General features: G+C 57.8%; 124 protein-coding genes (1 of these 124 cut by a window edge). 64 read left to right on the forward strand and 60 right to left on the reverse strand.

The genetic code is table 11. From position 1 onward, the window contains the following. Nucleotides 1–1,882: acetate--CoA ligase (acs, locus tag BM069_RS15245; RefSeq protein WP_139216218.1), on the forward strand; the 1,882-nt coding region annotated here is incomplete at its 5' end. 74 nt (nt 1,883–1,956) lie between these two features. Here the strand turns inward: acs and BM069_RS15250 are convergent. After that, on the reverse strand, nt 1,957–3,102 hold the full coding sequence (locus BM069_RS15250) for an MFS transporter (RefSeq protein WP_093324998.1): 1,146 nt from the start codon (nt 3,100–3,102) through the stop codon (nt 1,957–1,959). Between the two features lie 93 nt (nt 3,103–3,195). Here BM069_RS15250 and BM069_RS15255 point away from each other — a divergent pair, with 93 nt between their 5' ends. Both BM069_RS15255 and BM069_RS15260 read left to right on the forward strand, forming a co-directional pair. Next, entirely contained in the window at nt 3,196–3,672 is a 477-nt protein-coding gene (locus tag BM069_RS15255) for an Lrp/AsnC family transcriptional regulator (RefSeq protein WP_093325000.1), read from the forward strand. Nucleotides 3,673–3,722: 50 nt separating this feature from the next. Continuing rightward, the gene (locus BM069_RS15260) at nt 3,723–4,646 is read left to right on the forward strand and encodes a DMT family transporter (protein ID WP_093325001.1); all 924 of its coding nucleotides are present in this window, start codon (nt 3,723–3,725) and stop codon (nt 4,644–4,646) included. Here the strand turns inward: BM069_RS15260 and BM069_RS15265 are convergent. Further along, nucleotides 4,597–5,283, reverse strand: a complete 687-nt coding sequence (locus BM069_RS15265) for a thiamine diphosphokinase (RefSeq protein WP_093325003.1) — start codon at nt 5,281–5,283, stop codon at nt 4,597–4,599. The two genes, BM069_RS15260 and BM069_RS15265, sit on opposite strands and share 50 nt — an antisense overlap. 141 nt (nt 5,284–5,424) lie before the next feature. On the opposite strand from BM069_RS15265, the gene BM069_RS15270 reads away from it, so the two are divergent. From BM069_RS15270 to BM069_RS15280, 3 genes are all read left to right on the forward strand, one after another. Next, nucleotides 5,425–7,794: a midas domain-containing protein gene (locus BM069_RS15270; RefSeq protein WP_139216219.1), complete on the forward strand. Its 2,370-nt coding sequence runs from the start codon at nt 5,425–5,427 to the stop codon at nt 7,792–7,794. A 167-nt stretch (nt 7,795–7,961) separates the two neighbouring features. Continuing rightward, nucleotides 7,962–8,459 carry a toxin-activating lysine-acyltransferase gene (locus tag BM069_RS15275; RefSeq protein ID WP_093325006.1) on the forward strand — a complete coding sequence of 166 codons (498 nt, stop codon included), beginning with the start codon at nt 7,962–7,964 and terminating at the stop codon, nt 8,457–8,459. Continuing rightward, nucleotides 8,460–9,371: a Hint domain-containing protein gene (locus tag BM069_RS15280; RefSeq protein ID WP_093325007.1), complete on the forward strand. Its 912-nt coding sequence runs from the start codon at nt 8,460–8,462 to the stop codon at nt 9,369–9,371. A 42-nt stretch (nt 9,372–9,413) separates the two neighbouring features. Here the strand turns inward: BM069_RS15280 and BM069_RS15285 are convergent, their stop codons facing one another. Beyond that, nucleotides 9,414–9,650: a DUF2842 domain-containing protein gene (locus BM069_RS15285; protein WP_093325009.1), complete on the reverse strand. Its 237-nt coding sequence runs from the start codon at nt 9,648–9,650 to the stop codon at nt 9,414–9,416. A gap of 32 nt (nt 9,651–9,682) precedes the next feature. Continuing rightward, on the reverse strand, nt 9,683–10,996 hold the full coding sequence (locus BM069_RS15290) for an adenylosuccinate synthase (protein ID WP_093325010.1): 1,314 nt from the start codon (nt 10,994–10,996) through the stop codon (nt 9,683–9,685). Nucleotides 10,997–11,139: 143 nt separating this feature from the next. Between BM069_RS15290 and BM069_RS15295 the strand changes: the two genes are divergently transcribed. Next, nucleotides 11,140–11,535, forward strand: coding sequence for a DUF6524 family protein (locus BM069_RS15295; protein WP_093325012.1), 396 nt, complete (start codon nt 11,140–11,142; stop codon nt 11,533–11,535). Nucleotides 11,536–11,674: 139 nt separating this feature from the next. Here the strand turns inward: BM069_RS15295 and BM069_RS15300 are convergent, their stop codons facing one another. From BM069_RS15300 to nthA, 3 genes are read right to left on the reverse strand one after another with little or no spacing between them, the layout of a single operon-like run. After that, nucleotides 11,675–11,995 (reverse strand): nitrile hydratase accessory protein, encoded by a 321-nt coding sequence (locus tag BM069_RS15300; protein ID WP_093325013.1) that lies wholly within the window; start codon nt 11,993–11,995, stop codon nt 11,675–11,677. Next, complete coding sequence (gene nthB / locus BM069_RS15305; RefSeq protein ID WP_093325015.1) at nt 11,992–12,660, reverse strand: nitrile hydratase subunit beta; 669 nt, start codon at nt 12,658–12,660, stop codon at nt 11,992–11,994. The genes BM069_RS15300 and nthB overlap by 4 nt, the downstream gene beginning before the upstream one ends. After that, nucleotides 12,657–13,271 (reverse strand): nitrile hydratase subunit alpha, encoded by a 615-nt coding sequence (gene nthA / locus BM069_RS15310; protein WP_093325016.1) that lies wholly within the window; start codon nt 13,269–13,271, stop codon nt 12,657–12,659. The genes nthB and nthA overlap by 4 nt, the downstream gene beginning before the upstream one ends. A 150-nt stretch (nt 13,272–13,421) precedes the next feature. On the opposite strand from nthA, the gene secG reads away from it, so the two are divergent. From secG to BM069_RS15390, 16 genes are all read left to right on the forward strand, one after another. Further along, nucleotides 13,422–13,778 (forward strand): preprotein translocase subunit SecG, encoded by a 357-nt coding sequence (gene secG, locus BM069_RS15315; RefSeq protein ID WP_093325018.1) that lies wholly within the window; start codon nt 13,422–13,424, stop codon nt 13,776–13,778. Nucleotides 13,779–14,018: 240 nt separating this feature from the next. After that, a complete protein-coding gene (locus BM069_RS15320) occupies nt 14,019–15,662 on the forward strand; it encodes a CTP synthase (RefSeq protein ID WP_093325019.1) in 1,644 nt (547 codons plus the stop codon). Nucleotides 15,663–15,850: 188 nt separating this feature from the next. Continuing rightward, nucleotides 15,851–16,117, forward strand: coding sequence for a hypothetical protein (locus BM069_RS15325; protein ID WP_093325021.1), 267 nt, complete (start codon nt 15,851–15,853; stop codon nt 16,115–16,117). A gap of 45 nt (nt 16,118–16,162) precedes the next feature. Next, a complete protein-coding gene (locus BM069_RS15330; protein WP_093325022.1) occupies nt 16,163–16,456 on the forward strand; it encodes a DUF1330 domain-containing protein in 294 nt (97 codons plus the stop codon). Then, nucleotides 16,453–16,878: a tellurite resistance TerB family protein gene (locus BM069_RS15335; RefSeq protein WP_093325024.1), complete on the forward strand. Its 426-nt coding sequence runs from the start codon at nt 16,453–16,455 to the stop codon at nt 16,876–16,878. Before BM069_RS15330 ends, BM069_RS15335 begins: the two co-directional genes overlap by 4 nt. A 117-nt stretch (nt 16,879–16,995) precedes the next feature. Then, nucleotides 16,996–17,436, forward strand: a complete 441-nt coding sequence (locus BM069_RS15340; protein ID WP_093325264.1) for a tellurite resistance TerB family protein — start codon at nt 16,996–16,998, stop codon at nt 17,434–17,436. Beyond that, the gene (locus BM069_RS15345) at nt 17,433–18,167 is read left to right on the forward strand and encodes a phosphate/phosphite/phosphonate ABC transporter substrate-binding protein (RefSeq protein ID WP_093325025.1); all 735 of its coding nucleotides are present in this window, start codon (nt 17,433–17,435) and stop codon (nt 18,165–18,167) included. Before BM069_RS15340 ends, BM069_RS15345 begins: the two co-directional genes overlap by 4 nt. 138 nt (nt 18,168–18,305) lie before the next feature. Next, nucleotides 18,306–19,082 carry an ABC transporter ATP-binding protein gene (locus BM069_RS15350; RefSeq protein WP_093325027.1) on the forward strand — a complete coding sequence of 259 codons (777 nt, stop codon included), beginning with the start codon at nt 18,306–18,308 and terminating at the stop codon, nt 19,080–19,082. Between the two features lie 97 nt (nt 19,083–19,179). After that, nucleotides 19,180–19,902, forward strand: a complete 723-nt coding sequence (locus tag BM069_RS15355) for a transporter substrate-binding domain-containing protein (protein ID WP_093325028.1) — start codon at nt 19,180–19,182, stop codon at nt 19,900–19,902. A 108-nt stretch (nt 19,903–20,010) separates the two neighbouring features. Beyond that, nucleotides 20,011–20,898 carry an ABC transporter permease gene (locus BM069_RS15360; protein WP_093325030.1) on the forward strand — a complete coding sequence of 296 codons (888 nt, stop codon included), beginning with the start codon at nt 20,011–20,013 and terminating at the stop codon, nt 20,896–20,898. After that, nucleotides 20,895–21,704 carry an ABC transporter permease gene (locus BM069_RS15365; protein WP_093325031.1) on the forward strand — a complete coding sequence of 270 codons (810 nt, stop codon included), beginning with the start codon at nt 20,895–20,897 and terminating at the stop codon, nt 21,702–21,704. The genes BM069_RS15360 and BM069_RS15365 overlap by 4 nt, the downstream gene beginning before the upstream one ends. Nucleotides 21,705–22,045: 341 nt before the next feature. Further along, nucleotides 22,046–23,362 (forward strand): glutamine synthetase family protein, encoded by a 1,317-nt coding sequence (locus tag BM069_RS15370; protein WP_093325033.1) that lies wholly within the window; start codon nt 22,046–22,048, stop codon nt 23,360–23,362. Between the two features lie 49 nt (nt 23,363–23,411). Further along, nucleotides 23,412–24,095: a type 1 glutamine amidotransferase gene (locus tag BM069_RS15375; protein WP_093325034.1), complete on the forward strand. Its 684-nt coding sequence runs from the start codon at nt 23,412–23,414 to the stop codon at nt 24,093–24,095. Further along, nucleotides 24,092–25,450: a glutamine synthetase family protein gene (locus BM069_RS15380; protein ID WP_093325036.1), complete on the forward strand. Its 1,359-nt coding sequence runs from the start codon at nt 24,092–24,094 to the stop codon at nt 25,448–25,450. Before BM069_RS15375 ends, BM069_RS15380 begins: the two co-directional genes overlap by 4 nt. A gap of 42 nt (nt 25,451–25,492) precedes the next feature. Further along, entirely contained in the window at nt 25,493–26,797 is a 1,305-nt protein-coding gene (locus BM069_RS15385) for an NAD(P)/FAD-dependent oxidoreductase (protein WP_093325037.1), read from the forward strand. 114 nt (nt 26,798–26,911) lie between these two features. After that, complete coding sequence (locus tag BM069_RS15390) at nt 26,912–28,120, forward strand: DegT/DnrJ/EryC1/StrS family aminotransferase (protein WP_093325266.1); 1,209 nt, start codon at nt 26,912–26,914, stop codon at nt 28,118–28,120. A gap of 47 nt (nt 28,121–28,167) precedes the next feature. On the opposite strand, the gene phaR is transcribed toward BM069_RS15390, so the two are convergent. The 3 genes from phaR to phaC form a co-directional block, all read right to left on the reverse strand. Beyond that, a complete protein-coding gene (gene phaR, locus BM069_RS15395; protein WP_093325039.1) occupies nt 28,168–28,710 on the reverse strand; it encodes a polyhydroxyalkanoate synthesis repressor PhaR in 543 nt (180 codons plus the stop codon). Between the two features lie 143 nt (nt 28,711–28,853). Continuing rightward, nucleotides 28,854–29,303 (reverse strand): phasin family protein, encoded by a 450-nt coding sequence (locus BM069_RS15400; RefSeq protein WP_093325040.1) that lies wholly within the window; start codon nt 29,301–29,303, stop codon nt 28,854–28,856. Nucleotides 29,304–29,448: 145 nt separating this feature from the next. Further along, entirely contained in the window at nt 29,449–31,242 is a 1,794-nt protein-coding gene (phaC, locus tag BM069_RS15405) for a class I poly(R)-hydroxyalkanoic acid synthase (RefSeq protein ID WP_093325042.1), read from the reverse strand. 111 nt (nt 31,243–31,353) lie between these two features. On the opposite strand from phaC, the gene phaZ reads away from it, so the two are divergent. Then, the gene (gene phaZ / locus BM069_RS15410; RefSeq protein WP_093325043.1) at nt 31,354–32,622 is read left to right on the forward strand and encodes a polyhydroxyalkanoate depolymerase; all 1,269 of its coding nucleotides are present in this window, start codon (nt 31,354–31,356) and stop codon (nt 32,620–32,622) included. Between the two features lie 121 nt (nt 32,623–32,743). Continuing rightward, complete coding sequence (locus BM069_RS15415; RefSeq protein WP_093325045.1) at nt 32,744–33,730, forward strand: LLM class flavin-dependent oxidoreductase; 987 nt, start codon at nt 32,744–32,746, stop codon at nt 33,728–33,730. Here BM069_RS15415 and BM069_RS15420 read toward each other — a convergent pair. The 5 genes from BM069_RS15420 to BM069_RS15440 form a co-directional block, all read right to left on the reverse strand. Beyond that, nucleotides 33,723–33,929 carry a hypothetical protein gene (locus BM069_RS15420; RefSeq protein WP_244503639.1) on the reverse strand — a complete coding sequence of 69 codons (207 nt, stop codon included), beginning with the start codon at nt 33,927–33,929 and terminating at the stop codon, nt 33,723–33,725. The two genes, BM069_RS15415 and BM069_RS15420, sit on opposite strands and share 8 nt — an antisense overlap. Nucleotides 33,930–33,949: 20 nt before the next feature. Beyond that, nucleotides 33,950–34,660 carry an alpha/beta fold hydrolase gene (locus BM069_RS15425; RefSeq protein WP_093325048.1) on the reverse strand — a complete coding sequence of 237 codons (711 nt, stop codon included), beginning with the start codon at nt 34,658–34,660 and terminating at the stop codon, nt 33,950–33,952. Between the two features lie 63 nt (nt 34,661–34,723). Then, nucleotides 34,724–35,167, reverse strand: coding sequence for a VOC family protein (locus BM069_RS15430; RefSeq protein ID WP_093325050.1), 444 nt, complete (start codon nt 35,165–35,167; stop codon nt 34,724–34,726). Between the two features lie 10 nt (nt 35,168–35,177). Then, a complete protein-coding gene (locus BM069_RS15435; protein ID WP_093325052.1) occupies nt 35,178–36,158 on the reverse strand; it encodes an alpha/beta hydrolase in 981 nt (326 codons plus the stop codon). Further along, nucleotides 36,155–36,916, reverse strand: coding sequence for an alpha/beta fold hydrolase (locus tag BM069_RS15440; protein WP_093325053.1), 762 nt, complete (start codon nt 36,914–36,916; stop codon nt 36,155–36,157). Before BM069_RS15440 ends, BM069_RS15435 begins: the two co-directional genes overlap by 4 nt. 158 nt (nt 36,917–37,074) lie before the next feature. Here BM069_RS15440 and thrS point away from each other — a divergent pair, with 158 nt between their 5' ends. From thrS to BM069_RS15465, 5 genes are all read left to right on the forward strand, one after another. Then, nucleotides 37,075–39,024 carry a threonine--tRNA ligase gene (gene thrS, locus BM069_RS15445; protein WP_093325055.1) on the forward strand — a complete coding sequence of 650 codons (1,950 nt, stop codon included), beginning with the start codon at nt 37,075–37,077 and terminating at the stop codon, nt 39,022–39,024. A gap of 231 nt (nt 39,025–39,255) precedes the next feature. Next, complete coding sequence (locus BM069_RS15450) at nt 39,256–39,558, forward strand: BufA1 family periplasmic bufferin-type metallophore (RefSeq protein ID WP_093325267.1); 303 nt, start codon at nt 39,256–39,258, stop codon at nt 39,556–39,558. A 91-nt stretch (nt 39,559–39,649) separates the two neighbouring features. Beyond that, a complete protein-coding gene (gene bufB, locus BM069_RS15455; RefSeq protein ID WP_093325057.1) occupies nt 39,650–40,507 on the forward strand; it encodes an MNIO family bufferin maturase in 858 nt (285 codons plus the stop codon). Further along, nucleotides 40,504–41,256 carry an HvfC/BufC N-terminal domain-containing protein gene (locus BM069_RS15460; RefSeq protein ID WP_093325059.1) on the forward strand — a complete coding sequence of 251 codons (753 nt, stop codon included), beginning with the start codon at nt 40,504–40,506 and terminating at the stop codon, nt 41,254–41,256. The genes bufB and BM069_RS15460 overlap by 4 nt, the downstream gene beginning before the upstream one ends. 27 nt (nt 41,257–41,283) lie before the next feature. Continuing rightward, on the forward strand, nt 41,284–41,802 hold the full coding sequence (locus BM069_RS15465) for a DoxX family protein (protein WP_093325061.1): 519 nt from the start codon (nt 41,284–41,286) through the stop codon (nt 41,800–41,802). On the opposite strand, the gene BM069_RS15470 is transcribed toward BM069_RS15465, so the two are convergent. Both BM069_RS15470 and BM069_RS15475 read right to left on the reverse strand, forming a co-directional pair. Then, entirely contained in the window at nt 41,791–42,159 is a 369-nt protein-coding gene (locus BM069_RS15470; RefSeq protein ID WP_093325063.1) for a hypothetical protein, read from the reverse strand. The genes BM069_RS15465 and BM069_RS15470 overlap by 12 nt on opposite strands. Before the next feature lie 46 nt (nt 42,160–42,205). Continuing rightward, the gene (locus tag BM069_RS15475; RefSeq protein WP_093325269.1) at nt 42,206–42,517 is read right to left on the reverse strand and encodes an ArsC/Spx/MgsR family protein; all 312 of its coding nucleotides are present in this window, start codon (nt 42,515–42,517) and stop codon (nt 42,206–42,208) included. Nucleotides 42,518–42,729: 212 nt separating this feature from the next. Between BM069_RS15475 and BM069_RS15480 the strand changes: the two genes are divergently transcribed. After that, nucleotides 42,730–42,936: a cold-shock protein gene (locus BM069_RS15480; RefSeq protein WP_093325065.1), complete on the forward strand. Its 207-nt coding sequence runs from the start codon at nt 42,730–42,732 to the stop codon at nt 42,934–42,936. A 42-nt stretch (nt 42,937–42,978) separates the two neighbouring features. Here the strand turns inward: BM069_RS15480 and BM069_RS15485 are convergent, their stop codons facing one another. The 3 genes from BM069_RS15485 to BM069_RS15495 form a co-directional block, all read right to left on the reverse strand. Continuing rightward, a complete protein-coding gene (locus tag BM069_RS15485; RefSeq protein WP_093325066.1) occupies nt 42,979–43,278 on the reverse strand; it encodes a hypothetical protein in 300 nt (99 codons plus the stop codon). Between the two features lie 110 nt (nt 43,279–43,388). Then, nucleotides 43,389–43,874 carry a dihydrofolate reductase gene (locus tag BM069_RS15490; protein ID WP_093325068.1) on the reverse strand — a complete coding sequence of 162 codons (486 nt, stop codon included), beginning with the start codon at nt 43,872–43,874 and terminating at the stop codon, nt 43,389–43,391. A gap of 3 nt (nt 43,875–43,877) precedes the next feature. After that, on the reverse strand, nt 43,878–44,711 hold the full coding sequence (locus BM069_RS15495) for a thymidylate synthase (protein ID WP_093325069.1): 834 nt from the start codon (nt 44,709–44,711) through the stop codon (nt 43,878–43,880). A 239-nt stretch (nt 44,712–44,950) separates the two neighbouring features. On the opposite strand from BM069_RS15495, the gene BM069_RS15500 reads away from it, so the two are divergent. Continuing rightward, a complete protein-coding gene (locus BM069_RS15500) occupies nt 44,951–45,379 on the forward strand; it encodes a VOC family protein (protein ID WP_093325071.1) in 429 nt (142 codons plus the stop codon). After that, nucleotides 45,346–46,101: a DUF1194 domain-containing protein gene (locus BM069_RS15505; RefSeq protein ID WP_093325073.1), complete on the forward strand. Its 756-nt coding sequence runs from the start codon at nt 45,346–45,348 to the stop codon at nt 46,099–46,101. The genes BM069_RS15500 and BM069_RS15505 overlap by 34 nt, the downstream gene beginning before the upstream one ends. Before the next feature lie 141 nt (nt 46,102–46,242). On the opposite strand, the gene BM069_RS15510 is transcribed toward BM069_RS15505, so the two are convergent. The 3 genes from BM069_RS15510 to BM069_RS15520 all read right to left on the reverse strand — a co-directional run bounded on the left by BM069_RS15510 (nt 46,243) and on the right by BM069_RS15520 (nt 47,511). Beyond that, on the reverse strand, nt 46,243–46,740 hold the full coding sequence (locus tag BM069_RS15510) for a MarR family winged helix-turn-helix transcriptional regulator (RefSeq protein WP_093325074.1): 498 nt from the start codon (nt 46,738–46,740) through the stop codon (nt 46,243–46,245). An 89-nt stretch (nt 46,741–46,829) separates the two neighbouring features. Beyond that, complete coding sequence (locus BM069_RS15515; RefSeq protein WP_093325270.1) at nt 46,830–47,093, reverse strand: succinate dehydrogenase assembly factor 2; 264 nt, start codon at nt 47,091–47,093, stop codon at nt 46,830–46,832. Between the two features lie 13 nt (nt 47,094–47,106). Next, nucleotides 47,107–47,511: a helix-turn-helix domain-containing protein gene (locus BM069_RS15520; RefSeq protein ID WP_244503640.1), complete on the reverse strand. Its 405-nt coding sequence runs from the start codon at nt 47,509–47,511 to the stop codon at nt 47,107–47,109. Between the two features lie 84 nt (nt 47,512–47,595). Between BM069_RS15520 and BM069_RS15525 the strand changes: the two genes are divergently transcribed. The 3 genes from BM069_RS15525 to BM069_RS15535 all read left to right on the forward strand — a co-directional run bounded on the left by BM069_RS15525 (nt 47,596) and on the right by BM069_RS15535 (nt 50,276). Next, the gene (locus BM069_RS15525) at nt 47,596–48,801 is read left to right on the forward strand and encodes a pyridoxal phosphate-dependent aminotransferase (RefSeq protein WP_093325076.1); all 1,206 of its coding nucleotides are present in this window, start codon (nt 47,596–47,598) and stop codon (nt 48,799–48,801) included. Nucleotides 48,802–48,820: 19 nt separating this feature from the next. After that, complete coding sequence (locus BM069_RS15530) at nt 48,821–49,225, forward strand: hypothetical protein (RefSeq protein ID WP_093325078.1); 405 nt, start codon at nt 48,821–48,823, stop codon at nt 49,223–49,225. A gap of 67 nt (nt 49,226–49,292) precedes the next feature. Next, on the forward strand, nt 49,293–50,276 hold the full coding sequence (locus BM069_RS15535; protein ID WP_093325080.1) for an Ldh family oxidoreductase: 984 nt from the start codon (nt 49,293–49,295) through the stop codon (nt 50,274–50,276). Between the two features lie 19 nt (nt 50,277–50,295). On the opposite strand, the gene BM069_RS15540 is transcribed toward BM069_RS15535, so the two are convergent. Then, the gene (locus BM069_RS15540; RefSeq protein WP_093325081.1) at nt 50,296–51,663 is read right to left on the reverse strand and encodes an MATE family efflux transporter; all 1,368 of its coding nucleotides are present in this window, start codon (nt 51,661–51,663) and stop codon (nt 50,296–50,298) included. A 121-nt stretch (nt 51,664–51,784) separates the two neighbouring features. Between BM069_RS15540 and BM069_RS15545 the strand changes: the two genes are divergently transcribed. Next, the gene (locus BM069_RS15545; RefSeq protein ID WP_212611550.1) at nt 51,785–52,429 is read left to right on the forward strand and encodes a DUF2461 domain-containing protein; all 645 of its coding nucleotides are present in this window, start codon (nt 51,785–51,787) and stop codon (nt 52,427–52,429) included. 86 nt (nt 52,430–52,515) lie between these two features. Here BM069_RS15545 and ppk2 read toward each other — a convergent pair whose 3' ends face one another. Next, entirely contained in the window at nt 52,516–53,463 is a 948-nt protein-coding gene (gene ppk2, locus BM069_RS15550) for a polyphosphate kinase 2 (RefSeq protein ID WP_093325084.1), read from the reverse strand. Nucleotides 53,464–53,672: 209 nt separating this feature from the next. Between ppk2 and BM069_RS15555 the strand changes: the two genes are divergently transcribed. Then, nucleotides 53,673–54,956 carry an alpha/beta hydrolase family protein gene (locus BM069_RS15555; RefSeq protein WP_093325086.1) on the forward strand — a complete coding sequence of 428 codons (1,284 nt, stop codon included), beginning with the start codon at nt 53,673–53,675 and terminating at the stop codon, nt 54,954–54,956. A gap of 78 nt (nt 54,957–55,034) precedes the next feature. Here the strand turns inward: BM069_RS15555 and BM069_RS15560 are convergent, their stop codons facing one another. Both BM069_RS15560 and BM069_RS15565 read right to left on the reverse strand, forming a co-directional pair. Beyond that, nucleotides 55,035–55,964: a glycosyltransferase family 61 protein gene (locus BM069_RS15560; protein ID WP_093325088.1), complete on the reverse strand. Its 930-nt coding sequence runs from the start codon at nt 55,962–55,964 to the stop codon at nt 55,035–55,037. Nucleotides 55,965–55,969: 5 nt separating this feature from the next. Further along, nucleotides 55,970–57,052 (reverse strand): NAD-dependent epimerase/dehydratase family protein, encoded by a 1,083-nt coding sequence (locus BM069_RS15565; protein WP_093325089.1) that lies wholly within the window; start codon nt 57,050–57,052, stop codon nt 55,970–55,972. A 329-nt stretch (nt 57,053–57,381) separates the two neighbouring features. Between BM069_RS15565 and parE the strand changes: the two genes are divergently transcribed. The 6 genes from parE to BM069_RS15595 all read left to right on the forward strand — a co-directional run bounded on the left by parE (nt 57,382) and on the right by BM069_RS15595 (nt 63,262). Next, nucleotides 57,382–59,337 (forward strand): DNA topoisomerase IV subunit B, encoded by a 1,956-nt coding sequence (parE, locus tag BM069_RS15570; protein WP_093325091.1) that lies wholly within the window; start codon nt 57,382–57,384, stop codon nt 59,335–59,337. Between the two features lie 84 nt (nt 59,338–59,421). Then, nucleotides 59,422–60,240 (forward strand): hypothetical protein, encoded by an 819-nt coding sequence (locus BM069_RS15575; RefSeq protein WP_093325092.1) that lies wholly within the window; start codon nt 59,422–59,424, stop codon nt 60,238–60,240. Nucleotides 60,241–60,431: 191 nt separating this feature from the next. Beyond that, nucleotides 60,432–60,851, forward strand: coding sequence for a hypothetical protein (locus tag BM069_RS15580; protein WP_093325094.1), 420 nt, complete (start codon nt 60,432–60,434; stop codon nt 60,849–60,851). Between the two features lie 48 nt (nt 60,852–60,899). Further along, on the forward strand, nt 60,900–61,574 hold the full coding sequence (locus BM069_RS15585; RefSeq protein ID WP_093325095.1) for a hypothetical protein: 675 nt from the start codon (nt 60,900–60,902) through the stop codon (nt 61,572–61,574). A 116-nt stretch (nt 61,575–61,690) separates the two neighbouring features. Then, nucleotides 61,691–62,566 carry an S-methyl-5'-thioadenosine phosphorylase gene (locus BM069_RS15590; RefSeq protein ID WP_093325097.1) on the forward strand — a complete coding sequence of 292 codons (876 nt, stop codon included), beginning with the start codon at nt 61,691–61,693 and terminating at the stop codon, nt 62,564–62,566. A 66-nt stretch (nt 62,567–62,632) separates the two neighbouring features. After that, entirely contained in the window at nt 62,633–63,262 is a 630-nt protein-coding gene (locus BM069_RS15595; protein ID WP_093325098.1) for a LysE family translocator, read from the forward strand. Between the two features lie 9 nt (nt 63,263–63,271). On the opposite strand, the gene BM069_RS15600 is transcribed toward BM069_RS15595, so the two are convergent. Further along, entirely contained in the window at nt 63,272–63,499 is a 228-nt protein-coding gene (locus BM069_RS15600; protein WP_244503641.1) for a hypothetical protein, read from the reverse strand. A 207-nt stretch (nt 63,500–63,706) separates the two neighbouring features. Here BM069_RS15600 and BM069_RS15605 point away from each other — a divergent pair, with 207 nt between their 5' ends. Further along, nucleotides 63,707–64,246 (forward strand): adenine phosphoribosyltransferase, encoded by a 540-nt coding sequence (locus BM069_RS15605; RefSeq protein WP_093325100.1) that lies wholly within the window; start codon nt 63,707–63,709, stop codon nt 64,244–64,246. 78 nt (nt 64,247–64,324) lie between these two features. Here BM069_RS15605 and BM069_RS15610 read toward each other — a convergent pair whose 3' ends face one another. The 10 genes from BM069_RS15610 to coxB form a co-directional block, all read right to left on the reverse strand. Then, entirely contained in the window at nt 64,325–65,728 is a 1,404-nt protein-coding gene (locus tag BM069_RS15610) for an FAD-binding oxidoreductase (protein WP_093325101.1), read from the reverse strand. A gap of 222 nt (nt 65,729–65,950) precedes the next feature. Continuing rightward, nucleotides 65,951–66,541 (reverse strand): GNAT family N-acetyltransferase, encoded by a 591-nt coding sequence (locus BM069_RS15615; protein ID WP_093325103.1) that lies wholly within the window; start codon nt 66,539–66,541, stop codon nt 65,951–65,953. Beyond that, nucleotides 66,541–67,803, reverse strand: coding sequence for a M16 family metallopeptidase (locus BM069_RS15620; RefSeq protein ID WP_093325104.1), 1,263 nt, complete (start codon nt 67,801–67,803; stop codon nt 66,541–66,543). Before BM069_RS15620 ends, BM069_RS15615 begins: the two co-directional genes overlap by 1 nt. Continuing rightward, the gene (gene thrC, locus BM069_RS15625; protein WP_093325106.1) at nt 67,800–69,188 is read right to left on the reverse strand and encodes a threonine synthase; all 1,389 of its coding nucleotides are present in this window, start codon (nt 69,186–69,188) and stop codon (nt 67,800–67,802) included. The genes BM069_RS15620 and thrC overlap by 4 nt, the downstream gene beginning before the upstream one ends. Before the next feature lie 5 nt (nt 69,189–69,193). Continuing rightward, a complete protein-coding gene (locus BM069_RS15630; RefSeq protein WP_093325107.1) occupies nt 69,194–69,868 on the reverse strand; it encodes an SURF1 family protein in 675 nt (224 codons plus the stop codon). Nucleotides 69,869–69,980: 112 nt separating this feature from the next. Then, nucleotides 69,981–70,781: a cytochrome c oxidase subunit 3 gene (locus tag BM069_RS15635; RefSeq protein WP_093325109.1), complete on the reverse strand. Its 801-nt coding sequence runs from the start codon at nt 70,779–70,781 to the stop codon at nt 69,981–69,983. Between the two features lie 29 nt (nt 70,782–70,810). After that, nucleotides 70,811–71,386 carry a cytochrome c oxidase assembly protein gene (locus BM069_RS15640; RefSeq protein WP_093325110.1) on the reverse strand — a complete coding sequence of 192 codons (576 nt, stop codon included), beginning with the start codon at nt 71,384–71,386 and terminating at the stop codon, nt 70,811–70,813. Continuing rightward, complete coding sequence (locus BM069_RS15645; RefSeq protein ID WP_093325112.1) at nt 71,386–71,547, reverse strand: cytochrome C oxidase assembly protein; 162 nt, start codon at nt 71,545–71,547, stop codon at nt 71,386–71,388. The genes BM069_RS15640 and BM069_RS15645 overlap by 1 nt, the downstream gene beginning before the upstream one ends. Nucleotide 71,548: 1 nt before the next feature. Continuing rightward, complete coding sequence (cyoE, locus tag BM069_RS15650) at nt 71,549–72,487, reverse strand: heme o synthase (RefSeq protein WP_093325113.1); 939 nt, start codon at nt 72,485–72,487, stop codon at nt 71,549–71,551. A gap of 91 nt (nt 72,488–72,578) precedes the next feature. Then, the gene (gene coxB / locus BM069_RS15655; protein ID WP_093325115.1) at nt 72,579–73,427 is read right to left on the reverse strand and encodes a cytochrome c oxidase subunit II; all 849 of its coding nucleotides are present in this window, start codon (nt 73,425–73,427) and stop codon (nt 72,579–72,581) included. Nucleotides 73,428–73,609: 182 nt separating this feature from the next. Between coxB and tldD the strand changes: the two genes are divergently transcribed. Together tldD and dprA are read left to right on the forward strand one after the other, a co-directional pair. Beyond that, a complete protein-coding gene (gene tldD / locus BM069_RS15660; RefSeq protein WP_093325116.1) occupies nt 73,610–75,031 on the forward strand; it encodes a metalloprotease TldD in 1,422 nt (473 codons plus the stop codon). 143 nt (nt 75,032–75,174) lie between these two features. Beyond that, nucleotides 75,175–76,317 (forward strand): DNA-processing protein DprA, encoded by a 1,143-nt coding sequence (dprA, locus tag BM069_RS15665; protein ID WP_093325118.1) that lies wholly within the window; start codon nt 75,175–75,177, stop codon nt 76,315–76,317. Between the two features lie 2 nt (nt 76,318–76,319). Here the strand turns inward: dprA and BM069_RS15670 are convergent, their stop codons facing one another. Then, nucleotides 76,320–76,778: a hypothetical protein gene (locus BM069_RS15670; RefSeq protein WP_139216220.1), complete on the reverse strand. Its 459-nt coding sequence runs from the start codon at nt 76,776–76,778 to the stop codon at nt 76,320–76,322. Nucleotides 76,779–76,907: 129 nt separating this feature from the next. Between BM069_RS15670 and topA the strand changes: the two genes are divergently transcribed. The 4 genes from topA to BM069_RS15690 all read left to right on the forward strand — a co-directional run bounded on the left by topA (nt 76,908) and on the right by BM069_RS15690 (nt 81,745). Next, complete coding sequence (gene topA, locus BM069_RS15675; protein WP_093325120.1) at nt 76,908–79,496, forward strand: type I DNA topoisomerase; 2,589 nt, start codon at nt 76,908–76,910, stop codon at nt 79,494–79,496. 222 nt (nt 79,497–79,718) lie between these two features. Next, a complete protein-coding gene (locus BM069_RS15680; protein ID WP_093325122.1) occupies nt 79,719–80,288 on the forward strand; it encodes a L,D-transpeptidase in 570 nt (189 codons plus the stop codon). A 102-nt stretch (nt 80,289–80,390) separates the two neighbouring features. Then, nucleotides 80,391–81,113, forward strand: a complete 723-nt coding sequence (locus tag BM069_RS15685) for a CoA transferase subunit A (protein ID WP_093325123.1) — start codon at nt 80,391–80,393, stop codon at nt 81,111–81,113. Nucleotides 81,114–81,115: 2 nt separating this feature from the next. After that, nucleotides 81,116–81,745 carry a 3-oxoacid CoA-transferase subunit B gene (locus tag BM069_RS15690; protein WP_093325125.1) on the forward strand — a complete coding sequence of 210 codons (630 nt, stop codon included), beginning with the start codon at nt 81,116–81,118 and terminating at the stop codon, nt 81,743–81,745. 87 nt (nt 81,746–81,832) lie between these two features. Here the strand turns inward: BM069_RS15690 and BM069_RS20140 are convergent, their stop codons facing one another. The 3 genes from BM069_RS20140 to BM069_RS15705 form a co-directional block, all read right to left on the reverse strand. Further along, nucleotides 81,833–82,690: a sulfatase-like hydrolase/transferase gene (locus tag BM069_RS20140; protein ID WP_093325127.1), complete on the reverse strand. Its 858-nt coding sequence runs from the start codon at nt 82,688–82,690 to the stop codon at nt 81,833–81,835. After that, nucleotides 82,663–83,271: a sulfatase-like hydrolase/transferase gene (locus BM069_RS20145; protein ID WP_093325129.1), complete on the reverse strand. Its 609-nt coding sequence runs from the start codon at nt 83,269–83,271 to the stop codon at nt 82,663–82,665. Before BM069_RS20145 ends, BM069_RS20140 begins: the two co-directional genes overlap by 28 nt. Before the next feature lie 109 nt (nt 83,272–83,380). Continuing rightward, nucleotides 83,381–84,847 carry a class I adenylate-forming enzyme family protein gene (locus tag BM069_RS15705; protein ID WP_093325130.1) on the reverse strand — a complete coding sequence of 489 codons (1,467 nt, stop codon included), beginning with the start codon at nt 84,845–84,847 and terminating at the stop codon, nt 83,381–83,383. 114 nt (nt 84,848–84,961) lie between these two features. On the opposite strand from BM069_RS15705, the gene BM069_RS15710 reads away from it, so the two are divergent. The 4 genes from BM069_RS15710 to aat all read left to right on the forward strand — a co-directional run bounded on the left by BM069_RS15710 (nt 84,962) and on the right by aat (nt 88,152). Beyond that, nucleotides 84,962–85,513 carry a LuxR C-terminal-related transcriptional regulator gene (locus tag BM069_RS15710; RefSeq protein ID WP_093325132.1) on the forward strand — a complete coding sequence of 184 codons (552 nt, stop codon included), beginning with the start codon at nt 84,962–84,964 and terminating at the stop codon, nt 85,511–85,513. Nucleotides 85,514–85,649: 136 nt separating this feature from the next. Continuing rightward, on the forward strand, nt 85,650–86,150 hold the full coding sequence (gene accB / locus BM069_RS15715) for an acetyl-CoA carboxylase biotin carboxyl carrier protein (protein WP_093325134.1): 501 nt from the start codon (nt 85,650–85,652) through the stop codon (nt 86,148–86,150). 9 nt (nt 86,151–86,159) lie between these two features. After that, the gene (gene accC, locus BM069_RS15720) at nt 86,160–87,512 is read left to right on the forward strand and encodes an acetyl-CoA carboxylase biotin carboxylase subunit (RefSeq protein WP_093325136.1); all 1,353 of its coding nucleotides are present in this window, start codon (nt 86,160–86,162) and stop codon (nt 87,510–87,512) included. Nucleotides 87,513–87,531: 19 nt separating this feature from the next. Further along, nucleotides 87,532–88,152 carry a leucyl/phenylalanyl-tRNA--protein transferase gene (gene aat / locus BM069_RS15725; protein ID WP_093325138.1) on the forward strand — a complete coding sequence of 207 codons (621 nt, stop codon included), beginning with the start codon at nt 87,532–87,534 and terminating at the stop codon, nt 88,150–88,152. Here aat and BM069_RS15730 read toward each other — a convergent pair. The 7 genes from BM069_RS15730 to BM069_RS15760 all read right to left on the reverse strand — a co-directional run bounded on the left by BM069_RS15730 (nt 88,113) and on the right by BM069_RS15760 (nt 93,005). After that, nucleotides 88,113–88,613, reverse strand: coding sequence for a DUF2155 domain-containing protein (locus BM069_RS15730; RefSeq protein ID WP_093325140.1), 501 nt, complete (start codon nt 88,611–88,613; stop codon nt 88,113–88,115). The genes aat and BM069_RS15730 overlap by 40 nt on opposite strands. Continuing rightward, on the reverse strand, nt 88,613–89,059 hold the full coding sequence (gene mlaD, locus BM069_RS15735) for an outer membrane lipid asymmetry maintenance protein MlaD (protein WP_093325142.1): 447 nt from the start codon (nt 89,057–89,059) through the stop codon (nt 88,613–88,615). Before mlaD ends, BM069_RS15730 begins: the two co-directional genes overlap by 1 nt. A 4-nt stretch (nt 89,060–89,063) precedes the next feature. Beyond that, nucleotides 89,064–89,450, reverse strand: a complete 387-nt coding sequence (locus tag BM069_RS15740; RefSeq protein WP_093325144.1) for an NADH:ubiquinone oxidoreductase subunit NDUFA12 — start codon at nt 89,448–89,450, stop codon at nt 89,064–89,066. Between the two features lie 60 nt (nt 89,451–89,510). Continuing rightward, nucleotides 89,511–90,350: a DMT family transporter gene (locus tag BM069_RS15745; RefSeq protein WP_093325274.1), complete on the reverse strand. Its 840-nt coding sequence runs from the start codon at nt 90,348–90,350 to the stop codon at nt 89,511–89,513. A gap of 54 nt (nt 90,351–90,404) precedes the next feature. After that, complete coding sequence (locus BM069_RS15750) at nt 90,405–90,788, reverse strand: RidA family protein (RefSeq protein ID WP_093325145.1); 384 nt, start codon at nt 90,786–90,788, stop codon at nt 90,405–90,407. Between the two features lie 183 nt (nt 90,789–90,971). Next, nucleotides 90,972–92,237, reverse strand: coding sequence for an ATP-dependent Clp protease ATP-binding subunit ClpX (gene clpX, locus BM069_RS15755; protein ID WP_093325147.1), 1,266 nt, complete (start codon nt 92,235–92,237; stop codon nt 90,972–90,974). A 135-nt stretch (nt 92,238–92,372) separates the two neighbouring features. Continuing rightward, nucleotides 92,373–93,005, reverse strand: a complete 633-nt coding sequence (locus tag BM069_RS15760) for an ATP-dependent Clp protease proteolytic subunit (RefSeq protein WP_093325148.1) — start codon at nt 93,003–93,005, stop codon at nt 92,373–92,375. A gap of 306 nt (nt 93,006–93,311) precedes the next feature. On the opposite strand from BM069_RS15760, the gene BM069_RS15765 reads away from it, so the two are divergent. Beyond that, nucleotides 93,312–93,974 (forward strand): DNA-3-methyladenine glycosylase I, encoded by a 663-nt coding sequence (locus BM069_RS15765; RefSeq protein ID WP_093325150.1) that lies wholly within the window; start codon nt 93,312–93,314, stop codon nt 93,972–93,974. Here BM069_RS15765 and BM069_RS15770 read toward each other — a convergent pair. From BM069_RS15770 to BM069_RS15780, 3 genes are read right to left on the reverse strand one after another with little or no spacing between them, the layout of a single operon-like run. Next, complete coding sequence (locus tag BM069_RS15770) at nt 93,971–94,375, reverse strand: c-type cytochrome (protein ID WP_093325151.1); 405 nt, start codon at nt 94,373–94,375, stop codon at nt 93,971–93,973. The genes BM069_RS15765 and BM069_RS15770 overlap by 4 nt on opposite strands. After that, complete coding sequence (locus BM069_RS15775; protein ID WP_093325153.1) at nt 94,372–94,767, reverse strand: c-type cytochrome; 396 nt, start codon at nt 94,765–94,767, stop codon at nt 94,372–94,374. Before BM069_RS15775 ends, BM069_RS15770 begins: the two co-directional genes overlap by 4 nt. A 10-nt stretch (nt 94,768–94,777) precedes the next feature. Continuing rightward, the gene (locus tag BM069_RS15780) at nt 94,778–95,128 is read right to left on the reverse strand and encodes a c-type cytochrome (protein WP_093325154.1); all 351 of its coding nucleotides are present in this window, start codon (nt 95,126–95,128) and stop codon (nt 94,778–94,780) included. A gap of 132 nt (nt 95,129–95,260) precedes the next feature. Between BM069_RS15780 and BM069_RS15785 the strand changes: the two genes are divergently transcribed. Next, nucleotides 95,261–95,671, forward strand: coding sequence for a PaaI family thioesterase (locus tag BM069_RS15785; RefSeq protein ID WP_093325156.1), 411 nt, complete (start codon nt 95,261–95,263; stop codon nt 95,669–95,671). On the opposite strand, the gene BM069_RS15790 is transcribed toward BM069_RS15785, so the two are convergent. The 5 genes from BM069_RS15790 to BM069_RS15810 are packed head-to-tail and all read right to left on the reverse strand — an operon-like array spanning nt 95,659 to nt 99,656. Further along, entirely contained in the window at nt 95,659–96,678 is a 1,020-nt protein-coding gene (locus BM069_RS15790) for a glutathione S-transferase C-terminal domain-containing protein (RefSeq protein WP_093325158.1), read from the reverse strand. The genes BM069_RS15785 and BM069_RS15790 overlap by 13 nt on opposite strands. A gap of 60 nt (nt 96,679–96,738) precedes the next feature. Then, nucleotides 96,739–97,422: an ABC transporter ATP-binding protein gene (locus tag BM069_RS15795; protein WP_093325159.1), complete on the reverse strand. Its 684-nt coding sequence runs from the start codon at nt 97,420–97,422 to the stop codon at nt 96,739–96,741. Then, nucleotides 97,415–98,704 carry a lipoprotein-releasing ABC transporter permease subunit gene (locus BM069_RS15800; protein WP_093325161.1) on the reverse strand — a complete coding sequence of 430 codons (1,290 nt, stop codon included), beginning with the start codon at nt 98,702–98,704 and terminating at the stop codon, nt 97,415–97,417. The genes BM069_RS15795 and BM069_RS15800 overlap by 8 nt, the downstream gene beginning before the upstream one ends. Before the next feature lie 60 nt (nt 98,705–98,764). Beyond that, entirely contained in the window at nt 98,765–99,256 is a 492-nt protein-coding gene (locus tag BM069_RS15805) for a DUF2937 family protein (RefSeq protein ID WP_093325162.1), read from the reverse strand. A gap of 31 nt (nt 99,257–99,287) precedes the next feature. Continuing rightward, complete coding sequence (locus tag BM069_RS15810; RefSeq protein WP_093325164.1) at nt 99,288–99,656, reverse strand: MerR family transcriptional regulator; 369 nt, start codon at nt 99,654–99,656, stop codon at nt 99,288–99,290. Between the two features lie 78 nt (nt 99,657–99,734). On the opposite strand from BM069_RS15810, the gene BM069_RS15815 reads away from it, so the two are divergent. Further along, complete coding sequence (locus BM069_RS15815; protein WP_139216223.1) at nt 99,735–100,136, forward strand: hypothetical protein; 402 nt, start codon at nt 99,735–99,737, stop codon at nt 100,134–100,136. A gap of 50 nt (nt 100,137–100,186) precedes the next feature. Here BM069_RS15815 and BM069_RS15820 read toward each other — a convergent pair whose 3' ends face one another. Beyond that, nucleotides 100,187–100,450 carry a hypothetical protein gene (locus BM069_RS15820; protein ID WP_093325167.1) on the reverse strand — a complete coding sequence of 88 codons (264 nt, stop codon included), beginning with the start codon at nt 100,448–100,450 and terminating at the stop codon, nt 100,187–100,189. Between the two features lie 156 nt (nt 100,451–100,606). Then, nucleotides 100,607–101,959, reverse strand: a complete 1,353-nt coding sequence (gene proS / locus BM069_RS15825; RefSeq protein ID WP_093325168.1) for a proline--tRNA ligase — start codon at nt 101,957–101,959, stop codon at nt 100,607–100,609. Between the two features lie 190 nt (nt 101,960–102,149). Here proS and BM069_RS15830 point away from each other — a divergent pair, with 190 nt between their 5' ends. The 5 genes from BM069_RS15830 to BM069_RS15850 all read left to right on the forward strand — a co-directional run bounded on the left by BM069_RS15830 (nt 102,150) and on the right by BM069_RS15850 (nt 109,979). Continuing rightward, nucleotides 102,150–104,156 carry an acyltransferase family protein gene (locus tag BM069_RS15830; protein ID WP_170846764.1) on the forward strand — a complete coding sequence of 669 codons (2,007 nt, stop codon included), beginning with the start codon at nt 102,150–102,152 and terminating at the stop codon, nt 104,154–104,156. Between the two features lie 141 nt (nt 104,157–104,297). Next, on the forward strand, nt 104,298–105,386 hold the full coding sequence (locus BM069_RS15835) for an AI-2E family transporter (RefSeq protein WP_093325171.1): 1,089 nt from the start codon (nt 104,298–104,300) through the stop codon (nt 105,384–105,386). 3 nt (nt 105,387–105,389) lie between these two features. Continuing rightward, a complete protein-coding gene (locus BM069_RS15840; protein ID WP_093325172.1) occupies nt 105,390–106,058 on the forward strand; it encodes an HdaA/DnaA family protein in 669 nt (222 codons plus the stop codon). Between the two features lie 135 nt (nt 106,059–106,193). Then, entirely contained in the window at nt 106,194–108,368 is a 2,175-nt protein-coding gene (locus BM069_RS15845; RefSeq protein WP_093325174.1) for an RNA degradosome polyphosphate kinase, read from the forward strand. A 57-nt stretch (nt 108,369–108,425) separates the two neighbouring features. Continuing rightward, nucleotides 108,426–109,979, forward strand: coding sequence for a Ppx/GppA family phosphatase (locus BM069_RS15850; protein WP_425288688.1), 1,554 nt, complete (start codon nt 108,426–108,428; stop codon nt 109,977–109,979). Nucleotides 109,980–110,009: 30 nt separating this feature from the next. Here BM069_RS15850 and BM069_RS15855 read toward each other — a convergent pair whose 3' ends face one another. Continuing rightward, nucleotides 110,010–110,387 (reverse strand): hypothetical protein, encoded by a 378-nt coding sequence (locus BM069_RS15855; RefSeq protein ID WP_093325177.1) that lies wholly within the window; start codon nt 110,385–110,387, stop codon nt 110,010–110,012. Nucleotides 110,388–110,513: 126 nt separating this feature from the next. Between BM069_RS15855 and BM069_RS15860 the strand changes: the two genes are divergently transcribed. Then, nucleotides 110,514–111,394, forward strand: partial view of a hypothetical protein gene (locus BM069_RS15860; RefSeq protein WP_093325178.1) — the 5' portion only. The gene runs 22 nt beyond the window's last position; the window shows 881 of its 903 coding nt (coding positions 1–881); its start codon is at nt 110,514–110,516; its stop codon lies beyond the right edge, outside the window.

The raw sequence follows: 111,394 nt of genomic DNA on the forward strand, positions 1-111,394 counted from the left end.
CTACGCGTCGATGTACGCGGCCTCGATCAACGACCCGGAAGGTTTCTGGGCGGAGCATGGCAAGCGTGTAGATTGGATCAAGCCGTTCACCAAGGTGAAGAACGCCTCTTTTGCGCCCGGTCAGGTCGACATCAAGTGGTTTGAGGACGGCACGCTCAACGTCGCCGCCAACTGTATCGACCGCCATCTGGAAACCCGCGGCAATCAGGCCGCGATCATCTTTGAACCCGATGACCCAAACGAGCCGGCGCAGTCCATCACCTATGCCGATCTGCACCGCCGCGTCTGCCGCATGGCCAACGTGCTGGAGCAGCTGGGCGTGCGCAAAGGCGACCGCGTGGTCATCTATCTGCCTATGATCCCCGAAGCGGCCTACGCCATGCTGGCCTGCGCCCGCATCGGTGCGATCCACTCGATTGTGTTTGCCGGCTTCTCTCCCGACGCCCTCGCTGCCCGCGTGAACGGCTGCGACGCCAAAGTTGTGATCACCGCCGACAGCGCGCCCCGTGGCGGACGCAAGACCGCGCTCAAGTCCAACACCGACGCGGCGCTTTTGCACACCAAAGACACCGTCAAATGCCTTGTTGTGAAACGCACCGGCGATCAGACCACATGGATTGACGGGCGCGACTATGACTACAACGAAATGGTCATGGAGGTGGGCGACTACTGCAAACCCGCCGAGATGGACGCCGAAGACCCGCTCTTCATTCTCTACACCTCCGGCTCCACCGGTCAGCCAAAAGGCGTGGTGCACACCACCGGCGGCTATCTGGTCTATGCGTCCATGACGCATGAATACACGTTTGATTACAAAGACGGCGACATCTTCTGGTGCACCGCCGACGTTGGCTGGGTCACCGGCCACAGCTATATCGTCTATGGTCCTCTCGCCAACGGCGCGACCACCCTGATGTTTGAGGGCGTGCCGACCTATCCGGATGCCTCCCGCTTCTGGCAGGTCTGTGAAAAGCACCGTGTGAACCAGTTCTACACCGCGCCGACAGCCCTGCGCGCGCTGATGGGTCAAGGCAACGAATACGTCGAGAAATGCGACCTGAGCTCCCTGCGCATCCTCGGCACGGTGGGTGAACCGATCAACCCCGAGGCCTGGACCTGGTACAACGACGTCATCGGCGGCGGCCGCTGCCCGATCGTCGACACCTGGTGGCAGACCGAGACCGGCGGCCACATGATGACCCCCCTGCCCGGCGCCCATGCGACCAAACCGGGCGCCGCGATGAAGCCGTTCTTTGGCGTGCATCCCGTCGTGCTGGATCCGCAGTCCGGCGAAGAAATCTCCGGCAATGACGTCGAAGGCGTGCTGGCGATCAAGGAAAGCTGGCCAAGCCAGATGCGCACCGTCTGGGGCGATCACGAACGCTTTGAGAAGACCTACTTCTCCGACTACAAAAACTACTACTTCGCCGGCGATGGCTGCAAACGCGACGCCGATGGCGACTACTGGATCACCGGCCGTGTGGATGACGTGATCAACGTGTCCGGCCACCGCATGGGCACGGCTGAGGTTGAAAGCGCGCTCGTGGCTCACGCCGCCGTGGCCGAGGCCGCCGTGGTGGGCTACCCGCACGACATCAAGGGTCAGGGCATCTACTGCTACGTCACCCTGATGAACGACCAGGAGCCCAGCGACGAGCTCAAGAAAGAACTCCGCACCTGGGTGCGCACGGAAATCGGCCCGATTGCCAGCCCCGACCTGATCCAATGGGCCCCCGGCCTGCCGAAAACCCGCTCCGGCAAAATCATGCGCCGCATCCTGCGCAAAATCGCCGAGAACGACTATGGCGCGCTGGGCGACACCTCAACGCTCGCTGATCCATCCGTCGTCGATGATCTCATCGAAAACAGAATGAATCGCTGATTCCCCCGGTTCGGGCTTTCCAATTTGGTCCGAACCCACTCCCTGTCGGGCCGGCGTCTTCGCTGGCCCGTTTTTTATTGGGCGGGCATTAGTGTCGTACCCCGCCGCAACACGGCACCAATCACCGCAGGCAGGATACAGATCGCCGACAAGACCGCGATCACCTGAAAACCATAGGCGCTGTAGACCCGCCCAAAAGCCGCCGTGCCGATAAACATCGCCGCATAGGTCGTTGCACTATAGAGCCCCAAAATAGCGCCACGTTGACTGATCGACAGCGCGCTCAGCTGCCCGACCATGATATTCAGACCCAAGTGGTTCACGGCCCCCCAGATCAGGCACACACCCAACACAGCCGCACCGGACTGCGCCACTCCAGCCATCAGAAGATACACCAGCATCAACGCTACAAACACAACAGGCGCAGCCTTCGCCGCCCCGAACCGGTCAATCAGTCGATCCAACGGAGCCACCGCGCCAAAACCGATGCCATAAATCAACGACGCCAGCCCAGCGATCGCAGTGCTGTACCCAAGCGTTGCGGTCATATGGGTACCAAGGAAGGCATAAACCCCATAAAACGCGCCCATAAACGCAGCCACCGCGACCAAGACAGGCTTCACACCTGCGACTCGAAACGCACCCAGCGGCGAGGTAGAGACCTCTGCCGCCACTTTGCGGGTCACCTCCAGCCGCCGCACCGACACCCAAAGTGACGCACTCGCCACCGCCATCACTGCAAACACCGCGCGCCAATGCAGCAGGTCCGCCAGCACCGCTGACAACGACACCCCTGCCACAAGACTCAGCGTCCAGCCCGTAAGCACCTTGCCCAGAGTCTCGCTTTCCTGCCCCTTGGGCGCAATATCCGCCGCCAGACCATAGATCGCAGGCAAGGCGAGCCCAGCGCCCAGCCCTGTCACGCCTTGCGCCAACACCAGCACTGGCAATGTTGGCGCAAGCGCACTTGCCACCAACGCCGCTGCCAGCACCGTCAACGCCCACAAGAGCGCCCGCTTCAACCCTATTCGATCCGCCTGCGGAGCCAGAAACAACGCGCTCAGCGCCGTTCCCGCGCCGTATACAGCCGAGGCCAGCATCACGTCAGACGCCCCGCGCCCGGCAAAGCTCCTCGCCACATCTGTTGCAATCGGGCTCAGAACCAAAGAGTTCGCCCCAACCACGCCGATAGCGCTCATCAACACCCAAACAGGCTTCATTCATCCCTCCGAATTTGCCGCAAGGAATAGCCAATCTGATAAAAACCTTGTACTGAATTCGACAACTTATCCAAAATTTCGAATGAGATTCAGATGACCACCAAAGACTCCCATGGTTTGGACGCTATCGACCGAAACCTGTTAAGCCAACTCGCAGAAGACGCTGAACAAAGCTACGCGCAACTGGGCGAAAAAGTCGGCCTGTCAGCCCCTGCTGTGCACGAACGGGTCAAACGCTACAAAGCAAGCGGACGAATCTCCGGCGTTTCTGCTCACCTCGATCCGGCCATGACCGGCAAAGAGTTCCTTGCCTTTATTCATGTCGACACCTCTGGCTGGGGCAAAAGCGACGGCATCATGCAACTCGCAGACCTACCTGAGGTCGAAGAAATTCACTCTGTGACGGGCGACACTTGCATGTTGCTCAAGGTCCGTATGGAAACACCCAAAGCAATGGAAGCCTTGCTTGAGCGTATCTATAAACTGCCGGAAGTTGTCTCCACCAAGACATATGTGGCGCTCTCCACCTACCTTGAACGTCCTGTTCAACCTGGCATCACCGCGTTCTGATCATTAAATCAAACGTTGCTATCGAAGGATCACCCACCTAGCGTGAGGAAATGAACGAACATTCACCCACGCAAGACCGTCCGCTTCTTGGCATCCTTCTGATGCTTGGGTTTTGCGTGATGGCTCCGATCGGCGACGCCTTGGCCAAACTGTTGTCCACCCAGATGCCGATGGGCCAACTTGTTTTGACGCGGTTTGTCGTTCAGGCGCTGATCCTTGTCCCGATCGTTGTCGCGACCCGACGCCAATGGCGCATGTCTGCGAGGGTGTTGCGCCTTGTTGTCTGGCGCACATTGCTGCACATCGCCGGTATCGCCTGTATGTTTACGTCACTGCGGTATCTGCCGCTGGCCGATGCGGTGGCCATTGCCTTTGTCATGCCGTTCATCATGCTGATCCTTGGCAAATTCTTCCTCAACGAAGACGTAGGCCTACGCCGTATTCTCGCCTGTGTCGTCGGCTTCTCCGGCACGCTGATGGTCATCCAACCCAGCTTTGCCGATGTCGGGGCACCCGCCCTGCTGCCTGTGGCTGTGGCGTTCATCTTTGCCTTCTTTATGTTGATCACGCGCAAAGTCGCCAAAGACGTCGACCCGATTGCAATGCAGGTGGTGTCTGGCGTGATCGCGACGGCCCTGCTGGCGCCCGCACTGTTGTTAGGCAGCACCAGCGGGATCGCGGATTTGGCTTTTGTTGTGCCTGACACACACGTATTCTGGCTGCTCCTTGCAATCGGCGTCGCAGGCACCGTCGCACACCTGTTGATGACATGGTCCCTGCGCTATGCGCCGTCCACCACGCTGGCCCCGATGCAATACATCGAAATTCCATTGGCCGCTTTGGTCGGATGGATTGTGTTTTCGGATTGGCCCAACGGCCTTGCCGCACTTGGCATTTGTGTGACAATGGGCGCGGGCCTCTATGTCATGCTCCGAGAGCGGGCCACCTTGCGTCGCTCGCTTGCAACGCCCTGACGGCCTCAGACAAACAAGCACGCGGCAAAATCACCAGCATTCCCGGATTGTCAAAACTCAGGTGAACCGGCCCCGTTGCGGTGTTTGAAGTACCCGCGCGCCCGCTTGGCGACAAGCGCAGCCCGTCCAATGGCCACTCAAGACCGGTCGAGCGTCCGGTGATGTCGGCCATTGGAAACAACGACACCCGCGTGTCGGCCTCAAGCTCAAGCTGCAATTCCGGCGGGCACACAAAAATCACGTCTTCTCCCCCCAGCAGAACACACCGCGTGTTCGCGGCCCGTACCAAGCTATTAAGTGCAGCCAAAAAATGATCCACGCGAGCACCGCCAAAGCCGATGCCAATTGTCAGCGGCGCTGTCACGCTGCGCAGCGCTTTGTCAAAATCCGTGGTTTCCTGCTCTGACACTTGGAACAACCGATCGGCCGGAATCTCGGCCAAAACCGCTTTGGGGATGGAGTCGAAATCCCCGATCACCGCCTCTGGGAGCAGACCAAAAGCCAAACAGTGCGCGGCGCCGCCATCGGCGGCCACGACCCGTGACGCAAAGGTCTGCGCCTCAATTACATCCGCTTTCGTCAACGAACCTGCGCCGACCAGCGCAATTGGTTCCAGACTTTCAACAATCACGGTCATAACGGCCCTTTTCCCCTCAACTTGTTGGCCAAGTCACATTTTGGCCCCAAAATGATACCCTGCGTTGCACAGAATCGGTCACGTTTCGACTTTCCTGTCGTGGTAAAGGGATAGTTGAGCAGTGCAAAGGACCCGAATTCAATGGTTACGAATAACAAAGTGCTTACGGTTTCTTACGGGACTTTCTCGTGCACCCTAGAGGGGTTCGAGGACTCTTTTGATACGATGAAGGTGATTGCGGAGTATTTCCGCGATCTGGCAGCTGACGACCGGTATTTCGGAGCAGAACCTCCGACACCGGATGCGGATATGCTGGCCCGTATCGCAGAGCGTGAGATTGAGCGCCGCGTGAGCGCGCGCATGGATCAGGGCGCAATTGTCCTGAGCGCCGCCGACCGCGTCGCGCCGGTACAAGAAGCAGCCGAAGTTTTTGACGACGACACGCAGGCTGAGCCCGTCATCGAAGAACCCGCCGAAAATCTCCCCGTCGAAGAGATGATCGAAGAGGCGGACCACGAGGCTCCCGAAGAAGACACCGTCGACAATGACGTCGCTAAAGCCGGTGCCCTTGCTGCAGCCGCCGCTGCCGCAGCAACCGTCATTTCCGCAGACGATGACGCCGAGGCCCACGAAGAGATCGCAGTCTCCGCCGAGGAGCCGGTTGCCGAAACTTCGGAAGATGTGGTTGAGGCCTCACTGGAATCTCCGGCTCCGGACACGCTGGTTGAGTCGCAGTCCGAGGACACCCCTGCCGAGCCTGAAGAGATCACTCTTGAAGCCGTCGCCGAAGAGGTTGCCGTCGCGCCTGAGACCGCCGACGAAGCAATCGAGGACAGCGCCGTAGCCGTCGACGCCGACGACATTCTGGACTCGCTCGCAGAAGAACTCGCGGATGAGAGCACCACAGAAGAAGCAGAAGCTTCGGCGATGGATGACACCATCGACGCGCTCGCGGCCTCAGATGTACTGATCCTGCAAGACAGCATTCAGGCCGCGCTTGCCGACGACGTTCCTGCCGCTGTCGAGCCCGTTGAAGAGGTGGTCGAAGCCATCGAAGCGGCCGACGTGGAAATCCTTGACGACGTGGAAATTCTCGATCCGGTTGCCGAAGATGCAAACGACGAGGCCGACGACTGGAACGACGACGAGGAATCCTCTGACTACGAAACAGACTCCATCGCTGCCAAACTCGAACGCATCCGTGCCGTGGTCTCCCGCGGCAACAGCGAAGCGGACACCGACGGATTTTCTGAAGACGAGCATGCTCGCGACCTGACCAGCGCAGACGACGCTCAGGAAGAAGCGCTGACGCAGGACATCTTTACTGCCGACGCGGATATCGACGACATTTCCGACGCCGCCGAGCCCAAGCCGGCTTTGCGCGCTCGTGTTGTGCGCATGAAGAAAGCCGACTTCGAAGAAGCTGTGGCTTCCGGCCTGCTGGAAGCAGAAGAGGTAAATGACGACGCCGAAGACGCATACAACAGCGAAGAGGACATTCTCGCCAGCGATGATGTCGCCTCCCCCGCCGAAGACACCTCACTGACGCCAGAAGACGAAGCGGATTTGATGGCCGAACTGGCCAAAGTTGAAGCGGAGCTCAAAGGCGACATCGCTGCCGAAGACGACGCCCCCGCTCCGGAAGAGGCCGACAGCATCCTTGAGGATGACTACGCCACCGCTCCGGAGGAACTTTTCACTGAGGAAGACGCCGTCGCAGTGGCTGATGCCACCTTTGAGGAAGAGACCCCCAAGTCCGGCGACGACGCCCATGGCAAACCCGATCTGTCGCGCCTGATGGCCAAAGCAGACAGTGAAATGGAAGAACCCGAAGGGTCACGCCGCCGCCGCGCCATCGCACATCTGCGTGCCGCCGTCGCCGCAACCCGCGCCGAAAAAGCCGCAGGTATGAGTACTGCGAACCAGGACGACACAGTTGCCTACCGCGACGACCTCGCCAGCGTTGTGCGAGCGGTTCCCGGTGGCAAGGCGGATGAGCCCAAGCCCGCCAAGGCGAAAAACCGCAAGGCTGCTGCCCCGCTGAAACTCGTGGCAGAACAGCGTGTCGATCCCGAGCCCGAAGAAGAAGCGGCCCCTGTCGCCGCTGAAGAAACCAAGACACAACGGCGCGTTCCTGTTCGCCCGCGCCGGGTGTCGACCGACCGGAAGGACCGCGATGAAATCGCGCGCACTGTTGCCCCGGTCGGCTCAGTTGCCTCCGTGCAAGGCGGATTCGCCGACTATGCGCAATCTGTGGGTGCCACCTCCATGGCGCAGATCCTCGAAGCCGCAGCGGCCTATGTCACGTTCGTCAAAGGTCAGGAACGCTTTTCCCGCCCGATGCTGATGCGCATGGCCCGCGACGCAAACGAAGCGGAATTCTCCCGCGAAGAGGGCCTGCGTAGCTTTGGCCAGCTCCTGCGAGACCAGAAAATCCGCAAGATCGCCGGCGGCCGCTTCACCGCAGACGAAAGCATCAACTTCAAACCGGCGGACCGCGCCGCCGGTTGATCTGCCCGCTACGCTAAAAAACATGCAAAGCCCGGCACAATGTGTCGGGCTTTTGCCTTTAAAAACGCCCCGTGAGCCTGTGAAACCGGTTTTTGACACTGATTCGCTCTCGGGTTAAGATTGCAACAACTCCGGAAACACGGAGATCCTTGAGGTAGTCGCAACCGATGTCCAAGCACGATGCGCGTGCAATGGGGCCAAGCGAATCTGAGCTTCTTTCTATTGGCAAGCTTCAGTTTCTCGCCAGTTTCTGTCCCCTGCACCAAAAAATGCCTGCTCATGCGTTGGCCCGGATTTTTTATCCGGCGCTGAACAACGGGTGCGTGCGATTTTTTGAAAACGAAAACGGACACACTGCAGCGGCCTTGATCTGGGCGCGTCTGTCTTCTGACGTCAGCGACCGTCTCCTGAGAACCGGAACTTTGCCTACTCAAAGTGAATGGACCAGCGGTGATAAACTCTGGTTCCTCGATCTGCTCGCGCCCTTCGGACATGGCCGTATCGTGGCCCGCACAATCGCCCGCATGCCCCCTGAAGAACCGTTCTGGTTTGCCCGCATCGACCAATCTGGCGCCCTGCGCAAAGTCGTGCGCGGTGATGTGCTGGGGCGCGATGGCGGGCAGGTTGTCGCTTGGGACAACAGCAATTGGGCGGGGAGATCATAGATGGGTATTCCTGTCCCTGATACCGGCTCCGTCACCGAAGACAGCGGTGTTGTCGGCGGCTTCCTGTCCACTTCAGGGGATGTGGACTACTGGTTTGGCAATGACACGGGGGCATGGACCGCAGAAACCATTGCAGGCGCTTACGGAGGCGCTCTGGTGATCGACGATGACGGTGTTTGGACCTACACAGCGCTCAACGATCACCCCGCAATTGCCGCACTGAACGACGGTGAGACCCTGACAGAGGTGTTTACTGTGACCTCCGCAGGCGGCACCACCACCATCACCATCACCATCAACGGCACCACCGATCCACCCTGCTTTGTGGCCGGTACCCTGATTGACACCCCGTCAGGCCCGCGCGCGGTCGAAACGCTTCAGATCGGCGATCTGGTCCTGACACGTGACGCAGGCCCGCAACGCATCCGCTGGGTCGGCCAAAGTACCGTAGACACCCGGTGTGGTGACACGCCCGACGCCCTGCGCCCGATCCGCATCCGCGCGCACAGCCTTGGACAGGGCGTGCCGGACCGCGATCTTCTGATCTCGCCCCTGCACCGCATCCTGCTTACCGGATCTCAAGCCGCGCTGATGTTTGGCGCCTCCGAAGTCCTGTGTGCCGCACGGCATCTGGTCAACGGCACTCACATCACGCAGGCCCCCGCAGGGCTTGTCCGCTATGTGCACCTTTTCTTTGACTGCCATCAGATCGTCACCGGCAACGGTCTCCAAAGCGAAAGCTTCTTCCCCGGCAAAGTGGGTTTGGACCGCTTCGAGGAGCACACACGCGAGGAGCTGTTCCAGCTCTTTCCCGAATTGCGCACCCTGCCCGAAAGCTATGGCCAACCAGCACGACGTATCCTGCGCGGCTACGAAGGGCGGCTGATGCGTCTGGCAAACACCCCGCGCTAAGCGGCAAAAGAAAACCCGACCAGAGGCCGGGTTTTCAGTGTCTCAATACTGGTCATCTTCAGGCGGAGCATCCGGGTCGGCTTGTCCGATCCCGAGAAACACCGACTTGAACGGCATGATCCACACAATCCCCAAACCGACGTAAAGCGCGAGCGTCACCAGAAAGTTCTGCGGGTTCAGCCATGTCGCCAGCACGCTGGCAACGATGATATAAAGCGGCAACCCAACCACCAGAATAACAAGCGCCCAACGGCGACGGGCTTTGTAACTCAACGCCATTCCAGCCTCCTCAACTCAACCGGTATACGCGATCAATCCGCAAACGGATCGGTCACAAGAATCGTGTCTTCGCGCTCGGGGCTTGTCGACAACAGCGCCACAGGACACTCGATCAACTCCTCGACACGACGCACATATTTCACCGCGTTGGCTGGCAGATCGTTCCAGCTGCGCGCGCCCTCGGTGGTCTCGGACCAACCGTCGATCTCTTCATAGATAGGCTTACAGCGCGCCTGCTGATCCGCCGCTGTCGGCAAATAATCCAGCCGCTCACCGTCCAGATCGTAGCCCACGCAAATCTTCAGCGTTTCAAACCCGTCCAGCACGTCCAGCTTCGTCAGGCAGATGCCTTTGATGCCCGACGTCGCACAGGTCTGGCGCACCAGTGCCGCGTCAAACCATCCGCAGCGACGCTGACGGCCCGTGGTGGTACCAAACTCGTGGCCACGGGTGCCAAGACGCTCCCCGTCGGCGTCCGGTGTGCCGTCCGCATTGAGCAACTCGGTCGGGAACGGTCCCTCACCCACGCGGGTGGTATAGGCTTTCACGATGCCCAGCACATAGTCGATAGACCCCGGACCGATGCCCACACCGGTCGCAGCCTGACCTGCGATCACATTGGACGATGTCACAAAGGGATAGGTGCCGAAATCGATGTCCAAGAGCGCACCCTGCGCGCCTTCAAACAGGATACGCTTGCCGGCTTTGCGCTTTTCATTCAGCACTTTCCAAACAGGCGCTGCAAACGGCAGGATATCCTTGGCGATCTCTTTGAGTTGTTCGATCAACGCGTCGCGATCAATCGCCTCAACGCCCAGACCTTTGCGTAGCGGATCATGGTGCTGCAACGCGCGGTCCACGCGCGCCTCCAACGTGGCTGCATCCGCAAGATCCGCCACGCGGATTGCCCGACGGCCCACCTTGTCCTCATAGGCCGGACCAATGCCGCGACCGGTGGTGCCGATCTTGGTGCCCTTGGAGGCATGTTCCTCACGCGCCCGATCCAGCTCGCCATGAAACGGCATGATCAGCGGGGTGTTTTCCGCAATCATCAGCGTTTCCGGCGAAATCTCGACCCCCTGCTCACGCACGGTCGCGATTTCATTCATCAGGTGCCAGGGATCCAAAACAACCCCGTTGCCGATCACCGACAGTTTGCCACCACGCACAACTCCCGAAGGCAGCGCATGCAGCTTGTAAACTTTGCCGTCAATAACGAGCGTATGGCCCGCGTTGTGACCGCCCTGAAAGCGCGCGATCACATCGGCGCGCTCGCTCAGCCAGTCCACGATTTTGCCTTTTCCCTCGTCGCCCCACTGGGCGCCTACGACGACAACATTGGCCATATCCGGTCCTTTGAATAGAGTTCAAACCCGCGCCCTTTTAGCCACGTTGGGCGGCGCGTGAAACCGCAAAGTGACCCGCAGGCTGGACAGGACCGCACATTTTGCGCAAGCTTTGCCGAAAAGGGCGTATCGAGGGGCAAAACATGGGGCTGTTGCTACGGTGGGTCTTCGCCTTTGTTTTGCTGGCGATGACCTTCAATCCAACACAATACAACTACGTACAATGGGGCCGCTCCAACTACATTGAGGAACTGCCCCTGACGGTGCTCCTCGGCCTGTTGCTGCTGATCGGCTACATAATTTACCTGCGCGCCACGCTGCGCTCGATCGGCGGTTTTGGCATGGTACTGGTGCTTGCGGTTGTCGCCTCTCTCACTTGGGTTCTTTACGATTGGAACATGCTCAGCCTTGAAAGCGCGGACCAGAACATCTGGATCGCCATCCTGGCCCTGTCCATTGTGCTTGGCATCGGCATGGGCTGGAGCCACGTACGCCGCATGCTCTCCGGCCAGATTGATGTGGATGAGGTCGACGGCTAGGCCAAAAGACCGTTAAGCAAGTCACAGGGGCTTTGCCCCCTTGGCCTGCGGCCAATTTCCCCAAGGTATTTCCGGCAATAGGAAGACACTTCCTTTTTTAGCGGCAAATTCAAAAAAGTACGGTAGCGAAGTCGCGCAGTCAGGCCTTTTGCAGCTTTACCGGTGCGCCATGCGGCGTGCTGAGATAGGCATGTTCCCAAGCGCTGCGCATGTCTTCGATCATTCCCGCCTCTGCCAAGCCGCGTTTTTTCAAGAGTACCTCCAATGCCGCAAGCCATGCGTTGAAATAGTCCTCGCCGCCATCAAGCTCCCGATCAACGCCATGCGCCTTGAGTGTCGCGCCAAACGTGTCGGCCCATTCAGCCCATGCAAAGTGCCCCGCTTCGTTGAGCGCGACCGTCAAGGCAAAGACCTGCGCATGCCAAGGGGCTTCAAAGGCAGGCTCGGGGCGCACGTTCATGCAGCCTCCAGATAGCTTTGCCACAGATCCAGCACCATTTCATCTTCCGGGTCTGCCTCGCCGCCCCACAATTCCCGAGCCGTGAACCGCACCGCGTACAAAGGCTCTGCGGCTTCCCCCAAGCCGTGCGCGTTGCTGTCGGGAAACACATGCGCGCCGTGCATAAGGACAATTTCGCCCAAAGCTCCTGCCGCATAGGCCGGCAGACGTGTGTGCCCGCCCTCAACCAGCGCATTGCGCGCGGGTCGACGCACGCGCACCCTGTCGCCCAAGGCGAACTCAGCGGGCGCAGCCTCGCGCGTATAGGGGCTGCCCGCTGCCAACGTTGCCGCCACGGCGTCTGCCTTTAGCTTCCGATCTGCCAACTCGGACACCGTCGCGCCCTGCCCCGCCTCAAGCTCCGCCACCGTCAGAACCCCTTTGGCCACCAGACTGTCCGTCAACCCGCCGAGCCATTTTTCATAGTAGGAGAATCCGGCATAATCCGCGGCACTCAGGCATTCCCGAGCGTGGCGCGACATATCAATGTTCCATTGCCCCAAAGCCCCGCATGCCAAATTCAGAGCCAGCGCGCGCTGATGCCAGTCTTTGGCGAAGGTTGCATTGTCTTCGGGATCGACCGCGCCTGTGCCGAACCGCCCGCCCATGTCATGTATCCGGCTCATGTCTTTGGCTCCAACGCCAAACCCGCGCCGATCATACTGTCCCGTGTGACCAACCCCGCCAGGTCCTGTTCTGACAGGCCCTCGGTGCCGGCGGGCCGCATTGGCACCACCAGATACCGCACCTCGGCCGTCGAATCCCAGACGCGCACTTTCTGCCCGTCGGCCAAAGTCACGCCAAATTCTGCCAACACCTTTCGCGGCTCCCGCACGGACCGCGCACGGTAAGCGTCGGATTTGTACCACCCAGGCGGAATCCCCAACAGCGGCCACGGATAACAGCTGCACAATGTGCAAACGACGAGGTTGTGTGTCTCCGGTGTGTTTTCGACAAACACCATATGCTCGCCCTGCCGCCCATACAGCCCCATCTCCTGAAGCCGCGGCATCGGATCATTCAGCATTTCTTCGCGAAACGCCGGATCAGCCCACATTTTCGCCACCACAGCCGCGCCATTCTTGGGCCCGATCTTGTTCTGATAAGTGTCGATGATTTCATCCAGCGCCGCCGGATCAACCAGCCCTTTGTCAGTTAAAATGGTCTCCAGCGCCTTGACCCGTAGCGCAGGGTCAGACGGCAAATGTGCATGCGGGTGGTCGTGATCATGTGGCATGAGGCGACCCTGCCAGACAGGCCTGCCTGCTGTCCAGCCAAGAACAGCTTCCCGCCGCTCACCAAATTGCGCAGCGAAACATCCTTGCCCCCCGCGCAAAACTTGCCTACATAGCCCGCTATCAAACCGAATGCTCGCTGACAGGTCCCTATGGAAAACGTTGTCCTTACAATCCATCTTCTTCTTGCTCTGGCCCTTATCGGGGTCGTGCTGATGCAACGTTCCGAAGGCGGTGGCCTTGGTATGGGCAGCGGTGGCGGCGGTGCCATGACTGGCCGCGCAGCTGCAACCGCGCTTGGCAAAGTCACTTGGTGGCTCGCTGGCGCATTCATTTGCACCTCGATCGCCCTGACCGTGATCGCCGCGCAAAACAGCTCTTCCAGCTCTGTGTTTGACCGTTTGGGCACCCAAGCCCCGGCCGCAGAGGAAACCGGCACCTTGCCAGGGGCCGACTCGCTCCTGCCGCCTGCCGAAGGCGACGAACCGCTGGTTCCGCGCGCCGACTAAGGCGCGCACCCAAGACACGAATTCAGCGCTCCCTCGGGAGCGTTTGATTTTTTGCCCCCTAAGGGCATCCACTACAGTTTGAGGCACCAAAGCCGTCCGCAACAGCATCTTGCGGTCCGGTTGCCAAATTGCTGCGAATCCTTTATGACTTAAGTCCCGTGATGCATGGCCAGATTCTTCTGTTCCGGGCGCTCACTATATCGACAGGCACGTCAAGAAATCACGGGGGATGCCACAGGCATGGCACGCTATATTTTCATCACTGGTGGGGTTGTTTCATCGTTGGGCAAAGGCCTTGCGTCAGCAGCTTTGGGCGCATTGTTGCAGGCACGCGGATACACTGTCCGCCTGCGTAAACTCGACCCTTACCTGAACGTTGACCCGGGCACGATGAGCCCGTTTGAACACGGCGAAGTCTTTGTGACCGATGATGGTGCGGAAACCGACCTCGACCTCGGCCACTACGAGCGGTTCACCGGCGTGCCTGCGCGGATGACCGATTCTGTCTCCTCCGGACGTATCTATTCCAACGTGCTAGAGAAAGAGCGCCGCGGCGACTACCTCGGCAAAACCATTCAGGTGGTTCCCCATGTCACCAACGAGATCAAAGATTTCATCAATGTCGGTGACGACGAGGTGGATTTCATGCTCTGCGAAATCGGCGGCACCGTGGGCGACATCGAAGGCCTCCCCTTCTTCGAGGCCATCCGCCAGTTCTCCCACGACAAACCGCGCGGCCAGTGCATCTTCATGCACCTGACCCTGCTGCCCTATCTGGCGGCCTCCGGCGAGCTCAAGACCAAGCCGACGCAGCACTCTGTCAAAGAACTGCAATCCATCGGTATCGCGCCTGACGTTCTGGTCTGCCGCTCCGAACAACCGATTCCCGAGAAAGAGCGCAACAAGATCGCGCTGTTCTGTAACGTGCGCAAAGAATCCGTGGTCCCCGCCTATGACCTCAAGTCGATTTACGAAGCCCCGCTGGCATATCACCGCGAAGGGCTCGATCAGGCGGTGCTTGATGCCTTCGGCATCGCCCCTGCTCCGCGCCCCGACCTGACTGTCTGGCGCGATGTGAACGACCGCATCCACAACACCGACGGCAATGTGAATGTCGCCATCGTCGGCAAATATACGCAGCTTGAGGACGCCTATAAGTCCATCAAAGAAGCCCTGACCCACGGCGGCATGGCCAACCGCGTCAAGGTCAACGTCAGCTGGGTCGACGCCGAAGTGTTCGACAAGGGCGACGCCGCGCCGCATCTGGAAGGCTATGACGCCATTCTGGTGCCCGGCGGCTTTGGCGAGCGCGGAACCGAAGGTAAAATCAAAGCCGCGCAATACGCCCGCGAGCAGAAAATCCCCTATCTGGGCATCTGCCTAGGCATGCAAATGGCCGTCATCGAGGCCGCGCGCAACGTGGCCGGCATTGCGGATGCTGGCTCCGAGGAGTTTGACCATGAGGCCGGGCAAACCCGCTTTGAACCGGTAGTCTACCACCTCAAGGAATGGGTGCAGGGCAACGCCAAAGTCAAACGCAAGGCCGACGACGACAAGGGCGGCACTATGCGTCTGGGCGCTTACGATGCGGCCCTGACCGAAGGCTCCCGCGTGGCCGAAGTCTATGGCTCTCAGGCCATCGAGGAACGCCACCGCCATCGCTACGAAGTGGACATCAAGTACCGCGAGCAACTCGAAGCGGCGGGCCTGAAATTTACCGGCATGAGCCCCGACGGCCGCCTGCCCGAAATCGTCGAGTGGCAAGACCACCCGTGGTTCATCGGCGTTCAGTTCCATCCGGAACTGAAATCCAAGCCGTTTGACCCGCATCCCCTGTTCCGCGACTTTGTTCGTGCCGCCAAAGACAACAGCCGTTTGGTCTAACGCCTCTGAGGTAAACTCATTCAAACGCCCGGCCTTCTGGTCGGGCGTTTTTGGTTTGGTGCGCGCAATGTCCTCGACTCAGGTTTACCGTTGACGCGCAATGCAAATTCTTCCCCTCTCTCTGGGATTGACTGGAATCGCTTCTTCGCCAAATCTGCGACCAATTAGTCAAAAATGGGATTTTCCAAATGTATTTCCGCGCTTTGGCCGCCTCCGCTTTCATTGCCTCGCCCCTATTGGCAGACGCCTCCACCCGCGCCGACGAGTTGCTCAAACTTATCCGCGACAACGGGTGTCAGATGACCACCGCCGAAGCAGATGAGCTGCTACCAAAACACAACTTCACCATGGACGAGACCCGCGACATTGCGCGCGCGTGGGCAAAGGCCGGTCTGATCGAGATGAACGACTTTGCCGGCATCAAACTGTCGGAGAAAGGTTGCCAAGGCGCCTGACCTTCGGCACCCTGATCAAAAAACGCTTCAGGAAGGATAACAGCCATGCCCAAGGGCTATTGGATCGCGCGCGTCGATATCGACGACTTTGAAAGCTACAAAAACTATATCGCCGCAAATGCGAAACCTTTTGCCGAATTTGGCGCCACATTTCTCGTGCGCGCCGGACAGTTCGAAAACCCTGAAGGCACCTCGCGCTCGCGCAATGTGGTGATTGAGTTTCCGTCCTATCAAGCGGCACGGGATTGCTACTATAGCGACGAATATCAGGCCGCGATCAAACTGCGCAGCGACGTCGCCACGTCCGATCTCGTTATTGTTGAGGGATATGATCCATGATCTGGGACAGCTTGCTTGACCGTCTGCGCAATAAGCCCGCAGAACAGGAATTGCCGGAGTTGGATGAAAAGCTCGCGTTGGGCGCTCTGATGGTGCGCGTGGCCAAATCCGACAACAACTATCACGTCATGGAAATCGGCGAGATCGACCGCATTCTTGGCGCGACCTTCAATCTCAACGCGGTCGAGGCCGCCAAGATGCGCGCGACCTGCGAAAAACTCGAAGCCGCCGCACCGGGTACCCCTGATTTCGCTTTGGTGATCCGCGAGCACATCGACTACCCGCACCGGCTTGAGGTCGCGCAACAGCTTTGGCAGGTGATCATCGCTGATGGCACCCGTGTGAACGCCGAAATAACCAGCCTGCACGAAATCGAAGGCATGCTTGGCATCAAGCCCGAAGACAGCCCCGCGGACGACTGATACCACGCCAAAGTAACGCGCCGGTTGGTAAACGATCCGCCGGCGCGGAAACCTGAGACGGTAAAAGACCAAAAAGAAAAGTTGCTCCTGACAGGATCGGTCCCTACATCTTTGAGCATGTTCGCAGACTTTCTCAATCGGCTCACTGCCCCCGCCCCTGACCCGCTCAATCAATCCGATGCCCGCCTTGCGCTGACCGCGCTTCTTGTGCGCATCGCCCGCGCGGATGATCATTATGCTAAGGCCGAAGCCGAGCGTATCGAACGCATCGTGACTGAGCGCTACGGCCTCACGCCCTCCGATGCCCATGCTCTCATGCAAGACGCCGAAACGCTGGAATCCGAAGCGCCGGACACCGTTCGCTTCACCCGCGCCATCAAAGAGGCGGTGGCCCATGATGACCGCATCGCCGTGATCGAGGCCATGTGGTCCGTCGTTCTGGCAGACGGGGAACGGGATGCGGAAGAAGACGCGCTGATGCGCCTGTCGGCCAACCTGCTTGGCATCAACGACAAAGACAGCGCACTGGCGCGACAGCGGGTCATCGCCAGACAATGATCGCCTCCCTGCCCATGTATGACCGGCCCGAAACCGCCGAGGCCAACAATCGCTTCTGGGAGGCAACGCGGGACCATCTCGGATTTGGCCCTACAGCCCTGACGCGTGGACGGGATGTCTGGGATATGTGGCAATCCCCCGATTTGGTTCTGTCTCAGACCTGCGGCCTGCCCTACCGCGCAAAACTGCACGGGCGCGTCACGCTTGTTGGCTCGCCGGACTACCGTCTTTATGGATGCCAGCCCGGCTACTACAACTCGGTCATTGTGGCGCATCGTTCCCGCGCTGGTGATCCGCTCGATACCTTCGACAACGCCAAAATGGCCTTCAACGATCCTCTCTCCCAATCGGGATGGGCGGCTCCCTACAGGCACTTTTCAGAAAACGGCCTGCGAATCGGTGACGTGCGCGAAACCGGCTCCCACGTCGAATCAGGGCGCTCTGTGGCTGACGGTTTCACAGATTTTGCCGCCCTTGATGCCCTCAGCTGGGAAATGATCCGCCGCTACGAAGATTTTGCCGCTGACTTGATTGAGATTGACCGCACAGAGCCGACCCCTGCGTTGCCGTTCATCACAGCGCGCAAACGTGACCCAATGCCCATCGCAAATGCCTTGTCCCGTGCCATATTTGACTTGTCACCCGCAGATCGCGACATCCTGCACCTGCACGACATCATCGACATCCGCCACACAGCTTACCTCGCCGTGCCCATCCCGCCGCTGCCCTAACGTCAAGAATTGGCCAAACGGATGAAAATGGCGACTTTTCGCACAAAACCGCTGCCACGGCGCCGTTTTGCAAGTTGCATTTGCGCATTTTTTCATCCCTATTGAGGCACCAACATAACAAGAATTGATGGGGATCACGTGCCCGATACCGCGCCCGTACTGGAAATCCGCGACCTGCATAAAGCGTACCACGACCTAGAAGTCATCAAAGGCGTCGACATCACCGCTCATCGCGGCGATGTGGTGTCCCTGATCGGCTCTTCCGGGTCCGGGAAATCCACCATCCTGCGCTGCGCCAATCTTTTGGAAAACAGCCAACAAGGCGAAATCCTTTTCAAGGGTGAACCGATCACATGGAAAGGCAACGGCCACGACCGTCTTCCAGCGGACCCCAAACAGGTGCTGCGCATCCGCACCAACCTGTCGATGGTGTTTCAGCAGTTCAACCTGTGGTCACATATGACCATTCTGCAAAACGTCATGGAAGCACCCGTCACAGTGCTTGGCCGTGACAAGGCCGAAGCCGAAGAGGCCGCCCATGCCTATCTCGACAAGGTCGGCATCCGCGACAAACACGACGTCTACCCCGCGCAATTGTCCGGCGGTCAGCAACAGCGCGCCGCCATCGCCCGCGCGCTCGCAATGGAACCCGAAGCGCTGCTGTTTGACGAACCGACATCAGCGCTTGATCCTGAACTCGAACAAGAAGTTGTGCGTGTGATTAAATCTCTGGCCGAAGAAGGCCGCACCATGTTGATCGTGACCCATGACATGAAAATGGCCTCCGATGTGTCGGACAAGGTGATTTTCCTGCATCAGGGCCTCGTCGAAGAACAAGGCAGCCCGGACGAGCTTTTTGGCAATCCCAAAAGCGAACGCCTCAAGGGCTTTCTGTCTTCGACTGTCCACAACTGACAACCACCGCCAACTTGACCTACTGGGCCAAATTGGCAACCTGAGACCACACCGGCAAGAAACGCCGGAAAACGAACACAAGCTAGGGAGTGTTAATATGAAAAAACTGATCCTTTCCACCGCAGCACTGGCACTGACCGCCGGTTTTGCTCTGGCAGACACCGTGCGCATGGGCACCGAAGGCGCCTACCCTCCGTACAACTTCATCAACGACGCGGGTAACCTCGACGGTTTTGAAATCGTTCTGGGCAACGAGCTGTGCAAACGTGCCGGCCTGACCTGCGAGTGGGTCAAAAACGACTGGGACAGCATTATCCCGAACCTGGTGTCCGGCAACTACGACACCATCATCGCGGGCATGTCCATCACCGACGAGCGTGACGAAGTCATCGATTTCACCCAGAACTATATCCCGCCGGCGGCATCCGCATATGCGGCGACCTCTGCTGATGCAGACATCATGGGTGGCGTTGTGGCCGCACAGACCGCGACCATTCAGGCCGGCTACGTTGCAGAATCCGGCGCAGCGCTGATCGAATTCGCAACCCCCGAAGAAACCGTCGCAGCAGTCCGCAACGGCGAAGCCGACGCGGTTTTTGCTGACAAAGACTATCTGGCTCCACTGGTTGACGAATCCGGCGGCGAACTGGTCTTCGCTGGCGACGACGTTCCGCTGGGCGGCGGCGTTGGCATGGGTCTGCGCGAATCCGACACCGAGCTGAAAGCCAAGTTCAACGCGGCCATCGACTCGATGAAGGCGGACGGCACTCTGAACGCTCTGATCGTCGAGTGGTTCGGCCCCGACGCGGCCACCTACTGATCTGATTGATCCCGCAGGCCCGCGCCTTTGCGCGGGCCTGTTTTTGCATCCGGCCCCTGCCCGTTTTCCTAAAAAACGCGGGCAGCCGCCAAACCAAAGACGCCCGCGATGTTTTCCTACTGTGCCGACCCTTCCACGCTTGAATCCTTCCGGTGGCTGTCCTGCTACCTGACCACCGGCGTGCATATGTCGTTTTACAAAAGCTTCCTTCTGGTGCTCGCCCTTCTGGCCGTCACCGCCCCTGTGGCGTTGTCTTTCGGCTTTCTGGGCGCCATGTCGGCCCGCAGCCACATCGCCCCCGTAAGCTGGCTCGGAAAAGGCTATATCGCCATCGTGCGCGGCGTCCCTGACATCGCATTCTTCCTGTTTTTCGTGATTGCGCTCGACCAATCCTTCGAGCTCATCAAACACAACGTGGTCTGCCCCGATTGGACCGATCCAATCCGGCAGGGCAATGATTTCCTCGTATGCCCTCAGGCCAAAGTGCCCCTCGGGTCCTCTCCGGAATACGTCCACCAACTTTATGGCTTTATGCTCGCGGTCATCACCTTTGCCATCGTTTTTGGCGCATTTGCGGCCAACGTCTTGTTTGGCGGCATGCGCGCCGTGCCGCACGCCCAACTTGAAACCGCCGAGGCCTATGGCATGACACGACGTCAGATTTTCTGGCGCATTCTGGTTCCGCAAATGTGGGTCTATGCCCTGCCCGGCCTATCCAATCTTTGGATGGTCTTGATCAAGGCGACACCGCTGCTTTTCCTGCTCGGCATCGAAGATATCGTCTATTGGGCCCGCGAACTCGGCGGCACCAAAACGTCCAAGTTCTCCGCCTATCCGCATCCGGACTGGCGCATGTGGTACTTCCTCTTCCTGCTGGTTTTCTACCTCAGCTTCACCAAAGTGTCCGAGGTTGTGCTTGAGCGCCTGATGCGCCGGCTGAACAAAGGACAGGCCACCGCTGGCGGCGAAGCTCTGCGCAAGGAGGCAGCGGCATGAAGACCTGCGCCCAGACCATCTCCGACTATGCATTCCGTTCGCTTGGCTATGGCGAACGCCTTTTGCCGCGCTCCGATTTTACCCTGTGTGAACAGTTTACGCTGATCGGCTCCGGCATGATCTGGAACATCTACTTTGGCGTGATCGCGCTCTGCACAGGCTTCTTCTTTGCCGTGGCACTCGCCATGGGCAAGAACTCGGCCACATGGGCATATCGCCGCCCGAGCGAACTTTTCATCTTCGTGTTCCGCGGCAGCCCGCTCTTCATCCAGTTCTTCTTTGCCTACTTCTTGTTTCTGTCTCTCAAGAAAAACTACGATTTCTTTGATCCGCTGACGTCAGCGTGGCTTGGCGCTGTTATTGTCTTGTTCTGCAACACAGCAGCCTATTCCGCGGAAATCTTCTATGGTGCCCTGCGCTCGATCCCCAAAGGCGATATCGAAGCCGCCGATGCCTACGGCATGACCGGCTGGCCCCGTTTCCGCCGCATCATTTTTCCAACAATGATGCGCTTGGCATGGCCAGCCTACACCAACGAGGCGATCTTTCTGTTTCACGCCACGGCGCTGGTCTTTTTCTCCGCCTTCCCTGCGCGCGGCCAAAAGGGCGATGCGCTCTATTATGCCAGCTACTTCGCGGACAAGACCTTCAACCCGTTTGTTCCCTATCCTATTCTGGCGTTTTACTTCATCCTGCTGACGCTGGTTGTCATCTGGGTTTTTGGAATCACCAACCGCCGCCTGAACAAGCACCTGCCGCAAGCGGCAACCGCAAAACTGCGTGTACGCCCCAATCTGATCCGCTAATCGGGCAACTGACTGGCCCGCACCATGCCCGCCGGCTTTCGGCGGCATGATCTGGGCGGTCGCGACCTGTTGATGACACGCAAAATTTGCCCCCGCATCGCGAAACGCTTGGGTATTGATCAACCGCCCCACAAAAACCCACAAAAAACACCGCTGTAGGCGGGCATTCTGCCAGTATGTCCCCTGTCCTTAAACGGTTATTCACACCCCGAATGCCACTGTCGGGACACCTCCGCAATACCGACGCAATACCGACGTAATACCGACGTTCGTAAATTCCTCTGGACATTGAGAAGCGCGGCGGAGATATTTTGATCAAATTATGACAGCACAGGTGCACTATGGAGCCGCTTCACTATCGAACCTTCCGCATTGGCGTTTCGGATCTGAATGGCCAGATCCGCGGCAAACGCCTTCCCTCGGCTCAAGCGGCCAAGCTGGAAACCGACGGTGCCCGCATGCCACTGTCAGTGTTGAACGTCGACATCTGGGGCCATGACATCGACGGCAGCCCACTGGTATTTGAAACCGGCGACCCAGATGGCATCCTGCGCCCTACAGAGCGCGGCCCCATGCCTTTGCCATGGCTGGCGACCCCGTCCGAAGCAGTGCCTATGGCTATGTTCAACGAAGACGGCACACCGTTTTTAGGCGACCCGCGGCAGGCACTATCCAGCGTTCTGGATCGCTTTGCACAACGTGGCTGGACAGTCATGGCGGCTACCGAAATGGAATTCACACTGGTTGACGACAGCGGAGACGCGCTTATGCCACCGCTGGATCCGCGCAGCGGGCGCCGCTTGATGTCTGGTGAGATCATGGGGCTTGATGAACTCGACACGTTTGATGCGTTCTTCACCGACGTCTATGAGGGCGCGGAGGCGATGGGCATACCGATCCAATCGATGATTTCGGAATGTGGCATCGGCCAGTTTGAGGTCACTCTCAACCACCAAAACGCGATGAAGGCCGCGGACGATGCCTTGTATTTCAAGTTCCTACTGCGCGGAATTGCCCGCAAACACGGGCTTGCGGCAACTTTCATGGCCAAGCCATACCCTGAGGATGCGGGCAATGGCATGCATGTGCATTTCTCGGTTGTTGATGAGAATGGCAAGAATGTTTTTGACAACGGTGGGCCTGAAGGCACGGAAATTTTGCAGCAGGCTGTTGCCGGCTGTTTGCAGGCCATGCGCGCCTCCACTCTGATCTTTGCCCCGCACGGCCCAAGTTATGACCGCTTCGCCCCAGGCAATCACGCGCCAACCTCTGTGTGCTGGGCTTATGAGAACCGCACCTCCGCGTTGCGCATTCCCGGTGGCGCGTATGGCGCGCGCCGGATCGAACATCGCGTCGCAGGCGGCGATATCAATCCCTATCTGATGCTCGCCGCGGTTCTTGGCGCGGCAATCGAAGGCATCGAAGAAGGTCTGACACCGCCTGATCCAATCGAAGGCAATGCCTACGATCTGGACCTTCCCCACCTTGCTGACGGTTGGGAAGCCGCGATCGACCTCTTTGCCACCGACCCGTTCATCACACGCTGTTTGCCCCAACAACTGATTGACAATATGGTTATGACCAAACGTCAGGAACTGCGCGAACTGGCGGGAATACCCAAGGAAGACCACTGGAAGACCTACCTCGAGCGGGTCTGATCCAGAGCCGAAACCACGCGAAAAAATTTGATCAAACACACGGTGCACCATGAAAATCGGAATCCTGCAAACAGGCCACACCCCAGAGGAGCTACAGGAGGAATTCGGCGAATATTCCGACCTCTTCCAAGCGCTTTTCGCAGGCCATGATTTCGAGTTCGAAACATACAATGTGGTCGACGGTGTCTTCCCAGAAGGCATCGAGTCTGCCCAAGGCTGGCTTGTGACCGGCTCCAAACACGGAGCCTATGAAGACCACGATTGGATCCCCCCTCTTGAGGACTTTATTCGTGCTTCCGTCAGCGCCAGCGCACCCATCATTGGCATCTGTTTCGGCCACCAAATCATCGCGCAAGCCCTTGGCGGCAAAGTGGAAAAATTCTCCGGTGGGTGGGCTGTGGGTCGTCAGACTTACGATTTTGCCGGCACCGAAATTTCCCTGAACGCCTGGCATCAGGATCAGGTCACCGAATTGCCACCTGGCGCTGTGACCATCGCATCCAATGACTTCTGCAAGAATGCTGCAATCGTCTATGGCGACCGCGCGCTGACAGTTCAGGCCCACCCTGAATTTGACGGCTTGTTCATCGACGGCCTCATCAACACCCGCGGTCGTGGCGTTGTGCCCGACGACCTTCTTGATGCCGCCGAGGACACCCTTGCGGAACCGGTCGCAAATCAAACACTTGCGGACCAATTCGCCGACTTTTTCCGACAGGAGCGTACCCAATGAGCGACTGGATTTCCGAAGCCCCCGAGGCCGCCCGCGAATACCTGAAAGACCGCCGTCTTGACGAGGTAGAGTGCATCATCTCCGACCTTCCCGGCATCGCCCGCGGCAAGGCCGTGCCCGCCTCAAAATTCGCACGACAGAAGTATTTTCACCTGCCGGATTCTATTTTCTATCAGACCCTTACCGGCGGATGGGGAGAAGCCGCAGGCGACGAAGGCTTCATCGAAAAGGACATGTTCCTCAGACCTGACTGGTCAACCACCACGGCCGCGCCATGGACCGGAGACTGGACGCTCCAGGTCATTCATGACGCCTTTGACACCGACGGAAAACCGGTCGAGTTCAGCCCTCGAAACGTGTTGAAACGCGTTGTGGACCTCTACCGCAAAAAGGGCTGGGAGCCCGTCGTGGCACCGGAGATGGAATTCTTCCTCGTGGCCCGCAACACGGATCCAGCCAAGGAAATCAAGCCTATGATGGGTCGCTCCGGCCGGCCGGCCGCCGCACGTCAGGCTTATTCCATGACCGCAGTCGACGAATTCGGCCCCGTTATTGACGACATCTACGACTTTGCCGAAGCACAGGGTTTTGAGATCGACGGCATCACGCAAGAAGGCGGCGCCGGTCAGCTTGAAATCAATCTGATCCACGGCGATCCGGTCGAATTGGCAGATCAGGTCTTTTACTTCAAACGCCTGATCCGCGAGGCGGCCCTGCGCCACGATTGCTATGCCACCTTTATGGCCAAGCCGATCGAAAACGAGCCCGGATCAGCTATGCACATCCACCACTCGGTGATCGACATCGAGACCGGGCAGAACATCTTTTCCGGCCCGCAAGGCGGCGACACAGATGCGTTTTTCCACTTTATCGCGGGCCTTCAGAACCACTTGCCCTCCGCAATCGCGGTTCTTGCGCCTTATGTGAACAGCTATCGCCGCTATGTGCGGGACCACGCCGCGCCAATCAATCTCGAATGGGCGCGCGACAACCGCACAACCGGCATTCGCATTCCGCTGTCCACACCCGCCGCGCGGCGTGTCGAAAACCGCATCGCCGGCATGGATTGCAACCCCTACCTCGGAATTGCGGCTTCTCTTGCCTGTGGCTATCTCGGCCTGATCGAACAAGAGCGTCCCGACAAGCAATACAAGGGCGACGCCTATGATGGTGAAGAAGCCATCCCACGCATTCTTGGTGGCGCTCTGGACATCTTTGACGAAGCAAAAGACCTGCACGATGTTCTTGGTCCGGAATTTGCCCGTGTTTACTCAATTGTAAAACGCGCCGAGTACGAAGAATTCCTTGCGGTTATCTCGCCCTGGGAACGGGAACATTTGCTGCTGAACGTGTGATCCCGCCGGCAGAAGGCGGCCAAAATAGCCGAAAGGGCGCAGATGAACCTGCTCTATAGCAATGATTCTAAGGGGGAATACCCCAAGAGCTGGTATGCAGCGACGGCAGACCATCTGCCGCCTTTTGCCTCGTTTCAGGGCGAAAGGCGCGCGGACGTTTGCGTTGTCGGCGGCGGCTACACAGGGCTGTCGACGGCCCTTCATCTCGCGCAGAAGGGCTTTGACGTCATCTTGCTTGAGGCTCAACGCGTCGGCTTTGGGGCCTCTGGTCGCAATGGCGGCCAACTGGGTACAGGTCAGCGCATGGAGCAGGACGCGCTGGAAAATCTCGTCGGACAAGACGATGCTGCCAAGCTCTGGAGCCTCTCGGAAGAGGCAAAGGCTGTCGTCCGCAATCTAATCAGCACCCACGACATCGCTTGCCACTACAAACCCGGCATTGCGCACGCCTGCTTTTCCGCAAGCGAAACTCGGGACGAGCACAGCTACACCGACCACCTTCAGGACCGCTACGGGTACACGCAGATCGAAAAACTCGATCGTGACGCGATGCAGGCGTTGTGCCCCTCTCCAAAATACGTCGGCGGCAGCCTTGATATGGGCGCGGGGCATCTGCATCCCCTCAGCTTTGCACTCGGACTGGCCAAGGCCGCACAGGCCGCAGGCGCTGAAATTTTTGAGCAAAGCGAAGTCACTCAGATCACCGAAAACGGCAAAATCACCATCAAAACGCGCGGCGGCAAAGTCACCGCCGACCATCTTGTTCTGGCTTGCAACGGCTATCTCGGCGATCTGCAACCCAAAGTCGCCAGCCGCGTCATGCCGATCAACAACTTCATCGCCGCAACAGAGCCTCTCGGAGAGGACGCAGCTAAAGTTCTGGCGCAGGATGTAGCGGTTGCCGACACCAAGTTCGTGATCAATTACTTCCGCCTCAGCCATGACAAACGGCTTCTGTTTGGTGGCGGAGAAAGCTATGGCTATCGCTTTCCGAGCGACATTGCCGCGACCGTGCGCAAACCAATGACCGAGATCTTTCCTCACCTCAAAGACGTGCAGATCGACTACGCATGGGGCGGCACTTTGGCCATCACAATGAAACGCATGCCCTACCTGCGTCGCTTGTCAGACAAGGTGCTAACAGCCTCCGGATACTCCGGTCACGGCGTCGGCACGGCAACCCACGCGGGTCAGCTTATCGCGCAAGCCATTGCCGGTCAGGCCGAAGGCTTTGACACGATGGCACGCGTGCCTGCCACGCCTTTCCCGGGAGGCACCTCACTGCGCAGCCCGCTTTTGGCGCTGGCAATGACATGGTTCAGCCTGCGAGACAGGCTGGGTATCTGACCCAAACAGCCTTTGTTTTCATGCAAACTTCACCTTCTGGGTGCGGAATCGACTGGTCTTGCTCGCGCAATTGTTTTAGGTTTTTGAAAGTAGAGCTTAAGAAAGATGAAATCTATGACTTTGCCGCCGAACGTCTATGACGCCGAACCGATCCCGGAGGCCGCCCGTGCCGAGGTTGAGCGCTTGCTGCAAACCGGTGATCTTTTCCGCTACACCGCGCCCGAAAACGCGCCCGTGTCTCTGCTGGAAGCCGAGTTTGCCGCGATGCTGGGCACAAAATACGCATTGGCCGTATCTTCTTGCTCCGCCGCACTATTTCTATCGCTAAAGGCGCTTGGCCTACCGCGTGATGCGCGTGTTTTGTTGCCCGGATTCACCTTCGCCGCCGTGCCGTCATCGGTGGTGCATGCCGATTGTGTGCCGGTCCTCTGCGAAGTGGGCGAAAACTACCGCATCGACATCCAGGATTTCGAAACGCGTCTTGATGACAATATCGACGCCGTGATCATCAGCCACATGCGCGGCCACACGTCGGACATGGACGCAATCATGGAGCTTTGTTCCGCCCGCAACATTCCGGTGATCGAAGACGCAGCCCACAGTCTTGGCACAACGTGGAACGGCCGCAACATCGGCACCATTGGCAATGTCGGCTGCTTTTCCTTCCAGTCCTACAAGCTGATCAACTCCGGCGAAGGTGGCATCATGGTTACCGACGACCCCGATCTGGTGGCCCGCGCGGTGATCATGTCCGGCGCTTATGAGCACAACTGGCAGAAACACAAAGCGCCCGAAGGCGACAACACCGGCGAGCTTGAGGCGGCCTTTAACCGCTGGCAAAACCAGCTACCGCTGTACAACCTGCGCCTGTCCAATCTGTCGGCCGCCATCGTGCGTTCGCAGCTGGCCGAAGTGCCGCGTCGCGTACGCGATGGCCGTGCCAACCATGACTATGTCGCTGCAATCCTGAACGGCTCGGATTGGTTGCAGGTTCCCGAGAAACTGGCGCCTGAAGACCGCGCACCCGACAGCATCCAATTCAACCTTGTCGGCCTGACAAACGACGAAATCCTCGCCTTTCAGGAAGCCGCCAACAAACGTGGTGTGAAGGTTCAGGTGTTTGGTCAGTCTTCCGATAACGCGCGTGCCTTCTGGAACTGGCAGTTCGTGCCCGATCTGCCGGAGCTGCCGAAAACCCGTGCAATGCTGATGAAAGCTTGTGACGTGCGGCTCCCTGCGCGCTTGAAGACTGAAGAACTCGACATCATTGCCGCCGCACTGACCGGTGCAGCCGAAGACGTCATGGGACGCGCCGCGGCCTAAGGTAACGAGTTCCTAAAAGCAAAAGCAGGGCCAAGGCCCTGCTTTTATCATTTCAGTTTTGACAGTTTGTCTTGTAACTCGGCAAGCTGCTTTTTGATGTCATCCAGGTCTTCGCCCTCGCTGGATTTCTCCACCGTTTCACTGGGTTGAGTTGCCCCCCAGTTCATCCCGCCGGTCATCGCCTTGAGAAACGCTTCCTGCTGCGCCTGCATCGCTTCAAAGCCAGGCATCTTCATGCCGGGGGTCATGGTTTCCATCACCTTTTCCTGGCTCTCTCGCAGCATCTCAAAAGAGGTTTGCAGGAATTGTGGCACCATGGATGTGGCCTGCGTCGTATAGGCCCGCACCAGATCGTTCAGCACGTTCACCGGCAGCACGTTTTCACCGCGGCTTTCGTGCTCTGCGATGATTTGCAAAAGGTACTGACGTGTCAGATCATCACCGCTCTTGAGGTCAACAATCTGCACCTCACGCCCGGACCTGATAAAGCCCGCGATATCGTCAAGTGTGACGTAGTCGCTGGTTTCGGTGTTATAAAGGCGCCGGCTTGCATAGCGTTTGATCAAGAGTGGTTTGTTATCGTCCGCCACGTCATTCTCCCCAGATATTTGTGCGCTGCGGAAAACCTTATGCGAGTGCAGAAAAATGAGCAAAGAAAAAAGAAAGGGCAGGCCAATGGCCTGCCCGCGCGATCCGCACTACTGGGGAGGATTGAGTACGGCTCGGCGCCAAATTACTTGGCGGTCGCTTTCTTCGCTGCGGAAGTCACGTCATCGGTGGCTTTCTTCACGGCTGCGGTCGCTTCTTCAGAAACTTCTTTGCCAGCCGCCATCAGCAGTTCAACAGTTTCCATCTGAACTTTTTTCGCAACTTCAGCAAATGCCGCCATGTTTTCGGCTGCGACTTCCGCCTGAGCGGATGCGAAGTCGGTCATTGCTTTGGCGTAGTCAGCCGGATCGGTCTTGGCTTTGGACATATCGGCCAGCTTGGCGATGGTGTCTTTGGACCATTTGGAGGAGATTTCCGAAGACTTCTCTGCCGCAGTCAGGGCAACGCCTGCCAGCTTTTCGTTCAGGGAAGCGGTGTTTTTGAACGCGTCTTCAAACGCGGCGGTGTCTACAGGAAATGCACCCATCATGTCTTTCAGGAATGCGGTGGCGTCTGTTGCTGCTGCTTTAGCCATGGTCTCTCGTCCTTCAAATCGGTTGCGGGTGTGAAAACTTGGGGAGGCCCGCGTTTCTAGTCTCGAAACCAATATGATTTCTGCGACGCGGCATTTCAAGATTTTTTATGCTGCATTGCAGCAAAAATTTGAAAACCCTATAAAATCAACGAATTGCCCGTACACGAACATAGGACCCAGGCGCATCTTCCAGCACTTTATGTGTCGAATCTCCCGGCTGGCGGGCTTCCACCTTCTTACCGGATCTTGATGACAGCCATGTGTCCCACCGCGGCCACCACGATCCCTCATGAAAGGTTGCCCCCTCCATCCAGTCGTCTGCCGACCCGCTGACGTCTTTGTTCACGTAGTGGCCGTATTTCTTTTTGCTGGGCGGATTCACAATGCCAGCGATATGGCCGGACTCAGACACAATAAACGTCTTGGAGCGGCTCTTCGTCATCTGGAAGCCGTTGAAACAGTCTTTCCAACGCGCGATGTGGTCCGTTTCGCATGTGACCGCACACGTCGGAACATCTACATCTGAAACATGCAGGCGCTCGCCGCAGAACTCGACGCCGTCGGTCACAAACTGATTGTCCTGACACAGCTTGCGCAAATACTCATGCGCCATTTTGCCCGGCAAACCGGACCCGTCACCGTTCCAATACAGCAAATCAAACGCCGGCGGCGTCTCTCCCATCATATAGGATTTGATCGCAGGGCCATAAACCAGATCATTTGACCGCAAGAAGCTAAAGGTGCGCTGCATGATGAACGACCGCAGGAAACCGGTTTCCTCGATTTCGCGATCAATGCCGTCGATGAAATCATTCTGCAAAAACGGAGTAAATTCGCCCTGATCATTAAAGTCCGTCAGCGTGGTAAAGAACGTCGCAGACTTCACCGACTTGTCACCGCGATGCTTCATCAAAGCCAAGGTAAGGTGCAATGTTGTTCCCGCAATACAGTATCCCACTGCGTTGACCTGTTTTTGCGCCGTGATCTCTTTGACCTGCTCTATTGCCGTCAGGAAACCCTCGTCGATATAGGTGTCCAGCCCCACATCCGAGTAGCTCCGGTCAGGATTGATCCAGCTCACAACAAAGACGGTGTACCCCTGATCCGTCAGCCACCGGATCATGCTGTTCTGCTCTTTGAGATCGAGAATGTAGTACTTGTTGATCCACGGAGGAAATATCACCAGCGGTATTTCATGCACCGTTTCGGTGGTCGGCGTGAACTGCAACAACTCAAACATGCGATTGCGATACACCACCTTGCCAGGGGCAGTTGCGATATTGACCCCGATTTCAAACGCGGTCTCATCCGCCAGCTTCACCAGAAGCTCGCCATTGTTGTCTTCAAGATCGGCTATGAGGTTTTCCAGACCATCAACAAGCGACTGACCGTCTGTCTCCACAGCCTTCTCCAGTGCCGCCGGATTGGTGCCCAGAAAATTGGTCGGGGCCATCATGTCCGTGATCTGCTGGCTGAAGTATTCCACCCGTTGCCGTTCCTTTACCGACAACCCTTCAAGCCCTGCAACGGCTGTTTCAACGGCCTCTTTGTTGCGCATGTATTGCTGCTTGATGAAGTTGAAATAGGGGTTGGTGCGCCACATTTCATGAGAGAATCGCCGGTCCTCTCCGGTGTCATCCTGCGGTGCAGCAAACTTGCCCTGCATCAGCATATGCTGCGCATCAACATAGTGTTTTACCGACTTCGTCCACAGCTCGAGCTGGCTTTCCATGACTTTTCCGGGATTTTCCGCCATGGCTTGCCAATAGACCGCCGCCGCATTCACAAACATGCCGGTTTCCGGCGCATTTAGCTCTGATCTCAAGGGTTTATGCTTACCCAAAATGTCCATCAACCTTCGGGACAATTGCTCAACTTTGGCCAAGTTGGCGTTCAAAAGTTCCAAATTTTGGTCCGAAGTTGTGTCTTTTGTTGTCATATTAAACCAATCGCCCTAGTCTCGCTGCTACGCAGCATTGAAGCCCGCTCCCCTCAAAATACATTAGGGAGCTTTTCATTACGGGGATACCCCGACGTAAAGGAGACGCCTATGCGGTACATGGCCACGTATGATTTCATGGAAACCGTACGCAACACCAACCAGTGGCTCGGCGCCACGGCAACGGCGTTCGCTTCGGCACCCGCAATGGCACTCTTTCCCAATCCGGCCATGCAATGGATGGCGGCTTGGGGCGAGGTTGCAGAACGCAGCTTTCAGCGCATGGTCATGAAACCGGACTGGCACATTGACAGCTTCACCTGCGAAGACGGCAAAGACCACATTGTGAATATCGACACCGTCGTGGAACGCCCGTTTGGCGATCTCATCCATTTCGACGTGTCCGGCCGCAAAGAGATGCCTCGCAAGGTATTGTTGGTTGCGCCGATGTCGGGCCACTATGCGACGCTGCTGCGCTCAACCGTCCGCAGTTTGATCCCTGACTGCGAAGTTTACATCACAGATTGGCACAACGCCCGCGACATTCCTGTCAGCGAAGGCAAGTTTGATGTCGAAGACTATACGCTTTATCTCGTCGATTTCATGAAAGAGCTTGGCCCCGACACCCATGTGATCGCCGTGTGCCAGCCCGCCCCTCTTACGTTGGCAGCGACCGCCTATCTGGCCGAAGAAGACCCCAAGGCGCAGCCCCGGTCCCTGACGCTGATCGGCGGCCCGATCGACCCGAACGCCGCGGCGACAGAAGTCACCGATTTTGGCCACCGTGTCACAATGGGCCAACTTGAGGAAACCATGATCCAGCGCGTGGGTTTCAAATACCCAGGTGTTGGCCGCATGGTGTACCCGGGCCTGCTGCAGCTGTCTTCCTTTATGTCGATGAACGCAGACCGCCACTCCAAGGCGTTCTCGGACCAAATCATGCGCGTCGCCCATGGCGAAGCCTCCGAACACGATGCGCACAACCGGTTTTATGACGAATACCTCGCCGTCATGGACATGACTGCGGAATTCTATCTGAGCACCGTGGAACGCATTTTTAAAAATGCCGAGATTGCCAACAACGAATTCGTGGTTGCTGGCCGCAAGGTCGACATGGGCAAAATCACAACGGTCGCGATAAAGACCGTTGAAGGCGCCAAGGACGACATCACAGCGCCGGGTCAATGTATCGCCGCGCTGGATCTGTGCACCGGCTTGCCCGACAGCAAGAAAGCCAGCCACGTCGAACCAGGCGCCGGTCACTACGGCATCTTCGCGGGCAAAAGCTGGCGCAACAATATCCGGCCTCTGGTGCTCGATTTTATTGACGCCAACAGCGCGAAGCCCAAGCGCAAAGCCGCAAACAAAAACGCAGCCTGATCAATCAAATATATGAGAACGCGGGGCCCGTCGGCCCCGTTTCTTTTTGGACCGCCACGTCCTGCCCCTTGGCCTCAACCACAAAACGCCTATCTTGAGTGCGCCCCAACAGGACAGCCGAATGATCCCCTATTCCTTACTCGACCTCGCTCCGATCCCCTCCGGCCAGACCGCCGCAGATGCCCTGCGCCATTCACTGGATCTTGCCCAACATGCGGAGCGCTGGGGCTATCACCGGTACTGGCTGGCCGAGCATCACAATTCACGCGGGATCGCATCGTCAGCAACGGCGGTTCTGATCGGTCAGGTGCTCGCGGTCACGCGCACAATCCGAGTCGGATCCGGTGGTATCATGCTGCCAAACCATGCGCCTCTGGTGGTCGCGGAACAGTTCGGCACATTGGCGACACTCTATCCGGACCGCGTGGATCTCGGCCTTGGGCGCGCGCCGGGCACGGACATGAACACCATGCGCGCACTGCGTCGCGGCATGTCCGGCGCCGACCGCTTTCCGGAAGAAGTTGTTGAACTCATTGGATTTCTGCAAGATTCCGACGACGCTCAGCCCGTTCGTGCAATTCCCGGAGAAGGCACAAACGTGCCGGTTTGGATCCTAGGCTCAAGCCTTTTTGGCGCACAACTCGCCGGCCAACTCGGTCTGCCATACGCCTTTGCCAGCCACTTCGCGCCCGACGCTCTGGAAGAGGCATTGGCACTCTACCGCCACCGGTTCCAACCCGGCATCACTCAAACGCCGCGCTTTATGCTGGCGGTGAATGTGTTTGCAGCGGACACAGATTCCGAGGCCACCCGACTCCGCACATCCATGCAGCAAGGTTTCCTCAATTTACGCAAAGGCAGCCCCGGCCCCCTGCCCGCTCCGGTCAGCGATTTCAGAGATCTGGCAACCGAAGCAGAGGTGCGCGCCGTGAACCACGCCCTGCGCATCACAGCACAAGGCAGCCGAGACACGGTCCGCGAAGATCTGAGCATGCTCATCGCCCGCTATAAACCGGACGAGGTGATCCTTACCGGCATGATCCACGATCACGCGGCGCGGCTCAAAAGTTTTGAGATTGCTGCGGATGTGATGCGCGACATCACTTAGAGCTCCAGCCCAATTTGCGTTTGAGCCACCGGACGTCCATCGCAGCAACGGCCACACCCAAGGGTAACATCCAGAAACCGACCACGGGCAGGAAACCAACCAAACCTCCGGCGATCAACAGCAGGCCAAGACCGAAACGAAATCCGTTCGGCACCTTAAGGCGCACCCACGCCTGAAACCGCCGGATGCGGCGGCTCAATTCATTTTTGCTTGCTTCGCTCATTGCAATACAAATGGTTGCCCTAACCAATCATACAAGGCCTGAGTTGTCGCTTCGGGCTGTTCCAGAACCGGAAGATGTCCCGCATTGGCAATTACCCGCAACTGAGCGTATGGGATCAACTCAGCCATGAACTCGTGGCGCTTTACAGGTGTGAGACCGTCGTGCTCGCCGCACAAAACCAAAGCCGGACATTTCAATCGCCGCAGGGTCTTTTGCTGGTCCATACGCCGTTGCAATGCGCGTGCCTGTTGTACAAATACATCTGCCCCCATGGATTTCGCCATGGCTTGCACCATGGCGAGAACCTGAGCGCGACCAGCCCCTGGCGCCAGATACTCTGGCCGCATGAAATCGCTCATAACATCTTCCAGACCACCGGCAGAGGCTTTGACGATCCACGGTTCATAGGCCGCGGCCGACGTCGGTGATTCCGCCAATGGGTTGGTGTTCATCAAGGCAATCCGCGTCACCCTCTCCGGTGCGCGGCGCAGGATTTCCATGGCGACAATGCCGCCCATGCTCAATCCCGCCAACGCAAATTTCTCCGGCATCTTGCCAAGAATATCTGCCGCAATGTCGCCGATCCGTTCACCTTGCGTGATCGGCGCAATCGTCACCGGACGGTCCCGTGACAGCGCGGCCAGCTGATGCGTAAACACCCGCGCATCACACATCATCCCCGGAAGCAAAACCAATGGCTCGCTCATGCCTGTTCCCCAGTCTTTTCGTTTTTTGCCAATCTGGCGGAAAACCGCAAAAGGTCAATCCTGTCAGTAGCCTTCCCAACGGAATTCGCCATTTGGCCCCAAGGTGGAGAAGGGGTTGTGCGCAATCTCCCAAACATGGCCATCCAGATCGGCAAAGTAGCCGATAAATCCACCCCAAAAGACTTCGCCGGCTGGGCGTAAGATACGCCCGCCCGCGGCTTCGGCGCGCGCCATCAATGGTGCGACGTCCTCCTCGTTACGCACGTTGTGGCTCAACGTCACACCGGAGAATCCGCCAATGCCAGTGGCCGGAAGACCAAGGTCTTCAGCCAAGGCCGCACGGTCATATAGACCCAACGTCTGCCCGATAAGATCAAAGGCAATCACGCCGTCGGGACTGGGCACGCGACGCCACCCCATAGCTTCGTAAAACGCCGCCGCACGCTCAAGATCTCCGACCGCCAACGTGATCAGACTCACTCGCTGATCAAACTTCACATCTAACATCAATAAAACCTCACAAACCTTTGATAAAAGAAATTATTTCCGAAACATCGCTCTCGATCTCCGCCGGAGAAATAATGGCGCCCGAGATCACATGCGCGCTGTCATCAGACCCCTCCTGCAGCACCTGCGGCGCAAGCGTAGCCGGCCCGCCCCAAGCGGCAGCCACCTCGCGCGTGACACGCGGTTGCACCACCTTGTCCTCATCCGAGAAAAGGAACATCGCCGGCACGTCGATGGACGCATAGTCCTGCCCCTTCGTATGCGCCACGAGCGCAGCCATCTGCATCACAGCCACAGTCGGATAGGCCGTAGTCCAATAGGTTTCATGCGCCTCGTTCTGGGCGTCAAAGCTGCGGTCCGCCCCAACCAACAACGGTATCCAATGACGCGCTGCGGGCCAGGTCAGAAGTTTGGCGGTCGGATCATAAAGTTCGAAATTCGGCGACACAAAGACAATGCCCTTGACCGCCTTCATGACCTCGGGCTGATCCGCCATGGCCGCGATGACCGTGCCGCCGGTGGACGTTCCCATCACCACGACTTCGCGCGCGATGCGGCGTGCCACAATCATGGCTTCGGCAAAATCATCGGCCCATTGCTGAGCGGTGGCTTCCGCCAAGGCCTCGCCATCACGCCCATGTCCAGCCAGACGTGTGAACACCAGATTGGCCCCAAAGGCTTCAGCCACCAGGTCAGGCACAGGCCGTATTTCTTCGCTCGTTGCCGAGAACCCGTGAACATAGACCACTGCCAGATCGGTCTTTGCCCCTTTTTCCCCTGCCCAGATCACCCGTTTCTGCACACCGTCGGTGATGTCATCAAACTGGGATTCACGCGTCGCAAAATGTGCATCCACATCCGCTCCGATATCGGGCTCCGTCACCGTCGGAGTAACCGAAACTTGCTCATACGGGCCAAACAGCCACAGAGCGATTCCGCCAAGAACCAACAGGCCAAGCAAGTGACCTAAAAATCTACCAAATGTTCTCATTGTGAAACTCCCCGTCCCTCAATGACTTCTTCAACCTTCGATTCAATCAATTTTAGACAAGTTGAATCGGAAAATCTGTGATCCTTGCCCTTCACCATAAGCAGCTGCATGTCGTCGCCTTCAGCGTGTTCAATAAGTCGAAGCGCTACCTCGCCGCTCACTGCGCTATCTTCGGTGCCCTGAAGAAACCAGACGGGGAAGTTCAGTTGCAAAGGACTGCGCAGAACAAGCCGTTTGCGGCCGTCTTCAATCATCCGCTTGGAGATCCGGTAGGGCTCCATATAGTCCGACGGCAGCTCTACATATCCCTTGTCCTCAAGCTCAGCCCGCTGTGCCGCATCAAATCCGGCCCAGTAACTGTCCTCGGTAAAATCCGGCGCTGCGGCGATTGTCACCATGCCAGCGATACGCTCCGGCATCGCTTTGGCCAAAAGCAATGCTTGCCAGCCGCCCATCGACGACCCGACAATCACCAAAGGCCCATCCGTCAGCGCCGTAACCGCGGCCACCGTATCTTCGTGCCAATCTCCGATGCAGCCTTCCTCAAACGTTCCACTGCTTTCACCGTGACCGGAATAGTCAAACCGCAGAAACGATTGCCCACGCGCCTTGGCCCACTCTTCAAGATGGATGGCCTTGGTGCCCTCCATGTCCGACTTCAATCCGCCAAGAAATACAACGGTCGGTCCAGTCTGGCCGCTTTTGTGATAGGCGATACGCCGCCCTTGCGGTGTGTCGAGAAACTGCGTGATGCTCATAGCCGGCCCCTTAGTACTTTGCTTCGAACCTTAACTTCCAGAGTCGCATCGCGAAACCCCGCTTGACTTGCGTTGCCCCAAGGTTCAAAAACTCCGCGAACCATATACCCGCAATCGGGCGTTCCGTGGGCGCCAAACTGACGAGGAGCTTGAGGCTGATGGCCGATATTTCCCTTACTTTTCCTGATGGTAACGCACGCTCTTACAGTGCAGGTGTGACCCCTGCCGAAGTGGCGTCGTCCATCTCCACATCGCTTGGCAAGAAAGCGATCTCCGCAACAGTGAACGACACACACTGGGATCTTCAGTGGCCGATTGATGCGGATGCGACCATTGCGATCAACACCATCAAAGACAGCGACGCCGAAGCCCTAGAGCTGATCCGTCACGACTGCGCGCACATCATGGCCCGCGCGGTTCAGGAACTCTGGCCGGACGTCAAAGTCACCATCGGCCCCGTGATCGAAAACGGCTGGTACTATGACTTTGACCGCGAGGAGCCCTTCACGCCCGAAGATCTCGGCGCCATCGAAAAGAAGATGAAGGAGATCATCAACAAGCGCGAGCCGGTGACCACTGAAATCTGGGAGCGCGACCGCGCGGTGAAATTCTACGAGGCCAACAACGAGCCTTACAAAGTCGAGTTGATCGAAGCCATTCCAGGCGACGAGCCGCTGCGCATGTATTGGCACGGCCACTGGCAAGACCTCTGCCGCGGTCCACACCTCGCCCACACCGGCCAGGTGCCGGCAGACGCGTTCAAACTGATGTCGGTCGCTGGTGCCTATTGGCGCGGCGACAGCGACCGCGCGATGCTACAACGTATCTACGGCGTGGCGTTCAAGAATAAGGAAGACCTCAAGGCCCACCTGCACATGCTGGAAGAGGCCGAGAAACGCGACCACCGCAAGTTGGGTCGCGAGATGAACCTGTTCCACATGCAAGAAGAGGCCCCCGGCCAAATCTTCTGGCATCCAAACGGCTGGAAAATCTACACCACCCTGCAGGACTACATGCGCCGCAAACAAGAGGTTGGCGGTTATGTTGAGGTCAACACCCCGCAGGTGGTCGACCGCAAACTCTGGGAAGCCTCCGGTCACTGGGACAAATATCAGGAAAACATGTTCATCGTCGAAGTGGACGAAGACCACGCCCGCGAAAAGGCTGTGAATGCACTCAAGCCGATGAACTGCCCCTGCCACGTGCAGGTCTTCAATCAGGGCCTCAAGTCCTACCGCGATCTGCCGCTGCGGATGGCTGAGTTCGGCTCTTGCGCCCGTTATGAACCGTCTGGCGCCCTACATGGCATCATGCGTGTGCGCGGCTTCACTCAGGATGACGGCCATATCTTCTGTGCCGAAGACCAAATTACCGCCGAGACTAAAAAGTTCATCGACTTTTTGTCCGCGATCTATTCCGACCTCGGCTTTGACGACTGGACCATCAAACTCTCCACCCGCCCCGAAAAGCGTATCGGCACCGACGAAAGCTGGGACTATGCGGAGAAAGCTCTGGGGGACGCCTGTAACGCAGCCGGCCACCAGTTCGAAATCCTCGAAGGTGAAGGCGCCTTTTACGGTCCCAAGCTCGAGTTCACTCTGACCGATGCAATCGGCCGGAACTGGCAGTGTGGCACGCTTCAGGTGGACCCGAACCTGCCAGAGCGTCTGGATGCAACCTATATCGGGGCAGATGGCGAAAAGCACCGTCCGATCATGTTGCACCGCGCGACGCTGGGCTCGTTTGAGCGTTTCATCGGCATCCTGATCGAAGAACACGCGGGCAAACTGCCTTTCTGGCTTGCGCCGCGTCAGGTGGTCGTTGCGGCGATTGTGTCGGACGCTGACAACTATTGCCTTGAAGTGGTCGAAGCGCTCAAGGCCGTAGGCGTGCGCGCCGAGGCCGATCTGCGCAACGAAAAGATCAACTATAAGGTCCGCGAACACTCCGTGGGCAAAGTGCCTGTGATCCTCGCCATCGGTAAGAAAGAAGTGGAAGAGCGCACAGTCTCAACCCGCCGGCTTGGTGAAAAGCAAAGCAAAGTCCAGAGTTTGGACGAGATCGTGAGCCAATTGTCACAAGAGGCCACACCGCCCGATCTGGTCTGAGGCCAATTGCAACATTTGACAGGCGCGCCACGGGAAACCGGGCGCGCCTGTTTCATTTTCGGCGAAAAACCAACCTTCCAGCGCTGGAATCTTCACGAAACCGTCACGACAGCTAACGCGTCTGTGACACACAGCCCCGTGATTGGTCAGTTATGACACTCAAGGCCTAATCTTTTCCCATGCCACGGCAACAACAGCCGGGCCGAGTTCAAAACCGAAAGGGAAATGAAGATGTCCAACACCGTCAAAACTCTCGCAGTAGCAGGCGCAGTTGCAGCAGCACTGAGCGCACACGCAACAACCGCAGTCGCAGCAGAAAAAGAAAAATGCTACGGCGTTTCTCTGGCAGGCCAGAACGACTGTGCAGCCGGCCCCGGCACCACATGCGCGGGCTCCTCGACTGTCGATTTCCAGGGCAACGCATGGAAACTGGTCGACGCGGGCACCTGCGCGGATATGGAACTGCCGGCAATGGCAGATGGCAAAGCACGCATGGGCTCTCTCGAAGCTCTGGATCGTGACCTGCCGGGTTGATCCCATCTACCGAAGCCCCGGTATCATCCCCCGGGGCTTCGGCTCACTTCACAACGATTGACTTCCCCGACGCAACCTACGGAGACCCGCAATGCTCGACGACACCCCGCGCTTTGCCAAACTGCCCAACCGTCCCGGCGTCGGCTATAAACCACAACATTACAGCGACCTAATCTCTGACGCCGGTGACGTCGGCTGGCTCGAAATTCACGCCGAAAACTACATGGGCTCCGGCGGCCGGCCGCTTGCACAGCTCCGCCATCTTGCGGAGCGGTTTCCGATTTCAGTTCATGGCGTCGGCCTGTCGATTGGTGGCGAAGGCGCACTGGATCCGGAACACCTCGCCCGCCTTCAGCATCTTGTTGACTGGCTCAACCCCACCGTTTTCTCAGAACACCTTGCTTGGTCTACGCATGACGGCGCATTTTTGAACGATCTGCTGCCTCTGCCCTACACCCAAGCGACCCTAACCCGCGTGGCAGACCATATTGACCAACTGCAAAATGCCATCGGGCGACAAATGATGCTGGAAAATCCGTCCAGTTACCTCGCCTTTGAAGAATCCACATGGTCTGAGCCCGACTTTCTGCGCGAAGTTGCCAATCGAACAGGCTGCGGCCTGCTGCTTGATGTGAACAACGTTTTCGTGAGTGCGACCAATCTGCACTACGACCCCAAAGACTACATCTCTGACTACCCACTTGATAAAGTTGGAGAAATTCATCTCGGCGGTCATGACGAGGACGAAGACGACCACGGTCGCCCGCTTCTGATCGACAGTCACGGCAAAGCGGTTGTTGATCCTGTTTGGGCGCTTTTGGATCACACGCTTGCGCTCTCTGGGCCGCGACCTGTCCTGATTGAATGGGACAATGACGTTCCGGACTGGCCCGAGTTGCACGCCGAAGCGAGCCGCGCCTCCACCGCATTGGCCAAGGTGCCCGCATGATCGTTTCGCAAACCGAATTCCGCGGCGCGCTTTTGGACGGCGCGCGCGAACGCCCCATCGGACTGGTTGACGAAAAGGGCCGCGCTGCCGGACGCCGCTTTGACGTCTATCGCAACAACGTCGCGGTTTCTCTGACCGAGGCCCTCTCGCAGGGTTTCCCAACCATCGCCAAATTGATCGGAGAGGAAAACTTCAACGCGGTTGCCGGCATTTTTCTGCGTCAATCCCCCCCCGCATCCCCTTTGATGATGCACTATGGCGCGGGTTTCCCCGAGTTTCTCGAAGGCTTCGCCCCTTTACAACACCTCGGCTACCTAGCTGATGTCGCCCGCCTTGAGCTGGCACTGCGGCGCAGCTACCACGCAGCGGACGCCACCCCGATTGCTCCCGATGCACTTGGTGAGATTGACCCGATGCAGCTTGGCAATGTGGTCATGACATTTGCACCCGCCGTCGAACTCTTGCACTCTCCTTGGCCGCTCCACGCGATCTGGGCTTACAACATGCAGGGAGGCCCCAAGCCTCAAGCGGTGGCGCAAGACGTGCTGATCACGCGCGCGGAATTTGACCCCATGCCCTATGCCCTGCCCGCTGGTGGTCTCGCGGCGATGACGGCCCTCACTGCCGGCAACCCCTTGGGAGAAGCTGCCGCCATCGGCGCTAACTCGGCACCAGATTTCGATCTCGGCGCCCTGCTCGCGCTGCTTTTACAGGGCAATGCAATCACATCCATAAGCATAACACCTTGAAAACAGGGGACATCAAAGGGAACACACATGAGCAATCTCATCGCACTGTACACAAATGCAACCACCCGTCTGGATCGGCTTGAGACCCACGTGCCAACGCTGGCCCGCCTCACCTTTCTCGCTGTGCTGTTCTTCTATTTCTGGAACTCTGCGCTTCTGAAAATCGACGGCAGCATTTTCTCGCCCTCATCCGGCGCTTTCGGCCAGATCTTTCCCAAAGCTGCGGAAGCCGTTCTTTGGGATGTATCCCAGATGTCTCTTTTCCAACGCCTTGTCATATTCGCCGGAACCGTCGCCGAGTTCGTGCTGCCTGTGCTGATCGTTGTCGGCCTGCTCACGCGCCTCGCCGCTTTTGGCATGATCGGTTTCATCGCCGTGCAAACGGTTGTCGATGTAACGGGACATGGTGCAAAATTGGGCAGCCTCTTTGACAGTCCCCAGGAGCTTCTGGATCAACGTGTGCTTTGGGCGTTTCTCTTTGCGGTTCTGCTGATCAAAGGCGCAGGCCCGCTGTCGCTTGACCGGCTCTTCAAATCAAAAGTGTGATTTCGGCTCATCAGGCTTACCGGCAGCCAAAGCCAGCACACCGCCAAGTCCGGCAAAGCAGATCGGGAACATCGTAAAGACGTTGAACCCGAAGGCCGCGTACATCCCGGCGGCCGACAAAAGCAGAAGCACGCCGCCCCATAGCGCGCGGGCTTTTGCCATGGCGCCTCCGGCAATGGCCAACATCGGTGCCAAAAGCGCTCCGGCACGCACCAACTGCACGTTGTTCACCTGTTCCGCCACATCCGGAATCTCACCAAACCGGTCGACAACTTCGGTATAGCTCCAGCCGAAAAAGCCGACGATCATGCCGATCACGCCCGCAATAATTCCAAGTGTCAGTGCCGCGTTGCGCATATATGCCTCCTGTCGCCTGCCAACTCACATAATGGCATAGCCGGACTTATCCAAGCGCAGCCTGCACATCTTTGCTCCACCCCAGATAAAGCGTCCCCTCCACGTCAATCAGCGGCCGCTTCATCAGGGCCGGATGCTCCGCCAGCAATTCCAGAACGGGTTTTTGACGCTCATCCGCGTCAAGCCCGCGCCATGTGGTTGATCGGGTGTTCATCAAAGCATCGCCAAATTCTGCAAACGCCCGCGCCATAACCTCTGGCGGCACACCATCTGCGCGCACATCTACCAACTCGGCATTCTCTAGTGCTTTCATGGCCTTGCGACAGGTGTCACAGTTTTTCAGCCCATAAAGGCGCATCTTGTCGCTCTCCCTTGCCCAAAATTCATTCACTCCATAGCCCATCATATTTTCAAGTTCGAGCGGGTTTTGCTTGCTTTTTGCTTTGCCCATGCAATCCTCAGGTCAGGTGCAGAGCATTTTCAGCATCATTTTATTTTTTGGTGATGGGTTGGTGACGCACCTCCGGCAACAAAAGTCCGGATTGTACGAGAGTAATAAAGGAGAACGGTATGCCACGCGGTACCGTAAAATGGTTTAACACCACCAAGGGATTTGGATTTATTGAACCGGAAGAAGGCGGCAAGGACGTATTTGTCCATATTTCTGTTGTCGAGCGCTCAGGCCTGAAAGGGCTGGCGGACAATCAGAAAGTCGAGTTCGAAATGACCCAAGGCCGTGACGGCCGCGACATGGCCGGCGAACTCAAGCTTCTGTAATCTAAGGGGATCAGGGGCGCGTAGGCGCCCCGCCCTGCGATCTTAGCTACACCCCTTTTGACCGGCGGGACAGCTCATCGCGGTACTATGACGCGTGCCACCAGCACGGTTATAATATGTCTCGCTGGTCGTCGGCTCGCCGCAACAGATCACGCCACCCATGGTGATTGGTTGCAGCCCCTGCGGGCAGTGATTTGCACTTGCCGGATAGGGATGCACCATCAACCCCTCAGGTTTGTTTACAGGACCGACGTTTGGCGCATTGCTGCTCCATGTCTGCGCCATCAAAGGCGCCGAGGTGGCCAGAGTGGCGGCCAGTGTCAGGGCAAAAAATCGTTTCATCGGGCACTCGCTCCGGCTGCTGAAATACAATTAAGTCAAAATTAAGACTACGTCGCAGAGCCGGAAACTGTCAAATTCCCTTTTGGAAACAATGTGTTTCGACCACCTGCTCAGGAACCGGATTTTCTGAGGTATTCCCGCACCATACAGGCAGGGCTTGCCTCTTTAAGAACCCGCTCCTGATGCAATACCCATTGCGCCGGATCGAACTCGGGAAAAAACGTATCCGCATCTTCGATCACCATGTCCACATCGGTGATCAACATCCGGTCGGCAAGGGTCATCATCTCTCGGTAAATCCCCGCGCCGCCAATGCCATAGATCCGGTCATACCCTTCCTCGCGCGCCCGTGCGATGGCCGCATCCACGGACTCGACCACGACTTCCGCCGCATCGCTTTGGGAACTCACGACAATATTGAACCGCCGCGGCAGCGGCTTTTTGGGCAGGCTGTCCCAAGTGTGCCGCCCCATAACAATCGCCCCGCCCAGCGTTTCACGCTGAAACGTGGCCAGATCTTCGGGGATAAACCAAGGAATATCACCATCCCGGCCAATCGCCCCATTCTTCGCGCGGCCCACAACCAAAGTGATCATCGCTTACACCGAAACCTTTGCCTTGATCGTCGGATCAGGGTTGTAGCCCTCAAACTCAAAATCCTCGAACTTAAAATCAAAAAGCGAGTCCACCTTGCGGTTGATCTTTAGTGTCGGCAACGTCTTGGGTGTGCGCGACAGCTGCAGGGCCACCTGCTCCATGTGGTCAGCATAAATATGCGCGTCCCCGATTGAATGCACAAAATCGCCAGGCTCATACCCCGTCACGTGCGCCAGCATCACCTGCAACAACGCATAAGATGCGATGTTGAACGGCACACCAAGGAACATGTCGGCCGAGCGTTGATAAAGCTGCAAATGCAGTTTGCCGTTCAGCACCTTGACCTGCCACATCGTATGGCAAGGAGGCAGCGCCATGTCCGGCACATCCCCCGGGTTCCACGCGGTCACGATCATTCGGCGGCTGTCCGGATTGGTTTTGATCATGTCGACCAGATCAACAATCTGATCAACCGTGTGCTTGGTATAAATCGATGTGCCATCCTCGGCCTCGCCCGCAGGCTCCAGCGCGGGAAAATGGCGCCATTGATGACCATAGACCGGCCCCAGTTCGCCGTTGTCATCAGCCCACTCATCCCAGATACGAACACCGTTATCCTGCAAATATTTGATGTTTGTATCGCCATCCAGAAACCACAAAAGTTCGTGGATGATCGACTTCAAGTGCAACTTTTTGGTGGTCACAAGCGGAAAGCCATCCGCATGTCGGTACCGCATTTGCATCCCGAAATAAGAGCGCGTTCCGGTACCTGTGCGATCACCGGTATCTTCACCGTGCTCCAGAATGGTTTTTAACCCGTCATGATACTGCTGCACCGTCTGCCCTGCCTATTTTGCCGCCAAATCCACCAAACGGAGCGATTCTGCCGCGGTCTGCGCCTCTGAATAGCGCGACTATATCTTGTGGTCCCACCCGTGCAAACAATGGCTTGGCCACAATCGCTGGTCGGCGGATTTAATCCGAGGAGCAAATTTTCTCTTATCCGTCGCCGTAGCCCCTAGCATTGCCGCAGCCACTGGTGTTTCCTGTGGGCAGTTCAACAAGGAAAACTGAAATGCACGTTAAATACCTGCACACCATGGTGCGTGTCGCGGATCTTGATGCCTCGATGGCCTTCTACGCTTTGTTCGGCCTCAAGGAGATCAAACGCTACACCGTCGAAGAGGCGCGATTTACGCTTGTTTATCTCGCGGCGGATGGTGATCACGATGCACCGCTGGAACTCACCTACAACTGGGATGGCGACGACGGCCTGCCCTCAGATAGCCGTCATTTCGGGCACCTCGCCTATGAGGTCGGCAACATCTACGAAATGTGCCAGCACCTGATGGACAACGGCGTCACCATCAACCGACCGCCGCGCGACGGCCGTATGGCTTTTGTGCGCTCACCTGACAACATTTCAATCGAGCTGCTGCAGCAGGGTGATGCCCTGCCTCCGGCTGAGCCATGGGCCAGCATGGAGAGCACCGGTCACTGGTGATCCGCGCGGCTCTGGTCGCCGCTCTAACTTTGGTTCTCGCCGCCCCCGCGGCGCGGACCGCCGACTGTCGCCTTGCGCTCTTGCTGGCATTGGATGTCTCCTCCTCCGTTGATGAGGACGAAGACAACCTTCAGCGCCTCGGGCTGGCCGCAGCTCTAACAGCCCCCAATGTTCAAGCCGCCTTTCTCAGTTCTCCCAAGCCCGTAGCTCTCGCCGTGTTTGAATGGAGCGGTATCAACAAACAAGACACCCTGCTGGACTGGACCCTCATCGAGACCGCCCAGACACTGCATCAAAGCGCGGCACGGCTTGGCCTTTCCAAACGCCAAACCTCGGAATTTCCGACCGCGATTGGACATGCCGTCATATTTGCCACCGCGCAGTTTGCGCGCGCGCCTCGCTGTGACTCCTATGTTCTGGACGTCAGCGGTGATGGTGCAAACAATGACGGCGTCACCGCCAAGCGCGTCTATAAGCTTTTTGAATTAGACAACGTGATCGTGAACGGCCTTGCCATCGAAACATATGGTGCCAAGGCCGCTGATCTGTCCGCAAAACCCGGTGACATCGCAGACTATTATCGCAGTGAACTGATCAAAGGCCCCGGCGCTTTTGTCGAAGTCGCCAAAGGGTTTGAAGACTTTGAGCGGGCCATGCGACGGAAACTGGAACGCGAACTTGGCGTTGCCATTCTGGGGCAGCTTGAGACACCGCGCCCCTGACTAAGCCATAGTAAACACGACCATGCCAGAGGCACCAAAACAGAGGCAGTCGCTGCACGACGCCCCTGTCAGGTGCGTTTTCAAACCGGGCACCAAAATGGCGCGATTACCAGAAACCGCGCGCAGCACCTGCGAGCTCAGTCAGTAGATATAGCGGATCTGGTCGGTCCAGTACCGCTCCATCCGGCGCAACGAGTGCGTGATCTCGGTGAACCCGTTCTCACCCAGCACACCTTTGGATTTCAAACCTTCGGCATGGCGCAGGAACAGCGAAGCGACGATGTCGCGGATATCGCGGCCCTTTTCGGTCAGACGCACCCGCACAGAACGGCGATCAATCTCGCAACGCTGATGGTGCATATAGCCGGTCTCAACCAGTTTTTTCAGGTTATAACTCACGTTGGAGCCCTGATAGTAGCCGCGCGACTTCAACTCGCCCGCGGTTACTTCGTTGTCGCCGATGTTAAACAACAGCAGCGCCTGAACAGCGTTGATTTCCAGAACGCCGACGCGTTCAAATTCATCCTTGATCACGTCAAGCAGAAGGCGGTGCAGGCGCTCCACCAGTGCGAGCGAGTCAAGGTACTCGGTCATGAACGCCTCGTTAGAGCCGCTCTCCATGTTCGAATGAAAACTCATCCTAGTCTCCGTCATCTTGCATTGCGGCCAATTTGACGGAAATTCGCGAACAAGTCGTTAAGTCACCTCAAATCCCTGACGAAATGGGCTCAGTTTTGCCCACTAATGGCGACAGAGATGGCGGATATCAGCCGAGCAAACCTTTCAGGAGCGGGTTGTTGCCCAGTGACCCACTGATACAAATCCTGATCGTTCTCCAACAACAGCGCGTCAAACAAATCCAGCTCAGAATCATCCATCTGTGCCAGATTGTCATCCGCATAGCGCTCAAGGATAATGTCCATCTCCTTGATGCCACGCCGCATTGCGCGCATCTTCATCCGCTTCAGACGGTGTTCACGGGTTTCGGTCATCATCGTCGCCTTCTCAGAGTTTCTTGCGCAGCACTTTTTCCAGCTTCGCAAGCCGGTCCAAATCCGCCTTCATCCGTGCGCGGATATCGCGAATCTGGTTAAAGATCGCAAGCAGATCGGGATCGGTCACGTCCGAGTCTTCTTGCGGCGCTTCCAAACCGTCGCCTTCGCCCATCAACAACCAGCGGATCGACACATTCAGAACACCCGCCAGCATCGACAGCCGGTTGGCCCTTGGTTCGCTCAAATCTTCTTCCCACGCGGCAATTGTCGACTTTTTGACGCCAAGCCGTTTGGCCAGCGTGCCCCGCTTCATCCCTGCCGCTTCGCGCGCCGCATAAAGTCGGTCGCCAAAGGTCGCGACGTCCTCTGTGTACCAGTCTTCCTCCTGGCTCATCTCAGGTGCGTCTTGCGTCATTTGGTGCCCTCCAGGCAATCGTTCTTGATCGGTGGTTGCGCGCACCCTAAGACATGGGTCAACCGATTACAAACGAGGTCCGATATGTCCTTTCTGTCCAAGACGCTGTCCCGTGTGAAACCCTCGCCGACCATCGCCGTGACCACCTTGGCAGCAGAGCTGCGCGCACAGGGCAAGGACATCATCGCGCTTGGCGCCGGAGAGCCTGACTTTGACACGCCGGAGAACATCCGCGAGGCCGGCAAGGCCGCCATCGACGCTGGCAAAACCCGCTACACCGCACCCGACGGCATCCACGAACTCAAGGAAGCCATCTGCGCCAAGTTCAAGCGCGACAACGGCCTTGACTATTCCCCCGCCCAGATCACCGTGAACTCAGGCGGCAAACAAACGCTCTATAACGCCCTCATGGCCACCATGAACCCGGGTGACGAGGTCATCATCCCCGCCCCTTATTGGGTCTCCTACCCCGATATGGTTCTCCTCGCGGGCGGCGAGCCGGTGATTGTCGAGACCTCGCTCCAAACCAATTTCAAACTGACGGCGGATCAACTGGAGGCCGCGATCACACCCAACACCAAATGGCTGATCTTCAACTCACCCTCCAACCCGACCGGCGCGGGCTATTCGCGAGACGAACTCAAGGAAATCACAGATGTTCTTCTGCGCCATCCACATGTCTGGGTAATGACGGACGACATGTACGAACATCTTGCCTATGACGATTTCGAATTCTGCACCCCCGCCGAGGTCGAACCGCAACTGTATGAGCGCACCCTGACCTGCAACGGCGTCTCTAAAGCCTATGCCATGACCGGCTGGCGCATCGGCTACGCCGGCGGTCCCGTCGAATTGATCGCAGCTATGCGTAAGATTCAGTCGCAATCCACGTCCAATCCCTGCTCCGTCAGCCAGCACGCCGCGCTGGAGGCGCTCAATGGCACGCAGGATTTCCTTGCGCCCCACAACGAGATCTTTGTACGTCGCCGCAATCTGGTGGTGGAAAAACTCAATGCAATCGACGGCATTTCCTGCCCCGTTCCCGAGGGCGCGTTCTACGTCTACCCTTCCATCGCGGGGCTGATCGGCAAGAAAACCCCCGAAGGCGTTGAAATCGACAGTGACGAAACCTTTTGCACTCAGCTTCTGCAAACGCATGGGGTTGCCGTTGTCTTTGGGGCCGCCTTCGGTCTTTCACCAAACTTCCGCGTCAGCTACGCTACGTCTGACGACGCTCTAAGCGAGGCCTGCGACCGTATCCGCGCCTTCTGCGAAACACTGAGCGCATAAGACCAAGAGGAACAGGGCAATGGGTGGCGATCTTCCAGAGTATTTCTTCCGCGTGCGCGACAATGGCGCGATGGTGTTCAGGATCGACACCCAAAACCAGCAGCGCCGGATCGAGATGGACCAGATTGCGGTGGCCAACATCAGAAACGGCGAGATCAAAGCCAACGGCGATCGCAAGTTGTCCAAGAATGATATCGCCGAGATCGAGGCGTGGATGGAAGAACGCCGCGCCCTTCTGGCAGAACGTGACATCGACGACATTCTGCGCACGGTGGACCACCTGAACCTCACGGCACAATGGGCGCAATCCAAGGCCGAGCCGGATCAGCTTGAGCAAATCACAGATGCGCTGTTGCTTGCCATGCACGACCTGCGCACTGTGTTGGTCCGGAAAAAAGCCGACCGCCTGATGAAAGGCAAGTAACGCTGGCAAAACGTGCGAATTTCGCAGACTGTGGTTGAAACGCCAATTTGCTGACAGGACTTCGCGCATGCCACAGGTTTCTCTGGACGAGATCGAACGCACCACCCAAACCGCACTTGAACGCCACGGTGCAGTGCCTTGGATTGCTGCCGAAGTTGCCCGCGCGGTGCGCAAGGCCGAGGCCGTCGGAAACCGCATCTGCGGGCTCTACTATCTTGAAAGCTACTGCCAACAGCTGACCACAGGGCGCGTGAAGGGCGCGGTGGAACCCGAGGTTGCGCAGCCCAAACCTGCAACGGTCACAGTCGACGCGAAATTCGGCTTTGCCCAGCCTGCATTCGCACGGGGCCTGCCCGACGCGCTGGCCGCCGCCCGCGCCAATGGCGTCGCCAGCCTTGCGGTCTGCCACGCGCATACCTGCACCTCTCTGGGATTTTTCACGGAACAGATTGCCCGCTCGGGCCTGATCGGGCTCGGCCTTACAAACGCATCCCCCATCGTGGCCCCGCCCGGCGGCAAATCCCGCATCATCGGCACCAATCCGATTGCGTTTTCGGTGCCTGACGGCAAAGGCGGGCTGGCCATGCAATTTGACCAATCCACCACCACGGTTGCGCTGGGTAAAATCACTATGGCCAAGGCGGCAGGCCGCACTATCCCAGAAGGCTGGGCGCTGGACGCGGAGGGAAATCCAACCACAGATCCCGCAGCCGCAATTGGAGGTTCACTCGTCAGCATGGGTGGCTACAAAGGCTGGGGCTTTGGTCTCATGGCCGAACTTTTGGCCGCTGGTCTGACCGGCAGTGTTCTCAGCCAGGACGTCAAACCCTTGAAGGCCCCAGAAGGTGCGCCACACGACCTCGGTCAGTACTACCTGCTAATTGACCCCGAGAACGCTCCGGATTTCTTTGAGCGCGCCGCAACACTCGCGGAGGCGGTTTCGCAAGACGAAGGCGCACGGATGCCGGGGCAAGGAAAAACCGACATGGATCCGGTACAACTCGAAGACGCGGTCTGGCAGCAAACGCGCTCTTTGGCAGGGCTCACCTAAAGTTAGGCAACCGCGCGCGTCAGCCCACGAACTTCAGGCGGAGTCTGTTCATGTCCGTGATCCAGAAACGGTACATTAACAGCACCGCCGCAGCCGTCAGCCCTGTCACCAGTCCCAACCAGACTCCCACTCCGCCGAGATCAAAAACAAAGCCCAGAACATACGCGCTCGGGACCCCGATCATCCAATAGCTAATGCCTGCAATGACCATCGGCCCGCGTGTGTCCTGACAGCCGCGCAACAAGCCCAGCGCCAAAATTTGAGCGCCGTCCACGAACTGAAACAAAGCTGCCATATAAAGCAGGGTCACACCCGCAGCGAGAATGGCATCCCGCTCGACTTCATCAGGCCGGATGAACGCGCCCAACAAAGGTTCGGGGAACAACACAAAAACCAGTGTAGCCACAAAGGCAAAGCTCATCGACATCGCGATCGCCACTTTGGCCCCGCGCGACATATGGTCGGCATCCCGCCGCCCCATGGCGTTGCCTACGCGCACAGTGGCCGCGTTGGACAGGCCAAGGTGCAACATGAAGGCAAGGCTTGCGAGTTGCAGGGCAATCCCGTGTGCCGCCAACTGGATGGTACCGAGCCACCCCATCATGATGGAAGACGCCGAAAACAGGCTGACTTCGGCAAGGTTGGTCAGGCCAATCGGCAGCCCCAACCGGAACACTCGCGCAAAAACCTCCCAGTCCGGCTTCCACAGTCGCTTAAATAGCGCATGTTCAGGCAAAGCCCGCACTGCATAGATGATCACGCCAATCAGGGACACGAACTGTACCGTGATCGAGGCCACAGCGGCCCCCTGCACGCCCATTTCCGGCGCGCCCCAATTGCCAAATATCAGGGCATAGTTCACGATCGCATTCACCGGTACGGCAATCACAGTCACCCAGAATACAACCCGCGTCCGCTCCAAGGCGGCAAGATAGCTCTTGAGCACCATCACCAAAAGCGCCGGTGTCAGCCCAAATCCGGCCACCCGCAAATAGACTTGCGCCAAGTCGGCCACTTCCGGAGTTTGCTGCAAACCCAGCAAAATCGGGCCCGACAAAAAGAAAATCGGCAGCAACAGAACACCAAAAATCGTCGACAGCCACAGCCCCATACGGGTGATCCGCCGCAGCATGACCTGATCGTCTTGTGCATCCGCCTCTGCCACCAGCGGCATCACCGCAATGGCAAAACCGGAGCCCAGAATAAACAGCACGAAAAAGAAACTGCCACCGATCACCACAGAGGCCAGCGCCTCGACCGAATACCAGCCCAGCATAATGGTGTCGGTCAAACCGATTCCAAATTGCGCAATGTGTCCGCCGATCAACGGCAAACCGATCCGCAGCAGGGCACGGATGTGCCCGGAGGTGCTCATGGCTGTGCTCATGATCAAGCCTTATGTCCGAAGGTGTGAGGCCGCAATTGGCCTCTGGAAGTTGAATGATCTTCTCCGTTTTGTCACCATATCCAAACCAAAGCCCTTTCACACCCCCAATTTCAGGTATCCCATGTCCTCGGAATTTTCCCACCTAGTCTTTGAAACCCGCGCATTTCTCAACGAGTTAGCGGAAAACAACACCCGTGACTGGTTCTCTGCAAACAAAGCCCGATACGACGCTGAACTGCGCATTCCGGCCATGGGTTTTCTGGACACAATTGGCGCAGACCTTGAACGTGCGTTTGAGGCGCGCCCGACCGCTAAGCTCTTTCGCCCACAGCGTGACGTGCGCTTTTCCAAGGACAAGACCCCCTACCATCTGCACCTGCACATGCTGTGGTCAACACCCCCCGTGGGCTGGTTTCTTGGCATCGGGCGCGACTATCTGTCGGTGGGCGGAGGCATAATGGGCTTTGACAAAGCGGGGCTCGCTGCTTGGCGCGACGCGGTGGATGGTCCCAAAGGGGGCGAGCTGACAGAGATCATCGCCGACCTGAAAGCCAAAGGCGCCCGCATCGACGAAGCAGAGCTCAAACGCGTCCCCGCACCTTATGACAAGACCCATCCACGCGGCGCGCTGCTCAAACGCAAATCCATGACCATGTGGTTTGACCTCTCCGATCAAATGGTTGCGGAGAAGGGCCTTGAGCGGGCCACTCTGGACGCCTTCCAACACCTGATCCCGTTGCAACTGGCACTCAGGGACATCGCCTGAGAGATCCGATTCAAAGCCGCACACAAAACCCGCCACCCCAAAGGGCGGCGGGTGCTTTCACTGTCCAATGGCCTTTTGGCCTTCGCTTAGCCCCTACGCGCATCCGGATGCAACGCGGTGCCAAGGATGTGGTCCGCCTGATGGATCACATGGCTTGCTTCATTCACAATCAACGGATCGGGTGCCTTAACGATCTTTTCGTCTTTGCCCGGATAATCCAGCGAATTGAGGAAGTGCAGCATACAATTCAGGCGCGCGCGCTTCTTGTCATCAGACTTGATCACCGTCCAAGGGGCATCTGCGGTGTCGGTGTAAAAGAACATCGCTTCCTTGGCCTCGGTGTAATCATCCCACTTGCCCAGCGACGCCTTATCAATAGGGCTTAGCTTCCACTGTTTAAGCGGATCGGTTTCGCGGCTTTCAAAACGGCGCTTTTGTTCGTCCTGCGTGACCGAGAACCAATATTTGTACATCCGGATGCCGGACCGCACGAGCATACGTTCAAAATCAGGTGTTTGACGCATGAACTCCAGGTATTCGGCGGGCTCGCAGAACCCCATGACGCGCTCAACGCCCGCTCGATTGTACCAGCTTCTGTCATACAGAACCATCTCACCCGCAGTTGGCAGGTGGTTCACATACCGCTGGAAATACCACTGGCCCAACTCTTCTTCGGTCGGCTTGTTCAGCGCCACAACACGCGCCGCACGTGGGTTCAGGTGTTCGGTGAACCGCTTAATTGTGCCGCCTTTGCCCGCAGCATCACGTCCCTCAAACAGCATCACGAATTTTTGGCCCGTTTCCTGAGCCCAAAGTTGAACTTTCAGAAGCTCGGCCTGAATTTCCGCTTTCTGGCGTTCATATACACGACGGGACAGTTTGACATCATAGGGGTACTCGCCCCGCTCAAATGCCTTGCGAATGGCTTCCTTGGACGGCTTTTTTGCCCGCGCTGACGGCGTCAAAGGTGCAGCACCTGGACCCTTCTGCAACCCACCATTTGCCTTCTGCTGATCCTGTGATTCTGTAGCCATACGCGTCTCCTTTTAATCTCGTCCTGAATTCGCCCAGAAGGGTACGCCAATCGGCGAACTTCCGCCTTGATGCAGCGCAAATCCAGCGCTCAAAACGCCGAGGTGGAAAGACGAGAAAAAATTCAGACCCCGCGTCACTTTCGTATCTGGAAGGTGCATTTTCGGTTTTTTTCGCTTCTACTTTGCGCCATGCAACAGGAGAACGTCTGATGACCATGATGAGAGCTGCCATAGTGTCCCTGACACTGGCCACACCTGCTTTGGCTGAAAATCGTATTGACCAAATTCGCCCCGACGCGCCTGAACTGGCGGCGTTTGGAGCCCATGTGGTGGGTGTGACCACCCGCACCTTTTCCAATCCCGACCAGATTGATGTGCTCAACTCTACCGCAGATGCGCTGGCGACCTACAACCGTGATCTGACTGTCGAGATCTGGTATCCGGCCGCCGAAGGCACCGCACCGGGCGGCACCTATACGGCGCCGTTGCGCGACCCCACTGTTGAGGTCACGTTGCACGGCATGGCTGCCCGCGACGCAGAGCCTGCCTCTGGCGAAGCCTATCCGCTGATCGTTATTTCGCATGGGTATCCCGGCAACCGGTTCCTGCTCAGCCATTTGGGGGAAAACCTCGCGTCCAAGGGCTACGTGGTTGCCTCTATCGACCACACCGACAGCACCTACTCCGATCAGGCTGCTTTCGGCTCGACACTTTTGAACCGCCCGATTGACCAGAAATTCGTCATCGACAGCATGCAAGCGCTGGACGGCCCGATTGGCGCCATCACCGACGCTTCCACAACCGGCGTTATCGGCTATTCCATGGGGGGCTATGGCGCGCTGATCTTTGGCGGCGCAGGCCTCGTTGCGGGTGTGGAACAGTCGCCCTTCGCCCCACCCAAAGGCGCGCTTGTGCACAACGTCGCTGGCACCGACACCCACGAAGCCCTTGTGGACGAACGCGTCAAAGCCATGATCGCCATCGGCCCTTGGGGGCGCAACTACGGCCTCTGGGACGACGCTGGACTGGCTGGACTGCGCAAGCCGACTTTGCTGATGGCTGGCTCGGTGGACGATGTTTCGGTCTATGACGCCATCCGCCAGATTTTCACGGGCGCAACCGGCACCGACCGTCACCTGCTGACGTTTGAAAACGCCAACCACAACGCAGCGGCTCCGATGCCTGCCCCACTGGAAAGCTGGCAGCCGTCCGAAGTGCTCGATTTTCCGGCCTTTGACCACTACGCCGATGCGGTCTGGGACACCAACCGGATGAACAACATCACCCAGCACTTCGCCACGGCCTTTATGGATCTGCATCTCAAGTCCGACGCGGAAAAAGCGACCTATCTGGACCTCGTTCCCAACGCCAAAGACGGCGTGTTCTCTGCCGAGGAAGACGGCACATTAAAGGACGATCACAGCTACTGGAAAGGCTTCCAGCCCCGCACGGCCATCGGCCTGCAATTTGAAAGCTTGGCAAAAGGCGAATAATCCGCCCTACCTCGAAAACCCCCGAAAAAGTTTTTCGGGGGTTTTTCTTGGTGAGAACGGGAATGCTCCCTTTCGACCTCAGCCACCCACTTTCCAGAATTCCGCCACGTCTGCGGCGGAAAGTGCGGGAAAATCACCGCTGACCAAAACCTGTTTAATCCGCAGCCCCATCAGTCGGGCCAAGCCCTCATGCGGCGGGGGAACCGTCTGCATGATCTCCGGTGTCAGGATGTAAACCCGTGTGCCAGGACGCGCCCAAATCAGATTTGCCACCTCAGCCCCACGGATCATCGCCACCCCTCGGCTGCGCGCAAAAGCAAAAGCCTGCCCAGCCAAGTCATGTGCCCCACACTCAAAAGCCGATGCCGCGACCCCGCGCTCTGCCAACCCCGCCACGGCGGCGTCCACATTGCTCAAGGCACGTCGCGCCACCCCATACCCCTTGATATCCGCGTGCCCCTCGGGCCCGTAAAACGGCAGCTCCTCAGAGCGTCGCAACACCAAAAAGCTGTCCCAAGGCACAGCCTCCGGATCGCAGAACCCGTCCAGCATCCATTGCCTAAGCGCCAGAACATCCTGCTGAAATGCACCGGCGATGTCCGCCCCGTTCACCAACGCCCAATGCTCTGGTCGGCGGGCTCTGATCACATCCCGCACTGCGGCAAGCCGGTGATCACTGCTTTCCGGCATGTCCGTCCAAAACCGGTGCAGACACAGCACATCCCAACGCGGGACCCTTAGGTCTTCCGCACCGCTCAGTCGGCTTCTGTCCACCACCTGAATGCTCAAACCCAGCGCTTTTGCCACCTCTTCGATAAGAGGCGTCATTTTGGGACCGCAATCCTCAAACACATAGGTTTCGCGTGTCCGGTGCCGCCCACGCACCAGCGACAGTGCCGGAAACAGGTATCCCCAAGCAAAATGATAGAAATGCTGGGGCGACCCATAGTCGATCTCTCGGTCATACCGCAAAGCCACCAAGCGGCGGGTCCGGAGCCTGCGCAGCATGGCTCTCAGACCGCCTCTCGCGACACAGCAACACCAAGGGCCGAGGCATTGTCGACGCAAAACCGCATCGAACGCTCAAAGGTTTCCTGCAAATCGACCTGCGGCTGCCAGCCCAGCGCGGTGATTTTCCCGATATCCGGCATCCGGCGATCACAGTCTTCATAGCCCGAGCCGTAAAACTGCTCCGCCGGCACATCCTTGATCTCAATCGGCCTTCCGGTTCCAGCTTCCTGCGCATAGATCCCGCGCATCAACTCGGCCAATTCTGCAATGGTGGTTTCATTGCCCGGATTGCCAATATTGAAAATCTGGTTTCGCGCGCCTTCGGGGTCACGCAAAATGTGGATCAACGCAGATGTCGCATCGTCAATAAAGGTAAAGCACCGCCGGCTTTTGCCACCATCAACCAGCTGCATCGCACGCTCATGCAACAACGCACTCATAAAGCTCGCAAACACCCGCGGCACTTCGGCGTCCTCTGCCCCGTCGCCTTCATCCAGCCAATCCATCAACGGGCCCACAAAATTGAAGGGCCGCACGATGGCATACTCCAAATCACCAGCCAGCCCATGCGCATGAATAATCCGGTCCAAAAGCTGTTTGGATGTGCTGTAAATCCAGCGGTGGTTGTCAATAGGCCCCAGCGTGCAGTCGCTATGATCTTCCGAGAAAGGCGCCTCGCTGCCGCCGGTCTTGCCGTAAACCTCGCTGGTGGAAAAATGCATCAACCGCTTCTTGTGCCGGACCGCCGCGTTGATCACATTCATCGATCCATGCAGCGTCACGTCAATCACACCCAAAGGGTTGTCCAAAAACGTCTTGGGCAAAACATGCGACACGAGATTGATGACAATATCAGCCTCCTCAATCGCCGCCTCTAGCACCGCGCCATCCGTCAACACATCACAGCGACGAAATGCACACTTCCCCCTGCCTCCAAATCGCAGGGCTAATTTTTCGTCATTTGTATCCAGTACAATTGGCGTGAAGTCCCCACTTTGCGCTAAGGCATATGCCAGATTGCTCCCCACAAAACCCGATCCGCCCACGAGCACCACTTGCTTGGGCGGCGCACCGTCACGCGCCATAGTCAATTCCTATCTCCAATTCCCTGTCTGAAACGCTGGCTGAGCAGCGCCAAAAACGCAACAAAATATTGGATTTCATGGCCTTGTGTCGCATCAAAGTTCTGCTTTAACCCGCGCAAAACTTGCACCGTCAAACTGAATGATGAACGTTGCACCCTATGCGTATTTCCCCCCTGCCCCTAAACTCCCCTACCAATGACCGGTGATCGTATGAGCGCGATCTGGACGACCCGTGCGAAACCCGCCAATTGACCGCGCTTCGCACTTCCCCCTTTCGGCATCCCCTGCCATAATGCGCCCCAAGCAACACAAAAAAGAGCAGCCCGCGAATGCCCAACGACCTTTTGGCCGATAGCAAACCGTCTCAATATGACGCCTCTTCCATTCAAGTCCTCGAAGACATGGAGCACGTGCGCCTGCGCCCCGGCATGTATATCGGCGGCAAGGACGACCGCGCGCTACACCATATGGTGGCGGAAATTGTCGACAACTCCATGGACGAAGCCGTCGCAGGCCACGCCACATGGATCGAGATCGAGCTGCACGAAAACGGCCATGTGTCAGTGCGCGACAACGGGCGGGGCATCCCAACCGATCCGCACCCCAAAGACCCGGAAAAGTCCGCGCTGGAAATCATCTTCTGCACGCTGAACGCGGGTGGTAAATTCTCCGGCGACAGCTATGAAACTTCCGGCGGTCTGCACGGTGTGGGCTCCTCCGTTGTAAACGCGCTGTCTGACCATTTGCGTGTCGAGGTTGCACGCAACAAAGAACTCTTTGCGATGGAATTTGCCCGCGGTGTGCCACAGGGCAAGCTTGAGAAAATCGGCTCCGCCCCCAACCGGCGCGGCACGGCGGTGACCTTCCACCCCGATCCCGAAATCTTCGGCTCGCTCAAACTCAAACCGGCCCGTCTTTTCAAAATGGCGCGCTCCAAGGCCTACCTCTTCTCAGGCGTCGAAATCCGCTGGAAAACCGCCATCGTGGATGGCGACACCCCGATGGAGGCCAAGTTCCACTTCCCCGGTGGCCTTGCCGATTACCTCAACGAAACGCTTTCAGGCGCGACCACCTATGCCGACAGCCCTTTCTGCGGCACGGTGTCCTTTGAGAAATTCAAAGCCCCCGGCAAGGTCGAATGGGCCATCAACTGGACCCCCTCGCGCGACGGGTTCATACAATCTTACTGTAACACCGTCCCCACCCCCGAAGGCGGCACGCATGAGGCCGGTTTCTGGGCTGCGATCCTCAAGGGCATCAAGGCCTATGGCGAATTGGTGAACAACAAAAAGGCCGCGACCATCACCCGCGAAGACCTGACCACAGGCGCCGGCGCGCTGGTCAGCTGCTTCATTCGCGAGCCGGAATTTGTCGGCCAGACCAAAGACCGTCTTGCCACGGTTGAGGCACAGCGCATGGTGGAAAACTCCGTGCGCGACCACTTCGACAACTGGCTGGCGGCTGACACCAAATCCGCGGGCGCCATTCTCGACTTCCTTGTCCTTCGCGCCGAAGAACGCCTGCGCCGCCGTCAGGAAAAAGAGACCGCGCGTAAAACCGCCACCAAGAAACTGCGCCTACCGGGCAAGCTGGTGGATTGTTCCGCCACCAACCGCGAGGGCACCGAGCTGTTCATCGTGGAAGGTGACTCCGCGGGCGGCTCCGCCAAAATGGCCCGCAACCGCAAAACCCAAGCGCTCCTGCCCCTGCGCGGTAAAATCCTCAACGTCCTGGGCGCGGCCAGCTCCAAGCTTGGTTCAAACCAGGAAATCAACGACCTGACCCAAGCGCTTGGCGTCGGGCTGGGCACCAAATTCAACGTCGACGATCTGCGCTATGAAAAGATCATCATCATGACCGACGCGGATGTGGATGGTGCCCACATCGCCGCGCTCCTGATGACCTTCTTCTACACCCAAATGCGCCCAATGATCGACGCCGGTCACCTCTACATGGCCTGCCCGCCGCTCTTCCGCCTGACCCAAGGCGCCAAACGCGTCTACTGCGTGGATGAGGCCGAGCGTGACGTCTGGCTTGAAAAAGGTCTCGGCGGCAAAGGCAAAATCGACGTGAGCCGCTTCAAGGGTCTTGGCGAAATGGACGCCAAGGATCTGAAAGAGACCACGATGGACCCCGCAAGCCGCAAGCTGATCCGCATCACGATTGACGAGGACGAGCCGGGCGAGACCGATGGTCTGGTCGGCGATCTGATGGGTAAAAAGCCTGAGAAGCGCTATCAGTACATTCAGGAAAACGCGCGGTTTGTGGAGGAGTTGGATGTTTAATTGAGCTCGCAACTAAGACTACGGGATAGTCACAAAATCTGAAGTTTTTTTGGCATATTGGGCAAAAGCAATGAGGAGAACTCAATGGGAATTTTTCGCAAAAAAGAAAAAAACACGAAAACCCAAGTTGCTGAGCACGAAAGAATTAGAAACTCTAACAACGAACGGATTAGCGATTTAGAATCGCGGCTCGGGATGACGCTAGACGCAGTTAATGGTATTCACCAAACAGAGCGTCGATCAGCGATTATTGGTACTGTTTTTACAACTATTCTTGCCTTAGCGACCATCATTCTTGGGTCACTTGGATACAGCGAATTTTCAAGCTACAGCGACAAAGCGCAGCGAACCGTGGCTGAGATATCTGGCACTCTAAAACCTCTTACCTCGGAGCTATTTGTCAACGACCCGAGGCTTCCACAAACCAAATACGCCACAGCGAATTCAAAGATTACAATAGAAGAAACCAATACTCCCGGAAGTAATGTAGCTTATTATGTTGTCATATCCACCCAAGTCTGGGGGCGATCATATGGTCCTCCAGGGAAACTTATCGGTATTGAATTCAACCATAGTGGAAGCATGGTGGATATTCTAACGAAGGATGCATCGGGCAAAACCAATCTTGGAATGAAAAGATCCGTGGAAACGACCAAATTCGAACCTCTCGGAGATCACAATACAATGTCCATTGCGGAAAATGGTCACTACAATCTTTACACTTCACTAAGTTCACAACTCATTGAAAAATGTGAGGATGCAAAAAGAATGGTAACCGAGCTGATGGCCGGGACAATTACACTATCCATTGCTCCTGTATTTGAGCGAATTGAAGACGCCCCTAATCTCCAGCATTTCCCTCTCAAACCGATCCAAGTTTCCAAAATTGGTTGTCCCTTGTGACGAATATTGCCGTCGGCGAGGTTCCAAGCTGCCAAGGTGGAAGCATTTTTTTCAAGGTGAAGTGGGGAGCACACAGCTTTTCTTGTTCGCTAACGGCTCACCTTTCCGCGTGTGAGTACTTAGACGCGGCGGAATGCAAGGCATTCCGCATGAGGTTGCGATAGCCGAAACCACCTGCCAAACTCCCCCACATGCGCCCCCTCGCCCTCATCCTCGCCCTGCTGCTCCCCGCAACGGACACCGTCGCACAGGCCCGCAAGGACTCCGTGCGCCATCAGAACAACCACCTCTCCGTCCAGCCCAACCAGCGCCGCCAAGCCCCCACCCCGCGCCAGTGGCCGCAGGATCAGCAACGCACACAGGCCTTCTGCGACCAATACGCCCGTGCCGCCGCCTCCAACGCGGGCAACACCCAAGGCTCCCAAACCGGCAAAACATTCGGCGAACAAACCGGCTACATCATCACGCGCGACAAAAAACAGGCCGAAGCACTCGGCATGGTCGGCGGCGCCATCGGGTCCGCCGCGGGCACGCGGGTCGACACGCAGTTCTATCAATTCCACATGCATCAATGCCTCTCGGGCGGCAAACTGATCACCACGCCGAAATAACGGCTTTCCCACCTTGCCCCAAGCCACGCCGGTGCTACGCTCCGACCCATGCGCGCGCCCCTGATCTTTCTTTGTCTGCTCCTGATGTCCTGTGGCCGCCCGCTGACAGACACGGAACGCGCCTTTTTCAACGACATCGCAGGCGACAGCTTTGACCCCGCCCCCGTCCGTATCACCAAAAACGCCCCCCTTGGAGTCGCCACCTTCACGCGAGAGGTCCGCCCACGCCTGACCTGCCGCGAACGCATCTACCCCGCGCCCGAACCCGGCCCCGTCACAACCTCGCCCGCCGGTGTTGTGCTCTGGAACCACCTCTACACATCCGAGGGCTGGTCCGTGCCCAACTACATGCCCGCCTACCCGGGAAAAATTCACCTCGAGGCCGCCATGTATTTCGCCCACGAAATGGTGCACGTCTGGCAATGGCAGAACCGCGACCTCACCGGATATTCCCCATGGAAGGCCGCCAACGAACATCAGGTGTCTGACGATCCCTATCTGTTTGAGGTCACCTCGGACGCCACTTTCCTGACCTACCACTACGAGCAACAGGCCAGCGTCGTCGAAGAGTACCTCTGCTGCACCCTGCTGGATCCCGACGCGCCGCGCACCGAACGCCTCACCGATCTGGTCGAGGAAGTCTTCCCGACCCAAAACCTGCCCCGTCCCGAGCAGGTGATGTTGCCATGGGAGGCGGCCCAAATTCGCGGCATTTGCCGCTGACATCCACACAGTCGCGTTACCGACGTAATACCGACGCAATACCGACGTGCCTTTTGGTTGCCTTTTCCGCCCCCTGCCGCCACAACTTTTCACAACGAAAAGACAGGGAGATCCCCATGACCGAGACCAAGATCGCCGTGATCGGCGGCTCCGGCATTTACGACATCGACGGGCTTGAAGACGCCAAATGGCAGGCGGTAGACAGCCCCTTCGGCACCCCATCAGACGAGATCCTCACAGGCCGTCTGGACGGTGTGAAAATGGCCTTCCTACCCCGCCACGGGCGCGGCCATGTGCACACGCCAACCTCGGTCCCATACCGCGCCAACATCGACGCCCTGAAACGCCTTGGCGTGACCGATGTGATCTCCGTGTCGGCCACAGGATCCTTCCGAGAGGAAATGGCTCCGGGTGATTTTGTTGTTGTAGATCAATTCATTGACCGCACCTTCGCGCGCGAAAAATCCTTCTTCGGCCCCGGTCTTGTGGCGCATGTCTCCGTTGCCCACCCCACCTGCCCGCGCCTCTCGGAGGCCTGCTATACCGCCGCCAAAGACGCCGGCATTACCGTGCACAAAGGCGGCACCTATCTGGCGATGGAAGGCCCGCAATTCTCAACGCTGGCGGAGTCAAAAATGTACCGCGAAAGCTGGGGCGCAGATGTGATTGGCATGACCAACATGCCCGAGGCCAAATTGGCGCGCGAGGCCGAGCTTTGCTACGCGTCGGTGGCCATGGTCACGGACTACGACAGCTGGCACCCCGATCATGGTGAAGTCGATGTCTCTGAAATCATTGCCATTTTGACCGGAAACGCCGACAATGGCCGCGACCTCGTCCGCCGCCTGCCTGCGCTCCTTGGGGCCGAACGTAATCCCTGCGAACACGGTTGCGACCGCGCGCTTGAGTTCGCAATCCTTACAGCACCTGACAAGCGCGACCCGGCCATGGTGGCCAAACTCGACGCCGTTGCAGGCCGCGTTCTGGCCTAACCGCTGGACAGACCGAAAAAACCAATGCTTCATAAGGCCTGCACCCTTAATTGCAGGCCTTTTTCCATGCCCCTTGACCTCTGGCTCACCTTTGTCGCCGCCTCCACAGCACTCCTGCTGATCCCCGGCCCCACGATCTTACTGGTGCTGAGCTATGCGTTGACCCAAGGCCGTGCTGTGGCCGTTGCCACCGCCGCCGGTGTTGCCTTTGGCGACTTCATAGCGATGACCGCATCTCTGCTTGGCTTGGGCGCTTTGGTGCTGGCCTCCGCCACCGCCTTCACCGTGTTGAAATGGGCCGGCGCGGTCTATCTGTTGTGGCTGGGCTTCAAGATGGTGCGTGGCGCTGACTCGGCGACGCTCGGCAACCTGTCAGCCGCCGGGTCCATGCCTGCGCGTGGTGTCTTTGCCCATGCGGCGGCGGTGACGGCGCTCAACCCCAAAAGCATCGGTTTTTTCGTCGCGTTCGTGCCGCAGTTTCTGCAGCCATCACAACCGCTGATCCCGCAATTTGTGATCCTTATCAGCACGTTCGTGGCACTCGCAGCGCTCAACGCTCTGGCCTATGCACTGCTGGCAGATCGGCTGCGCTCACGTATTTCAAAGCCCGCTGTGATGCGTTGGCTCACACTTGCCGGAGGCGTTTCTCTGATGGCAATGGGGCTCTTAACTGCGACCCTGAAACGGGCCAGTTAGCAAGGACGTTCAATCCTCTTCATGCTCGCGCATAAAGTCGCGAATAAAGCGGCGAATTTCACGCGCGGCGCTCGTATCAAGATCCTTGCAAAGCTCGACAAAAGCATCGCGTTCTTCCTTGTCCAACCGCAAAACAAGCTGGCTGTCCTTCTTGGATTTGCGCTTGGCCTTATCCTTAACTTTTTGTTTGGATTTGGCTTTCACCATATCGGCGGCAGAGGCATCAGTCTTGCTCAAGTCTGGTCGTCCCGTCATTAAATGATGTTCGGCGCGCGCTGGTTATACAAGATAGGACACCGATATGGCAACAATATGCGAAGGTGCGCCCATGTGATGCAGCCACGGCATCCGGTTGCGCAAACCGCTGCTTGGCCACACTGAGAGCTTGCACCAAAGGCCCGCTTTTGACAAAGCTGCGCCGTAACTTTTTTACGGGGAACAGCCATGCCCAAAAGCGCCGACGTCAAAGACTATATCCGCACTATTGTGGATTTTCCCCACGAGGGAATTATGTTTCGCGATGTAACCACCCTCTTTGCCGATCCCCGCGGTTTCCGCATGGCAATTGACCAGATGCTGCATCCCTACGCGGGCACACGTATCGACAAGGTTGTCGGGCTTGAGGCCCGTGGTTTCATCCTAGGCGGCGCCATCGCACACCAACTGTCGGTGGGGTTCGTGCCAATCCGCAAAAAGGGCAAACTGCCGGGCACAACCATCAGTCAGGAATATAAACTCGAGTATGGCGAAGCCATCGTTGAGCTGCACGACGACGCCATCCAACCTGGCGAACAAGTGCTTGTTGTTGATGACCTTTTGGCAACAGGTGGCACGGCAGAAGCCGGCATAAAGCTGATTGAGCGACTTGGCGGAGAGATTATCTCCTGCTCCTTTATCATCGATCTTCCCGAACTTGGCGGGCGCCAAAAGCTCGAAGATATGGGCATGGATGTGCACGTGCTCTGCGAGTTTGACGGTTTGTGATTTTTAGGGGGCCAGCCCCCTCGTCACAGCAGGCTGTGACGTCACCCCCGAGGTATTTCCCGCAATAGGAAGTGCCTCCTAAAGCACCGCACCGGGGTTCATGATCCCGTGGGGATCCAGAGCAGCCTTGATAGCTCGCATCGCCGCCAGACGTGTCGGATCGCCAAATTTTTGCAGGTCCGCGACCTTCAATCGCCCGACACCATGCTCGGCGCTGAAACTGCCGCCAAAGCTGTGGACCAGATCATAGATCGCGTCGCTGACCGCATGGCGGCGGTCGTTATAGGCCTCGCGGCTTTCGCCCTCGGGCGGGAACACATTGTAGTGCAAATTGCCGTCGCCCAGATGCCCGAAACAGTTGACCCTGAATGGACCAAGTGCGGCCACCCGCGCATCCGCGGTCGCGATAAAATCCGGCACCACCCCAAGTGGCAGCGAGATGTCATGGCTCGCGACAGACCCCACCGCTTTGTTCGCAATCGGAATATGTTCTCGCAACCCCCACAGTTCGGATCGCTGGCCATCGCTTTGGGCGATAACACCATCACTGACCAGCCTTACCTCCAACGCTGCCTCAAACAGCGCCTCAAGCGCCGCATCGGCGGCCTTGCTCATACCCAATTCGATCAGAACAGACCAATCCGGTATGTCATTCAGCGGCAACCGGACATCAGGCAACCTGTCTCGGACAAAACGCAATCCCTGCCCGTGCAACAATTCGAAGGCAGAAATGCTCTCCCCCGCCATTTCCCGCGCCAGCGCCAACAGTTCGAGCGCATCTTGCGGGCTCGTGACAACCATCATCGCGGTCCCCACGGATCGCGGTCGGGGATAGAGTTTGAGCGCGGCAGCAGTGATCACCCCTAAGGTGCCTTCAGACCCGACCAAGAGATTGCGCAGATCATAACCGGTGTTGTCTTTGCGCAATCTCGTCAAACCGTTCCAGATTTCGCCGTTGGGCAGGACTGCCTCAAGGCCTAGACACAGATCCCGCGCATTGCCGTACCGCAACACGTTCACGCCACCCGCATTGGTGGCCAAATTCCCGCCAATTCGTGCAGACCCCTCCGCCCCAAGCGACAAAGGAAAGAGCCGCTCAGCTTCCGCCGCCGCCGCCTGTACGTCGGCAAGAATGCAACCCGCCTCAGCCACAAGTACATTCTCCAACGGATAGATCGCGCGCACTGCTTTCATGCGTTCCAGTGACAGGATCACTGGTGTCGGGCCCTCTGGCATCACTTGCGCGCCGACCAATCCGGTCCCGCCACCATAAGGGACCACAGCCACCCGCGCCTCGTTGCAGGCCCGCAAAATTGTTGCCACCTCGGCAGCATTGCGCGGCCGCGCCAAAATTCCGCCAGCGCCAAAAAATCGCCCCCGTGGCTCTTCGAGATAGCCTGCTTGCGCACCACTCAGAGTGTTTTCAGGCAATTGCGCCGCAAGACGGGTTGAGAAGTCGGAGGAGGCTGGGATCAATGTCATGAAAACCGGAGAAATTTTTGCCCCGTCGACAAGGGGCACTGGGGTTGGGTTGGAACAAACTGCTCCAATTATGCGGGCAAACAACTCGATACGCTAGGTCCCGGAACGCGACAAATTAGGCTGTCCCAAAAACATAGCCCTTTGACAGAAGATTGCTGCGACCGCCTTTTTGCGCGATCCGAGGATGATGCCATCAGAAGCACCCACAGCAGACAAAGATCGTTAAACCTGCCCCGCTGTCGTGCGCCCACGGCGGTCATTGCGCAACGCCGCATAAAGCACATGCGTGCGCCAGCGTCCGTTGATTTGCAGATAGCTCTGCGCGACGCCCTCATATTTGAAGCCTGATTTTTCAAGAACACCGCGGCTCGCCACGTTTTCCGGCAAACAGGCGGCCTCAATCCGGCTCAGATCCAGGCGTTGGAATGCGTGGTGCACCACCGCTTCGATGGCCTCCCCCATATAGCCGGAACGGGCAAAAGGTTCTCCGATCCAATATCCCAACGTACCCGCCTGCGCAGGCCCGCGGCGAATGTTGTCCAGCGTAATCGCCCCCAGAAGGCGATCGTCCTCACGCCGGATCAGAAACAAAGGCACCGCCGTGTCGTTGGCAATGGCCCGCTGCGCCCAATACACTCGGTTGGTAAAACTCTTGCGGGTCAAATGCGTGGCGGCCCAGACCGGTTCCCACGGGATCAGGAAATCAGCGCTGGTGGACCGCAATTCCGCCCACTCACGAAAATCCGAATGCACCGGCGGGCGCAGGATCATACGCTCGGTGTCCAGCTTGACCTTGCGACGGTTGATCAACATCAGGCCGCGCGCCTTTCCTGCAAGGCCTCCAGCGCGGGCGCGTCGGCCACAGGCCCATAAAGCGCCATCGCAGGCCGCGCCGCCACCGCCATATGCTCGGCAAAGCGGCGCACATCTTCGTCAGTCACGGCATCGATGCGCTCGACCGTTTCCGCAAGCGTCGGCACACAGTCCCAGATCGCAATCATACGCGCCTGACGTTCGGCGCGGCTTGATGGGCTTTCCAGCCCCATCAAAAGACCCGCCTTCATCTGGATGCGCGCCCGCGCGATTTCGGCTTCGTTCATATCCTCAGCGGCGCGCTTAAGCTCATCTATGGTGATCTGCGCCAACTCTTCGATCTGGCTGCCGCTGGTGCCGGCATAGATCGTGGTCATGCCGGTATCCGCATAGGCACCGGTTTGCGCGTAAATCGAATAGCACAGACCACGCTTTTCGCGAATTTCCTGAAAGAGGCGGGAAGACATGCCGCCGCCCAACGCGGTGGAATAGATCTGCGCCGTATAGATGTCAGGGCTGCAATAGTCAGGGCTTTCCAGACCAAGGGCGAAGTGGGCCTGCTCCAGTTTTTTTTCAGTACGATACTCGCCACCGGCAAAACGCGCAGGTGTCAGAGCAATGCCAGGCCCACGCTTGAGGTGCCCGAATTGTTCCTCGGCCAGACGCACGATCTCGTCGTGATCAATGCCGCCCGCTGCGGACAGGATCATCCGGTCCGGCGCGTAATGCTCCTGCACAAATCCGGCAAGGTCTGTCTTGCCAAATCCGCGCACGTGATCGCCCTCCCCCAGAATGGTCCGCCCAAGCGGTTGATCCGGATAGGCACGTTCCTGCAGCCAGTCGAAAATCACATCATCCGGCGTGTCCAACGCCTGACCGATCTCTTGCAGGATCACGCCCCGCTCGACCTCGATCTCCGCCGGATCAAATACCGGGTTCAACACGATATCGCCCACCACATCCAACGCCAGTGGCACATCGTCCTTCAGCACCCGAGCATAATAAGCCGTCACCTCGCGGCTGGTATAGGCATTGATATAACCGCCCACATCTTCGATGGCCTCGGCAATCTCAAGCGCGTCGCGCTTCTTGGTGCCTTTGAACGCCATATGCTCAAGAAAATGGGCAATGCCATTCTGCTCGGGCCGCTCGTGGCGGCCGCCTGCATTGACCCAGATGCCGATGGCAGCGGATTCCAGACCAGGCATATGCTCGGTTACAATGCGGAACCCGTTGGAAAGTGTGTGCAGTTTTGTGGTCAACGCTCAGCGATCCGTTCTGTTATAAGTGTTTCCAGCGCGCCAAGATCGTTTGGGACACGGGTCACGCGTTCGTCCTTGTCCATCATGTCCACCATATGCGGCGGCAGATCCGGACGAGCGCCCATCGCGGCCTCGACCGCGTCAGGGAATTTCGCAGGATGGGCGGTCGCAAGCGTGATCATGGGCGTGGCCGAAAGGTGTTCATTGCCAACCTTTACCCCAACCGCTGAATGCGGGCAAAGCACTTCTCCGCAAGCGGCAAATTCCGCCTCGATCGTGGCACTGGTTTCCTCTTCCGAGGCCCGCCCGCTGTCAAAATGCTCGCGCAGCGTTTCCATCGCGCCTTGGCTCACCGTGAAGGTGCCATCGTCAAGTTCTTCCATCAACTGCGCCACGGCACCACCATCGCGGCCATAGGCATCAAACAACGCACGCTCGAAGTTGGAGCTGACCTGAATGTCCATCGAGGGGCTGATCGACGGTGTCACGCCTTCTTTAGTATAGGCGCCGCTTTCCATGGTGCGGTGCAGAATGTCGTTCTGGTTCGTGGCAATCACCAGCTTTTCAATCGGCAGCCCCATTTTCTTGGCAATGTAGCCTGCGAAAATGTCGCCAAAGTTGCCTGTTGGCACGGTAAAGCTCACCTTGCGGTGCGGCGCGCCAAGGCTCACTGCGGACGTGAAATAATACACCACCTGCGCCAACACCCGCGCCCAATTGATAGAGTTAACACCCGCCAGTTTCACACCATCGCGGAAGTCAAAGTCGTTGAACATGTCCTTCAGACGCGCCTGACAGTCGTCAAAGTCACCGTCCAGCGCAAGTGCATGCACATTGGCGTCGTTCGGCGTGGTCATCTGCTTGCGCTGAATGTCACTCACGCGGCCATGCGGAAACAGGATGAAGACATCCACGTTGTCCAGCCCACGGAAGGCTTCAATAGCCGCAGAGCCAGTATCACCCGAGGTCGCGCCCACAATCGTCACACGCTCATTGCGCCGCGCCAGTGAGAACTGGAACAGCTGACCGATCAGTTGCATTGCAAAATCTTTGAACGCCAACGTCGGGCCGTGAAACAACTCCAGCAAGTGGTGGTTCGGCGCCAGTTGCACCAAAGGCGCCCGCGCCTCATGCCGAAAGTTGGCATAGGCCCGCGCGATGATGCCCTTGAACTCTTCGTCCGTGAAGGCATCGCCCACAAATGGCCGCATCACGATAAACGCCGCCTCTTCATAAGACTTGCCAGCCAGCGCCGCGATCTCATCCGCGCTCATCGTCGGGATGCTTTCAGGCACGTAGAGCCCGCCATCCCGCGCCAATCCGGTCAGCATGGCCTCTTCAAAGCTCAGTTCCGGAGCATTTCCACGGGTCGAAATGTATTTCACGTCTCTCAGGCCTTCTTGGTTTTGCGCATCCGGCGCAGGTAATACAGGGTCATCGCCACCCAGACAATCGCAAGTCCGTACCAGGTGACGATATACCCGAGATGGTCATTGGGAATGCCGGCTGTGTCGACTGGCAAGGGCGTCACGCCCGCGTTGTTTTCCGACACCTCACGGGCCACGACCAGCAAAGGCTCAGTTCCCAGAACCTGCGCCATCTGAGCCATGTCGCGGGCAAACCAGATGTTACCTTCCACATCGTTTTGCGGCGTGAAGCTGTCGCGCTCATCCGGCCAATGAAGGTTGCCCACCACAGCGGCCTCTCCTGCCGCGCGATCCAAATCCTTGGCCTCGGTTTTGATCCAGCCGCGATCCACCATCACTGAACGGCCGGTGTCGGTCTCGAACTGCGCAACGACGCGATACACCGCTCCAACGCTTTTTGTCGACGCCAGAACGTGCAATTCCTCGCCCGTAAACGCGCCGGTCATAGTGACTGGTAGATACCGGTCGGCCTCCGCGTCGGGCTCCGAAGGCAGGGCGACCGGTTCCGCCACGATCCGCGCGTTGATATCGGCTAAAACCCCTTCCTTCCACGCCAGACGTTGCACCTGCCAGGTGCCAAGCGACACCAGCACGACGGTGCCGAGAATGCCAAAGAACAGGGGCAGGATCAGGCGCAAGGAAGAGTTCCTTCAAAGAAAAATCGCGGCAAGGTCTGGCCCTGCCGCGATCTGCTTTAAATCTCATTGGTCCAGCAGGATCAACCGCTCATCCAGACCAAACGACGGTGTCTTACTGACCCCAGATGTAGATCGCTGCGAAAAGGAACAGCCAGACCACATCGACGAAGTGCCAGTACCATGCGGCAGCTTCGAAACCGATGTGTTTTTCTTGGGTGAAGTGCCCCTTCATCAGACGGATCAGGCAGACCAGCAGGAAGATGGTGCCGATGATCACGTGGAAACCGTGGAAGCCGGTCGCCATGAAGAAGGACGCGCCGTAGATGTTGCCAGCAAAGCCAAACGCCGCGTGGCTGTATTCATAGGCTTGGAAATAGGTGAACAGCAGGCCCAGAAGAACCGCAATGATCAGGCCGGTTTTCATGTCCTTGCGGTTATTCTCATGCGCCAGAGCGTGGTGGGCCCAAGTTGCGGCACAGCCGGAGCACAGCAGGATCAGCGTGTTGATCAGCGGCAGGTGCCACGGATCGAAAGTCTCGATGCCCACCGGCGGCCAGACACCGTCCACCGCGGGGCTTTCGGGGCCCATCGGATAAAGCGCGTGTTTGAAGAAGGTCCAGAACCATGCGGCAAAGAACATAACTTCGGACATGATGAACAGGATCACGCCATAGCGCAGACCAATCTGAACAACCGGAGTGTGGTCCCCAATCTGGCTTTCGGCGACAACGTCAGCCCACCAGCAGAACATGACGCCCAGAACGCCAACTAGGCCAATCAGGAACATCCAAGGACCGCTGTCGTGCATCCACAACACAGCCCCGAATAGCATGACAAAACCTGCCAGCGCGCCCAAGAGCGGCCAAGCAGACGGTGCCAGAATGTGGTAATCGTGGTTTTTAGCGTGCGCCATAAGTCAATCCCTCGTTGGCAGGCGTATTCTTAATTTACGTCTTTGTTTGTTGCTTGCGTCAAGGAGGCTGTCTCCTCGGGCAGGTCGATTTCGTAGAAAGTGTAGCCCAGCGTGATCACCTTAACGAACTTTGCGTCGCGGTCCTCAACGATCTCTGGGTCCACATAAAAGCTCACAGGCATTGTCACCCGCTCACCCGGTTGCAGGATCTGCTCTTCAAAGCAGAAACAGTCGATCTTGGTGAAATAGCCACCCGCGTCATAGGGCACGACGTTATAGCTCGCGCTACCTGCCACGGGACGGTCGGTCGGGTTGTAAGCCTCATAAAAGGCCAGACCGGTTTCACCGATCCGCACTTCCATCTCGCGCTGCATGGGGGTGAATTCCCAAGGCATGTCTCGCTCGATCGAAGCGTCAAAACGGATCTTGATGGTCTTTTCCAGGATAGTGTCGCTGCCCACATCAGCGGTGTTCGTTACACCGCCAAAGCCGGTTACACGGCAGAACCAGTCATAGAACGGCACCGACGCCCACGCGAGGCCACCCATCAGGGCCACCACACCGACGGTTTGCACCAAGGTCTTATGCTTCGGATCCATCGCCATCAGCGTTCGACACTCGCGTTTGCCGGTTCATAGTCACCGCGCGTGATCTTCACGTAGGTCAGGCCGAACACGATAAAAATAAAGCTCGTCAGCACCAGCGCCACGCCAAGGTTGCGGCCGAAACGGCGTTTGTGCAGTTCGTGGGGTTCTTTGAAGCTCATGTTACCAGCCTCCCAATCCATAAGGTGCCAGCAGGGCTTCTGCCAGAATGGCACCGAAATGCAGGAACAGATACAACAGCGACAGCGCAAAGAACGCTTTCTCTCGCTTGTAACCGTCTGCCTCGGAGACGTCTTCGTCACGACGCCAGATCGACACAGCACCCGCAAGGAACAATGCGTTCAGCACAAGAGCTGTGGTCAGGTAAATCGGGCCGCCCACACCGGTAAAGGCCATACCAATGGCGATGATCGCCAACAGGATGGTGTAAACCAGAATGTGGTTACGGGTCACGCGGCGGCCATGGGTCACGTGCAACATCGGCACGCCGGCGTCTTTATAGTCAGACTTCATGAACAGACACAGTGCCCAGAAGTGCGGCGGCGTCCACATGAACGTCAGGGTGAACATCAGAACGGATTCAATCGCGACTCCACCGGTCACAGCCGCCCAACCGATCATCGGAGGGAAAGCACCAGCCGCGCCACCAATCACGATGTTCTGCGGGGTCCAGCGCTTGAGCCACATCGTGTAGATCACCGCGTAGAAGAAGATGGTGAAGGCCAATAGGCCAGCCGCGACAAAATTTGTCGCCAGCCCCAGCATCACAACCGAAAAGCCCGAGAGCGCCACACCAATCGCCAGCGCTTCTTCGCGCTGCACTTTGCCGGCCGGAATCGGGCGGCCTTGGGTGCGCTTCATTTTCTGGTCAATGTCGCTGTCAAACCACATATTGAGCGCGCCTGACGCGCCACCGCCCACTGCGATAAACAGAATCGCGCAGAAGGCTTCAAACGGATGCAGACTGCCTGGCGCAGCCAGAAGCCCCACCGCAGCGGTGAACACCACCAAAGACATCACACGCGGCTTTAGCAGGGCGAAATAATCGCCAAAGCTGGCCTCGTTGGTGCTGGCTTGCGTATTGATGCTTGCGTCGCTCATGGTCTTCCTCGTCGCAAAGGCGCGTCGTTTCTGCGCGCCCTTATCGGTGTCCAAAGGGCGGGGATTTCACCCCGCCAGTTGATACGTATGTTTAGTCAGCCGCGGCCACTTTTACGGTCGGCAGAGTGGACATATCGCCTGCATACTCTTCGATCGCGCCCTTCAGCCACTCATTGTACTTGGCTTCGGAAACCACCTCGACAGTGATCGGCATATACGCGTGGTCCTTACCGCAAAGCTCGGAACACTGACCGAAGTAAATGCCCTCTTTGTCGGCTTCAAACCACAGCTGTGCGATGCGTCCGGGGACGGCATCTTGCTTCACGCCAAACGACGGGATGGTCCAGCTGTGGATCACGTCCGCACCGGTGACATCCATCACGACGGTTTTGCCAACAGGCACAACAACCTTGGTGTCGGTCGCCAGCAGATATTCGTCTTCGTTGTATCCGTTCTCTGCAAGCGCGTTCTTTTCCAGAAGGAAGCTTTCAAAGCCAAATTCGTGGTCAGTGTACTCATAGCCCCAGTACCACTGATAACCAGTCACTTTGATGTGGACTTCGCCTTCAGGGATTTCCTGCTGATTAAAGAGCACCGGCAGGCTGTTTGCGCCAATGAACAGAAGAATCAGGATCGGCAGAACCGTCCACGCGATCTCCAGTGTGCTGTGATGGGTAAAGCTGGACGGGTTCGGGTTCGAGCGGCGGTTGTAACGCACCATGACCCATACCATCAGAGCGGTCACAAACAGCACGATCGCTGTGATGATCACAAGGATCAACGTGTCCAAACGGTGAATTTGCGTGGCCAGTTCGGTGGCTGCCGGCTGGAAGCCAAGGCCGTTGGGCACGGGCTTGCCGATGGTTTCAGCGTCCTGCGCGATGGCCGGAATGGCGGTTACAGCTGCCATAAGGCCCAGGAATGTCGATAGAATTCGCATGTGTCACCCTGATCGGTTGCGGTGTTTCTTTGTTTAGATTCGCGTGATTCATACCATATCGGCGGAATCCCGCTGTTGTTTCGCGCCTTGAAACCATATTCTGCCGCCTAGATAAAGATCGAAGCTTGCGGCGAACCGTCGCTTTTTTGATTTAGATCAAAATCCGAGAGAGCAGAACACACATGACCACTACGCCTTTCCGCCCGTTTGAGACCACCCTTGATGAGGCTGCGGCCCTGCGTTTGTTGCGTCAGGCCACCGAAGGTGCGGAGGATGGAGAACTGTTTCTGGAGCGCCGAAGCTCGGAGGCTCTGGTATTTGACGACGGTCGCCTCAAAACTTCTAGCTTTGACGCAGCCCAAGGATTCGGCCTGCGCGCGGTCAACGGCGAGGTCTCTGGCTATGCGCATTCATCCGACATCTCCGAAGCCGCAATCGCCCGCGCCGTTCAAACAACCCGCCTCGCGGTTGCGAACGGCGGTGGCACGCTGGCCGAAGCCCCGCAACACACCAACCGGAAGCTCTATACAGATGCCGATCCGATTGGCGGCGTGTCTTTTCCTGTGAAGATCGAAACCCTACGGGACATAGATGCTTTTGCCCGCGACATGGACAGCCGCGTGGTTCAGGTGTCTGCGATGTTGGCGGCTTCCCATCAGGAAGTTGTCATTCTGCGTCCCGATGGCAACCGCATCACGGATGTGCGCCCCATGACACGTGTGAATGTCTCTGTGATCGTAGAGCAGAACGGACGCCGCGAATCCGGTTCCGCAGGTGGCGGCGGCCGCATCGGCTTGGACGGGCTGCTCGATCCTGCGGACTGGCAGGGCAAAGCCCGTGAAGCCCTGCGCATTGCGCTTGTGAACCTCGACGCTGTGCCTGCGCCCGCTGGCCCGATGGAAGTGGTGCTTGGCCCGGGCTGGCCGGGTATCTTGCTGCACGAGGCCGTCGGACATGGTCTCGAAGGCGACTTCAATCGCAAGGGCACTTCCAAATTTGCTGGCCAGATCGGCCAACAAGTCGCCTCCAGAGGCGTGACCGTGATCGACGACGGCACCATTCCTGACCGGCGCGGCTCAATCACCATTGACGACGAAGGCACCCCTTCGGGCAAAAACACCCTGATCGAAGACGGGATTTTGGTGGGCTATATGCAGGATCGTCAAAACGCCCGCCTGATGGGCGTTGATTCCACTGGCAACGGGCGTCGCGAGAGCTATGCCCACGCACCAATGCCTCGCATGACCAACACCTATATGTCGGGCGGCGACAGCGCCCCGTCCGATCTGGTGGCCTCCCTCAAGGACGGCATCTACGCGGTCGGCTTTGGCGGTGGACAGGTCGACATCACCAACGGCAAGTTCGTTTTCTCTTGCACGGAGGCCTATCGGGTCGAAAACGGCAAGATCGGTGCGCCAGTCAAAGGCGCCACACTGATTGGCGACGGCGCCACGGCGATGATGCAGATCAAGGGACTTGGCAACGACATGGCGCTTGATCCCGGCATGGGTAACTGCGGCAAAGCCGGCCAATGGGTGCCGGTCGGCGTCGGTCAGCCCACTGTGTTGATGGACGGTCTGACCGTCGGCGGCTCTGCGGCCTAAGCACGGACAAGGCGGCGCAGACACACGTCACGCCTACAAACTTAGTGAACAAACCGCGCACGCATCCTTAAAATGCCGTTAGCGTTTACTTATCGTTAACGAGATTCGCCTTAACGTTGTATTGCAAGGAGGCGGAGACACGGATGACAGAGGATCAGATTTCTTCCACTCACCCCCAACTCCCACCCACCACGGAAGATGAGAGATTTTCCCGACTCCGCCTCTTGCGTTCACGTCGCGTCGGACCTGCCACCTTTTACCGGTTGATCTCGGAACATGGCTCCGCAGCCGCAGCGCTCGAGGCTTTGCCCGAGATCGCCAATGCAGCGGGCGTGAAAGACTACTCAGTCTGTTGCGCGGCACAGGCCAAAACCGAAATCGCATCTGCTCGCACACTTGGTGCTCGCGCGGTATTCTTTGATGAGCCTGACTATCCTGTCGATCTGGCTGCAATTCCCGACGCCCCCCCAATGCTTTGGCTGCGCGGCGACCCGTCTCTTTTGTGCAGGCCGTTGATCGCCCTGGTCGGTGCCCGCAACGCCTCCGCACTTGGCAACAGGATGGCTCGCGCTCTGAGCCGTCAATTGGCTGACGCGGGCTTTGTCATAGTCTCGGGCCTTGCCCGCGGCATTGACGCCTCCGCCCATCACGCCGCCCTAAAAAGCGGCACGGTGGCAGTATTTGCTGGCGGCGTTGACATTATGTATCCAGCCGAAAACGCTCAACTAGGCCACGAGATTGCCGCTCAAGGTCTGTGCCTCTCCGAACATCCTCCGGGTCTCGCTCCGCGCGCGCGCCATTTTCCTGCCCGCAACCGGATTGTCTCCGGACTTGCCCGCGCGGTTGTTGTGGTCGAGGCAGCCGCAAAGTCCGGCAGCCTGATCACCGCCCGCACAGCACTAGACCAAGGCCGCGATGTGCTCGCCGTGCCAGGACACCCGTTTGATGCAAGAGCGTCGGGCTGTAATATGCTGATCCGTGACGGCGCCGCCTTGGTGCGCACAGCCGACGATGTGATTGCAGCCCTCAGTCCGCGCCTTGACGAGGCAAGCCCGCCTCGCCCAGCGGAAGTGACACCCGCCGAACCACGCCCAAAACGCACACTGCGCGAGACCCACGCGCTGCATCGGCAAATTCTTGACCGCCTAGGCCCCACGCCGGTTTCTGAGGATCAACTGATCCGCGAGGTTCAGGCCGACGCAGAAGACGTTACGCCCGCCTTGCTGGATCTAGAGATGGATGGTCACATCCAGCGTCAGTCCGGCGGGTTGCTGTCAAAAATCTGACGTCACTGACACCATTCGGGAATAACTTCATAGAACGCCTCGCAAGTGTGCTCCCACGCCCACCAGGCATCCGTGGCTCCCAGGGACCACTCGACGGCCACCCACATATTTCCCGACTTGCGATACAGCACGTCATAGCGGGCCCCATCCATATAATCGACGTTCAACTCGACACGCCATGCCAAAGGCGACGTATCAAGATCAATGTCGCCGCCACCCGGTCGCTGTGCCGTCAGCATGGCAAAAGCAATGTCCTCATAGACCCGCAATTCCGTCACCACAAATTGCACCGGCGCACCGAGTTGCCATTCGGCAATCGGGCGAACAGCATCCATCAAATCCCGACGCTCCTGCGTACCTCGCTCGGGCTCATACCAATCGCCAAAATCGCCCGCCGCAGCCGGTGGCGACACTAGAAATCCCGAAACCAAAAAAGCCGCGACCTTCAAAAATTGTACCATCCGCACCCCATCTCCAAAACAAATTTTCGCCACTTTGGCACAGGATTTTTTACAACGCATTGACAATCCCCCCTTTCGCCCCACATTTTTCGCCGCCATATAGCTCGCTCCGAGTCGAGAGGAATTTTCATGCCAGTTGTCGTTGTCGAATCCCCGGCGAAAGCCAAAACAATCAACAAGTATCTGGGGCCCGACTACACTGTACTTGCCTCTTATGGCCATGTGCGAGACCTGCCAGCCAAGAACGGCTCGGTGGATCCGGACGCGGATTTCGACATGCTCTGGGAAGTGGGCACCGACAGCAGAAAACACGTCAAAGCCATCGCCGATGCCCTCAAAGAAGACAACGAACTGATCCTCGCAACCGACCCCGATCGCGAAGGCGAGGCCATCAGCTGGCACCTTGAAGAGGCGTTGCGCAAACGTCGCGCAATCAAAAAAGACACCCCTGTCAGCCGTGTGGTGTTTAACGCCATCACCAAGTCCGCGGTGACAGAGGCCATGAAAAATCCTCGTCAGGTGGACCAGCCGCTGGTGGATGCTTACCTCGCCCGCCGCGCTTTGGATTACCTCGTGGGCTTCAACCTCTCTCCGGTGCTGTGGCGCAAACTGCCCGGGGCGCGGTCTGCGGGCCGTGTGCAATCAGTCTGCCTGCGCCTCATCGTTGAGCGCGAAATGGAAATCGAGGCGTTCAACGCCCGTGAATACTGGTCGGTCAAAGCCCTGCTTGCCACACCGCGCGGCAAAGAGTTCGAAGCCCGCCTGACCGTTTTGGGCGGCGAAAAGCTCGACAAGTTCTCACTGGAAAATTCGACGGCCGCCGAATTGGCTGTACAGGCCATCGAAAGCCGCAATCTCTCGGTTGCCCGTGTTGAGGCCAAACCTGCCTCTCGCAACCCGTCCGCACCGTTTATGACGTCAACGCTCCAACAGGAAGCCAGCCGCAAATTCGGCATGGGTGCGCGTCACTGCATGAACGCCGCGCAACGCCTCTATGAGGCAGGTTACATCACCTATATGCGGACCGACGGCATCGACATGGCGCCCGAAGCTGTGCAGGGCGCACGCGACGCGATCAAGGATTTCTACGGCGCCGAATACGTTCCGGAAAAACCACGTATCTACAAAAACAAAGCGAAGAACGCTCAGGAAGCGCACGAATGTATCCGCCCGACGGATATGATGCGCAAGCCTGCCGATCTGAAGGTCTCCGAAGAGGACCAGCGCAAGCTTTATGACCTGATCTGGAAACGCACATTAGCCTGCCAGATGGAAGGTGCCCGCCTTGAGCGCACCACGGTCGACATCGCCAGCGACGACAAACAGGTCGAGTTGCGCGCCACCGGTCAGGTGGTGCTGTTTGACGGCTTCCTGCGGGTCTACGAAGAAGGCCGCGACGAGGTCGTCGAGGAAGACGACGACAAGCGTCTGCCGCAGATCATGCAGGACGAGGCGATGGCCAAACGGTCTGTTTCGCCCGAGCAGCATTTCACTCAGCCCCCGCCCCGCTACACCGAGGCGACGCTGGTCAAGCGCATGGAAGAGCTCGGCATTGGCCGCCCGTCGACCTATGCGTCGGTGATCACCACCATTCAGGACCGCGATTATGTCCGGAAAGAAAAGAACCGCCTGTTTCCCGAGGACAAAGGCCGGATCGTCACCATCTTCCTCGTGAATTTCTTCCGCAAATACGTTGGCTATGAATTCACCGCCAACCTTGAAGAAGAACTCGACGATGTTTCGGCAGGTGATCGCGACTACAAGAACGTGCTGTCCCGCTTCTGGAAAGACTTCAACGCGGCGATTGCCGAAACCAGCGATCTACGAATCTCCGAAGTGCTGGATATCCTTGACGAAGCGCTTGCTCCGCAACTCTATCCGCCGCGTGAAGACGGCACCGACCCGCGCGTCTGCCCCAAGTGCGGCGCCGGTCAGTTGCACCTGAAAACCTCACGCACCGGCGGCTTTGTCGGCTGCGGCAACTACCCCGAATGCAACTACACCCGCCCGATCTCCGGCGAGGGTGCTGAAGGCTACGAAAAGGTTCTCGGCGAAGATCAGGGGGACGAAATCCACCTGAAATCCGGCCGTTTTGGCCCCTACGTTCAACGCGGCGAGGCAACGCCGGAAAACAAAAAGCCGCCGCGCTCTTCTCTGCCAAAGCAGGGAAAAGAATTCTTGCCCGGTTGGGGACCGAACGAGGTCACTCTGGAACAGGCTGTCACCCTGCTGACCCTGCCCCGCGAAATTGGTCCTCACCCCGATGGCGGCGTGATCTCGTCCAACCTAGGCCGCTTCGGGCCCTACATCATGCACCAGCTGCCCGATGAGGAAAAACCGGTCTACGCCAACCTCAAGGAAACGCTCGACGTCTTTGAAATCGGCATGAACCGCGCAGTCGAGATGATCACCGAAAAGCGCAACAACCCCGGTCGCGGAAGACGGGCCGCCGCCAAAGCGCTGCGAGAACTTGGCGATCACCCCGATGGTGGCGCGGTCAACATCATGGATGGCCGCTACGGGCCTTACGTGAAATGGGAAAAGGTCAACGCCACGATCCCCAAGGAGGTCGAGGTCAAAGACGTAACCATGGAACAGGCGCTCGAATGGATCGCCGCCAAGGCGCCCAAGAAAAAGGCCGCCGCCAAAAAGAAGGCCCCCGCCAAGAAAAAGGCACCTGCCAAAAAGACGGCCACCAAGAAAGCCGCCGCCAAGTAAGTCAGAGGCCCCGCGAGGGGCCTTTTTCTTTGCCCCTCTTCCTTTTGCCAAAAAAATCTCGGGGGTCTGGGGGCTGGCCCCCAGTTCAACTTGCGTCTGTGGGCCAGCCCCGATCCTTCCCCCAAGCTCATCCGCCGCTGATCACGAAAGTTTTAGCCAACGCGCAATTGCGCTGGCGGCCCCCGGTCTCCACATCTGTCGCAAAACAGAGCAGGACCATCCATGACAAACACAAACTTGCCCCGTCGCGCCTTTCTTCTGGCGATGCCCGCACTTGCGCTCTCCGCCCGCGCTTCTCTCGCACAGGACGAAACCCAGCAACCCGCGCCCGCCCTGCGAAATATTTCGAGCTTCTCACGACAAGACTGGCGTGATCACTTTGACGTGCTTGGCGTGGCGACTATCGTTGCTGACACAACCTCGCGTGCGTTGCATTTCTGGAACGGCGACGGCAGCGATTACCGCATTTACCCCACCTCCGTGCCAATGACCGAAGACCTCACCAAGCGGGGTTATACCAAGATTGTGCGCAAGCGCGTCGGCCCGGACTGGACCCCGACCGCCAGCATGGTCGAGCGCAATCCGGAATTGAAATACATGCCTCCGGGTCCCGACAATCCGCTGGGCACTCACGCCATGTATCTCGAATGGCCCGCCTATTTGATCCACGGCACCCACGACACGCGCAAGATCGGGCGCCGCAGTTCGGATGGCTGCATCGGGCTCTACAACCCGTCCATTGCCGAACTTTTTGAAATCAGCCCGGTCGGCACACAGGTGCGCATCATCTAGCGGCTGTTGCGGCCCGTAGTAATACGCGCAGCCCCTGCAAACGTTGACTCCCGCTTGCCCCCACGTCACAAAACCGACAATTCCGGATAAGGGGAGACATCCATGAAAAAGGTATATGCAAATGCCGCCGAGGCGCTCGAGGGCGTTCTGAACGACGGCATGTTCATTGCCTCAGGCGGCTTCGGCCTCTGCGGCATTCCCGAGCTTCTGCTTGATGCAATCCGCGACAGCGGCGTCAAGGATCTGACGTTTGCGTCCAACAACGCGGGCGTCGACGACTTTGGCATCGGCATCCTGCTGCAAACCAAGCAGGTCAAAAAGATGATCAGCTCCTACGTGGGCGAAAACGCCGAATTCATGCGCCAATATCTCTCCGGCGAACTTGAACTTGAATTCAACCCGCAGGGCACGCTGGCCGAGCGTATGCGCGCAGGCGGTGCCGGCATCCCGGGCTTTTTCACAAAAACCGGTGTCGGCACAGTGATCGCCGAAGGCAAGATGGAAAAACAGTTTCCCACCGGTCCCGATGGCGCCATGGAAGACTACATCATGGAAGAAGGCATGTTTGCCGATCTGGCCATTGTGAAAGCGTGGAAGGCGGACGAAACCGGCAACCTCGTGTTCCGCAAAACCGCACGCAACTTCAACGCGCCTGCGGCCACCTGCGGCAAAATCTGCATCGCCGAAGTCGAAGAAATCGTGCCGACCGGTTCGCTTGATCCGGACTCGATCCATCTGCCCGGCATCTATGTGCACCGCATCATCCAAGGCACGCACGAAAAACGTATCGAACAGCGCACCGTGCGCCCGCGCGAGGAGGCATAATCATGGCTTGGGATCGCAATCAAATGGCGGCACGCGCCGCACAGGAACTGCAAGACGGCTGGTATGTGAACCTTGGCATCGGTATCCCGACGCTGGTATCCAACTACATTCCAGAAGGCATTGAAGTGACGCTTCAGTCCGAGAACGGCATGCTGGGCATGGGCCCCTTCCCGATCGAAGGGGATGAGGACGCCGACCTGATCAACGCCGGCAAACAGACCATCACCGAGCTGCCGCAGACCGCGTATTTTGACAGCGCTCAGTCCTTCGCCATGATCCGCGGCGGCAAAATTGCCATGGCGATCCTCGGCGCGATGGAAGTGGCGGAAAATGGCGATCTGGCCAACTGGATGATCCCGGGAAAGCTCGTGAAAGGCATGGGCGGCGCGATGGACCTTGTGGCCGGTGTTGGCCGAGTAGTTGTTGTGATGGATCACGCCAACAAACACGGCGTCTCCAAAGTGCTGAAAGAATGCACCCTGCCTCTGACCGGCAAAGGCGTGGTGGATCGCATCATCACCAACTTGGGTGTGCTTGACGTGGTTGAGGGCGGCCTGAAGATCGTCGAATGCGCGGACGGTGTGTCCGAAGACGAGCTGCGCGCGGCAACTGAGGCAACCATCGTCAACTAAGCGCGACGGACCGACAAAATTGCAAAGCCCCGCCAGAATTGGCGGGGCTTTCTTTTGTTCGACATGCACAGGGAAAATGGACGGGTGTTAGTGCTTGGGCGGCACATACGGGTCTGGTGCGCCCGGTGGAGTTGAGGGAAATTTCTTGAACGACGACGCATGCTCATAAAGTTGCGGAATCGCCTTCTCGGCCACCCACGTGTAGGGAAACAGCACGTTGTCCCGCTCATGCGGGTCATTCAGAAGGTTATAAACCCTTGGTGTATCAAAGGTTTCTGTCGCTCCAAAAACACCGGAGTTTTCTTTGAACATCACCTTCCAGTCGTTCCACTTCACGCCAAATACTTGCTCTCCCATGTAAACAATCACGCCTTCCCGATTGGAGGTGTCTTGGTTTCCCAAAAACAAGTCGGACTGATCAATACCGTCAAAAGCACGGTCAGTGGGCACAGAGCCACCGGCAAAGGCCGCAAGGGTTGGAAAAAGATCCATAGAATGCACGACGCCGTTGCTCACCGCCCCTGCTGGAATGCGATCTGGCCATTTAATCGCAAACGGAACCCGCAAGCTGCCTTCAAGGCTCGTAAACAGCGTTCCCCGCCAAGGACCAGCGCTACCCTGTACCGCCGGTGTGGGTGAAATATTTGAACTCCCGACCTGGAGCGCTTCCGGTCCGTTGTCAGCGGTGAAAATCACAACAGTGTTGTCCGACACTCCGGCGTCTTCGAGAGCTTGCGTCACCCGCCCCAAATATGTGTCGACCTGCAACAGGATATCAGCCCAAACACCCTTGCCGGTCGCACCTTCAAATTCCGGATGCGCGAGATTGGGATAGTGGGTTTGAGAATAGGCAAGGTAGATAAAAAACGGGTTGTCTCCGCCTGCCTTGCGAGTGATGAAGTCAATGGCCTTCTCTGTCAGGTCGCTGTCAATGAGCGCGCGAATTTCATATCATAGGGGCGCACAATGGTTGCTGGGGCACCCGCAACACCCTGCATCACGACATTTTCCTCCATGTCAGCTTCAGCATACCCGGTGAGTGTAGGCCAGACAGTAACGTCTGTCGTTTCAATTGCATAAAACTCATCAAACCCCTGACTTGACGGATAGCGGCCTTCGGACCAGCCTAGATGCCATTTGCCGTACATGGCCGTTTCATAGCCAACGTCTTTCAGCATTTCGGCCATGGTGATTTCCCACTGTGTGAGACCGTAGACCCCGCCGCCAAGTGGCACAGTGTGGTTGCCGCTTCGGATGCCATAGCGACCTGTCATCGTTGCCGCACGCGAAGGGGTGCATTGGGCCTCGACATTGAAATTGGTCAGACGAAGACCCTCAGCTGCCAAGGCGTCCATTTCAGGTGTCGGTGTGCCGCGAATGATGCCACCACCATTAAATCCGGGTTCTCCCCAGCCAAAGTTGTCAAGGAAAACAAATACGATATTCGGCTGTTCTTGAGTATGACCAGATGTCGCCATTCCGATCGACAAAATCGCGACGCTCAGAAATGAGGAAATTGCTTTCATGACTAAACTCCTGAATAAATGGAGCCCGATAATAGTCGTATGAATGCGCGATCAGACAACAACCAAAGGGCAAGTCGATCCGCCTTCGGTTTTGATACGCGCTCCAGCTCTATTCACTCAGACGCAAGCGCAACTCGGTCTTGAGCACCTTGCCGTAATTGTTCTTCGGCAAACTCTCTACCTGCACATAGTCCTTCGGCCGCTTGAACCGCGCCATCTCTGCCAGACAATGTGCCTCCAACGCTGCCACATTCAACGCGCCATCACACACCACAAAAGCCACAACATCTTCCCCCCACTCCGGATGCGGGCGCCCCACCACAGAGACCTCCCTGACCGACGGATGGGTCAGCAACACCTCCTCCACCTCACGGGGGTAGATGTTGGTGCCGCCGGAAATGATCAGGTCCTTAGACCGGTCCTTCAGCGTCAGATAACCAGCTGTGTCCAGCGCCCCCATGTCGCCCGTAAGCAGCCAGCCGTCTTTCAACGTCGCAGCCGTGGCCGCGTCATTGCGCCAATACCCTGGCATCACAGCGTCGCCGCGCACCAGAATTTCACCCACCTCTCCGGCAGGCAAAACCCCTTCTGGAACTCCGATCGCCAGTTCTACCACCGACTGCGCCCGTCCGACCGACGCCAACTTCGCGGCATCACCTCTCGCAACGTCTTTCTTGGTCAAAGCTGTGATGCACATAGGGCATTCCCCCTGCCCATAAATCTGTGCAAACACCGGTCCAAAGTGGTCCACGGCCTCGCGGATGTCCTCCACATACATCGGTCCCCCGCCATAAACCACAGTGCGCAAGCCGGCCCCTGTTGAACCAATCTCCTTGGCGACCTGTGTCATGCGCTTGACCATGGTGGGTGCCGCAAACATATGCACCCGCCCGAAATGCGCCGCGAGATCAAAAATCTCGGCTTCGTCAAAACTGCCGCTTTGGGGCACCACATGGCGCGCGCCTTTAAGCACGTGCATAACGTTATAAAGCCCCGCGCCATGGCTCATTGGCGCTGCATAAAGGGCCGTGTCGGCGGCTGTGACCTCATCCACATCAACAAAATAACTGGTGGCCATCGCCGCAATCATACGGTGGGTGATCATCACCCCTTTGGGTCGCCCCGTCGTGCCAGACGTGTAAAACAGCCAACAAAGATCTTCCGGCTTTCTTGGGGCGATGTCGCCCGCCCCGTGACAAACCGGTACCGCTTCACATTGCACGTTGCTCGCCGTCGTCACCGCCTCAGCCAAACCGCCCGTCGCAAAACACAGACGCGCGCCCGCATCCTGCAATATCCACGCGGCCTCCTTGGGGTGCAATTTGGCATTCATCGGAACCGCCACCGCGCCAGCCGCCCAAATACCGTGAAGCGCCACGAGATAATCTGGGCAATTTTTCAAGAACAGCCCGACGCGGTCACCCGGCGAAACACCTTGTTGCGCCAACCAGTTTGCGACGCCAAAAATCCGCGATAGAAAACTGCCATAAGTTTCAACGCATTTTGTCCCTGAAAAAATGGCCTGCCGCTTTGGATCAAGGCCTGCAGCGCGTTGCAACCATAAGGCAATATTCATGAACGTTCTCCCAAATCCCCGAACAGGATCAAGCCGCAACAAAGAGGTTGGCGCAACCCGTAGAACCACGCCGCCTCTTTCCCTTTTTACCGGCCTGTGCCAAGACACTGGCCCATGGACCACAACACACTCGCCTTTGAACACGCCCCCGTTGGCCTGATCCTTCTGGAGAGTCGCGTCATCCGTCGCGCCAATCCACGCTTTGGCGAAATGTTCGGCCTTGATCCGGCCGCCTGCGAAGGCCTGCCAATCGCCGAAATTTACGCCTCCGAAGAAGATTTTCAAACCATCGGCGCCAAAGTCTATGCCGCGATCCGCGAAACCGGGCGATATTCGGACGAACGTGTCATGAAACGTGCGGACGGGTCGCTGTTTTGGTGTCGTGTTCGCGGACAGGCGGCGACCAAAGACACGCCGGAAAACCCGTTCAGCACCTCTGTCTGGTCCTTTGCCGACCTTTCAGAAGATCGCCCGATCGTGTCCCTTACCCAACGCGAACGCGAAGTCGCAATTCTGACCTGTCGCGGCCTCACCTCTAAGGAAATCGGGCTGGAACTCGACCTGAGCTATCGCACCGTTGAAGAATACCGCGCGCGGCTGTTGCGCAAATTTGGCGCCCGCAAGCTCGCGGAACTGGTGGCGAAACTCTCCGGCATGCCTCTTTAACCCAATATGCTGTTATCGCTCCCACCCGGCCTGTCGGTTCGGCTTTCCTAAGGGCAGCTTTTCACATATAAGCCCACTTTAGGGGAAACCAGAAAGACTCAACCGCGCTCCGCGCGCAGAGGATAGAAAACGGACAATGAGCAAGAAAAACCACGATTCCGACGTCGCTTTTATCCAGGCTCTGGCAGAGCTGCTTCGCGAAAACGATCTAACCGAACTCGAAGTCATGCGTGAATACGGCGAAGACGACAGCCTGAATGTGCGCGTCAGCCGCCAAACACAACTCGTCGCTGCGCCAGCCGCTATTGCCGCAGCTCCGGTTGCCGCCGCGCCTGTGGCCGCACCCACTGCAGCACCGGCAGAAGCCGCTGCACCCGCAGCAGAGGCAGACCCAGCCAGCCATCCAGGCGCCGTGACCTCTCCGATGGTCGGCACCGTTTATTTGCAGGCAGAACCCGGCGCACCAAGCTTTGTTTCCGCCGGTCAGTCGGTCTCCGAAGGCGACACGCTGCTGATCGTTGAAGCCATGAAAACCATGAACCACATCCCTGCGCCGAAATCGGGCACAGTGACGCGTATTCTGGTGGGCGATGGCGACACCGTGGAATACGGTGCGCCTCTGGTTATCATCGAATAAGGCGCAGATATGTTTGATAAAATCCTGATCGCAAACCGCGGAGAGATCGCCCTGCGCGTGATCCGCGCGGCCCGCGAAATGGGCATTGCTACGGTGGCGGTTCACTCCACCGCGGACGCAGACGCGATGCATGTGCGCATGGCGGATGAGGCGATCTGTATCGGCCCTGCCCCCGGCACTGACAGCTATCTGAACAAAGCCGCGATCATTGCCGCCTGCGAAGTCACCGGCGCGCAAGCGATTCATCCGGGCTATGGCTTTCTCAGCGAAAATGCCGAATTTGTGCAGATGGTCGAAGACCACGACCTGACTTTCATCGGCCCCACGGCCGAACACATCCGTGTCATGGGCGACAAGATCACCGCCAAAGACACGATGATCAATCTGGGCGTGCCCTGCGTGCCTGGATCCGTTGGGGGTGTGCCCGATCTTGAAGCCGCCAAAAAACTTGGCGAAGAGATGGGCTATCCGGTCATCATCAAAGCCACCGCCGGCGGAGGCGGACGCGGCATGAAAGTGGCCCAAACGGCTGCCGACATGGAAAGCGCCTTCATGACCGCACGGGCCGAGGGCAAAGCCGCTTTTGGCAACGATGAAGTCTACATCGAAAAGTACCTCACCACGCCCCGCCACATCGAAATTCAGGTGTTCGGCGACGGCAAAGGCAAGGCCGTGCATCTTGGCGAACGCGACTGCTCCTTGCAGCGCCGCCACCAAAAGGTCTTTGAAGAGGCCCCTGGCCCCTCAATCAGCCCCGAAGAGCGCGCCAAAATCGGTAAGGTCTGTGCAGATGCTGTGGCCAAGATCAACTACATCGGCGCCGGCACCATCGAGTTCCTCTATGAAAATGGCGAGTTCTATTTCATCGAAATGAACACCCGTCTTCAGGTGGAACACCCTGTGACCGAAGCCATCTTTGGCGTTGACCTCGTTCGGGAGCAAATCCGCGTGGCCGAGGGCCTGCCTATGTCTTTTGGTCAGGATGATCTGGAAATCAACGGCCACGCCATTGAGGTCCGGATCAACGCAGAGAAGCTGCCCAACTTTGCTCCACGTCCGGGCAAGGTCACAGCCTATCACGCACCTGGCGGGTTGGGAGTGCGCATGGATAGCGCTCTTTATGACGGCTACAACATTCCGCCCTACTACGACAGCTTGATCGGCAAGTTGATCGTACATGGTCGTGACCGTGCCGAGGCTCTGGCCCGCCTAGACCGGGCCTTGGGTGAGTTGATCATCGACGGTATCGACACCACAACTCCGCTCTTCCATGCCCTTCTAGCCGAAGACGACATCCACTCCGGTGATTACAACATCCACTGGTTGGAGAAATGGCTCGACGCCAATATGGCCGAGGGCTAACCAACAATGGGCGCGCATCATGGGTGATCTCACACCCGAATTGCTGATGCGCGCCTATTCCATGGGGGTTTTCCCCATGTCCGAGCACCGCGATGATCCCGACATCTTCTGGGTCGATCCGATCCGCCGCGGTATCTTCCCGCTCGACGCGTTTCACATTTCCCGCAGCCTTGCCAAAACCATCCGCCGTGCCGACTATTCAGTCTCACTAAATGCAGACTTCGAAGGCGTCCTAGGCGCCTGCGCCGCGCGAGAAGAAACATGGATAAACGGGGAAATTCACCGTCTTTACATGGCCCTACACGCCGAAGGCAAAGCGCATTCTCTTGAGGTTTGGCGCAATGAAGCTCTCATCGGAGGCGTCTACGGCGTGGTGCTTGGCGGTGCCTTTTTTGGCGAAAGCATGTTTTCTCGCGCGACCAATGGCTCCAAAATCGCGCTGGCGTTTTTGATCACCCATTTGCGTCGATCCGGCTTCACCTTGTTTGATACGCAATTTATCACGGACCACCTCGCCTCACTCGGCGCGATCGAAATTCCGCGTGCGGACTATCACAAACTGCTAACCTGGGCGATCCGGCAGAACACCGATATCACGGCTCAGTCGTTGCCTTCGCCCTCAGACGTGCTCTCGTCCTGAACCTGCGGAGCCACCTTGCAACGCAACAGCCAAACGTCATAGCGTGCGTGATCCAGCGCCATCAGCGCGGGCGACGATGCAATCATCCAACCCTGAAACAGCATTTCACCTTCGCCCCTTTCAGCCATGATCGTCAGATAGGCATAGGCCTCACCGGTCGCATTGTCCTCGGGGTGGCGGCACTGCGCCATATCCACCCGCAGCGGGCCCATAAACGTCGAATAGCCGTTGGCCAATTCGAAATCCACACGTTCGCCGGTCAGCTTGTCCAAACCCCGCAACATCGCGCCTTCGGCCACTGTCGCTGCAACCACTGACTCGCTGGACACATCGCCCAACACTTCGGGCGTGGGCGACAGGGTTTCAAATTCCAGTGGGGCGATCGGCAATGTTTCGATCACAATGTCCTGCGCGTTTGCGATCATAGGAAGCACAGCAAGAGTCAAGGCAAACCGACGCATCACTCGTCCCCGCCGCTTACGAATTTCAACAACAGCGACACGAGGCTCACCGAACTCTGCGTGTCTTCGATTTCCGCGCCAGGCTCAAAGTTGAACGGCGAACCGCCTGGCAGGATTTCCACAAAATTGCCGCCTAGCAGACCTTCAGAACTGATCACCACCGCGCTGTCGTCCGGCAGCTCAATGCCGCCGTTAACCGAAAACGCGGTCTCGGCCCGAAATGTCAGGGGATCCAATTGAATGTCCGTCACGGTGCCAATTTTGACCCCCGCCAACCGCACATCCGTGCCCACGCTCACACCCTCTATCGAGCGAAACGATGCCGTCAGCCCATAGCCCGCATCGCTGCGGCCGCCATCGGTGAACTGGCTGGCGTAAATCAAAAAACTGGCCGCTGCCGCCAACACCGCTGCGCCAACGAAAGCTTCTGTGCGAACCGCTGACATGGGCTTACTCGGGGCTCCATGCCTCATAGTCGCGCCGCTCTTCCGGCGCGCCTGCGGCACGGATCGACCCTGCGGGTGCATAGGCTGCGACGGAACCGGTCAGGTTCTCTTGATGCGGTTTTTCCCAGTCTTTGTGCGGCAATGTCTTTTCGGACGGGACATCCTTGAACGTGTGATGCAGCCAACCATGCCAATTCGCGTCGATTCGGCTCGCTTCCACTTCGCCGTTGAACATCACCCAGCGTTTGCTGTCGTCCGCATTGCGATAATAGACGTTACCGCTCGCATCCTCGCCCACTTTCACGCCTTTACGACGGGTGTACAGCATGGTGTTAAGGGTTCCCCCGTTCCACCAAGTCAGAACGCTGTTAATCGAGTTCAGAATGCCCATAGGTGCCTCCGCAAAGTCCTCTCTCCTAATGAACCATTTGGCGTCAAAGGTCTAGGGGGGCTAGGCCCGCTGCGCCGCCCTGCCGCGCATCAAAATAAACAGCCCCGAAAGCACAATCAGACCGCATCCGACCCATGTGGCGCCATCTATTGTCTCACCAAAAGCGAAAACACCCAAAGCCACACCAAACAATAGCCGTGAATAACGAAACGGTGTCACCGCCGAGACCTCGCCGATGCGCATGGCTTTCATGAGGGCCGTATAGGCAAAAACACCAACACCAATGGCCGAGATTAGCGCCAGCCCGCTTGGACCTTCCGGCCAAACAAAGGCCCGCTGTTCGTACACTGCATACATCCCACCCGCAGCGATCACGGTAAGAAAGCCATAAAGCCCCAACAAGATTGTGCTCAGCCCCGCCGGTGCGGCCCGGCTTGCCAGGTCCCGACCGGCAAAGCCCAACATGCCCGCCACCGCCAACAGCGACAATGCCGAGAAACTCTCTCCGCCAGGCCGGATGATCACAACAACCCCGGCGAGCCCAATTCCAATCGCCAACCAGCGCCGCCAGCCCACAGATTCGCCAAAAACCACTGCCGCCGTACCGACCACCACCAAAGGCGTCGCCTGCAAGATCACCGTAGCTGACGACAAAGGCGTCAGAGCCAGCGCCAGAAAGTAAAAGAGCCGCCCGAAAACTTCAAACAGCACCCGCAGACGCACCGCAGGCGCCCGCGCTTCTGTGGGAAAAAGCGCCAGCCCCTGCGCCTTGGCCAACGCCGCAAAGAGCAACGCCCCACCGCCGCCAAAGATCACCAAAATCTGGCTCATCGGCACACCCTGCGCGGCGGCCTTGATCAAGGCATCCTCAACGGCAAACAACGCCATTGAGGCCACCATCCAAAGGCTGCCCAGCAGGTTCGCGCGCGTGTCTGTGGCGATGTGGCTGACCACTTACTTGGACACCCGTGCCGTGACCTCAATCTCGATCTTCATCGCAGCTTCCATCAGGTCCGCAATGATCATCGTTGCCGCTGGTTTCGCCGTGGCAAACACCTCACTCGTCACCGGCCAACATTTCTCAAAATCGCTTCCATCCGGCAGAATGTAGTTCACCCGCACCACGTCATCGAGGCTGCTCCCCGCATCCGAAAGCGCTTTGCCAATGGTGGCCAGAGTATTGCGGCACTGATCGACAACATCTTCCGGCAACTCCATAGTCTCATAGTCGTAACCCGTTGTTCCGGAGACAAAAACCCAACCATCCGCCACCACAGCGCGGCTATATCCGATCTTTTCTTCAAACGGCGATCCGGTGGAAATGTGACGCACAGACATCGGGGCTCCCTTCTCAAGTTGTCCTCGCGCACCCTTCCGCGCAACGCCAAAAAGGTCAACGCCCCAACCTTCCTTTTGCCCAAAATACCTTGGGGTGAGCCGCGCAGCGGCGAGGGGCAAAGCCCCTGAAACGAAAAAGGCGCCCCACAGGGACGCCCTTTCAAATCTCAATCGCGACCGAAATCACCCCGCCTCAGCTGGCTCCTTGTCCGCATCACCATGGATCATCAACGGCGCCGCCGAGCTGGTCACGGCCTCTTCGTTCACCACAACCTCGGTCACGCTGTCCATGCCCGGAAGCTCAAACATCGTGTCCAGCAGGATGTCTTCCAAAATAGACCGCAGACCACGCGCACCGGTCTTACGCTCAATCGCCCGCTTGGCAATCGCGCTCAGCGCGTCGTCGGTAAAGGTCAGCTGCGCGTCCTCAAGTTCGAACAGACGCCGATACTGTTTTACCAGAGCGTTCTTCGGCGCAGTCAGGATGGTGACCAGCGCGTCCTCATCCAAATCTTCCAGCGTTGCCAGAACCGGCAGTCGGCCGACAAATTCAGGGATCAAACCGAATTTCAACAGATCTTCCGGCTCCAGGTCCTGGAAAATCTCGCCAACGCCCCGCTCGTCGTTATCACGTACATCCGCGCCAAAGCCCATCGCCGAGCCCTTGCCACGCTGCGCGATGATACGGTCCAGACCTGCAAAGGCCCCGCCGCAAATGAACAGGATATTGGTGGTGTCCACCTGCAGGAATTCCTGCTGCGGATGCTTGCGCCCACCTTGTGGTGGCACGGAGGCAACGGTGCCTTCCATCAGCTTCAACAGCGCCTGCTGCACGCCTTCGCCCGACACGTCACGGGTGATTGACGGGTTCTCGGACTTGCGGGTGATCTTGTCGACCTCGTCGATATAAACGATGCCGCGCTGCGCGCGTTCCACGTTGTATTCCGACGCCTGCAAAAGCTTGAGAATGATGTTCTCAACATCCTCGCCCACATATCCGGCTTCGGTCAGCGTAGTTGCATCCGCCATGGTGAACGGCACATCCAAGATTCGCGCCAGCGTCTGCGCCAGCAGCGTCTTGCCGCAGCCCGTTGGGCCGATCAGCAGAATGTTGGATTTTGCCAGTTCAATATCGCCGGATTTGGCTGCGTGGTTCAGACGTTTATAGTGGTTGTGTACCGCAACCGACAGAACCCGCTTGGCCATAGCTTGACCGATCACATAATCGTCAAGCACATCGCAAATCTCGCGCGGAGCCGGAACCCCTTCAGAAGACTTCAGTCCGCTCGCTTTGGTCTCTTCGCGGATGATATCCATGCAAAGCTCGACACATTCATCACAAATGAACACCGTCGGCCCCGCAATCAGCTTGCGCACCTCGTGCTGGCTCTTGCCGCAAAAGCTGCAATAAAGCGTATTCTTGCTGTCGGAGCCGGACGTATTCGACATGTCTTCCCTTTCAGGCCTGCTACCTGTCCCACCAATGGGACAACCCGCGTTTCCATAAGCTTAAGTCAGCCACGAAACGGGTACAATGCGAAAGTGCCCGTCAAGGTTTACGACGCAACGGGCACTTTCAAAATCTTAGCTTTCTTCGTCGTCACCCTTGGCGCGGTTCTCGACGATTTCATCAATCAGACCCCAGTCTTTAGCCTCTTCGGGGCTCATAAAGTTGTCGCGCTCAAGGCCCTGTTCCACCTCTTCATAGGTGCGGCCGGTGTGCTTGACGTAGATCTCGTTGAGGCGCTTCTTCAGCTTCAGCGTCTCTTCAGCGTGGATCATGATATCCGTCGCCTGACCCTGATACCCACCGGACGGCTGGTGCACCATCACGCGGGAGTTCGGCAAAGAGAAACGCATGCCAGCTTCGCCGGCAGTCAACAGCAGCGAGCCCATCGAGGCCGCCTGACCAATTACCAGCGTGCTCACCTTCGGCTTGATGTACTGCATGGTGTCATAGATCGACAGACCGGAGGTCACAACGCCACCAGGGCTGTTGATGTACATGCTGATTTCTTTGGACGGGTTTTCCGCCTCAAGGTGCAAAAGCTGCGCCACGATCAGGGATGACATGCCGTCATGTACCGGACCGTTGAGGAAAATGATGCGCTCTTTCAGGAGGCGCGAGAAAATGTCGTAAGCGCGTTCGCCACGGCTGGTCTGTTCCACCACCATGGGCACGAGGGTGTTCATATAGGTCTCAAACGGATCGTTCATAATCGCCTGCCTGTTGTCGCTTTGGTTGCAGCTATCCGGTTCCGCGCACGAAACCTCTCCCCCAGAGTCTTAGTGGTGGGTACTGGGGGCTGCAAGGCCACCTAAGAGTTTTTACGTTAAGGCCGGGTAAACCATGCGAGAGCACGTGCGGGTATCCAACCTGATCGGGCTTGGATGTGGCATTTGTGCGCCACATCGATATTTGACGCGGCAACCGAAGCCCTCCTGTTCCACCCTGTCACAAGAATTGACCTTTAGCTTACAAACTCCGCATGCCAATCTGCGCATGACTTTAAGGAGATCTTCATGCGCACCTTCGACGACCTCTTCGCCATCTCCGCCGAGCGCAAAGGCGGCCCTAACGCGCTCGAAGCCATGCTCGACAAACCCAAAACGGCAGAACAACTCGCGCAAATCCCCGAGGACCGCTGGCTCGCGCAATTCACCAAGGGCGTCTTTCAGGCCGGCTTCAACTGGAAGGTCATCGAAAACAAATGGGACGGGTTCGAAGCCGCCTTTCACGGTTTTGATGTCGACCGCTGCGCTTTCATGCATGACGAGGACATGGACAGCCTAATGTCCAACAAGGACATCGTGCGAAATGGCCCGAAAATCCGCACGGTGATGGACAACGCCCACTTCCTGCAAAGCCTGCGCGAGAGTGGCGGCGCGGGCGTCGTGCTCGGCGGCTGGGCCAGCACCGATTACGTGAACCAACTGGAGTTCATGAAAAAAGGCGGCTCCCGCATTGGCGGCGCCACCGGTCAGTATTCCCTACGGTTCCTTGGCAAAGACAGCTTCATCCTGTCCCGCGACGTGGTCGCCCGCTTGATCGCTGAGGGTGTGATCGACAAACAGCCGACCTCCAAGGGCGCGATGAAAAAAGTCCAAGCGGCCTTCAACACCTGGATGGATCAATCCGGCCGATCACTGACCGAAATCAGCCGCGTCCTTGCCATGAGCGTCTAGCGCTGGATGCTCGCCAGATAAGCCAACAGCGCCGCCAAAGGCCGCGGCGTCGGCGTAAACACCCCGTCACCGGTTTCTACCGGCACCAAATCGCCTTCCAAGAGCGCCCCGAATTCCGGCATTTCTGCCCCCTCGACCGGCCCTCTCTGGTACCCATCGATCTGGCTTAGAACCGCCGCAACAGGAAAAGCCCCTCCTGCATTTCTGGAAATCACCGTCAAATCCGTTGGTTTCGGTCGCATCCCCTTGGCAAGCACCCCGTCACCGCGCCCACTCGCTCCATGACATTGCGCGCAGTTTTCAACAAACAGGGCTTCGCCTTCCGGCGCCTCCGGCATTTCCGGCTCGGCACAGGCCGCCGCCACTGTGCACAACGCAGTCACTGTGATCCAACGTTTCATTGCTGCACCCGCTTCAAAAATGCGACCAGATCTGACACCGGCTTTGATGTCATGATCGGCTGCCCGGACGCTGTTTTCATCGTCACATCCATCCCTTCGAAAAAATCGCCGTAAACTGGCATCGGACTGCCATGGCTTACCAAAGGATCGCGCCCGTCAATGCGCTTGATCACCCTCACCAGCGGGAATTCTCCGCCGTTGCCAATTGTCAATTTCCGCAAATCCCCTGGTTTGACCAGCATTGCCCCCGCCATCGGCCCGTTTCCATCCACATCGATTCCATGACAGGTCGCGCAATGATCCAGATAAATCGCGGCCCCCTCTTCGATGTCCTCCGCAAAACAACCTCCGGCCAGCGTCATGGCCACCAGCGCTCCTGCAAACCTCCTCATGCCGTCCTCCTCACTTCTGTAAGCTCTCGATATAGTCGACCAGCGGCTCGATCCGGAACGCCTTGCCCTCCAGCGTCACAGCAAACTCCGGCATAGCGCCGCTGAAATGATCCCCCCGCCCGTGACCTTCGATAATGTTCGTCACATAAAGCGTGGGAAACTCTCCACCATTGTTGCGCGTCAGCACGGTCAGGTCCGGCGGTACGCTCAAAAACTTATCCGCAAACGGTCCATCCCCCAGCCCGCCTGTCCCGTGGCAGACCGCGCAATTCTCGTCGAAAACCGTCTTGCCCGTCGGAAACCCTGCTCCGCAAGCCACTACAAGCGCCGGCAAACAAAGCCAGCCCGCTGTCCGCCACATGCGCGTCGTCCTCCCTGTATCTCCAAAGCAAACATGCCACCCAAATGACACCGGTGCCTTGATCCGGATCATATCGCGTGACATCGCAGAGGGGTGTCGGCACTCTTGAGGCGAAACTACCGGAGACACGCCATGCCCCTGACACCCACCGACGCCCAAGCCTTTCTGCCCAAGGGGTTTGCACCTTGGGTGCGCGCGCTAGACCTGACAATCTCGGAAATCTCAGCCACCGGCGCGTCACTGACCATGCCGATCACTGACGACATTGCGCGTATGGGCGGGATTGTCTCAGGACAGGCTCTCGCTGCCTTGGCGGACACTGCGATGGTTTTTGCGTGCTTCGGTCACATGGACGGGTTTCACCCCGTCGCAACAACAAATTTGGATACGCAATTCCTGCGTCCGGGAACCGGTGATCTGATCCGTTGTGATGCGGAAATCGTGCGGGCAGGCAAGGCGCTGATTTTTGCGCGTGCTACCTTGACGGCTCTGCCTTCGGACAAGCCGGTGGCCACGGCTACGGCGACATTTTACGTTCCCTGAGCCGCCAGATTTGGGTGCAAATACGCCTCGGGATAAGGCATCGGATGAAGTGGCCCTAAAGGCACAACACCGTTCCACGACCGTCCGAAGTATCCCTGCCGGCAATGGAGGAGCGATCCGGCTGACGACACGCCGTCGAGCGCATAGACGCGGCACAGCCAACGCCATAAAAACGGATAATCCAAAACCCGCGCGCCATTGAGCTTCATCCGCACGGCGTAAACCGGATCATGCCGATAAAGGGTCGGGAACAGACGCAAATCAGCCTCCGTGAACTGCACTCCGGTCAAGAACGGCCGCCCGTCCGAAAGCAACGTCTCCAAGACATCAAATGTTTCGAAATAGGCTTCGAATGCTCTGGCATAGACCGCCTGATCAGCGGAAAAACCCGCCTTATACGCGCCGTTGTTGATCGCCACGTAGATCCGCTCATTCAGCGACTCGATCTCGGATTCCACCTCTCGTGGCACCAAATTCACCTCGGCCGCAGAAGCGCTCCCCAAGGCCGTCGCATGGCGATTCAGCATGCGCAATATCTCGGCACTTTCGTTGTTCACGATCCGGCCCGCAATCTTGTCATACAGGATCGGCACGGATTGTTCGTCAGAGCCTTCGCGGCGATAAATATCTTTGGCAAGCCGCAGGGAAAACCCCGTGCCGGTGTCTTCTGTACACTCCGGCAACGGCGCTCCGGTCAAGGACGCACGCCGCTGCGGATTGAACTCCCACAGATTGGGCCCAGCCGGATCTTCCTCACCGGTGCGGTTGGGAAAGGCCACGTCCATCGAAATGCTGTGCTGCAAACCGAGAACCGCTCGCGTCAGCGTCACCCGATGGCACCACGGACAATTCAACGCCACAAACAAATGATACCGCCCGGGTTCGGGCGGAAAATCAGGATCACCGATCGCATGGCGGAACCCGCTCAGCCCGCGCACAAACTCACCTTTGGCCCGCCGCGCTGCCGCCTGCGTCTGATCTTCCTGAACTGATTTGTCTCGGGTCATGCCTCAAGGTTTTCACGTCGTCCCACCCAACGCAATCCTCGCGGACCGCAGGGTCTCTGTTCAGCCCTGCACCAAAACTCCGTCTTCAAGACGCACCACGCGGTCCATCCGCGCCGCCAATTCCATGTTATGGGTCGCCACCAACGCCGACAGACCGGTGCCGCGCACCAGTTCCATCAAGGCATCAAACACCTGATCAGACGTCGCAGGGTCAAGGTTCCCCGTCGGCTCATCCGCCAACATCACCCGCGGGGCATTTGCCAGAGCCCGACAAAATGCCACCCGTTGCTGCTCACCGCCCGACAAGGCCGCAGGACGATGATCAGCCCGATGATCCACACCTACCCGTGCCAGCAATTCCAATCCCCGCGCCTCCGCAGCCGCTTTGCCGACCCCATTGGCCATCTGAGGCAACGCAATGTTTTCCAGCGCGGTAAATTCCGGCAGCAGATGGTGAAACTGATATACAAACCCTACGTCATTGCGCCGCGCATTCGTGCGCCGCCGATCCGACCGCCCACTCAACACATCGCCGCCAATCGCAACCTCTCCCGCGTCTGGCGCGTCCAGAAGTCCGGCAATATGCAACAGGGTTGATTTGCCTGCGCCTGAAGGTGCCACAAGGGCCACCATCTCACCTTTGGACAGGCTTAGGTCCACCCCGCGCAGCACATGCACTTCGTTGGCCAGGCCCTTGTTATAAAACTTCTCCACGCCATTCAGACGCATCACCACCTCATTCATAGCGCAATGCCTCCACCGGATTCATCCGCGCTGCCCGCCGCGCTGGAAAAATCGTCACCACAAATGACAGTCCCAAGGACAATGCCATCGCGCTGATCACATCTCCGGCCTCAAGCTTTGCCGGCAAATTATAGATTCCGCGGATCGATGGATCCCAAACGCCCCCGCCCATCATCACATTCACAAAAGAAAAAATCGGATCGATGTAGATGGCAAAGAGGCAGCCGAATACGACCCCCAAAAGAGTGCCCAGCGTCCCCGTAAAGGCACCGCAGATAAAGAACACCCGCAAAACCGAGCCTTCCGTAAGCCCGACAGTGCGCAAAATCCCGATGTCCCGCCCCTTGTTTTTGACCAGCATGATTAACCCCGAAACGATGTTCATCGCCGCAATGAGAACAAGAATGGACAGGATGATGAACATCACATTGTCCTCAACTTCCAGCGCGCGCAAAAAACCGCCCGAGGCATCTTTCCACGTCCACACCAGCGCCCGATCCCCGCCGGCCTTCATCAACGGCACAAGCATTTTCTCCACGTCTTCAGGCGCGGTGATCATCACCTCGATCTCGTCCGCCACCCCTTCGCGGTTAAAAAAGCGCTGCGCCTCATCAAACGGCAGATAGACCCGTGTGCGATCAATGTCATAGCGTCCGGCGCTGAAGATATAGACCACTTCATAGGCGTTGATACGCGGCGACGTGCCAAAAGCTGTTTTCACGCCATTCGGAGAGATGATCTTGATCTTGTCGCCAACCATCACGCCCAGCTCACGCGCCACGCCCGAGCCGACTGCGATGCCTTCATCAAACCGTGCGATATCGCCCTGCCCTGTGGCCGGATCGGCAATGCGCGGCAACTCTGCAAGGTTCTCGGCCCGAATGCCAAAAACCTCAACGCCTGCGTTGCGGTCGCGCATGTTGGCCATGACCTGCCCCTTGACCAAAGGTGCCGCCCGCGTGACGCCCTCCACCCCACGTAAGTTTTCTGCCATCGTTTCAAAATCGTGGATGCTGCGATCGATGCGACCGGTCACTTCGTTGACTTCGCCGGTCTGGTAAACCGTCACATGCGCATTCGCGCCCAAAATGGTATCGACAAACTCGGCCCGAAATCCGGCACGTACAGCCAGTGTTGCAATCAATGCGAACACCGCAAGCGTGATGCCGATCAAGCTGATCCAGGTCATCGTGCTGACCCCGCCTTCGGCTTTGCGCGCGCGCAAATACCGCCATGCGATCATCCATTCAAACCGTGAAAACGGCGCTGTTGTGCCTGCCATGACTGCTCCGGCTTTGTGTTTTCTCAGCTATACACGGGCATTGCCCAAAGGCCAATCGCCTCACACGCGCCGCTGCCGTCGAAAGGGCCAAGCCATAAGCGCCAGAATTGCCGCGACAAGCCCGTATCCGCCGAGATACCCCGCACCGGCCGACACAGCGCCCGACACCGTCAGGGGCACAGCCGGCTTGAAATCAGCCCACGTGCCCTGCGCCGTTTCCAGATCTGCCATCCGGTGCGGCATCAACATCCTCTGCATTTCATCCGCGGCCTGAAGCGCGGCAAAATCGGCGCTTAACCGTGCGTGTCGCGCGAACGCGCGTTGCATGTCCGACTGCCGTGCCTCCAGAAAATCCGAACCCTGCATTTGCGCCAACGCTTCCCCCTGCGTCAGGCCGGCATTCAACGCCGAGGCGTCAAAATCCTCCACCACCAACGATAACGCATCAAGCTGCCCCGCCATGCGCTGCACGTATTGCTGTGAATATTCCGGGTATTGCGACAGCGCCGCCGCTCCGGCCAGCCCGCCAGCCATGGTCAATATCCGCAACATGCCTGCCTCAGTTTTTGTTTGTGCCAACCTATCACCGAAGGCCGGCCGCGTCACCCAAACCCAAAGGACAGGCCTCCGCCAACCGCGTCGCCACAACAGACCGCAACTCGCCCAGCGCTGCCATTCGCGCGTCAATCTCCTCCAGTTTCTCACGCAACACGGCTTCTATCTCGCCTTGCGACATGCCTCCCCCCAGCCCGCGCAACAGCCCACCGATTTCCGCCAGTGAAAACCCAAGCCCCTGCGCCTGCCGGATCAGCCCCACAAGCGTCACCATCCCCTCCGGATAATCGCGATACCCGTTCTGATGCCGATCCGCCGCAATCAACCCTTCGCGTTCGTAAAACCGAAGAGCGTCGCGGCTCACTCCGGTCTTTTCGGCCAATTCTCCGATCCGCACGACAAATCTCCTTGACCCTAGACCTAACTCCAAGGTTTACACATTCCCGCATCCATAACAACGCAAAGGATGCGCACCATGTCCCCCACCACTTTCCATCACCTGTTCCGTGTGTCGGCCTACTATGACCTTCTGGTCACATGGCCCTACGCCACGCCGCTCACGCTGGCGCTTTTCTGGTCCATGCTCAACGGAGCGCACGCGACCCTTGGCCTGTCGCCCCTGCCTGACCTCAACGCCTACGCCATCCTCTTTGGCAATTTCTTTGGTACGGTGGTTTTGATCTGGTCCGTGGTCCGCCTGCGTCTGAACGATGTTCGGCTCGCCCGCTACGATGCGGCGGGCCGCTGGGCCTTTTCGATTTGGATGCTCAACGCTCTCCTGAACGGAGCCAGCCCTATTCTCTGGGGCTTTTTGATCATCGAATTGACCTTCGCCATTCTTCAATCCCTGCCCCTGCGCCAGCCCCAAACAATCTAAAACAAAAAACCCCGGCACAGGCCGGGGTTTTCACAGGCATTCAGCGGGCCTCACTCCATCGAGTGAGGCTCCCACCCCCATGATTCACCGTCTTCCAGAACCACGCATTTTAATAGCTGCTTCTGGGTAGCTGTTGGACTTTCACGTCGGAACGGAACATCCACGGTGATCACCGCCGCCGGAGAATAGGCCAACCCCGCATAGTAACAAGCCGCCCCCGCAGGCGCAGCAGGCGCCAAAATCACGGATTGCGACGTCTGCGCCATCGCCCCCGTCGCACAAATCAACCCAAATATCCCTGTCAAAAACCGCATTTGCTACCTCCAGCACAATCAAATCCCTGACAAACATTGGGACATGCCGAGTGCATCAAGCAAGCCTGAATTTCAAAAGAGCCAAAAACCAAAAAACCCCGCGCATAGCGCGAGGTTTTCCGATTTTCCCAGCATGCCCACAGGGCACACCGTTTTTTACAGCCCGCTCACGCGATGATCGGCATAAATCTCGATCAGCTTGGCGACGGCAGCTTCCGGCGCCATCTCCTCACTTTCGCCAGTCCGACGCGAGGTCAGCTCGACAACGCCATTCTTCAGCCCACGCGGACCCACTGTGATACGCCACGGCAAACCGATCAGGTCCATTGTCGCGAACTTACCGCCGGCCCGCTCTTTGCGGTCATCATATAGGGGCTCAAGCCCCGCAGCAATCAACGCCTTCTCAAGCGCTTCACACGCGGCATCTGCCTCGGCATCGCCCTGCTTGAGGTTCACGATACCGGCGTGGAACGGCGTCACGCCCTCAGGCCAGATGATGCCATTCTCATCATGGCTCGCCTCAATAATAGCGCCCAGCAGACGGCTCACGCCAATCCCGTGGCTGCCCATATGCACAGGCACTTTCTTGCCATCGGCGTCCTGCACGGTCGCACCCATTGCGTCGGAATACTTGGTGCCGAAGTAGAAGATCTGCCCCACTTCAATGCCGCGCGCCGTACGACGACGCTCTTCCGGCACCTCGTTAAACACCGCCTCGTCATGCGTCTCATCGGTGCGTGCATATTTGGTGGTGAACTCTTCCATGATCGCCTGACACTGATCAACACTGTCATAGTCAATCTCGCGATCCCCAAAGGTCAAGTCCGTCACTGCGCTGTCATAGAACACTTCGCTCTCGCCGGTCTCGGCCAGCACGAGGAATTCATGCGTGTCGTCCCCGCCAATCGGGCCACTGTCCGCCCGCATCGGGATCGCCTGCAGACCCATGCGTTCATAGGTGCGCAGATAGCTCACCAGATGGCGGTTATAGGCGTGCAGCGCATCCTCTTTGCTCAGATCGAAGTTATAGCCGTCTTTCATATAGAACTCGCGCCCACGCATCACACCAAAGCGGGGACGGATCTCGTCGCGGAACTTCCACTGGATCTGATACATTGTCAGCGGCAAATCTTTGTAAGAGCTCACATTGCTGCGGAAAATATCGGTGATCAGCTCCTCCGCGGTCGGCGTATAAAGCATGTCACGATCGTGGCGGTCGGTGATGCGCAGCATCTCTTCGCCATAGGCGTCATAACGGCCGCTTTCGCGCCACAGGTCGGCGCTCTGCAAGGTCGGCATCTGCATCGGGATGTGACCCGCACGGATCTGCTCCTCATGCACAATATTCTCAATCTTGCGCAGCACTTTAAAGCCCAACGGCAACCATGAATAAATGCCGGCGGCAGACTGTTTGATCATGCCCGCCCGCAACATCAGGCGGTGGCTCACAATCTGCGCCTCGGCGGGCGTTTCTTTCAACACAGGCAGGAAATAGCGGCTCAGGCGCATCGGCAAACTCTCTCGGATAATGGCACTCTCTCGAGCGCACAGTCATGTTGCCCCTTCGCTAGCCCAAAGGCAGGCGGCTGGCAAGCCAACAGCGCCTTTGGCCCTCCGGCCGCTCGCAACAGATCATTGTGTTAAAGGCTCCACATGCTAAACACCGCCAACCTTTAAAGTTCAATTCCGGATGGACCGCATGAACTACAGAAACGACATTGACGGCCTACGAGCTGTCGCCATTCTCGGAGTGGTTTTGTACCATGCCGGTCTAAAAAAGATGTCGGGCGGATACGCTGGCGTCGACGTTTTTTTTGTAATCTCCGGTTTCCTGATCGGGGGACGCATTTTTCTCGATCTGGAAAAAGATCGATTTTCATTTAAAGACTTCTACTTCCGGCGAGTCCGCAGAATTCTACCTGCGTTGGTGGCCATGGTTCTGGTAACAATGATTGTCGGTTGGGTTACTCTCATTCCACATGACTACCGGTATTTGGGGGGCGGTGCCGTTACCGCACTGCTTTCCTTGTCAAATATCTGGTTCCTCAACCGCATCGATTACTTCAATCCGGACGCAACTTTGGACCCGTTGATCCACACGTGGTCACTCGGCATTGAAGAACAATTCTATGCGATAATTCCATTGCTTCTCTTCTTGCTCTGGCGAGTGAGCAAGAAAGCCGTGCTTCCAGCCCTTCTACTAATAACACTTGCCAGTTTCGCAACAGCCTTGGCAACAGCGCAAGAATACCGACTCGAAGCTTTCTATTTGCTCCACACACGAGCCTGGGAACTACTGATTGGCGTTCTTGTGGCTTGGAGTGTTCGGAACAGACCCTTGGCGTCCCCCTGGCATACTCCCACTTACATTGCCGGTCTCATTCTGATCGTATTCGGTCTTTGGAGTGTTCCTCCGAATGTGCCGTGGCCTGGCGTTTGGACCTTACCTGCGGTCTGCGGCGCAGCCATGGTGCTTTTTGCTCCGCAAGCCGCATCACCTGTAACCGCCATTTTGGCCAATCCGCTCATGCGGTTTGTGGGCCTCATTTCTTATTCGCTCTATCTCTGGCACCAACCCATTTTTGGCATTCTGAAAAAAGCTTACCTATGGCCTCAAACCATAGCTGGGTTGCTGTTGGTCTGCGCTGCTTTGATTGTGACCGCGACCCTTAGCTGGCGCTTTATCGAGCAACCCTTTCGGACAGGAGCAGGTTGGAATCGGCCCCAAAAGGCGACCTTTTGGGCTGCTGTCGCGGGAATTTGGATCATTGCGATCGGTGGAGGTATCACCGAAGGATATCCCAAGAGGATGCCGACTGAGGTCAGCGAAACATTGGCTGTACGCGAGAGCTATAGCCCAACATACCGCCGCTGCCTGCTTGTGCGGAACAAAGTAGCTGCTTATGACTTCAATGATGCATGCACGTTCGGCGACCTGAGCCAGGAGCCAACAGTGGCACTGCTTGGTGATAGTCACGCAGGCCGAATTGCTCAGCCTCTTGGCGATGCTTTGAAAAAACATGGCAAAGCAATGGTTGAGTTGACGCTGTCGAGCTGCCTACCTGTGGCTGGATTGATCAACGACGGACAAAGCCGCGCGACGCAATGCCCCGCATTCAATGCCCGTGTATTGGAGTATCTGAGTGAAAAACCTGAAATCACTCAGGTTATTCTTTATGCCAATTGGGTGAGCTACGCGTTCGAGACCTTCGGCCCAAATATGTTTGGGATTGACCCGAGTAGCACGACAATACCCAGTTTTCCCGTAAATGGCCCGAAGCCCGCAAGCTCCGAGGGACGAGAGGCCGCATTTATTTCGGCTCTGGCAACCCAACTCAAAACTATTAGCCAGCATAGTAACGTACTTTTGGTGGTTTCCACCGGCAACCTTCAAGTCGATCTGCCACGCTATATCGCCAATCGACAATGGTGGAATACGCAAACCACTCGAAATTTCACGTATCCGAGATCCATAGAAAGGGTGCGTGGTGACGCTTTGCGCGCAATTTTTGAGAGTGCGATCCGCGAAGCCGGTCCACTCAAGTACGAGGTGTCGTTGTTTGACCTCAACAATCTCTTCTGCACTGAAGACGCCTGCGATCTGGTAAGGGATGGTACGCTTTTGCACAGCGACACAAACCACTTGTCGTTGCCGGCGACCAAAATCTTAGCCGCGCCGATGGCCCGCGCTCTTTCAGTAGATTAATCTCGGCAACCGTAGGCAGCCTGTGCTGCCTACGGTTGCCGAGCATGTCTTCAAATAGCGAGCTTCACTTTCACAGACCTTGCAACCCCACGCCCTATCCGCCATCTCTTGTCCGATAACGCGAGCAACAGTGGGATTATTATGGCGCTTTCTCCGCAGAAACAGACCCAAGTCTGGGGTGTATTCACGATCCTGGCTGCAGCTATTCTTTATGCCTTGGGCGATGTTCTGCTGCCTTTTGTGCTCGGCGGTGCAATTGCCTATTTTCTTGATCCGGTTGCCGACCGGCTTGAAGAGGCCGGACTGTCGCGCGCATTGGCAACAACCGTAATCACAATCTGCTCGCTTCTGGTCTTTGTGATCATGTTGTTGGCGGTGGTTCCGACCCTCGTGGCTCAGGCAATCTCGCTTGTCGACACCCTGCCGCAACTCGTTCGTGATCTTCAAACTTTTGTTAACACCAGATTTCCAAGCCTGATGCAGCCCGATGGCGTGGTTCACGAGGCCCTCCGGTCTGCGGGGGAATTTCTGCAAAACAAAGGGCCGGAAATCTTTCAGGGCGCGTTAAACTCGGCCTCTTCCCTGCTCAATGTGGTCATGCTTCTGGTGATTGTGCCTGTCGTCGCCTTCTACTTGCTTCTTGATTGGGACCGCATGGTCGCGGAAGTCGACAGCCTGCTGCCGCGCGATCATGCGCCGACTGTCCGCATACTGGCCAAGCAAGTGGACAACACACTGGCGTCTTTCGTGCGTGGCATGGGCACTGTCTGCCTGATCCTTGGCACCTACTATGCGGTGGCCCTCATGCTCGTGGGTCTGCAATTCGGCCTCGTCGTTGGCTTTGTCGCGGGCCTTGTGACCTTCATCCCCTACCTGGGCGCGCTCATTGGCGGAGCGCTCGCAATCGGCCTAGCGCTGTTTCAGTTCTGGGGCGACTGGCTCTCGATTGGCCTTGTTGCCGCGATTTTCGCCATCGGCCAGATGATCGAGGGCAATGTACTGACCCCCAAGCTCGTCGGTAAATCGGTCGGCCTGCACCCTGTGTGGCTTTTGCTTGCGCTCTCGATTTTTGGCGCTTTGTTCGGCTTTATCGGCATGCTAGTTGCCGTGCCCGTTGCCGCCGCCATCGGTGTGCTTGCGCGCTTCATGGCCACGCAATACACCACCTCCAAGCTCTACCTCGGCCATTCAGAAAACGAGTCGGAGCGACAAGAGGCGGAAAACGACTGATTCATGGCCAAACAACTGAACTTTGACCTGCCTGTCCGGGCAGCGCTGGGGCGTGAAGACTTCTTTGTCAGCCCAGCCAACGCGCTGGCGCTTGGCCTTGTGGACAGCTGGCCGAATTGGACAAGCGGCAAGCTGGTGATCTCCGGCCCCGCAGGCTCCGGCAAATCCCATCTTGTTCATGTTTGGGCCAAAGTTTCGGGCGCACGTATCGTCGCTGCCGCCGATCTGACCGAGGCTGATGTACCTGACCTTGCCCGCACGCCCGTGGCTGTTGAGGACGTGCACCTGATCCCGGACGATCCAGCCGCTCAAACAGCTCTGTTTCACCTGCACAATCTCACGCTTGCCGAAGGCAATACACTTCTGCTGACCGGCATCGGCGCCCCGCCCCAATGGGGCCTCTCTCTGCCCGACCTCCTCAGCCGTATGCAAGGTGCGCCCGTCGCCGTGATGGACGACCCGGACGACATGCTGTTGATGGCGGTCATGGCCAAACAATTTGGCGATCGCCAATTGATGCCCAGCCCAGACACGATGGCTTATCTGGTCAAGCATATGGATCGCTCATTCTCGGCCGCGGCGCTTGTGGTAAAAGCCCTCGACAACGTCAGCCTCAGCGAAAAGCGTCCGATCACACGCGCTTTGGCCAAACGCGTTCTCGAAGGCGAATAGAAGCGCGCGAACCTCCGTCCTCCATCTCTCAAAGTCCGTGTTGCTACGCGCCCGCGACACCACGTTCACTGGACCCCGCTCCCAAATCGCCGTAAAGTCATCTTCCTGTTACCTGCCAATGGGATGAGTGGAATTATGACCCAAGCTGACTTCCTTAAATCCGACTTCCCCGCCCCGACCGAAATGCCGCATCTGGACCTCACCGGCCCTGATCGCTTTCACAATCGGGAGATGAGTTGGCTCAGCTTCAACTGGCGGGTTCTGGAGGAATCGGAAAACGCACGCGTCCCTCTGCTTGAACGTTTGCGCTTTCTGTCCATCTCAGCCACCAACCTTGACGAATTTTACACCGTCCGCGTCGCGGGCCTGCGTGAACTCGCACGCGAGGGCAACGTGACCCCGGCACAGGATGGCCTGACGCCCGCAGAACAACTGGTCCTCATCAATGAGGACGCGCGCAACCTGCTTCAGGAACAGCAGCGTATGTACAACGTCCTGCGCCGTGAACTTGAAGACGCCAATATCCTTATTCTGGACCGTCACGACCTCTCAGAAGAAGACCGCAGTTTTCTCGCTGATGTCTTCCTGAACCGTGTCTTCCCCATCCTGTCGCCTCTGGCTATCGACCCTGCGCACCCCTTCCCGTTCATCCCCAATCTTGGCTATTCTCTCGCCTTGCAACTGGAACGCACCAAATCCAAACGTGTCTTGCACGCCTTGCTGCCGATCCCGCATCAGATTGAGCGCTTTGTGTTCCTGCCGTCTGAAGCCGGCACGCACCGCGCCCTGCCGCTGGAGGAACTGCTCCTTCTGCATCTCGATAGCCTGTTCCCAGGGTACAGGGAAAAAGGTCACTGCGCCTTCCGCGTTCTGCGCGACAGCGACCTTGAGGTCGAGGACGAAGCAGAAGATCTCGTGCGCGAATTCGAAGTAGCCTTGAAACGCCGCCGCCGCGGTGAAGTGGTGCGTATGAAGATCACCAAAGACGCGCCCTCAGCGCTTCGAACCTTGATCATGGACGAACTCGAAGTCAGCGATGACGAAGTGGTCGAAATCGACGGCATGATTGGCCTCGCGGATCTTTCCGAATTGGTGATCGACGAACGTCACGATCTGCTTTGGCCGACCTTCGCCCCCCGTGTGCCGGAACGTGTGCAGGATTTCGATGGCGACATGTTCGCCGCAATCAGCCAGAAAGACATGCTGCTACACCACCCCTATGAAACCTTCGACATGGTGGTGCGCTTCCTGCAACAGGCCGCGCGTGATCCCGATGTGGTCGCGATCAAGCAAACTCTTTATCGCACCTCCAAACGCTCCCCGATTGTCGAGGCGCTCTGCGAAGCCGCAGAGGACGGCAAATCCGTCACCGCGCTTGTTGAACTCAAGGCGCGCTTTGACGAAGCCGCCAACATTCGCCAATCCCGCCGTCTGGAGCGCTCCGGCGCGCATGTGGTTTACGGGTTCACCGATTGGAAAACCCACGCGAAAATTTCGACCGTTGTCCGCCGCGAGGGCGACCGGCTTGTGACCTACACCCACTATGGCACCGGCAACTACCACCCGATCACCGCAAAAATTTACACCGACCTCAGCTTTTTTACCTGCGACGCTGATCTGGGCCGTGATGCCACTAAGGTGTTCAACTATCTCTCCGGTTATGTGAAGCCTGAAAAGCTTGAGAACCTCGCCATCTCGCCGCACAATCTGAAATCCACGCTGATTGCCAAAATCGACGCCGAGATCGCCCATGCGGAGGCCGGCAAGCCCGCCGAAATCTGGGCAAAAATGAACTCCCTGATTGAACCCGAAGTCATCGATGCGTTGTATCGCGCGTCACAGTCAGGTGTGAAAATCAATCTCGTTATCCGCGGCATTTGCGGCCTGCGCCCGGGCGTCAAAGGCTTGTCAGAAAACATCCGAGTGAAATCCATCGTAGGACGTTTTCTCGAACACTCGCGCATTGTCTGCTTCGGCAACGGCGGGGGCCTGCCCTCCAAAAAGGCGCGGGTTTATATCTCCTCGGCGGACTGGATGGGCCGCAACCTCAACCGTCGCATCGAAACGCTCATCGAGGTCAAAAACAACACCGTGAAGGCGCAAATCGTTTCGCAGGTCATGGCGGCAAATTTGGCCGATGTGGCGCAAACATGGGTGATGAACCCGGACGGTACCTTCGATCGTTTGCCAATCCCCGAAGGGGCGTTTGCCTTTAACTGTCACAGGTTCTTCATGGAAAACCCATCGCTATCGGGGCGGGGATCCGCCGGCGCCTCTGATGTTCCCAAATTGACTCACACCGAAGATTGACCCAAACCGCACGGTGCCGCACATTGAGGCATCATTTCTTGGGGACGTCTTTTGGGGATGACTATGACGACCGACCTCACCGATCCAGTCGCACACGACAGTGGCCTTTTCGGCCGTCCCATCTTCGAAGATCCGGAGGCCCGCGCACTTAGCCGTGTAGGCGTTGTGGACGTGGGGTCAAACTCCGTCCGCCTTGTGGTTTTTGACGGCGCAGCGCGCAGCCCTGCATATTTCTACAATGAGAAAATCATGTGTGCTCTCGGCGCCGGTCTGGCTCAGACAGGACGGTTGAACCCCGAAGGCCGCAAACGCGCCCTCGCCGCCATTGCCCGCTTCCAACGCCTTGCTCAAGGCATGCGCCTTTATGGCGTCACTGCGGTTGCCACAGCGGCCGTGCGCGAAGCCGAAGACGGCCCCGATTTCTGCGAAGAGGTGCGCCGCGAAACCGGCGTGCACATCCACATCATCGACGGTCAGGAAGAGGCCCGCCTCTCCGCGCAAGGTGTATTGCTTGGCTGGCCCGGTGCCTACGGTCTGGTCTGCGATATCGGCGGCTCCTCTATGGAGCTGGCCGAGATCACCGACGGCGAGGTTGGCCGGCGCGTCACCTCGTCATTGGGTCCGCTGAAGCTGCGCGACGTCAAGGGTGGGAAAAAGGGACGCAAAGCGTTTATCAACGCCACACTGGATAAGCTGCACGAAGAGATGGGCCAACAGAAAAACCGCCTCTTTCTGGTTGGCGGCAGTTGGCGTGCCATTGCCCGCGTTGACATGCACCGCCGCGGCTACCCTCTGCACGTGCTGCATGAATACCGCATGTCAGCTTCAGCAGTCCAAAAGACCGCCAATTTCATCAAGGAACGGGACCTAACCGAGCTGCGTCAGGAATGCGGCATTTCCGCTTCGCGCATGGATCTTGTCCCACTGGCCATCGAAGTGCTCAAGGGCGTGCTGCGCCGCTTCAAACCCCGCGACATCGCCATAAGCTCTTACGGCATCCGAGAAGGCATGTTGTACGAGCAAATGCCTGACCATGTTCGCAGCCGCGATCCGCTGATCGAGGCCTGCCGTTTCGCAGAAGCCAAAGACGCCCGACTTCCCGGATTCGGCCGCTCGCTGTACAAATTTATCCTGCCCCTGTTCAAAACCGCCAACGAGGACAAAAAACGCCTTCTGAAGGCTGCTTGCCTCTTGCACGATGTCAATTGGCGCGCCCACCCCGACTACCGCGCAGAAACCTGTTTTGACACCACCACGCAGGCAAATCTTGGCGGATTGCGACATTCCGAGCGGGTGTTCATCGGTCTGTCCCTATTGCACCGCTATCGCAACCGGCGCGAAGGCACCCGTTTTGAAGACATCTATGAACTTATTGACGACAAAGCGAAAAAAGAGGCCGAAGTGCTGGGCAAGGCGATGCGGTTTGGCGCCATGCTCTGGATGCAGAACCGTGAAGACATGGGAGAGCTGTACTGGCGCCCCAAAAAGCGCGAACTGCATCTAAAGCTGCCACCGGCAACAGGCGCGCTGTATGGCGAAGTGGCCGAGGCCCGTTTCATGTCGCTTTGCCGCGCTCTGGAGGCCACCCCCAAGGTCAAAATCGGGAAATAGACTATTTACGAGCCGCAAACCCCGAAGGCGTTACAGCTCTACGCCTTCGGTCTTGTCCGCCTCGGGCTTTGCCATCTCTTCGGGCGTTTTCTTGCGCAAGATAATGTCGCCATTATCCAGCATCTCAGGCGCATGGTAGCTGCTCCAATCCTCGACCTTGCCGACGATCTCCGCCATTGCTGGCCCCATCTCCATCAGAAAATCCTGCATTTGTGGCCCCACCTGCGCCGCGAAGTCACGCATGCCCTCCAGAGCCGGCGCCATTTCCTTTTGCAACCCCTCGAAAAAAAGCCTTGCGCCCTCTTCCATTAGGCGCGTCCCCATATCCGGCGCGTCGTCCGGCGCAACCTCTTCAGCCCAAACTGGCCCCGCCGCCAAAGCGGCACACAAAATCACAACATGTCTCATAGTCAAAATATGATGTTCGACGGGCAAAGTTTCAATCGCCCTTTGACAGCAGCACACGCCTGAATTGCATAACCCGTACAATCCATGCCAAGGTTACATTTTTGTTAATGGTATTAAGGACGCGCTATGACCATCCAGAGTTTTATCGGTTCATCACTCGCCTTTTCTGTGGCTCTCGGCCTGTCATCGCCGGTGTTTGCTGACGACGCAGCCACTCAATCGGCGGACACGGAGGAAACCACCGTCGTCACATTCGGCAACATCGACAAACTCGCCTCAAAGACCTGCAAGGGGCTGCGAGAAGCCCAACCTTGCCAGATCGAAATGGCTGCAGACAGCAGCAACTGTCGAGTCCGTTTCAACGACATCCGCATCCAGACGACAGTGACCTACACAAATTGGGGCCGCAACGACTCCCATCAAGTGAACCATCATTGGACCGGCGACGCGTGTAGACCACGGTACTATTTCCCGATTTCAAACGATGTGCGCGGCGGCAACATCAATCTGCGCATCACATACGCTATGACAAACGGCCAAAACGGCACCGAGACAAAATCCCTTGCGATCACAGGCGAGAACCCAACCAAGGATCAAATCCGCGCCGAAATCAACAATCTGACCTATGCGGTTGTCTTTCATCATCTTTCCAATCTCGAACAGTTCAAAAACGGTCATCCCAAATTGACCCGCGGCTTTGGGGTCGGCGCCCTCTCCGCTCCAAACGCGAGCGACATCTGGAACTGGAAACGCGGCGTGACCTTGCGCAAAGCGGGTCTGGACATCGCCTTTTCCAATGCAAAAAATCATCCGGCCAACATGCGTAATTCCGGCTTTGCAAACCTGCCGGACTTCACGGAAGAACAGGTCAAGCTGCAAGCTCTTCAATACATCGTCGGTCAGGATTACTTCATCCCCAACGCCTCAGGAAACGGTTGGGTAGAAGCCAAACCACGCCGTCCCTTCGCCGACAAAATCGTACAAATCGAAAAGGACATTCAGGCCGG

The organism is Shimia haliotis, assembly GCF_900114415.1.
Classification (GTDB): domain Bacteria; phylum Pseudomonadota; class Alphaproteobacteria; order Rhodobacterales; family Rhodobacteraceae; genus Shimia; species Shimia haliotis.

Bases quoted from the DNA above. Each gene is read 5' to 3' on its own strand.
- BM069_RS15250 (WP_093324998.1), bottom strand. From the start codon at position 3,102: ATGAAGCCTGTTTGGGTGTTGATGAGCGCTATCGGCGTGGTTGGGGCG.
- BM069_RS15255 (WP_093325000.1), top strand. From the start codon at position 3,196: ATGACCACCAAAGACTCCCATGGTTTGGACGCTATCGACCGAAACCTG.
- BM069_RS15260 (WP_093325001.1), top strand. From the start codon at position 3,723: ATGAACGAACATTCACCCACGCAAGACCGTCCGCTTCTTGGCATCCTT.
- BM069_RS15265 (WP_093325003.1), bottom strand. From the start codon at position 5,283: ATGACCGTGATTGTTGAAAGTCTGGAACCAATTGCGCTGGTCGGCGCA.
- BM069_RS15270 (WP_139216219.1), top strand. From the start codon at position 5,425: ATGGTTACGAATAACAAAGTGCTTACGGTTTCTTACGGGACTTTCTCG.
- BM069_RS15275 (WP_093325006.1), top strand. From the start codon at position 7,962: ATGTCCAAGCACGATGCGCGTGCAATGGGGCCAAGCGAATCTGAGCTT.
- BM069_RS15280 (WP_093325007.1), top strand. From the start codon at position 8,460: ATGGGTATTCCTGTCCCTGATACCGGCTCCGTCACCGAAGACAGCGGT.
- BM069_RS15285 (WP_093325009.1), bottom strand. From the start codon at position 9,650: ATGGCGTTGAGTTACAAAGCCCGTCGCCGTTGGGCGCTTGTTATTCTG.
- BM069_RS15290 (WP_093325010.1), bottom strand. From the start codon at position 10,996: ATGGCCAATGTTGTCGTCGTAGGCGCCCAGTGGGGCGACGAGGGAAAA.
- BM069_RS15295 (WP_093325012.1), top strand. From the start codon at position 11,140: ATGGGGCTGTTGCTACGGTGGGTCTTCGCCTTTGTTTTGCTGGCGATG.
- BM069_RS15300 (WP_093325013.1), bottom strand. From the start codon at position 11,995: ATGAACGTGCGCCCCGAGCCTGCCTTTGAAGCCCCTTGGCATGCGCAG.
- nthB (WP_093325015.1), bottom strand. From the start codon at position 12,660: ATGAGCCGGATACATGACATGGGCGGGCGGTTCGGCACAGGCGCGGTC.
- nthA (WP_093325016.1), bottom strand. From the start codon at position 13,271: ATGCCACATGATCACGACCACCCGCATGCACATTTGCCGTCTGACCCT.
- secG (WP_093325018.1), top strand. From the start codon at position 13,422: ATGGAAAACGTTGTCCTTACAATCCATCTTCTTCTTGCTCTGGCCCTT.
- BM069_RS15320 (WP_093325019.1), top strand. From the start codon at position 14,019: ATGGCACGCTATATTTTCATCACTGGTGGGGTTGTTTCATCGTTGGGC.
- BM069_RS15325 (WP_093325021.1), top strand. From the start codon at position 15,851: ATGTATTTCCGCGCTTTGGCCGCCTCCGCTTTCATTGCCTCGCCCCTA.
- BM069_RS15330 (WP_093325022.1), top strand. From the start codon at position 16,163: ATGCCCAAGGGCTATTGGATCGCGCGCGTCGATATCGACGACTTTGAA.
- BM069_RS15335 (WP_093325024.1), top strand. From the start codon at position 16,453: ATGATCTGGGACAGCTTGCTTGACCGTCTGCGCAATAAGCCCGCAGAA.
- BM069_RS15340 (WP_093325264.1), top strand. From the start codon at position 16,996: ATGTTCGCAGACTTTCTCAATCGGCTCACTGCCCCCGCCCCTGACCCG.
- BM069_RS15345 (WP_093325025.1), top strand. From the start codon at position 17,433: ATGATCGCCTCCCTGCCCATGTATGACCGGCCCGAAACCGCCGAGGCC.
- BM069_RS15355 (WP_093325028.1), top strand. From the start codon at position 19,180: ATGAAAAAACTGATCCTTTCCACCGCAGCACTGGCACTGACCGCCGGT.
- BM069_RS15360 (WP_093325030.1), top strand. From the start codon at position 20,011: ATGTTTTCCTACTGTGCCGACCCTTCCACGCTTGAATCCTTCCGGTGG.
- BM069_RS15365 (WP_093325031.1), top strand. From the start codon at position 20,895: ATGAAGACCTGCGCCCAGACCATCTCCGACTATGCATTCCGTTCGCTT.
- BM069_RS15370 (WP_093325033.1), top strand. From the start codon at position 22,046: ATGGAGCCGCTTCACTATCGAACCTTCCGCATTGGCGTTTCGGATCTG.
- BM069_RS15375 (WP_093325034.1), top strand. From the start codon at position 23,412: ATGAAAATCGGAATCCTGCAAACAGGCCACACCCCAGAGGAGCTACAG.
- BM069_RS15380 (WP_093325036.1), top strand. From the start codon at position 24,092: ATGAGCGACTGGATTTCCGAAGCCCCCGAGGCCGCCCGCGAATACCTG.
- BM069_RS15385 (WP_093325037.1), top strand. From the start codon at position 25,493: ATGAACCTGCTCTATAGCAATGATTCTAAGGGGGAATACCCCAAGAGC.
- BM069_RS15390 (WP_093325266.1), top strand. From the start codon at position 26,912: ATGACTTTGCCGCCGAACGTCTATGACGCCGAACCGATCCCGGAGGCC.
- BM069_RS15400 (WP_093325040.1), bottom strand. From the start codon at position 29,303: ATGGCTAAAGCAGCAGCAACAGACGCCACCGCATTCCTGAAAGACATG.
- phaC (WP_093325042.1), bottom strand. From the start codon at position 31,242: ATGACAACAAAAGACACAACTTCGGACCAAAATTTGGAACTTTTGAAC.
- phaZ (WP_093325043.1), top strand. From the start codon at position 31,354: ATGCGGTACATGGCCACGTATGATTTCATGGAAACCGTACGCAACACC.
- BM069_RS15415 (WP_093325045.1), top strand. From the start codon at position 32,744: ATGATCCCCTATTCCTTACTCGACCTCGCTCCGATCCCCTCCGGCCAG.
- BM069_RS15425 (WP_093325048.1), bottom strand. From the start codon at position 34,660: ATGAGCGAGCCATTGGTTTTGCTTCCGGGGATGATGTGTGATGCGCGG.
- BM069_RS15430 (WP_093325050.1), bottom strand. From the start codon at position 35,167: ATGTTAGATGTGAAGTTTGATCAGCGAGTGAGTCTGATCACGTTGGCG.
- BM069_RS15435 (WP_093325052.1), bottom strand. From the start codon at position 36,158: ATGAGAACATTTGGTAGATTTTTAGGTCACTTGCTTGGCCTGTTGGTT.
- BM069_RS15440 (WP_093325053.1), bottom strand. From the start codon at position 36,916: ATGAGCATCACGCAGTTTCTCGACACACCGCAAGGGCGGCGTATCGCC.
- thrS (WP_093325055.1), top strand. From the start codon at position 37,075: ATGGCCGATATTTCCCTTACTTTTCCTGATGGTAACGCACGCTCTTAC.
- BM069_RS15450 (WP_093325267.1), top strand. From the start codon at position 39,256: ATGTCCAACACCGTCAAAACTCTCGCAGTAGCAGGCGCAGTTGCAGCA.
- bufB (WP_093325057.1), top strand. From the start codon at position 39,650: ATGCTCGACGACACCCCGCGCTTTGCCAAACTGCCCAACCGTCCCGGC.
- BM069_RS15460 (WP_093325059.1), top strand. From the start codon at position 40,504: ATGATCGTTTCGCAAACCGAATTCCGCGGCGCGCTTTTGGACGGCGCG.
- BM069_RS15465 (WP_093325061.1), top strand. From the start codon at position 41,284: ATGAGCAATCTCATCGCACTGTACACAAATGCAACCACCCGTCTGGAT.
- BM069_RS15470 (WP_093325063.1), bottom strand. From the start codon at position 42,159: ATGCGCAACGCGGCACTGACACTTGGAATTATTGCGGGCGTGATCGGC.
- BM069_RS15475 (WP_093325269.1), bottom strand. From the start codon at position 42,517: ATGCGCCTTTATGGGCTGAAAAACTGTGACACCTGTCGCAAGGCCATG.
- BM069_RS15480 (WP_093325065.1), top strand. From the start codon at position 42,730: ATGCCACGCGGTACCGTAAAATGGTTTAACACCACCAAGGGATTTGGA.
- BM069_RS15485 (WP_093325066.1), bottom strand. From the start codon at position 43,278: ATGAAACGATTTTTTGCCCTGACACTGGCCGCCACTCTGGCCACCTCG.
- BM069_RS15490 (WP_093325068.1), bottom strand. From the start codon at position 43,874: ATGATCACTTTGGTTGTGGGCCGCGCGAAGAATGGGGCGATTGGCCGG.
- BM069_RS15500 (WP_093325071.1), top strand. From the start codon at position 44,951: ATGCACGTTAAATACCTGCACACCATGGTGCGTGTCGCGGATCTTGAT.
- BM069_RS15505 (WP_093325073.1), top strand. From the start codon at position 45,346: ATGGGCCAGCATGGAGAGCACCGGTCACTGGTGATCCGCGCGGCTCTG.
- BM069_RS15510 (WP_093325074.1), bottom strand. From the start codon at position 46,740: ATGAGTTTTCATTCGAACATGGAGAGCGGCTCTAACGAGGCGTTCATG.
- BM069_RS15515 (WP_093325270.1), bottom strand. From the start codon at position 47,093: ATGACCGAAACCCGTGAACACCGTCTGAAGCGGATGAAGATGCGCGCA.
- BM069_RS15520 (WP_244503640.1), bottom strand. From the start codon at position 47,511: ATGACGCAAGACGCACCTGAGATGAGCCAGGAGGAAGACTGGTACACA.
- BM069_RS15525 (WP_093325076.1), top strand. From the start codon at position 47,596: ATGTCCTTTCTGTCCAAGACGCTGTCCCGTGTGAAACCCTCGCCGACC.
- BM069_RS15530 (WP_093325078.1), top strand. From the start codon at position 48,821: ATGGGTGGCGATCTTCCAGAGTATTTCTTCCGCGTGCGCGACAATGGC.
- BM069_RS15535 (WP_093325080.1), top strand. From the start codon at position 49,293: ATGCCACAGGTTTCTCTGGACGAGATCGAACGCACCACCCAAACCGCA.
- BM069_RS15540 (WP_093325081.1), bottom strand. From the start codon at position 51,663: ATGAGCACAGCCATGAGCACCTCCGGGCACATCCGTGCCCTGCTGCGG.
- BM069_RS15545 (WP_212611550.1), top strand. From the start codon at position 51,785: ATGTCCTCGGAATTTTCCCACCTAGTCTTTGAAACCCGCGCATTTCTC.
- ppk2 (WP_093325084.1), bottom strand. From the start codon at position 53,463: ATGGCTACAGAATCACAGGATCAGCAGAAGGCAAATGGTGGGTTGCAG.
- BM069_RS15555 (WP_093325086.1), top strand. From the start codon at position 53,673: ATGACCATGATGAGAGCTGCCATAGTGTCCCTGACACTGGCCACACCT.
- BM069_RS15560 (WP_093325088.1), bottom strand. From the start codon at position 55,964: ATGCTGCGCAGGCTCCGGACCCGCCGCTTGGTGGCTTTGCGGTATGAC.
- BM069_RS15565 (WP_093325089.1), bottom strand. From the start codon at position 57,052: ATGGCGCGTGACGGTGCGCCGCCCAAGCAAGTGGTGCTCGTGGGCGGA.
- parE (WP_093325091.1), top strand. From the start codon at position 57,382: ATGCCCAACGACCTTTTGGCCGATAGCAAACCGTCTCAATATGACGCC.
- BM069_RS15575 (WP_093325092.1), top strand. From the start codon at position 59,422: ATGGGAATTTTTCGCAAAAAAGAAAAAAACACGAAAACCCAAGTTGCT.
- BM069_RS15580 (WP_093325094.1), top strand. From the start codon at position 60,432: ATGCGCCCCCTCGCCCTCATCCTCGCCCTGCTGCTCCCCGCAACGGAC.
- BM069_RS15585 (WP_093325095.1), top strand. From the start codon at position 60,900: ATGCGCGCGCCCCTGATCTTTCTTTGTCTGCTCCTGATGTCCTGTGGC.
- BM069_RS15590 (WP_093325097.1), top strand. From the start codon at position 61,691: ATGACCGAGACCAAGATCGCCGTGATCGGCGGCTCCGGCATTTACGAC.
- BM069_RS15595 (WP_093325098.1), top strand. From the start codon at position 62,633: ATGCCCCTTGACCTCTGGCTCACCTTTGTCGCCGCCTCCACAGCACTC.
- BM069_RS15605 (WP_093325100.1), top strand. From the start codon at position 63,707: ATGCCCAAAAGCGCCGACGTCAAAGACTATATCCGCACTATTGTGGAT.
- BM069_RS15610 (WP_093325101.1), bottom strand. From the start codon at position 65,728: ATGACATTGATCCCAGCCTCCTCCGACTTCTCAACCCGTCTTGCGGCG.
- BM069_RS15615 (WP_093325103.1), bottom strand. From the start codon at position 66,541: ATGTTGATCAACCGTCGCAAGGTCAAGCTGGACACCGAGCGTATGATC.
- BM069_RS15635 (WP_093325109.1), bottom strand. From the start codon at position 70,781: ATGGCGCACGCTAAAAACCACGATTACCACATTCTGGCACCGTCTGCT.
- BM069_RS15640 (WP_093325110.1), bottom strand. From the start codon at position 71,386: ATGGCGATGGATCCGAAGCATAAGACCTTGGTGCAAACCGTCGGTGTG.
- BM069_RS15645 (WP_093325112.1), bottom strand. From the start codon at position 71,547: ATGAGCTTCAAAGAACCCCACGAACTGCACAAACGCCGTTTCGGCCGC.
- cyoE (WP_093325113.1), bottom strand. From the start codon at position 72,487: ATGAGCGACGCAAGCATCAATACGCAAGCCAGCACCAACGAGGCCAGC.
- coxB (WP_093325115.1), bottom strand. From the start codon at position 73,427: ATGCGAATTCTATCGACATTCCTGGGCCTTATGGCAGCTGTAACCGCC.
- tldD (WP_093325116.1), top strand. From the start codon at position 73,610: ATGACCACTACGCCTTTCCGCCCGTTTGAGACCACCCTTGATGAGGCT.
- dprA (WP_093325118.1), top strand. From the start codon at position 75,175: ATGACAGAGGATCAGATTTCTTCCACTCACCCCCAACTCCCACCCACC.
- BM069_RS15670 (WP_139216220.1), bottom strand. From the start codon at position 76,778: ATGGTACAATTTTTGAAGGTCGCGGCTTTTTTGGTTTCGGGATTTCTA.
- topA (WP_093325120.1), top strand. From the start codon at position 76,908: ATGCCAGTTGTCGTTGTCGAATCCCCGGCGAAAGCCAAAACAATCAAC.
- BM069_RS15680 (WP_093325122.1), top strand. From the start codon at position 79,719: ATGACAAACACAAACTTGCCCCGTCGCGCCTTTCTTCTGGCGATGCCC.
- BM069_RS15685 (WP_093325123.1), top strand. From the start codon at position 80,391: ATGAAAAAGGTATATGCAAATGCCGCCGAGGCGCTCGAGGGCGTTCTG.
- BM069_RS15690 (WP_093325125.1), top strand. From the start codon at position 81,116: ATGGCTTGGGATCGCAATCAAATGGCGGCACGCGCCGCACAGGAACTG.
- BM069_RS20145 (WP_093325129.1), bottom strand. From the start codon at position 83,271: ATGAAAGCAATTTCCTCATTTCTGAGCGTCGCGATTTTGTCGATCGGA.
- BM069_RS15705 (WP_093325130.1), bottom strand. From the start codon at position 84,847: ATGAATATTGCCTTATGGTTGCAACGCGCTGCAGGCCTTGATCCAAAG.
- BM069_RS15710 (WP_093325132.1), top strand. From the start codon at position 84,962: ATGGACCACAACACACTCGCCTTTGAACACGCCCCCGTTGGCCTGATC.
- accB (WP_093325134.1), top strand. From the start codon at position 85,650: ATGAGCAAGAAAAACCACGATTCCGACGTCGCTTTTATCCAGGCTCTG.
- accC (WP_093325136.1), top strand. From the start codon at position 86,160: ATGTTTGATAAAATCCTGATCGCAAACCGCGGAGAGATCGCCCTGCGC.
- aat (WP_093325138.1), top strand. From the start codon at position 87,532: ATGGGTGATCTCACACCCGAATTGCTGATGCGCGCCTATTCCATGGGG.
- BM069_RS15730 (WP_093325140.1), bottom strand. From the start codon at position 88,613: ATGCGTCGGTTTGCCTTGACTCTTGCTGTGCTTCCTATGATCGCAAAC.
- mlaD (WP_093325142.1), bottom strand. From the start codon at position 89,059: ATGTCAGCGGTTCGCACAGAAGCTTTCGTTGGCGCAGCGGTGTTGGCG.
- BM069_RS15740 (WP_093325144.1), bottom strand. From the start codon at position 89,450: ATGGGCATTCTGAACTCGATTAACAGCGTTCTGACTTGGTGGAACGGG.
- BM069_RS15745 (WP_093325274.1), bottom strand. From the start codon at position 90,350: ATGGTGGCCTCAATGGCGTTGTTTGCCGTTGAGGATGCCTTGATCAAG.
- BM069_RS15750 (WP_093325145.1), bottom strand. From the start codon at position 90,788: ATGTCTGTGCGTCACATTTCCACCGGATCGCCGTTTGAAGAAAAGATC.
- clpX (WP_093325147.1), bottom strand. From the start codon at position 92,237: ATGTCGAATACGTCCGGCTCCGACAGCAAGAATACGCTTTATTGCAGC.
- BM069_RS15760 (WP_093325148.1), bottom strand. From the start codon at position 93,005: ATGAACGATCCGTTTGAGACCTATATGAACACCCTCGTGCCCATGGTG.
- BM069_RS15765 (WP_093325150.1), top strand. From the start codon at position 93,312: ATGCGCACCTTCGACGACCTCTTCGCCATCTCCGCCGAGCGCAAAGGC.
- BM069_RS15770 (WP_093325151.1), bottom strand. From the start codon at position 94,375: ATGAAACGTTGGATCACAGTGACTGCGTTGTGCACAGTGGCGGCGGCC.
- BM069_RS15775 (WP_093325153.1), bottom strand. From the start codon at position 94,767: ATGAGGAGGTTTGCAGGAGCGCTGGTGGCCATGACGCTGGCCGGAGGT.
- BM069_RS15780 (WP_093325154.1), bottom strand. From the start codon at position 95,128: ATGTGGCGGACAGCGGGCTGGCTTTGTTTGCCGGCGCTTGTAGTGGCT.
- BM069_RS15785 (WP_093325156.1), top strand. From the start codon at position 95,261: ATGCCCCTGACACCCACCGACGCCCAAGCCTTTCTGCCCAAGGGGTTT.
- BM069_RS15790 (WP_093325158.1), bottom strand. From the start codon at position 96,678: ATGACCCGAGACAAATCAGTTCAGGAAGATCAGACGCAGGCGGCAGCG.
- BM069_RS15795 (WP_093325159.1), bottom strand. From the start codon at position 97,422: ATGAATGAGGTGGTGATGCGTCTGAATGGCGTGGAGAAGTTTTATAAC.
- BM069_RS15800 (WP_093325161.1), bottom strand. From the start codon at position 98,704: ATGGCAGGCACAACAGCGCCGTTTTCACGGTTTGAATGGATGATCGCA.
- BM069_RS15805 (WP_093325162.1), bottom strand. From the start codon at position 99,256: ATGTTGCGGATATTGACCATGGCTGGCGGGCTGGCCGGAGCGGCGGCG.
- BM069_RS15815 (WP_139216223.1), top strand. From the start codon at position 99,735: ATGTCCCCCACCACTTTCCATCACCTGTTCCGTGTGTCGGCCTACTAT.
- BM069_RS15820 (WP_093325167.1), bottom strand. From the start codon at position 100,450: ATGCGGTTTTTGACAGGGATATTTGGGTTGATTTGTGCGACGGGGGCG.
- proS (WP_093325168.1), bottom strand. From the start codon at position 101,959: ATGCGCCTGAGCCGCTATTTCCTGCCTGTGTTGAAAGAAACGCCCGCC.
- BM069_RS15830 (WP_170846764.1), top strand. From the start codon at position 102,150: ATGAACTACAGAAACGACATTGACGGCCTACGAGCTGTCGCCATTCTC.
- BM069_RS15835 (WP_093325171.1), top strand. From the start codon at position 104,298: ATGGCGCTTTCTCCGCAGAAACAGACCCAAGTCTGGGGTGTATTCACG.
- BM069_RS15840 (WP_093325172.1), top strand. From the start codon at position 105,390: ATGGCCAAACAACTGAACTTTGACCTGCCTGTCCGGGCAGCGCTGGGG.
- BM069_RS15845 (WP_093325174.1), top strand. From the start codon at position 106,194: ATGACCCAAGCTGACTTCCTTAAATCCGACTTCCCCGCCCCGACCGAA.
- BM069_RS15850 (WP_425288688.1), top strand. From the start codon at position 108,426: ATGACTATGACGACCGACCTCACCGATCCAGTCGCACACGACAGTGGC.
- BM069_RS15855 (WP_093325177.1), bottom strand. From the start codon at position 110,387: ATGAGACATGTTGTGATTTTGTGTGCCGCTTTGGCGGCGGGGCCAGTT.